We start from the raw sequence: 115,343 nt of genomic DNA on the forward strand, positions 1-115,343 counted from the left end.
ATAACAGCCTGAAACATGCCGTCGCTTATAGTAGTAACTGTGCAGCCGTGAGTATTGAGTGTAGTTTTAAATGTTGGTTTTGCTTTGCCGCCAATATTGGTTTTGCCGCTTAAAACGCTAATAAGCAGGTTTATTGATTTTTTATTGTTCCCTGGTTCAAAATAAGGAGGCAATGAATCGGTATGGCCGGCCTGTGCCTGGATATTAAAATCATCCAGAAACTTAATTACAGCGTTTTTATCATTGGCTACGGGATGTTTACAGCCGACAAATAAAACAGCCGAAAGCGCAAAGGCGGCAAAGATGCAACCGAGAACGGTTTTTAATTTCATGATCGGTTTTAATAGCAATTAGTTGTTCAGGGCCAGCGTGTTCTTTTTGATCACCGGCTTGCTTTTTAGCTTTTGATCGATCCACTGAATATTGTATTTGTCAATTTCGGTCAGCGAATCCTGTACACTTTCATTTTTGCCGGTTTTACCTTCGCCATACGAATCGTAAAAAATATCGTTCCACCTTTTATCTTTAAATTTATAGCTATAATCGGCGTAGATCTCATTTTTCATATACTGCAACACCTGCGGGGTAAGCTGGTATGATTGTTTTTGCTTCCATGGATACGAACCAGGGTCAACAAGATAAGTGTAGCATCCCTGTAAATAACTATCATCCATTTTTAGATACTTGGTAAACGCGAATGCCCTGCCGGTAACCATCTCGGTAAGCTTATCATCTTTTAAAGTGAAATAGTGGTACATCGGCATTTCCTGTAACGTTTCTTTGTTATTGTAAAGATCAAGCGCACTAACCGAACTTACTTTCAACTCAAATAATGAATCGGTAAGTGTGCGGAAACCATATTCGTTACACGGCCCCGAAAGTCCTTCATACTCGCCTTCACGGCTGTTATCGATAGATACGGATTGTGTGTAAAATTTATTGTGTTTTTTATCTATCAAAACTAGTTTCCGGGTATCATAAAACTCTGAACGCCCGCTTATAAAATAATCGCGCACCGAATAAAACGCGCTTTGCAGCCAGTTTTCTTCTGCGGCTGCGGTGGTGTTTACAGGGAGTGACCTTGCTTTCACTATATATTGTGTGCTCGATTCTTCAAAGTTCACATGGTTGCGCAAGGGGTTTTTAAACTCTTTTATTTGAGGCATCAGGTTTAGCTCAACCAGGTAGGATGGGGCCAAATAAATACTTCCATGCTCATCGCGCGAGTTAAACTCGGTAATGTCGCCCGCCGGGCTATTGGTTAAAGTAAACGAAGCCGGTTGTTTAAGCTTCGAAAACAGATCACCTATGTTGATATCTGCTTTTTCGGATATGGTATAATCGTTTTTTAACCAGAAATAATCATCGCCTTTGCGTAGGGCGGCAAGGTTTTCTGGGTCGTTAATCGGGAATACCTGGTCATACTCAACCGGGACCACCGTTTTTCCTGTTAAATCATAAAAGCCTTTTTTGTGTTCTTTTTCTACTTCAACAAGGTTAGGGAATGTGCCGCTTATGTTATGAATAACATCATACTCGGCCGGGACCACTTCTTTATAATCAGGCCCAACCAAGCCCATTTTATAGGTTTTTGTAGTGTCTTTTTCCCGTTCCAAAGCTTCATAAAGGTCCCATTTACCTTTTACTACATAAAAATACGTTTGATTTTTAATATGGCTAAACCATATTACGCTATCATATTTAGCGTACAGGTTTGAAGCATCGGCAAAGGACTTTAAGGTTATAGGGCTGTAGATATCTTTATCGGTATAGTTTTTTTGCAATGCACTGCTTTGGTAGGCCAAATAATCTTTCATGAAGTCAATGCCATCAATTTGATATATCTTATACTTACCGTCGTCGTCTTTTTGTATGGTGATGTTTAATGATGTGAGTTTACTATCCAGGTGGTCGCCACTAAAAGTTACCGGAATTACAGCCACAGCCAGTTTAGGGTTGGTGAAGGTAATGCCGCTTTTATCAATATCAAGTTCAAGGTTAAAAGCTGCTTCGGGGTTATCTTTATCGGCTTTGTTCAGTAGCGCGGTAACTAAGCGGTTTACCGGTTCGCTGTTTTGCTGGCCTGCAAAATAGGCAAGTAACGAATCGCGGTTGCCTTTTTTAATTTGCTTGTTAAAACTTTTCAGAAACAGTGTTATCTCGCTTTCCTTGGCCGATGAAACGCTTTTGCCACGGAAGAAAATAAAGTACGCACCAATAGCTAAGATCACGATAGCTACCGTCGCGATAATGATAGGTTTAGTTTTCATGCCACCAAGTTAAAGCATTTTTTTAAATAGCAAGTAAGGATCAGAGGCCCTTATTGGTTTTTGCGGAAGGCTGTTTGCTGGCCGTGAGTGATTGCCGGGACATCGTTTTTAACTTTTGATCAATCCACTCAATATTATATTTATCAATGGCGGTGAGCAAATTATCTACATTGTCGCGGCTTTGTGTGCCAGGGTTTAATGATTTAAAAAACTGATTTTCCTGAAATATATCATTCCATCTTTTATCGGTGAATTTATAGTGATAGCTTGCATATATCTCGTTTTTGGCATAAAGCAAGGCCTCTTTTGAAAGTTGATTAGCCTGTTGGCTTTCACGGTTAACACTATCAGTGTGTAAAGTATAAGTGTAACAGCCGCGCAGGTACCTATCGTCCATTTTTGAGTATTGGGTAAAAGAGAATATTCTGTTAGATTGTAGCTCGGTCATTTTATTGTTTTTGAGAGCGAAATAATGATAACCGGGCATAGCGCTAAGCTTATCATCGTTATAAAGGTCAATACTGGTAAGCACCGAGGCTTTTACTTCGATTAATGAATCGTTAATTGCCCGGGCGCTATATTCATTACAAAGATATGGTCGGCTCAGTTGCAAACCACTAGGTTGAGAGTAATCTACAAAAATGTCTTTACCATACACTTGGTTGCGCTTCGCATCAACCAATACCAGTTTTTTAGTGGTATAAAATTGAGTACGCCCAAAAATGAAGTGCTCTGTGATGGAGTAAAGTATGCTTTTGAACCAGTTGTTGCTGTTTTTATTTGTGGGTTCGGTAATGTTTTCTTTTTTTAAATTATCTGTTTGTTTGAAAGCAGGATATGGATTTTTGCGAAACGGTTTTTTATAAAACATAGAGGGGGTTAACAGATCAAGATCTGTTAAATGTGATGGAGGCAGATAGATGCTTTGGCTTTCTTTTTGTGAATTAAATTCAATGATATTGCCCGCTGCATCCTTTTCTGTAAGGGGTAGCGAGATCTTAAGCATGCCAAATACCTGTGTTATATTTAAATTGGTTTTGCCCGAAATAGTGTAATTGTTTTTGAGCCAATAAAGATCATGCCCTTTTCTTAAAACGGCTTTATATTTATTGCTATCTATGGGGAAAACCTGGTCGTATTCAACAGGTATTACCGGTTTCCCGGACAGATTATAAAAGCCGCGTTTATGATCTTTCTCCACCTCAATCAATCCCGGAAATGTGCCACCTATATCCCGGATGAGATCAAAGCTAACGGGTATGATCTCTTTAAGATCAGGCCCCACAAGCCCCATTTTGCAATTTTGCAGCACCTCGTTGCCTCTCTGGAGGACCGGGTACATATTCCATTCGCCCTTTACCACATAAAAATAGGTTTTACCCTGTACGTGACTAAACCATGGTATGCTATCATAGCGTGCTTTTAAGATCGCTGCATTAGCAAAAGCCTTTAGGGTGATAGGAAAATACTTTTTACTGGTATCTTCAGTAAGTGGCTTATGTGTTTTTGCAGTTGTTTTGTGTTTAGTCCCTGCAAGTACAAAACCGCAAAGTGCTATAACTATGGCGGGCAGGGCAAAATGTGTGATGGCTTTAGTTTTCATATGTAAGCAGGTTAACGCATTTTTTTTTACAGAAAACGGTTTGATCAAAGTGCAGGTTTTGAATTGTATTATCGGGCTATTTGCTTGCTAACATCATTTTCGGGTCAGCATTGTTTAGTTTTTTATCTATCCATTGAATGTTGTACTTATCTGTAGCCGTGAGCAAATTATCAATATTGTCACGACGTTTAATATCGAGTGGCATCACAGGCGAAGGCATGCTGTAAAATATTTTATTCCATGTCTCGTCCCTAAACTTATAGCCATAACTGGCATAAATTTCGTTCTTCATATAAAGTAACCCATCGTTAGAAAGGTGTGTTTCCCGTCTGCTTTTACCTCGCTGGCCTATCTGGTCAAAATATGAGTAGCAGCCATTAAGGTAGCTGTCATCCAGTTTTACGTATTGGGTAAAAGAAAACAGGCGGTTGGATTGTAACTCAGCCATTTTGTTGTTTTTAAGCACAAAATAGTGATACATCGGCATCTCGGAGATCTCGGTGAGATAGTCTTTGTTGTACAGTGAAATGGTGGTTGAGGCTGAGGCTTTTACTTCAACCAACGAATCATTTATAGCCCGAGCGCTATGATCATTACAGTAATATGGAAAGTTTGCCCCCGCTTCGCTATACGAATAATCAGACCGGAGCGATTGCCCATAGGCTTGGTTGCGTTTTTCATCTATTAGTACCAGGTCATTACTCTTATAAAACTCAAAGCGGCCTCCAACAAAATGCTCGGTAATGGAGTAAAGGATGCTTTTAATCCAATTGCCTTTGTTTGTTGGCGGGCTACTTGCCGTTTGCTTAATAACTGAAGTGCGGCCTGAATTAGGATTGTAGCGGGAAAAGCGCACTGGCATCTCTTTACGCAATGGGTTTTTGAAGGTGGTGAAACCATACGCAAGATCCAGATCTATAAGATGAGATGGAGGGATATAAATGTCGGCATCTTCAAAATCTGAATTAAATTCGGTGATATTGCCGGTTGGGTTGGCCTGATTTGTTAGCGTAGTAATTGGCGTAAGCATAGCAAATACCTGGGACATAGTTAAATCTGTTTTTGCAGAAATGGTGTAATCATTTTTCAACCAGTAAAAATCACGGCCCATTCTTAAAGCCGCTTTGTTATTTTTGTCCGTAACAGGAAAAATCTGATCGTATTGAACCGGTACAACAAGTTTCCCATTCAAATCATAAAAGCCGTGTTTTTGATCTTTTTCTACCTCAACCAGTCCCGGAAAAGTGCCGTTAATACTTCTGATCATATCGAAGCTGACAGGTATTGCTTCTTTTAAATCGGGCCCTACTAAACCCATTTTATATTTTTTTACCAGGTTGTTTTGGGTGTCAAACGCAGTTTTGATGTCCCACTTACCCTTTACAGTATAATAATAAGTTTTGCCTTTTACATGGCTAAACCATATAACACTATCATACCTGGCTTTTAGTGTAGTGGCGTTAGTAAAGGCCTTTTTTGTAATAGGTTGATATTTGCCATTAGCTACCTCAAGTGCTATATAGGCTTTGTCTTCGTAGGCTATGTAATCATCAGCCAGTAATGATGTTTCTATCTCTTTTATTTTATGGCTGCTTTTAGGCGTTTCTTCGAGGTGCAAAATGAACTTTGAAGTTGCGGGTTTTGTATAATTCGACCTGAGAGTTACCGGTATGGCTACAACAGTTCCGGAATCTGTCAGTTGTATATCAATATGGGCTGTATCTACCGAGACATGAAGTTTAAGTTGAGGGATAACATCTGTATAAGTTTCCCTGTACTCTCCTTTTAAAAGGCCAACCAGGTAGCCAACTTCATTTCTATTGTTTTTATTGGTAAGGTACGTTTGCAGTTTTGAGCTATCTGCCTTGGTCAAGGCTTTGTTTACATCGGTTAAAAACTTGTGTATTTCTGCTTTTTCGAGGTTCTCTTTGCTTTGGCGGCGAATGAGCACGAAACCGCACAGGGCTATAACAATAGCAGGCAGGATGATCCTTGTGATGGCTTTGGTTTTCATATAAGCAATATAACGCTTTTAAATTGATAAAATTATACGTAAAGTGCTATAAATCAGTTGGTGTAAATTATATAATCAATAATTATTTTATCGGTATTTGATATAGCTAAAATCTATACATGATAGAATATAAGTATTCGGGAGGCGGCTTTAAATTTTTATATTTGCATCAACATTAAAAGAAATATCAAAATATGTTAACGATAGGACAAAAATTCCCCCAATTTTCTAAAACAGCGGTAGTAAGCCTTGAAAAAGGTAAAGAGTTTGAAACCCTTACTTCTGAGTACCTTACCAACGAAGATAACGTTTGGACTGTAATGTTCTGGTGGCCAAAAGACTTTACTTTTGTTTGCCCTACCGAAATTGCTGAGTTCAACAAAAACTTTGGCGAGTTCCGCGACCGTGAAACCCGCCTGATCGGTGCTTCTACCGATTCTGAATTTGTTCACGCTGCATGGAGAAGAGATCACGACGATCTGCGCGATTTGAAATTCCCTATGCTTGCCGATACTTCAAAATCATTAGCTGAAGACCTGGGCATTTTAGAGCCTACCGAAAAAATCGCTTACCGCGCTACTTTCATCGTTGACCCACAAGGTATCATTCGTTGGGTATCTGTTAACGACCTGAGCGTTGGCCGTAACGTAAAAGAAGTATTACGTGTACTTGACGGTTTACAAACTGACGAGCTTTGCCCTTGCAACTGGGAAAAAGGTCAGGAAACTTTAACTGTATAATTATACAACAGATAAACGTCCCCGTACTGTATTTCGGTGCGGGGATTTTTTACACCCTTTTTTAAGCAGAGAATCAACGGTTAAAGGCTTGGAGCAGAAGTTGTTTTGGTGTAGAGACGCATCACATGCGTCTACCCCAAGACAAGCATCTTCGCTTAGCAATATTGATTTGCACGCCGGAGACGCATGTGATGCGTCTCTACAGAAAAAACAATCCAGAAAAACATGAACGAAAGCACCGAAGTAATCCAGGAGATACTTGAAAGTATCGGATTAGATAAAAATTACCGCACCGCCAGTCTTACATTGTTGGAAACCGGCGAATCACGCTACCTGCGTGATCTGAAGCTGAATTTTACCAGCACCCTTACCTCCGCCCATTTAACTAATAAAGAATGCGCCCTGTTAGGTTTGGCTACCGCTGCAAACAATAATAACGTACCGCTTACCAACTTCTTTACCAAATATGCTAAAGATAGCGAGGCTACCGATGCCGAAATTGGCGAAGCTGTTGGCTGTGCTTCTTTGTTGGCGTCAAACAACATTTTTTACCGTTTCAGGCATTTTACTCAAAAAGAGAAATACACCCAGATCCCGGCGCGTATCCGTATGCAGCTGATGATGAAACCTGTTACCGGTAAGGAGTTTTTTGAACTGGCCAGCCTTGCGGTATCTGCAATTAATGGTTGTGAAATGTGCGTGAACGCCCACGAAGATTCATTGATTAAATTAGGCACCACCGAAGAGCGTATTTTTGATGCCGTGCGTATCGCATCATTAGTAACTGCTACCGGTAAACTTGTATTTTAATAAGTTTAGCTTATTTTGACAATAAAAAAGGCATGAAACGATTGAATTTCATGCCTTTTTCATAAATAGTATTTTATTGCCGAATTAAATTTGCGTTTATTAATTTAATTCCAGTAAATTTATACCTTAAGATTAAACAAACTCCGGCTACAAACGATAAACTATTGTTTCTCCGGAGGGAGTTACTTAAATTTTAATTGTTAATTTTTTTTGGGGAAAGCCGTTCCGGTAATAGTGGAACGGCTTTTATCATTTTAGTGCGAATCGGCAACTGCCTTCAGTTTCTTGAACGGCTGCAGGTAAAGCAGCGGGATCGAAAACAGCATCACCAATCCAGAGATCCAGTAAGCATCATCATAAGTAAGCAACATGCTTTGGCGGGTAACGGTACCCTCAATAGCCTGGTAAGCCATATGAGTAGCATCAAGCAGTGATTTGCCCCTCGCCATAAAACCTTGAGTAAGCATGTGTAGCCTATCATTAAACGGTGTATTATACGGGTTGATATTGCTTAACAGGTTGCTGCGGTGCACGCCCTGGCGTATGTGGATTAGCGTGGTAAGCGTAGCGATACCAAACGAACCTCCCAATTGGCGCATCATGTTGTTCAAGCCCGAGCCCTGACCTAATTCCGGCCCCTTCAAATCGGCCATGGCCAAAGTGGTAAGCGGAACAAACAATAAAGCCATACCCACACCACGGATCAACAGCGGTACTAATACATCTTTCTCGCCGGTTGCCAAAGTTGAGTTGCTGAGCATGTGTGTAAACACATAGAAAAGGAACATGCCTGCTGTAGCCATAAATTGTGCCGGAATCCCTTTGTTAAGCATCTTACCAATAAAAGGCATCATCACAATGGTACACAAACCACCGGGGAATAACAGCTCGCCCGTTTGCTGGGCATTAAAGCCTAACAGGTTTTGACAAAATACCGGGAATACGAATACCGATCCGTACAAACCAAAACCAAGTATAAAGGAGGTGAACATACCCACCGCGAAACTTCGATGTCGTAGGATGCCGAAGTTAACGATCGGGTGTTCGGTACTCATCTCTCTCCATATAAATAATATGGTACCTAATACTGCCGAAATGGTTAATATCAGAATGTATGGTTTAGCAAACCAGTCTTCACTTTCACCTTTTTCCAATACGGTTTGTAAGCTACCTACGGCAATGGCCAGTAGGATAATACCCCACCAGTCCACCGGTTTACCTTTGGCATCCTTGGGGGTTTCCCGCACAAACGTGTAGGTACAAAATGCCGCCAGCGCTCCTACCGGGATGTTTACGTAAAAGATCCACGGCCATGAAAAGTTTTCAACTATCCAGCCACCAATGGTAGGACCTACAGTTGGGCCTACTACCGCGCCTAAACCAAACAGGGCGGTAGCTGTACCAATTTGTTCGCGTGGCCAGGTTTCCAGTAGGATAGCCTGCGCGGTAGAGATCAAACCACCGCCGGCTATACCTTGTATGATCCTGAACAGTACCAGCTCATCCATCGTATGGGCGTTACCGCACAAAAACGATACTATCGTAAATACGATGATGGAAGTAAGGAAATAGTTTTTACGCCCAAAACGGCCGCCCAGCCAGCCCGACATGGGCAATATGATCACGTTAGCCACCGCGTACCCGGTAACCACCCAGGCCACATCCTCGAGGGTTGCGCCAAGGTTACCTTGTATGTGCGGTAAGGCCACGTTAACGATAGTGGTATCAATCAGCTCCAGTAACGAGGCTGTGATCACCGTAATGGTGATGATCCACTTTTTAAAGCCAGTTTCAGCCATAATATTATTCTTTAATTACAGATACATTTACGCTCATACCTGGGCGTAATTTTGCAAGATCTTCTTTGCTGCCTGTGATTTTAATTTTAACAGGCACACGTTGTACCACTTTTACAAAGTTACCGGTAGCATTATCCGGAGGTAACAGTGAGAATTTAGCACCTGTAGCAGGCGAGAAATTGTAAACCGAACCTTCCAGTTTCATATCCGGGTAAGCATCAACTTCAACTTCAACCTTTAAACCGTTTTTGATATCGGTAAGCTGGGTTTCTTTGTAGTTGGCAGTAATGTAAATGCTGTTATCATTAACAATTGAAAACAAAGTTTGACCAGCCTGAACCAGCTGACCTAACTGTACATTCTTTTTAGATGCGATACCACTTGCAGGCGATTTAACAGTGGTGTAGCTTAACTGAAGTTTAGCATAATCAATGTCAACTTGTTTTTGTGATACACCTGTGTGTGTAACCTGTAACTGGCTGCGGGTAGTACCAATTTGCTCAACAGCGGCTTTGTACTGATCTTGTGATGCTTTGTAGTTAGCTTTAGCAACATCTAAGTCGGCTTTGGCCTGGTCAAATTGTTGTTGGGTTACTGAACCATCTTTTACCAGGTTGGCATAACGGTCGTAATCTTTTTGAGTTTTATCTAAACGGGCCAGGTTTGATGCAACTTGTGCTTTAGCACCCGCAGAACTTGCCTGGTTAGCAAAAATTTGTGATTGATTTACGCCGATACCCGCACTTGCACCAACTTGAGCTGCTTGTGCCTGCTCAACACGGATCTTGTAATCGTGGTCGTCAATTTTAACCAATGGAGCGCCAGCGTTTACGTGGGTGTTCTCTTCAAAGTAGATCGAGTCAACGTATCCGCCAACACGTGCAACTACAGGGCTGATATCGCCATCAATTTGGGCGTCATCAGTATCAATGTGTTTGCTGAAATAGATGTATTCTTTGATACCGAAAATGATGCCGCCAATAAGTACAACGCCTAATATGATGGGGATTACTTTGCTTTTCTTTTTCGGTTGTTCCGGTGTTTCTTGTTCCTTTGCCATTTTATTTAAAGGTTTTGGGTATTATTATTTGTTGATTTTTCCTGTTGATTTTAATAGAGTATAGTAAGCCAAACCAGCATCGGCCTTAGCCAATTCTAAGTTGATCTGAGCTTGATAAAGCAAGGTTTCGGCATCGGCACGGTCTGTAGCTGAGGCGATATTGCTTTTGTATTTCGATTCGAGGATCTTGTTGTTTTCACCTGCCTGATCGATAGCTGTTTGTAAAAGTTTAACTTTTTCTAACGCCTGGGTATAGCTTTGGTAGCTTTGGTTTACCTCATCTTTTACCCTATCGGTAGTGATGTTTTTATTGATCTCAACCTGTTGCTCTTCCAGTTTAGCTTCTTTAACCTTGTTTTTGTTGGTCCACATTGAGCTAAAGTTCCATGATGCAGTTAAGCCTACCGAGATCGGTGTAATAAAACTACCGCTTTTAGGGATAGGGTTAGCGCTCACGTCAACATAGTAAGCACCAACTGATGCACCTACGGTAGGCAGCTCGTTAGCTTTAATGCTTTTGGTATTGAGTGTGGCAACGCGGCTGCGCAAAGCGAATTGTTTAAACTCGGGGCGGGCAGCCATAGCGCTATCCAGGTAAGCGGTTAAAGGGGCAACTTGCCTGTCGGCTTCGGTGATCTGGTCGATAGCTAACTGTGTACCTTCTGGCAAGCCTAACAATACGTTAAGGTTGTAGTTAATGATACGGCGGTTAGTTTCCAGATCTACACCATTAACTTCGATGTTTGAACGCTGCAACTGGAAACGTAATACATCGTTTTTGGTTACCAAACCCTGATCGAAAAAGCGTTGAGCCTGTTTTATCTGGCCATCTACTGTGGTTAAGTTTTGCGCTACTACCTTTTTGCTTTGCAGTACCTTATAAAGGTTATAGTACGAGTTAATGATATCGTAAACTACTTCATCTTTATTGTTATCCACATCTAAACGGGCAACCTGGGTAAGCAAGTCGGTTGATTGACGTGCGTACTTCAGTTTGTTACCGCCAAATATGGTTTGGTTTAATGTCAGGATACCAAGGTATGCATCAGCATGCGATGGCAGGTTAAAGCTTTCTTCGCCAAGGGCCAGCCTGTTGGCAGGGATCTGTGCACGGTTATAACCGTAGCTTACTTTACCTGTTGGCAGGGCCTGATCTTTAGCCTGATCGTATTGTGAGATAGCCTGTTCAACTTTCGAGTTGGATAGCTTTAAGGTTTTGCTGTTTTCAAGACCCAATTTAATGGCCTCATCCAGCGTGATGGTCCTGTCTTGAGCTGCAGCGGCAAAAGGCAGGCTTAATACTATGAGGGCGATGCTGCCACGTAAAACGGGCCGCAACACCTGCTTAAATAGCTTAAGGTGGTTGGTTTTGTTATTTGGAGTTGTCATGTTCTTTAACTAAGTATGCTTTTAATAGTTTTTTCATATATTTTTTAACCCGTGGTTTGAGTTCTTCCTCCATGAACTTTTCATCACGAATATCATGTCCCAGTACTAATGATGATACCTGCGGCATGTTAACAATATAATTTTTGGTGCCAAAAAGAGTGGCAATTACCAGGGGGATATCAGCATCGCTGTGAAACAATCCGCTGGTTACGCCTTCTTCCATGATCCTTTTTACTTCATATACGTTTACCATCAGTATTTCGATGATCTTATCGGTAAGATCGCCGCGTTTACTCATAGATACTTCCCTGTTAATAAGCTTTTGGAAGCAGTTGTTAGCTATAATACGTTCAACATAATTGTCAATACATTTATCCAGCTTATCCCAGGCCGACATTGTATCATCGTTGCCGATGTTTTGCAGCAGGGTGCGGAATGAATTGATCTTACGTTCAAAAACTGCCAGGAAAAGCCCTTCCTTAGAGCCGAAGTAATAATTAAGCATGGCCATGTTTACACCGGCTTCGCCCGATATGGTACGGGTAGAGGCGCCGTCATAACCCAGATCCGCGAACACCTTTTCGGCTACATCGAGGATATGCTCTTTTTTATCTATTTTATCTTTTTCCATTGTTTTAACGGCACAAAATTAATCAAACGATTGATTAAGCGTATCGGATTGAAGCAGAAAAAGTTAATCAGTTGATTAAGATTACCACTGAATGACAAATTTGTTTGAGGTGCATTGAAATTTTGGTAAAAAATCAAACTGTCTGTTGAAACATTTAATAATAAATTCAACAAATGTTAACATATTGACCGGGCCGGTAATCCAATTGTTATATTGTTGATACAGGAAATGCGAAATATCTATCTTTCAATATATTTGTTGGCATGAAGCGTATCTACCTCATTGCATTACTTTTATCAATAGCTGTTTTTTCAAAAGCCCAAACCAATCCGCCAACAGATCTAGGCACCATTCAGCAAAATTTTAAAAAGCTTAATGTGCTGGGCAGCGTGCTATATGTAGCCGCCCACCCCGATGATGAGAACACCCGTTTGCTGGCCTACCTGGCGCAGGAAAAACATTACCGTACAGGTTACCTGTCGCTTACCCGCGGCGATGGCGGCCAAAATCTGATAGGCAATGAGCAAAGTGAGCTTTTGGGTTTGATCCGCACGCAGGAGCTGTTAGCAGCCCGCCGTGTTGATGGTGCTGAGCAGTTTTTTACCCGCGCTAATGATTTCGGTTTTTCGAAAGGGCCGGAAGAGACGTTAAAGATATGGGATAAAGAAAAGGTGCTGGGCGATGTGGTTTGGGTGATCCGCAAGTTTAGGCCCGATGTGATCATTTGCCGTTTCCCTACTACCGGTGAGGGTGGTCATGGGCATCATACTTCATCGGCCATATTAGCGCAGGAAGCTTTTGCCGCAGCTGCCAATCCATCACGCTATCCCGAGCAATTAAAATATGTAAAACCATGGCAAGCCAAACGCCTGTTATGGAATACTTTCAGTTTTGGCAGTATCAACACTACTGCGGCCGATCAGTTTAAAATAAACGTTGGTGTTTATAATAATGCACTTGGCAAAGGTTATGGTGAAATAGCTGCCGAAAGCCGCAGCAACCATAAATCGCAGGGTTTTGGTTCGGCTAAGCAGCGCGGTGAATCATATGAGTATTTCAAAACTATTTTGGGCGATGCCCCGCAAAACGATTTGATGGATGGCGTTAACACCACCTGGAAACGCGTTAAAGATGGCGATGCCGTTGAGGCTACCTTAGGCGTTATCGCTAAAAGCTTCAACGCCGAAAATCCTGAAAAATCTGTTCCCGCATTGATCCAGATGCTGAGTAAAGTGGAGAAGATATCGGATACCTACTGGCGCGAACAAAAGGTAAAAGACCTGAGCAATTTTATAGCCGCATGCAGCGGTTTATGGTTTGAGGCCTATGCGACAGAACCTACTTATGCTTTGGGTGATAAGATCAATATCCGTGCGCAGGCTATCAATAGGTTTAGTAACCGGGTAAAGATCAACAGTATTACCAGCGAGGATAATACGGTTGCATTGGATAGCAAAGTGCTACCAGAAAACGAACTGCAATCTTTTGATGCCGGCATCACAGCATCTCGCTTAACACAGCCTTACTGGCTGGCGCAGCCACACCCGATAGGCATTTACACCCTGCCGGATAATACACTTGCCGGCAACCCCGAAAATCCCGATCTGCCAAAAGTTACCTTCCAGTTTATCATCGAAGGCAAACCTGTAAATATCGACAGGAGGTTGATATACAAATTTGTTGATCCTGTTAGGGGAGAAGTTTATCAGCCGATAGAGATTACGCCTCCGGTAACCGCTAACATTGAAGGCAAAGACTATATTTTCAACGCGCAGCAGCCGCAAACCGTGTTGGTTAATCTAAAAAGCTTTACTAAAACAAGTGGAAGCATCAGCCTTAAGCCAATAAGCGGATGGAAAATCAGCCCGGATAAAATTGATTTCACAGATAAGGATAAAAACGATGAATGGTCGGTAGCGTTTACTATTACGCCAACCGATGCCAAGCCTAAAACAGCCGAATTGGAAGCAGTAGTCAACGCTAATGGTAAACCATTTTCGTTAGGTCTGCGCCGCATCAGGTATGATCATGTGCCGGCTATCACCTTATTCCCACCCGCGCAAACCAAACTGGTGTACCTCGACCTAAAAACAACCGGCAAAAAAATAGGCTATATAGCCGGTGCCGGCGACCAGATGCCCGAAGCCCTGCGCCAGGTTGGCTACGATGTACACATGCTAAGTGAAAACGATGTAATGAACGGCGACCTATCTGTTTATGATGCCATTGTAACCGGCGTACGTGCCTATAACGTAAGTGAACGCCTTGTTTACGAGCAACCAAAATTATTGGAGTATGTTAAAAATGGTGGCAACCTGGTAGTGCAGTACAATAATAATAACGGTATTGTTGTAAAACAAATTGGCCCGTATCCTTTCACGGTAGTAAACAGAAGGGTAACGGATGAAAACGCGACAGTAACCATTTTAGATCAGCAAAACCCGGTATTGAATTATCCTAATAAAATAACCAACGATGATTTTAGCGGCTGGATCCAGGAGCGGGGCTTGTATTTTGTAAGCAATATCGATCCGCAATACAAAACTATTTTCCAGATGAATGATAAAGGTGAAGAGCCTTTAAATGGATCGTTGATAGTTGGTGATTATGGTAAGGGGAGGTTTGTTTATACTTCATTGGCGTTTTTTAGGGAGCTGCCTGCGGGTGTGCCGGGGGCTTACAGGTTGTTTATTAACTTGTTGAGTAGGCCAAAGTAGTGGCTTTTAATAATTATCGTCATTGCGAGGTACGAAGCAATCCCCGATTAGTAGGGCCGCCCTGTACAGTTTGGGATTGCTTCGTACCTCGCAATGACGATGGTGGAAATGTGCGAGATTTACCACACAATCCTTTTACAAAACAAACTTTGGTAAAATTCAATTAATCACCTATTTTTGCTGCAATCATATACATAACATCATGGGACACCATAAAGAAGAAAAAGACAACTTAGATTACATATACTACCTGGTAGGCTTATTCACCGGCCTTTTTATAGGTTTTATTTTGAATGTGGGCTTCACCTGGATTTTTGTAGGTGGTATTTTAGGTTTATTGACCGCTGCTGGATTTATCGCCGTGTTAGTTCGTGGCCGTAATGAAGAGGCCTGATCCTGACCTTCCTTCGTTTATAAAGAATTGGAACCAGTTTTACGGCATTGTTGCTGCATGGCTGGTTTTTTTAGTTTTAATATTCTGGCTCATTACTAAGTTTTTTGAATGAGTTTAACCGACTGGATCGTACTCGCCCTTACCATTCTTTCTATTGTTGCCTACGGGATCTGGAAAAGCGGCAGCAATAAAAATATCGACCAGTTTTTGGTTGGCAGCCGTTCATTACCCTGGTACCATGTGGGCCTTTCGGTTATGGCTACGCAGGCCAGCGCAATTACTTTTCTTTCGGCTCCCGGTCAGGCATATTCAGATGGAATGCGCTTTGTGCAGTTTTACTTCGGGCTGCCGCTGGCCATGATAGTACTCTGCATCACCTTTGTGCCTATTTTTCATAAGCTTAAAGTTTATACCGCTTATGAGTTTTTAGAGCAGCGTTTTGATCTGAAAACCCGAGCGCTCACTTCGTTCCTGTTTTTGGTGCAGAGGGGTTTATCAACCGGGATCACCATTTATGCACCATCCATCATCCTGTCAACTATCTTGAATATTGATACCACTTATACCACATTGTTTATTGGCGGTATGGTGGTTATTTATACCGTTTATGGCGGCAGCAAAGCGGTATCCTATACACAACTCATGCAGATGAGTATCATTTTTCTGGGGATGTTTTTAGCGGGCGCGTTGGTAGTTTATCTGCTGCCGAACAATGTGAGTTTCATGAGTTCGCTAAAAATGGCCGGTAAAATGGGGCGCATGAATGTGATTGATTGGAAGTTTGATCCTAATAACCGCTATACCATTTGGAGTGGTTTAATTGGCGGTTTCTTTTTGCAGCTCTCATACTTTGGTACCGATCAAAGCCAGGTTGGGCGTTATTTAACCGGAAGCTCGGTAGGGCAAAGCCGGTTAGGATTGATCATGAACGGCCTCATCAAGATCCTGATGCAGTTTTTGATTTTGCTGATAGGGGTACTGGTGTTCGCGTTTTACCAGTTTAACCGGCCGCCTATGTTTTTTAACCAGTACGAGGTTAAGCAAATTAAAAACAGCAGCTACGCCACTCAATACAATTACCTCGATCAACAATATACCCAGGCGTTTGAAGAAAAAAAGATCAAAGCCAACGAACTGGTGAAAGCTATCGACAGTAAAAATCAGGATCGGGTTAATCATGCTCAGGATCAATTAAAAGTTGCCGATATCCAGGCCCGCATCATCAGGCAAAATGCAATTGAGCTGATGAAAAAGAATAATCCGAAGGCTGATGATAATGATACCAATTATGTGTTTCTGAGTTTTGTTACCCAATATTTGCCTAAAGGGTTGATCGGTTTGCTGATCGCTATTATATTTTTAGCATCGATGGGGTCGACGGCAAGTGCTTTAAATTCATTGGCTTCAACCAGTGTAGTTGATATTTATAAACGGATCCTTAACCCCGGCGCTTCTGATCAGAATTATTTGAATGCCTCGCGATTGGCAACAGTATTTTGGGGTGTTGTTTGTATTGGTATGGCGCTTTATGCCAGTAGGATAGGGAATCTGCTCGAAGCTGTTAACCAATTAGGGTCATACATTTACGGAACTATATTAGGCGTATTTATCGTGGCCTTCTATCTCAAAAAAATAAGTGGTACGGCTGTTTTTATAGCGGCTATTATTACTGAGGCTATTGTTTGCGCTTTAGGCTATTTTGATGTGATAGCTTATTTGTGGTTGAATGCTATTGGAGCACTTTTGGTAATCGTTATTGCCGCTTTGATTAATATTTATACAGGCAAGAACTTGTCAAAAAACGCCGACGCATTAGTCTGAGAAATCTCTACGCCATCATACAGCTCTGTAAAAGTTAAAGAATAGGGTTCCGTGATACCAAATTCAACAATTTGTTCAAGTTCGGATATTACCGCTTTTCGGTTGTTATATCCTTTTGGTACACTTATGCCAACGCAGTCGGCATTAAATCCTAATTCCTTCGGGATAGGGAATACCTCGATATAAAGATGGTTTAAGGCTGAATATTGGCCGAAAAAATGACCCCAGTTTATTTCCTTTTTACTTTTCGCGATCAGGTTAATTAAGGCCATGTTATTTTACTAAATCAATTAAAATAGGGTTTGATACCTTTAAGTTAATGGTCAAGACTAATAACTTTTCCTTAAATACATCGGCTTTAATACCGGTAATTTGTTGCCCTCTTATATCAAAACGCATTTTGATTTTGGTATTTAAAGGTAAATTTTGGCAAGCCCATGCAACACGACCGATAACATAATGTATTACATTATCAGCTTTGGCATCAGTGGTGATATCGCAATTAAATACCAGTACGGCTTCGTTGTTTTGCTCGCTATATCCCTCTGAGGTTATTGGAGGCCAATCTAATTGGTAGGCTTTAATTGTTTTGAACATTTGCCGGAATTAGTTTTTAACATCACTGATTAGTCTAATTTATGAAATTTTACTTGTCGGCGTGAATTGGATTTTAAAAATAACATATTTACTATCATCCAATAAAAAATCCCGATTCTTTTGGAACCGGGATTTTTACATTTTAATTTTTTGATGTAATTACTCCTTCGCATGATCCAGCGCTTCCTGGTTCAAGCGTATGTATTCTTCATCATTAGTGGCTTTGGCTAAAGCAATACCCGCTTCGGCAGCTGCTATCGATCCTGCTTTATCGCCTTTACGTAGCAACAAGCGCGATTCCCAAAGTTTATACCATGGACCCTTAGGTTCAACTTTTTCTGCTTCATACGTCCAGTTGAGGGCTGTTTCTATGTCTTTGTTGTTTTCGTAGTAGTATAGTATCGCGTTCAGGTAGTATGGTTTACGGTCGCCTTTCATTAACTCGTCTATATTGGCGGTTATTTTGGCGTCGTCTTGATTTTCCATGTGAATATAAGCCGCGGTTTTATCCCATACCAATACCAGGTCGGTTGCTTTTACGGTTGTATTAACAAAGGCCATGGTAAAACTTTCGCGCTTTTCACTAACATGAACAGGTTTTATGGTAAAACGAAGAAAATCCTGGTCTTGTTTATAGCTGTAAGCCCCCCATTGTTTTACGGTTTTATTGAGGATGATGGTCCACTCGTTTTTATTAGGGATGCTGAACAGCGAGTAAGTACCTGCAGGTACAGCGTTACCTTCAATAACTACGTTTTCGCTAAAGGTGATGGTGGTTGCTGAGTTTGCCCCTGTGCGCCATACTTCGCCGTATGGGATAATTCCGCCAAATATTTTACGGTCTTTAACATTGGGGCGGGAGTAGGTGATGCTTATTTTTCCTAATCCGAAATTTTGGATAATGGTTTGGGTTGGACTGGCTTCGGGTATCCGTGGTATTTGTGCGTACAATTTAGTGCTGAAACAACAACACGCTATAAGCATGCTGAACAGGAACACATAGTTTTTTTTCATGATCTATAGTTTGCGGAGTCTAAGATACCAAATGTTTTATTGCTGATATTATTGTGTATGACGTAAAAATATTTTCAAGGTTTAGAGAGCTGAGTATAAATAGATAAAAATAGAAGTGATAATGGAGCATGAAGTATAATGAGGTACCTGACGGAGCCTGAAACAGCTTGCGCTCGGATGCTATAAACATGGTACTCCTACGGAGTTTAAAAATATCCGCGCTAAGTTAACTCCGTAGGAGTATAATGTTTGTAGCAATACAAAAACGCTTTTTGGCTCCATAGGTGCCTCCTGCCACAAGCCGATCATCGTCACAAACCCAAAATTACCAGCGCTTTATTACCTTTGCACCCATGATCAATGTTATACTAAAAAAAGGCAAGGAAAAAGCCGTGCTGCAAAGGCACCCCTGGGTATTTTCGGGCGCGATAGAAAAAGTGAAAGGAAAACCCGCTAACGGTGATGTGGTGCAATTGCTTAATGCGCAAGGCGAATTTATGGCCTATGGTTTTTATAACGATCAATCGCGCGTTACCCTGCGCTTGCTGGAGTGGAATAAAGATGTACAAGTTGATGAAGCCTGGTTTAGAGAAAAAGTTGCAACAGCTATTAAAAGCCGTGCTAATATCCTGGCCAATGGTACCAATACCTGCAGGCTTATCTTCAGTGAATCGGATTATCTGCCTGGGTTAATCGTAGATAAATACGCCGGTCACTTAGCGGTGCAGGTGCTCACATCAGGTATTCAGAATGTGATGCCTGTTATTATTGATGAATTACAGAAACTCCTTAATCCCGAAAGTATCTCGGATAAAAGCGATAACGCCTCCCGTGCGCACGAAGGTTTGGCCGAAGCTGAAAATAAAGTACTGGCAGGAAGCCCTCCGCCCGAACTGGTAGAAGTGCTGGAAAACAATGTAGTTTACGGCATCAACATCACCGAAGGTCAAAAGTCAGGTTTTTATTGCGATCAACGTGATAACCGCCATGTATTAGCCTTGCATACTAAGGATAAAAAGGTACTCGATTGTTTTTGCTATACCGGCGGCTTTACCTTGAATAGCCTAAAAGAAGGTGCTGCATCAGTAACCAGTGTTGATAGTTCGGCATTGGCTATCGAAACCTTGGCCGAAAACATGAGGCTGAATAATTTGGATGCCGCTAAACACAGTGCAATCAAATCCGACGTGAATACGCAACTCCGCAAATTCAGGGATGAGGGCGAGAAGTTTGATGTCGTCGTACTCGATCCACCTAAATATGCGCCATCACGCTCGGCCTTAACCCGTGCATCGAGGGCTTATAAAGATCTCAACCGTTTGGGCATGCTGTTGCTTAACGAGGGCGGTCTATTAGCTACTTACTCATGTTCGGGAGCAATGGATATGGAAACCTTTAAACAGGTAATTGCCTGGGCAGCCTTAGATGCCGGTAAGCAGGTTCAATTCATATACCAATTCCACCAACCGGAAGATCACCCGGTACGGGCTTCGTTTCCGGAAGGGGAGTATTTGAAGGGATTGCTTTGCAGGGTTTATTAGCCCTCTAATCCCCTGAAGGGGGAACGATAGTTGAAGGCCTGTTTTGTGAAGCAAAACGGGCCTTTGTTTTTTTATAGCTCCCGGGGGTTTTATAGCTGCCGCGGGTTTAGCGTAGCGTAACCCGTGGTGTAAAACCATTGGAGTCTCTGACTCCAGTGCAATTAAAAAAGGGACTTAAATTAAAAACTTAAGCCATGCACAACCACGGGTTACGCTACGCTAAACCCACGGCAGATTATCAATTCACTTAAAAAAGTGGTTAATTATTGCCCGGTTAACGAAATTTTAGCCGGGTTAACCCCTTTTTTAACCCCCATTTTAATACCTCCCCGTTTATCATTGCTGCGCCAATTGAAAAACAGGTGCGGCTTATCTGGCTTAACCATCCCTTTAACCGGTGTACTTTTTTTCAGTCGGCGAAGAGTTATAAACCCATTAACCAAATTTTATGAAGGAAATTTTTACCAATTATGGTGGGTGCCATCGCATCCATTATCGGGTTAAATTTACGGGGATGCTGCAGCGCTGTATTGCTGTGCTCCTGTTTTTAGCCATGTGTACTTCGGCCTTTGCACAAAGCAAAATAACCGGCGTGGTGAACGATGAAACCGGGCAGCCCCTGCCTGGTGTAAGCGTTAAACTTAAAGGCACATCTAACGGAACTACCACCGGCCTGGATGGTAAGTTCAATATCAATGCCGATGCCAATCAAACTTTAGTGTTTAGCTTTTTAGGCTATGTACAGCAGGAGGTAGCTGTAGGTTCGCAAAAAACTATCGCGGTTAAATTAGTACCTAATGCAACCAACATTAATGAGGTAGTTGTGGTTGGTTACGGTACGCAGAAAAAGGCATCGGTAACCGGTTCGGTATCTTCGGTTACCAACAGCGAGATCGTAACTACTAAAAACGAGAACGCGTTGAACATGCTTTCGGGTAAAATTGCCGGTGTCCGCATCACTCAAAATACTTCTGAGCCTGGTTCGTTCAGCAACTCATTTGATATCCGTGGCTTTGGTAACCCATTAGTAATTATCGACGGTGTGCCGCGTGATAATATATCGAGGTTGGATCCGAATGATATCGAAAGCGTTTCGGTACTGAAAGACGCTTCGGCTGCGGTTTATGGTATCCGCGCTGCTAATGGTGTGGTATTGGTAACCACCAAAAAAGGTAAAAAAGGCGCTATGGACCTGAATTACTCAGGTTCGTATGGTTGGCAGGTGCCGGCTTACATGCCTAAACCCGTTGGCGCTATTGATTACATGACCTTAGTTAACGAGCAATTGTTGCACAACGTTAACGGTGGCCAGGTAAAATATACCGATGCCGATTTTGCTGCTTACAGAAACGGCACCCGCACCAGTACCGATTGGTACTCGCAGGTGTTTGCCAACAGCTCGCCGCAGCAACAGCATAACCTAAACGCCTCTGGCGGTAGTGAAACTACCAATTACTTCCTGAGTTTAGGTATGACTGATCAGGGCGGCTTTTTTAAAAGTGACGATCTGAACTACAAAAAATACAACGTACGCTCAAACGTAACCAGCAAGGTTACCAAAAACCTTACTGTTGATCTGAACCTGGCCGCAACGCTTGAGCAAACCAATCAGCTTTACAATGATGCCTGGTGGATCATCCGCTCGTTCTGGCGCCAGGTGCCTACGCAGTCGGTTTATGCCAACAATAACCCTGCTTATTTAAATAATGGCGAGGTTGATGGTTCAAACCCTGTTGCTTTATCAAATGCGGATATCAGCGGTTATAAAAAAATTGCCAACAAATGGTTCCAGTCGTCAATGTCTGCAACTTATACCGTGCCGTTTGTGCCTGGTTTAAGCTTAAAAGGCTTGTATAACTATGACTACTACATGTCGAGCAACAAATTGTACCAGCGTTCATACAACCAGTACACTTATGATGCAAACAAACAAAGCTACGCTGCTATAGCCAACCAAACTCCGGGGTCGTTAACCAGGCAGTTTTATGAAAAACCTAACAGCTTAATGCAGTTATCGGCCAACTATAACAAAACGTTAAAAGGTGGTCATAACATTGCGGGCTTGTTCCTGTACGAAGAGCGTTCGCAATCGGCTGATAACTTCAACGCTATGAAGGAGCTGTCGTTACCGGTTGATCAGCTTGGCGCAGGTAACTCATTAAACCAAAAAGCATCTATAGATAATGGCTTTCCATCTGAGTTTGTTTCTAAATCATATGTTGGCAGGTTAAATTATGATTACAATGGTAAATACCTTGCCGAATTTAGCTTCAGAAATGACGCCAACTCTAAAAACTCGCCATTAAAAAGATGGGGCTTTTTCCCGGGCGCGTCATTAGGCTGGAGGATCTCGCAAGAAAAATTCTGGAAAAATACCTCGGCTTTATCATTTGTTGATGATTTGAAGATCAGGTTATCCTATGCCAAACTGGGTGATGACTCAAACCTTGATAATTTCAATTATTTATCTGGTTATAACTATCCTGCTTCTGGCGATAACAACAGGCTTCCGGGAGGTTCGGTATTTGACGGCACTTTTGTAAATGGCGCACAAAGCCGCGGTATCGCTAATCCTTATATTTTCTGGCTGGTTGCAAAAACCTATAACGCAGGTATTGATCTGCAAGCCTGGAATGGTTTGTTAGGTGTAACGGTAGACGTTTTCAGGCGCGATCGCAGCGGTTTGCTCGATACCAGGCTTGAGGCTTTACCAGGTGTAGTAGGTGCCGGTTTGCCACAAGAAAACCTCAACAGCGATCAAACACAAGGTTTTGATATCGAGCTGAACCACCGCAACCATATTGGCAATGTTGGTTATGTAGTTAAAGGTACCTTTGGTTATACCCGCAGCAAATGGATCAGCAAAATTCATGCGGCTTATGGTAACTCGCAGCTTAACTGGCACAACAATAACGATAATCGTTATAATAACATTTTCTGGGGATATGGTGCCAATGGCCAGTACCAAAACTATCAACAAATCCTGAACAGTTCGCAATATGTATCGCGTAATGCCGTAGTTGGCGATTATATTTTACAGGATTGGAATGGCGATGGTGTAATTAACGACCAGGACGTACACCCGATATCTCAAAACGTAAGTAACAACAACTATAGCACCCCTGCTACAACCTTTGGTTTAACGCTGGGTATAAATTATAAAGGTTTTGATGTTAACGCGGTATTGCAGGGTGCGGCTGGTATCAACGTATCATACATCGAGCAATTGAACATCCCGCTTTGGGGTGGCGGCAGCGCGTTAGCTATGTTTATGGACAGGTACCACCCAACAGATCCTAAAGCCGATCCTTACAATCCTAACACGGCCTGGACACCGGGTACTTTTGCCCTTACCGGCACAACGGCGGATGTTAACTCGCTTTCAAACATCCACAGCGCGGCTTATGTGAGGTTAAAATCGGCCGAGATCGGTTACACCCTTCCTGCAAGCGCTACTAAAGTATTAGGTATTAAAGGTGCCAGGATCTTTGCCAATGGCTACAACATTCTTACTGTTACAGGTTTGAAATACCTCGATCCGGAGCACCCATCGGCCAACTACGGTTATTTATATCCGTTGGATAAAATATTCTCACTTGGCTTAAATGTTAAATTTTAATAAGGCATATCAATCATGAAGAAATACGCATATACCATATTCGCTTTTTTACTTTGCTGGACCACAGCATGTAAAAAGCTCGACACCCTGCCGCCAAGTATTATCAGCGATCAGGATGTGTTTTCAAGTGCGGCCGGTATTACCGCCTATATGGCCCGCATGTACAGCGAACTCCCTATCGAAGATTTCAGGTACTCGCCCGAACGTGGTTTAAACATGTTCTGGATCATTAGCCCTACAAGCGCTACCACAGGCGAGGCTTTAAGCCGTGACCAAAACGGTTCGATGCAGGAAAATACAGGCTTATCAACCTGGGGCGATTGCTACCGTACCATTAGGGATGCCAACTATTTTTCTGAAAATATTGGTAAGTATTCAAGCAATTACACTGCCGAGCAGGTAAACCAATGGTTGGGCGAAGCCCGCTTCATCCGTGCGGCCACTTATTTTGCATTGGTTAAACGTTATGGCGGTGTGCCGCTTGTTGATAAGGTATTGAACTATCCGGAACAAGGCATCGAAGAATTAAAAATTCCGCGTACATCCGAAGAAAAGATCTATGACTTGATCAGCGCCGATTTTGATTATGCCTATGCAAACCTTCCCGAAACAAACCAGGTTGGCCGCGCTAATAAATATGTAGCTGCGGGTTTTAAATCGAGGGCGATGCTTTATGCCGGTACGGTAGCCAAATACAACCAGGTAACATTGGTTGATGGCGGCGGAAACAGGCTTTGCGGTATCCCTGCAACCAAAGCGGTTACTTATTTAAAAGCTGCTTATGATGCTGCTGTGCTGCTTGAGGGCAAGTATGACTTGTACAAAAAGAATTGGGCAGCGGGCGATAAAGAAGCACAATATCAAAACTACGTTAACCTGTTTTATGATGCCACAAGTGGTGAAAACATATTTGTACGTCAATACCACTACCCCGAATCGGTACATGGTTATGATGCCTATAATGTACCACGCCAGTTAATGGGTGCTAACGGTTATTCATCCGAAGTAAATCCTACCCTAAACTATGTGGAGTTATTTGATGGGTTCCCTAAAAATACGGATGGTACCATTAAAACTACCACAGGCGGCAAGTACGATCTGTATGACAATACCATGGACCTGTTTGCCAATGCCGAACCAAGGCTTAGGGCGACTGTAGTTTTACCAGGTGACGTATTGAAAGGTGTAAGCATTGAAATTAGGAGAGGTATTTATACCGGACCAACCGCGGGTGGTATCAGTCCGCTTTTGCCGGCCGGTTCAACAGCGCATTACCCAACTACCAATATGGTGGAGTCGGCAAATGCTTCGCAAACACCTTATAAATTGCCTAACGGCACAACTATGAACCCTGCGGGGTTAAGTGGTTACTTTACGGGCGATGGTACCTGCTCGGTTTCAGGTTTCGCTATCCGTAAATATATCGTACCAGATAAGCCAACATCACTGGTATTGGAAAATCGTTCAGATCAAACCTGGATCGAACTGCGTTATGCCGAAGTATTGCTTAACCGTGCCGAAGCTGCTGCCGAGTTGAACTCGCTTGGCCAGGGTGATAAAAATTATTTACAGGATGCCTTTACCCAGATCAACGCTATCCGCGAACGTGCAGGTGCTACACTGCTAACAGGATCGGCCGATTTAACTATCGACGTAGTACGTAAAGAGCGCAAAAAAGAACTCGGTTTCGAGAATAAACAATATTGGGATATGCGCCGCTGGCGTGTTGCCGATAAAGAGCAAAGCAGCACCATTTACCGTACGCTGATGCCTTTCTTTTCGGCCAATGATAATAAATACTTTTTTGATGCCCGTTTAGATGAGCGTAACTCAAGATACACCTTTGATACACGCTGGTACTATGAGCAGATTCCGCAGAGCGAGATCCAGAAAAGCCAGAATTTAGTTCAAAACCCAGGCTATTAATTAATTGAGAGATGAAAAAACTATTTTATAGCATAGCATTAAGCGTATTGGTTGCCGCAGGCAGCTCATGCAAAAAAACTGATAATTATGCCGCGCCGGATGTTACCCTGAAGGGAACAGTTACTGATGCCGGTACCGGTAAAAGCCTGCAAACAGAACAAGGTTCAGGCACCCGCATTAAATTGCTGGAGATAAGCTGGAGCGATAACCCAACACCTTTTTATATATCTTCATACCAGGATGGTACTTATCAAAACACCAAACTGTTTGCGGGTAAAAATGTGATCTCGGCCGAGGGGGCTTTTGTGCCATTGGTACAGGTTGATGGCAGCGGTAAAACTGTTGTTGATAAAAGTCAGACGGTTGACGTTAAAGATGTAACCACCGTGAACTTTTCGGTTGATCCGTTTTTAAGGATCGATTGGGTTGGTGAGCCGGTTGTAAATGCCGATGGTACCATTACTACTACCTTTAAAGTTACCCGCGGTACTTCCGATCCTAATTTTCAGCAAAACGTAACCGATGTGGCCGTGTTTGTTAACTCAAATAAATATGTTGGTAATAACAACTTTGATAACCGTTATACGCCAACACTTAAGGATGCTGCGGCAAACGCAACTGTTGGTAACACCATTAGTTTAACTACCCTCGGCGGTGCGCTGCCAGGGCAACGGAGCTACTTTATCCGTGTAGGCGCAAGGATATCCTATGGTTTAAATTACTATAATTACACCGACGTTAAAGAGGTTAAAATACCGTAACCAAATGAATACCTGTGTGTAGGAGTGGGTTGCTCAGGTAGCCCCTCCTTACGCGGTATCAATACATATACTAATGATGAAAAATACTTTACTTTTTTGTTGTAGCCTTATCCTGGCATCGGGAGTTTACGCGCAGCAAACGCCGGTATCGCTTAAAGAGAAAACCGCTTTTCAAACCAGCAGCCCATGGCGGCCAGAGATCGACGTACGATCGGATATCGCCATTGTGTACGGCACTAATGATCATCCGGGCATGACCTTTGAGCAGCGTGTAAAAACCTGGCGCGATCGTGGTTATGACGTAAACTTCATGACCGGTATTGCCTGGGGCGATTACAAGGATTATTTTCTGGGCCAATGGGATGGTAAAAACCACCTCGGCGTAGGGCAGGTAACACAAAAAGGTGATACTATTTTTCATGGTAAGGACATGCCTTATGTAGTACCCGATGATTCCTTTATCGAGTACATGAAAACCGCCGTGGTAAAAAGGGTGATCGACGTAGGTATCACCAACATTTTTTTAGAAGAGCCTGAGTTTTGGGCACGTGCCGGATACAGTGCAGGCTTCAAAGAGCAATGGCAAAAGTTTTACGGCTTCCCATGGAAACCGCAGGATGCCTCGGCAGAGAATACCTATCTATCCAACAAATTAAAATACAACCTGTACTACGAAACCATTAAACAGGTATCAAACTATGCCAAAGAGTATGGCAAAAGCAAAAACATGAAAATTAAAGTTTTCATTGCTACACACTCGCTGGTAAACTACTCCTCATGGCAAATTGTTAGTCCGGAGGCAAGTTTAGCTTCGTTACCGGGTATTGATGGTTACATAGCCCAGGTATGGACAGGCACCTCGCGTGAGCCTACGTTTTTTAATGGCCAGAAGAAAGAACGGGTATTTGAGAACGCTTTCCTGGAATATGGTTCGGTAGTATCTATGACAGCCCCAACCGGCCGTAAAGTATTTTTCCTTACCGACCCTATTGAAGACCGTGTTCACGATTGGAGCGATTACAAACGCAACTACCAGGCTACCTTCACGGCCAAATTATTATACCCCATGGTTGCCGATTACGAGGTAATGCCGTGGCCCGAGCGCATTTATACCCACCCGTACCCGGTATTGGGTACCAACGAAAAAACACTGATCCCGCAGTTCTATTCAACCCAGATGCAGGTGATGGTAAACGCGCTGAACGATATGCCTGCTTCATCAAACGAGGTATCGGGCGTAAACGGCATCGGCGTGTTAATGAGCAACTCGCTGATGTTTCAGCGTTACCCAACCCATAATGGTTTTGAAGATCCGCAATTCTCAAACTTTTACGGCCAAACCCTGCCGCTGGTAAAACGCGGTGTTCCGGTACAAACTGTGCATATGGAAAACCTGGGTTATGAGGCATCGCTTAAAAATATTAAAGTATTGGTGATGAGCTACTCGAACATGAAACCGGTTTCGGCCGAAGTTCATGAGCATCTGGCAGATTGGGTTAAAAAAGGCGGCGTACTTGTATATGTTGGCCGCGATGATGATCCATACCAATCGGTAATGGAGTGGTGGGATACCAAGGGCAATAACTTTAAAGCACCATCGCAGCATTTGTTTAGCCTGTTGGGTATTAATCCTAAAGGCGATGGCAAACGATACGAGGTAGGGAAGGGCGCTGTATATGTGTTAAGGCAAAACCCTAAAGAGTATGTGATGAAGGCTAATAAAGATGATAAGTACATCAAAACCATACAACAGGCCTACGAAAAAGACGCCAACGGCGGCGAACTTCCTTTTAAAAACAGCATGTACCTTGAGCGCGGCCCTTATGATGTTGTTGCCGTAATGGATGAAAATGCCGATAGCAAACCATACACCGTAAAAGGCCCGGTTATTGATCTGTTTGATCCGCAATTACCTGTATTGACCGAGAAAACAGTTAACCCCGGCGAACAGGCATTATTATACGTGGTAGACCGCGTAGCCAATAAAACTCAACCTAAAGTATTAGCGACGGCTGCAAGGGTATACGACGAACAATATACGGGCAACAGCTATAGCTTTACTACTAAAAGCCCGATAAATACATTGAACAGCACCCGAATCCTGTTGCCAGCACAACCATCGGCCACGGTAGTTACCGATAGCAACGGACAAACCATAAGCGATGTAAAAACCAGTTGGGATGCATCGTCAAATACATTATACCTGGGTTTTGCCAACAGTCCCGATGGTATTAAGGTGAGCATCAAATGGTAAAGATTCTTTTTTGAGAGAAAGTTGGTTTATGCTTCCGTACGCGAAATTTCGCGTGCGGAAGTTTTTTTTGATTGCGAAGGGTGCGTTGGCCCCTGGTAATCGTCTTGGTATTGAATATGGTTGTTGAGAAAAGAAGTATAGCTCCCTCCCTCGGGAGGGGTGTGGTAGGATGAGATGTGGCAGGGAGGGGTTTGTGCGCCATTCCGCATAATATGGTTGACCGAGAAACCCCTCCCTACACCCTCCCAGGGGAGGGAATCGCACGAGGCCCCCGCTTTTTTGATTTCTTTTACAATTATGTTTTTATTGAATTGTAATATAACACTCCAAATAATAAATGAAAAAGTTACTCCTCCTGGCATTTGCCTTTTTACCGGCGGCGCTTTCGGCACAGGAAAAGCCGGCTACGCTTGTTGATTACATTAACCCGATGATGGGTACACAATCCAAACCGTCGTTATCAAACGGCAATACCTATCCCGCGGTGGCTTTGCCATGGGGCATGAACTTCTGGACTGCCCAAACCGGTAAAATGGGCGATGGGTGGCAGTACACTTACGATGCCGATAAGATCTTAGGTTTTAAACAAACCCACCAGCCATCACCATGGATGAACGATTATGGTATGTTTTCTATTTTTCCGGAAACAGGTACGCTGAAGCTTAACGAAAAAGATCGCGCCAGCTGGTTCTCGCACAAAGCCGAAGTATCTAAACCATACTATTATAGTGTTTACCTGGCCGATTACGATGTAACTACCGAAATTACACCTACCGAGCGTGCGGCAAGCTTCCAGTTCACTTTCCCTAAAAGCGATAGCTCGCATTTGGTGATCGATGCTTTTGATAAAGGATCGTACGTGAAGATTATTCCGGGCGAGCAGAAAATTGTTGGTTACAGCACCAAAAACAGCGGCGCTGTACCTGCCAATTTTAAAAATTACTTTGTTATTTATGTAGATAAACCATTCGCGCTGGCCTCGGCATGGCACGATTGGAAAAGGGATGTTGGTCAGCTGGAGTTTACCGGCGATCATGCAGGCGCGGTGATCACCCTGAAAACCGCTAAAGGCGAAAAGGTGCACGTTAAAGTAGCATCATCATTCATCAGCATTGAACAGGCCGAACTTAATCTGAAACGTGAGCTGGCCAATGATGATTTTGCAACAACTTGCCAAAAAGCCAAAGATACCTGGAACAAAACCCTGAACCACCTGAACATTGAAGGCGGCACGCTTGATCAAACCCGTACTTTTTACAGTAGCCTTTACCGCATGCTGTTTTTCCCCAACAAAATGTACGAGGTAGATGCTAACGGACAAAATGTGCATTACAGCCCTTTTAACGGTAAAGTAGCACCGGGTTACCTTTTTGCCGGTACCGGATTCTGGGATACTTTCCGTGCGCTATATCCTTTCCTGAATTTGGTTTATCCATCAATAGCTAAAGAAATGCAGGAAGGTTTGGTTAACGATTACAAAGAAGGCGGCTGGCTGCCGGAATGGTCAAGTCCTGGTTATGCTGATTGTATGATCGGTAACAACTCGGCATCTATAGTATCTGAGGCTTATCTGAAAGGCTTGCGTGGGTATGATATCGAAAGCCTGTACGAAGCCCTTAAGCATGGTGCAAATAACGAAGGCCCGAACGCAACCGGTCGTCGTGGTGTTGAGTATTACAACAAATTGGGTTACGTACCTTACGATGTAAAGATCAACGAAAACGCTGCCCGCACGTTGGAATACGCTTATGATGATTTTGCTATCTACCAATTAGGTAAAGCTTTGGGCAAACCTAAAAAAGAGATCGATATCTATAAAAAACGTAGCCAGAATTACCGTAACCTGTTCGATCCGCAAACTAAACTGATGCGCGGTAAAAATAAGGATGGTAAATTTGAAACGCCATTCAATCCATTTAAATGGGGTGATGCCTTTACTGAGGGTAACAGCTGGCACTATAGCTGGAGCGTTTTCCATGATATTCAGGGCTTGATCAACCTGATGGGTGGCAAACAGCAGTTTGTAACCAAACTCGATTCGGTATTTGAAATGCCTCCGGTATTTGACGATAGCTATTACGGTGGTGTGATCCATGAGATCCGCGAAATGCAGATAGCTGGTATGGGCCAGTATGCGCATGGTAACCAGCCTATCCAGCATATGATCTATTTATATAACCATGCCGGGCAGCCATGGAAAACTCAATATTGGGTTCGTGAAGCCATGAACCGTTTGTACAGGGCAACTCCTGATGGTTATTGTGGTGACGAGGATAACGGCCAAACTTCGGCTTGGTATATCTTCTCATCATTAGGCTTTTACCCGGTAACCCCGGCCAGTGACCAATATGTGTTAGGTGCCCCGCTATTCAAAAAAGTAACGGTTAACCTGGAGAATGGCAAAACTATCACCATCAACGCTCCTAAAAACAGTGATGAAAACCGTTATGTAAATACGCTTACGGTTGATGGCAAACCATACACCAACAACTGGTTAAGCCACAAAGGTTTATTGAATGGCACGGTGCTTGATTTTGATATGCAGGCAACGCCAAATAAAGACCGCGGTACTAAAGATGCCGATGTGCCTTATTCGATGAGTAACGAGAAGTAATCTCTGCCGTTCGCAAGTTCAAGCGTCCTCCGCTTGAACTACAACAAAAGTAAGCGTCCACGCTTACTTTTGTTGTTTTATGCGTGAGCGTGGACGCTCACTCGAAAATAGCGATCAAGCGTTGACGCTTGACCGTGCGGTATTTTTTTGTAGAGGCACATGTGATGCGTTTTTGATTTTTGAGTGGAGTATATCTACAGAAAAAATCTTTTTTATACATTTATCAATAAAATCTAAACCATGAGATACCTATTAATTTTCATATTGATCCTAACGATAGGTATCGTAAAAGGCCAACCTTTGGCCGATTTAAAGGCGAACCGGTCAAAAGCCGAACGCATCATACTGAATGATAATGATTTTAAGGCAATGATGCTATTCCACGAAACACACCTAACTAATAAGGAGAAATTTAAATTAGTAGTTGCTGTTCAGGCTGAGGCCGAGAAATACACCCCGCCGGTTTTATATACCATGTCGATGGTTCTGTATATGAGTAAAAGGTACAACGATGCCTGCTTTTGGTTTTATGTAGCCCAGTTGCGTACCCAATATGATATTAACCGGAGTGTGGATAAAACCGTATCAGCCGCCGATCTTGACGGGCCAATAGGGCGTTATATAAACCAATATGCCTATGAACATCTGGATTCGTTAGAAATGATCCTCCCCGAAGTAATAGATTATGTAAACGACAATGATGAAGAGTATGATCAACGTTGGATCAATGTTTTTAGGCCAGGTAATGGCATAAGGGAAGAAGATGTAGATAAATTAAGTGTTGATAAAAGCCAGTGGCCAGCTATAAAAAAAGGAACTGTAGATGTTTACTATACCGATTTTAAAGAATTTATAGCTAAGCTAAAACAACAACAGCACCCACAACAAGGGCAATAATTGATAATTTTTAGGTTGGAATTTAATTTTTACCGGTAGCCTCAACCCCGTACCGTACAGCTGCCTCAAGCACATCCATATTGATGTCTTTTAAGTTTTTAAACTTAATGCAGTAACCTGTTACCGATGCCTTACCAATTTCTTTCCCAAAGGTTTCCGGCAGGTATTTTCTATCGGCAATACCCATTACATAAACAGAGATGCCGCTTGTATTGGCACTCAAACCTATCTGATAAAACTCCTTACTTGTTCCATCGGCATACTTTATGGTATAAGCGCCATAGCCGATGTTGGGGTTGCTTACAATTTTGCCTTCGCTGTCTTTGCCATCCAGATACCATAGTTTGCCATTGGGTAATACCTTTAGAATGAGCGCCTGCAAAGTTAGCATGTCGGCGCGTTTGTGTTCGGGCTGGCTGGCGATATAGTTATCGATATCTTGCTGTATGTTCATACAAATATTGAATGATGGTTTAGCTATTCTCTACCTAAATTTCGCACATAATTTTGTGATTAACAGCTTGTTTTTTATTTCTTACCAAATGCCGCCCAAACATAGAAGGGGATACCGGCCATCAACAGTAAAAAGCCATAATAAACGGCTTCCTGCCCGGCGCCTGCAATAGCCCAAAGGGCGTAGGCAAAGGCCATGATAGCCAAAGTAACAGCACCAACCCAGCCACCCGCGTTAGGGGTATTTCGAACCCGGATAATTAGATAAGCCGCCGCAGATAACAAATAGGGGATGAGCACGCTAAGCAACGAAAGCAGTAACAGAAATTTAAATTGTGCTACCAAACCCTTGGTATAATTCATGCTCATGAACAGCGATACCATGATGCTGCTAATGATGATACCCATATAAGGAACGCCTTTTTTATTGGTGCGACTAAAGATGGGAGGGAAAAGCTTATCTTTCGAGATAGCGTAAGGCACTTGACCCTGCAACAACGTCCACCCATTCAAAGAGCCAAAGGCCGCGATAGCGATGCCCGCGCTTACCCAATAGCGGGCACTGTTGCCATAAATAATTACTGCCGCATCGGCATAAGGAGTAACGGATTTTTGCAATTGCGCGGCTGGGATAATACCGATAACACTTACACTCCCTAATATGTAAACAAATGTGGTAATGAGCAGGCCGAGGATAGTAGCCCTCGCCACCGTTTTTTCCGGATTAACTACACTGCCCGATGGCACGGTAGCACTTTCAATACCAATGAATGCAAACATGGTCATGGTAGCAGTTGCCTGTAAAGCACCGATAATACTACCACCGCTCGCGTTGAAGGGACTGAAGTTTGCTGCTTTGATGAAGAACAAACCGCCAATAGCTATCAGCAATAATGGCAGCACTTTTAAAATAGTGGTAATCAGTTGTAGCTTGCCACCGGTTACCACACCTAAAGTATTGATATAAGCTAACAGCCAGATAGAGCATAGCCCGGTACAAACCGCTATAGTACTGCTACTTGCCAAAATAGGAAAAAACGTGCTTAATGCGCTTACGAACGATATGGTGATGGCCGCGTTAGCGCAAGCTACAGCAAGGTAATATCCCCAGGCCACTAAAAAACCTATAAAATCGCCAAGGCCGTGGCGGGTATAGGCGTAAGGTCCTCCAGTAGCATGAGGCAGCAACTTGCTCAGGTTACTGAAAACCTTAGCCAGAAAAAACGAGCCTATTGCAGAGAATACCCAGCCCAACAAACCAATGCTCCCAAAGTTGGCCATAGCAGCTGGCATCAGGAATATGCCCGCGCCTATCATATTGCCTACTACCAGCGAGGTGCTGGTCCAGAGGCCTAATTTGTTTTGTTGATTTGAAGTATCGGGCATAGTGTTTTAAATAGTGAAGATATGGGTTTTCTGCTAAGAGTACGTTTGTGATTTTCAGGATTGTTTGACAAATAGGTTGAAGCCCTCTGGGGGGCGGAACAGTGGTGTGATAATTACTACAAACCTGTCCCTCCTCTGGGGGATTAAAAAATACATGAGCAATAGCATGACATTGCTCCAGAGGGGTAAAACAACTTTATGCTAATTAGTTTCATGGACCACCTTTCGCTGTTAGATTTAAGCTTAAACGGGGCATTTATCACCCTATATCCCCACTACCACTCCCCTCCCGCACCATCCCCCCACCAAAAAATAAAATCTTCCCTAAACATTTACTCCCAAAATCTCTTTTATAGCAGGACTTGCGTTTTAAGCAACCGTCTGCAATAAGCATAATCTGCCTATCTATAATGAAAAACAAAACAACCGCGATCGGTATTTTGCTGATCCTGTGCGCGCTTACTGTGATCAGTTTTAAAAATATCGGCATAAAAAAAACTCCGCCGGCTACCGATACTATCAACGGCGGCTTATTCCTGCCCGGTAAGTTTAAAGCGGTGGTAGTGGTTGACAGCTTGGAAGGCCGCGCGCGGCATATGGCGGTTAACAGCAATGGCGATGTTTATGTAAAACTCCGCTTCCCCGATTCGATTGGCGGCAACGTGGCGATGCGCGATACCAATGGCGATGGCCGGGCAGATATCATTAAAAAGTTTGCTGATTATGAGGATAAAGGCCCATATGGTACTGGCATGCGGGTGCATAAGGGTTACCTCTACTTTAGTTCGGAAGTAAATGTTTACCGCGTTAAATTGAACCCGCAAACACTTGTGCCCGATGCCCCGCTTGAGTTGATATTACATGATGCCACCGCTCCGCACGAGCATGATGCCAAGCCATTGGCTTTTGATAACGCCGGGCATATGTATGTGGCTTACGGTGCGCCATCTAACGCTTGCCAGCAGCAAAACAGGGTGCCGGGATCTAAAGGAATAAAAGGTTGCCCTTTGTTGCAAACTTATGGAGGCATCTGGCAGTTTGACGAGGCCAAGCTCAACCAAACACAGGCCGATGGCATCCGCTATGCTACCGGGATGCGCAGTATTGTAGCGATGGATTGGAACACAGCAGATAATTGCCTGTATGTAGTTGCCCATGGGCGCGATGACCTGCGCCTGCAATTCCCCAAGATTTTTACTGCCTGGCAAAGCGCCGTGCTGCCTGCCGAAGAATTTATTAAAGTAACCAAGGGCACTGATGTAGGATGGCCATACTACTACTACGACCCCATCAAAAAGAAAAAACTGCTCAACCCCGAATATGGGGGTGATGGCAAAAAAGAAGGCAATGGCGCAAAATACACACAACCGTTAATGGCTTTCGGTGCGCATTGGGCACCCAATGATCTGCTGTTTTACACCGGCGATCAGTTCCCTGCAAGGTATAAAAATGGGGCTTTCATCGCTTTTCATGGTTCAACCAACCGTTCACCTTATCCGCAAGCGGGTTTTTTTGTATGCTTTATGCCATTTAAAAATGGTAAGCCCGCAGGCCAATGGGAGATTTTTGCCGATGGATTTGCCGGTAAAAATACGGTAGTAAGTGTTAGCGAAGCGGTTTGCCGTCCAATGGGTTTGGCTATGGGGCCGGATGGTTCGCTTTATATCAGTGAAACCGAAAAAGGTAAAGTTTGGAAGGTGAGTTACGCTGGCGGTAAAACCGGGTTTGGTCCAACGCAGCTGGCTAAAATGGAACAGCGCAAAAAACTGCCTGGTTTCCGCCTGCCGGATGTAATGAAAAGCGATCTACAAACCGGGATGTTGAAAGGCGGCGTTAAAATTTATGCTACATATTGTGCCAACTGTCACCAAAAAAATGGACGGGGCGATGGTAATATGATCCCACCGCTCAGCGGATCGGAATGGGTAACGGGCGGAAAATTCATGGAGAAAGATCTGGCCATCCGTGTATTGCTGAAAGGGCTGGACGGGCCTATCAAAGTAAAGAACCGCCCCTATAACAGTGCCATGCCTAAACACGATTTTCTGAAAGATGCCGATATTGCCGCCGTATTAACCTATATCCGTAATAACTTTGGGAACAACAGCAGCCTGGTTACTGCTGCCGAAGTGAAGAAGATGCGGATTGAAGTAGCCAATGATAAATAGTTATAACCGCATATTGTTATCACAATTAAAAACCTACTTTAGAGTTTTTGTACTAAACAGTTAACTGACCTGAAATTTATAAATGAGAACTTCTTTTCCGCTTAAACAGCTGGCCCTTGTAGCCGGGCTTTGTTTACCTTTTTTTGCTAACGCGCAACAAGCAACCAAATACAAACCAAACTGGCAAAACCTCGATCTGCAAACCGACTCGGTTTTCGGTATCAGCACCGAAAAAGCTTATAAAGAATTATTACCCGGCAAAAAACATGTAACCGTACTGGTTGCCGTGATTGACGGTGGTGTGGATGTTGAACATGAAGACCTGAAAAAGGTGATCTGGAACAACCCGAAAGAAAAGCCCGGTGACAAAAAAGATGATGACAAAAACGGCTACATCGATGATATACATGGCTGGGATTTTATAGGTTCGGCAAAAGGCGATGTGCATTATGATAACCTGGAGCTTACCCGCATGGTGAGGATCTACAACACACGTTTTGCCAATGCCGATAGTACTAAACTAACCGGTAAAGACCTGGCAGATTTTAAAGCTTACGGCAAAATGAAAGCCGAGCTGAATAAAAAAACAACCGAGGCACAACAAACCTATGATATCATCAACAGGTTTAATGGCTTGATTGATAATGTACTCACCAAAATAGGCAATCAAAACCCAAGCATTGCCGATATTGAAAAATTCCAACCTAATGGTGGAGCTGAAACCTATGTAAAAGGCGTACTGATCAAAGCTCTTCCCGATTTTAAAGATGTGGCCGATTTTAAAGAAAAGGAAATAAAAGGCGGTCTGGAGCATTTTAAAGAAATGTTGGATTACCACCTGAACCTTAACTTCAACTCGCGCGATACCGTGGGCGATAACTATAATAATGCTAATGAGCGCAACTATGGCAACAATGATGTGGCCGGTCCGGATGCTGACCATGGTTCGCACGTGGCGGGTATTATTGGTGCGGTAAGGGATAATAATATTGGTATTATGGGTGTGGCTAATGATGTAGCTATTATGTCGGTACGTACGGTGCCTAATGGCGATGAGCGCGATAAAGATGTAGCCAATGCTATCCGTTACGCTGCTGCCAACGGTGCTAAAGTAGTTAACATGAGTTTCGGTAAAGGCTACTCGTACAATAAAAAAGCGGTTGATGAAGCCGTGAAATTCGCGATGAGCAAAGACGTTTTGCTCATCCATGCAGCAGGTAATGAAAACGAAAATACTGAGGTAGAACTGAACGTACCTAACCGCACTTACGAAGATAAAAGCGGTACAGCCAATGCATGGATAGAGGTTGGCGCGTCTGGTCCAACAGATGATGCTACTTTAAAAGCTTCGTTCTCTAACTATGGTAAAACCAGTGTTGATGTATTTGCGCCGGGTGTTGCTATTTATTCAACTACACCAAAATCAACCTATGCCGAGCATGATGGTACCAGTATGGCGGCCCCTGTGGTAACCGGTTTAGCTGCGCTGATCCGCTCATACTATCCAAAGCTTACGGCTTTACAGGTTAAAGAGATCATCCTGAAATCGGTAGTGAAAATATCGCACAATATTGAAATTAAGGATGGCGATAACAAAAAAGAGGTTCCGTTTACTGATATTTGTGCAACCGGCGGCGTAGTTAATGCTTATAACGCGCTTAAGCTGGCAGCCACTTATTAAGTAAAGCCTCTATATGAAAAACAACATCTGCCGGGTATTAGCCTGTACTTTTTTGCTGATCGTAAATTTTAATTTAAACGCATCGGCACAAACAGTAACAACCAAAATATCCGGCGGATGGATAAAAGGAATTAAAGAAGGGCCAACATTGGTGTTTAAAGGCGTACCCTACGCCAAAGGACCTGTTGGCCCTTTACGTTTTATGCCGCCCCAGCCCGCCGCGCCATGGAAGGACACCTTATCCTGTCAGAAATTCGGCAGCATGGCCGCACAGGGTGGCGACCAATTAAGGGGCAACGAAGATTGCCTCTCGCTCAACGTTTACACGCCAACTACTAACAAAAATGCCAAACTTCCTGTACTGGTTTGGGTACATGGTGGTTCGCTAACCGGCGGCTCGGGCATGGGGATGAACGGGCATGCTTTTGCCGATGATGATAGTGTGGTTACGGTTACCATCAATTACCGTCTGGGTATTTTTGGTTTTATGTATTTGGGTGATGTGAATAAAGCCTATAAAACTTCTGGCAACAACGGACTGCTCGATCTGAACATGGCCCTTAAATGGATCAAACAAAATATAGCGGCCATGGGTGGCGATGCCTCAAGGATTACCGTAATGGGCGAATCAGCAGGGGCTAAATTAACCAGCGCTTTATTAGCCTCGCCGCAGGCAAAAGGATATTATAGCCAGTTGGTACTGGAGAGCGGTGCTGTACAATGTATCCGCGATTCGGTTACCGCCAAAGGTATCCGTCAGCGTTTAATGAACGAACTCGGCGTAAGCAAACCCGCCGACCTGCTCAATCTCTCCGCAGAAAAACTGATAGCCGCCCAATCAAAAATTGCCAACGGCGCGCAAGGCACCAACTATTGGGGACCGGTTAGCGATGGTGTAGTTATTGATGGCGATGCCTACCAGGCCGTACGCAAGGTGAATAACAATAAAGTCCGTTTCATCATAGGCACCAATAAGTTTGAGAGCAAAATGTTTATGGGTTTTGATAAACGCCTTAACCAGCCCGATAGCACGGTGCTTTATGGTTGGTTTGGAGATAACTACCACTATGTGCTTAATGCTTATCAAACCGAAGCGAAAAAAATAGGTGCGGACAGCGCCGCCCTTAAAGTGCTAACTCAATACATGTATCAAATGCACAGCTATCGCCTGGCCAACACCTTGGCACAAGCCGGAAACCAGGTATGGATGTACCGTTTTGATTACAAGCGTGATGGTACCGGCGCAACCCACGCCGATGAATTGGCTTACCTGTGGTTCAATCCCCGCCAAAATAATTTTAACGATACCGAAAAACAACTGGCCACCCAGATGCACCAGAACTGGGTAAGCTTTATAAAGGGTAATGCCCCCGGTGAAGTAAGTGGCAAATCCTGGCCGCGTTTTATAGCCGGTGAAAATAACATCGCTGTTTTTGATGCGGTTTCAGGTATCTCCCACTTAAGCAATATTTACAATGATAAAGCCAGTCCGTCGGCGTGTTTTGTATTGAAATGAGCAATTTATAACCTACAGGGCATAGGTTAAAATCATCCTTTTTATTAATTTGATTGCGCGGTTTAAACAAGCGCGAACTCAACGGTTAATATCTTATAGCTAAAAGTTGTGGGCTTTTGAATTGTAACATTATTAATAGTTTTGCGTATATCTTTATGAAAATATAATGGGCTTTTTAAAAGCCATTATCATATTAATAACGTAATTACAAATAAGTTAGATATTTTCGCAAGTCATTCATTGAAATGATTTGAGTATTATAAAATTTTGCCCCAAGACCCCTGATAAATGGCCTATCCGAAACTCGCGGTAAACCGCTGCCGTATTAAACTTTGCCCAAAGTATATACTGTTTTTACTGCTGCTGTTACCATTTATTGCTGCTGCCCAAATTTCAGATACCCGTTTCAGGCATATCAGTAGCGAACAAGGCCTTTCGAACACTACCATCAATTGCATTTTTCAGGATAGCCGGGGCTTTATGTGGTTTGGTACACGCGATGGTTTAAACCGTTACGACGGCTCCAAAGTGGTGATCTACCGTAATAACCCTGCCGATAAAACCAGCATCAGCGATAATTTTATCAACTGTATTTATGAGGACGGCAACCATAAACTTTGGATAGGAACCAATTACAACCTCAATAAATTTGACCCGGTAACAGGTACATTTTTGCGTTGCGCTTTTACCAGTACGGCTATCAGTACCCTGCAAGGGCATGACGACCATAGCGTATGGGTTGGTACGCAAGGTAAGGGCATCAGTTTGTTGGATGTGAATACCTGCCGCGCCCAAAATTTCGCGCATGGTAATTATCCCGGTTTAGTGTGCGATACCATAAACACCCTTTATCAGGATGCCGGCAAAACACTTTGGGTCGGCACACCGCATGGTTTAAGTACATTTAATGCAGATACTAAAGACTTTAACCCGGTAACCGTTCCGCAGGTTATTGAAAGCCCGATAACATCTATAGCTGATGATGGTAAAAACAATCTTTGGATTGGCATAAGCGGGAGCGGGGTAGGCAGGTTAAATATAAAAACCAAACAATTTAAGCTTTTTGCCCATAATGATTTGGATGCTGGTAGCCTTTCAGGCAATTTGGTTTTGCAGGTAATGTGCGATAAAAAGGGCGGCGTTTGGGTAGGCACCTTTAACCAGGGCATGAACTGGTTTGATGCCAAAACCGAAACCTTTGTAAAATATTTCCCTCGCCCGGAAAATGCCGGAAGCCTCTCGAACACTACGGTTTCGGCTATTTATGAGGATGTGCAGCATAACCTTTGGATAGGCACCCACCGCGGGGGCATTAATCAATATGCCGCCGGAACAGATAAGTTTAAACTATACCGTCAGGGTATCAATCAAAGCAGTTTAAGTTATAACGATGTAAAAGCTTTTTTTGAAGATAAACAAGGTAACATTTGGATAGGCACCGATGGGGGAGGATTAAATAAATTCGACCGTAAAACAGGATTGTTCCGCCAGTATAAACATGATCCACACAACCCATCAAGTATTTCATCAGATGCAATACAGGATATTGCCGAAGATGCGCAAGGCAACTTATGGGTAGGCACCTGGGGCGGTGGCCTTAACCTAATGAATGTTGCCGCAGGCACTTTTACCCGCTTCAACGCCAAACCCGGAGTTGAGGGCGCGTTAAGTTCTGATTTTATGCAGCGCATGCTGCTGGATAGCAAAGGCAACTTTTGGATAACCACCTACTATGGAGGCTTAAACCTGCTCGACCCTAAAACACGCCGTTTTACAAGGGTATTAAAAGGAGGGGATGGTAAAACTGCGTTCGAAGGTAAAAATGTTGTATCGGCCGGGGAAGATAAGGATGGCAATATTTGGTTTGGTACGGATGATGGTGGCCTGAACTGTTATAACCTCACCTCCCGTCGCTTTACCCATTATTTCGATCATCTGAAAAAGAGCACCGATTCGCGGGTGATATTTGCTGATAGTAAAGGCAATGTTTGGGTAGGCATGGCTGGCTTATATGTTTTGGATAAAGCTAAAAACTCCTTTAAGCTTTACACACCGCGCGGCAATCTGAGTTCGGATTTTATTAAAGGTATTACCGAAGATGAGCAGCATAACCTTTGGATCTCAACTTCAAGCGGTATCAATCGCCTTAACCCCCAAACCGGCGAGAACAAGCAGTTTAGCACTTACGATGGTTTACAAAATACCGAGTTTGAGGCCAACGCCTATTTAAAAACCCGCGATGGCGAGATGTTTTTTGGCGGGATAAAAGGCTTCAATAGTTTTTACCCAAAAAACATTAAGCCCAACACGGTTATCCCCCCTGTTTACATTACAGATTTTCAATTGTTCAATAAGCCGGTAGTAACCGGCGCGGCCGATTCATTGTTGAAAAAGAAGATCGGTTTTACCGAAAAGATCACACTTAACTACAACCAATCTACCATCGGATTTAATTTCATAGCCCTTAACTACATCGTAAGCCGCAATAACCAGTATAAATATAAGCTGGAGGGCTTTGACAAGCAATGGGTAGATGCCAGCACCGACAGACATGCGGCTTATACCAATCTTGATCCGGGTACTTATACATTCAGGGTAAAAGCATCTAATAATGATGGTGTGTGGAATGAAAAAGGCGCGTCGATAACCATCGTGATTATCCCGCCGTTTTGGGTTACCTGGTGGTTTAGGTTGCTGGTTGTTGTTTTAATAATATTAGCGGCTTACAGTTTTTACAGCTATCGCATTAATGCCATTAAACGGCAAAAAGAAGAGTTGGAGCGTATTGTACAGCAACGTACCCGCGAGGTAGTTCAAAAATCTGAACAATTACAAGAGGCCAACGAAGAACTCCAGACACAAGCTGAAGAATTGCAAGCCCAGGCCGAAGAACTACATGTGCAGCAGGAAGAGTTGCAGGTTCAATCTGAATATCTACAATCCTTAAATTCTGAATTAACTATACAGAAAGACCAAGAGCAGCAAGCCCGCGAAGAGGCCGAAAAAGCCAACCAAGCCAAAAGTATATTCCTTGCTACCATGAGCCACGAGATCCGCACGCCGATGAACGGCGTAATAGGTATGGCTTCCTTATTGGGCGAAACCAAATTGGATTTTGAGCAGCGCGAATACACTGATACCATCATCAACTGCGGCGAAAGCTTACTGAGTGTGATCAATGATATCCTCGATTTCTCGAAGATCGAATCGGGCAAAATGGATCTGGAACACGAGGATTTTGATCTGCGCCACACCGTGGAGGAAGTGATGGATCTGTTTGCCCAACGGGCCGCCCAGCAAAAGATAGATCTGATCTATCACATTGATGAAAATGTGCCTATCCATATCGTGGGAGACAGCCTTCGGATAAAACAGGTGCTCATTAACCTCATCAGCAATGCTATTAAATTTACCACCAAAGGCGAGATCTTTGTAAAAATTTTCCTGAAAGAACAGATTGCCGAAAGTATCGAAATTGGCTTCGGTGTGAAAGATACCGGTATTGGCATCCCCCAGGAAAAGATCGAAAAGTTATTCAAGGCATTTTCGCAGGTTGATTCATCTACCACCCGTAAATACGGCGGCACCGGTTTAGGACTTGCCATTTGCCAGCGCCTGGTACAGTTGATGGGTGGAGAGATCTCGGCAGTGAGCCGTTACGGCGAAGGATCGGTATTCAGCTTCTCGATCAAAACCGTTGAAAGTAAAAATCCGGTACGTACGCCTTTACTTTACGATCTGGCTACTTTTAAAGGGATGCGGGTACTGATAGTTGATGATAACGACACCAACCTGTTCATTCTCCGCACCCAGCTGGAGCATTGGAAATTGAAACCGGTAACCGCCTCATCTGCTTTTGAAGCCCTGGAGATACTGGCAAAGGATGAAAGTTTTCAACTGCTCATCACCGATATGGAAATGCCCGGTATGGATGGCGTAGGTTTAGCCAACGAGGTGAAAGCCAGGTACAGCAAATTACCTATCGTGATGCTCAGCTCTATAGGCGATGAAACCCGGAGCAAATACCCTGGTCTGTTCTCATCAATATTGGTGAAACCTGTTAAGCAGCACCATTTGTGCATGAGCATTCATAAAGCTTTGAACCAGGAAGAAGCCGCTGTTCCGGAAACTATTTCTAAAAACGTGTTGCCTGCCGATTTTGCCAAAAATCACCCACACAGGATTTTGGTGGCCGAGGATAATACCATTAATCAAAAACTGATTGAACGCGCCCTCGCCAAATTAGGCTACAAGCCTGATATGGCCCTCAACGGCAGAATAGCACTGGAAATGCTTGCCCAAAAGCATTACGATATTATATTGATGGATATCCAGATGCCGGAAATGGACGGCCTGGAAACTACCGAACAGATCCGCATTCAAGGTGGCCGACAACCATACATTGTAGCCATGACCGCTAACGCCATGCAGGAAGATCGCGATGTATGTATCAAAGCCGGCATGGACGATTACCTGTCAAAACCAATGCGTTTGGAGGAGTTGGTTGAGGTATTGGAAAAGGTGCAGGTTTTGGGTTGATTGTTCATAAATGGTTTAAGAAATAGGCATGCAAAGGCGCTAAGCCGCAAAGTATTTTAATACAAGGTTTGAGAATTTAAGTTCGCAAGGGTGGCTAAGCCGCAAAGATTTTTTGTGGATGGATTGAGAATTTAAGAGCGCAAAGGGAGCAAAGTCGCAAAGGTATTTTTGCCTGTGGCCAACCGCATATGGTAGTTATTTCAATCACATTAAATATATTTTATCGATAGCATGACACATAGAATTGATTTTTTTTGTGGAGAAGAAGATGAACCTTTGTTTTTAACATTAGAGCCTGAAGGTATGTTATTCCAAGTGCGTGATGGAGTGGAAATCACTTTTGTAGCATCATCAGACGACCCTGAATTTAAATGGGCATTTAGATATGTTAAAGCCTATGATTCAATGCTTATATACCCAACGTCTTCGCAATACGTTCCTGTTGAGGTTTATGAAAACAGTGTATTAGTGTATGAAACTTAATGATGGTTTAATAAAATTCTCATCTCTCTACCTCAATGAGGTGGCTGGGATATTCGTCAGGCTTCAGGTCTTATCCCCCCAACTTTGATACCAGCCTAAATTTTCGCATGTTTACGTTTCAATTACAAATTTACTGAACACTGTTCAGTAAATTTGCTGCTGTTAAAAATTGCTATGGGAGTATCTGAAAGAAAAGAGCGCGAAAAGATAGAGATGAAGGAGCTGATCAAGGCTGCCGCGTTGAAGCTTTTTTTGGAGGATGGCGTAGCCAAAACTTCCATCCGTAATATTGCCGATGAAATTGAATATAGTCCGGGTACTATCTACCTATACTATAAGGATAAGGATGAGTTACTGTACGAGGTGCAAAGCAATGCGTTTGGTAAATTGCTGGAGGTTTTCAGGGAGAATGCCACCCACAATGATCCGGTTGAACGCTTACTGGAGATCAGCAGGACTTACATCACCTTCGGCCTTAATAATCCGGAATTGTACGATTTAATGTTTATCATCCGTGCACCTACAAATGTTGATGAAGAGATCCATAAAGCTAACGGTGGTAACTGCCTTGATTTTTTAACCGATTGCCTTGCCGCGTGTGCTGAGGACGGTCGCTTAGTTGTGCCGAACGTTCAGGTAGCTACTTTGCAGGTTTGGGCTACCGCGCATGGCCTGGTATCGCTCAACTTACGCTGCCGCTTAAAAGTGATGGATGCTTCAGAAGAAGAAATCCCCAATATATTGATGGCTACCATGGAAAGTTATATCCGCTCTGTAACAAAATAATTTTTTTTTGGACTAATAATAAACATCGTTCATTTTTTAAACATTTATTAAAATTTAAATAGATCTCATTCGTCTACAAGATTAATGAGTCATCTAAAGAAAAAAGAATAAAAATTTTTACCTCAACACTAAACATTGTTCATTATGTATACAACATTTATCAGGCTCTCACTTTTACTGGTGATAATTACCAGTATGGGCAGAGCGAGAGCTTATGCCCAAACGGGGCGGCTGGACGGTTATATTGCCGATGCCTTTGCTCAAAACCAGGGATTAAAAGAGCAACAATTTAACCTGGATAAAGCCCTTTACGATTTAAAAGAGGCGCAGGCCATGTATCTGCCAACAGTAAGTGTATTAGGCAGCTACACCAAATCATCCGGAGGGCGTACCATCGATGTGCCGGTAGGCGATCTCATCAACCCGGTTTATACAGCGCTTAACCAGCTCACCAACTCCAATAAATATCCCATGCTGCAAAACCAATCGTTTTTGCTTAACCCGGATAATTTTTATGATGCCAAAGTGCGCACCAGTCTGCCGCTCATCAACGCCGAGATCAGGTATAATAAGCTTATCAAACAGCAACTCATCAACAGCCAGCAAGCCGCGGTGAACGTTTATAAACGGGCATTGGTAAAAGATATTAAAACGGCTTACTACCGTTATTACCAGGCACAGCAGGGTGTGGCTACCTATAACAGCGCCATGTTGCTCATTAAAGAGAACATCCGTGAAAACGAGAGCCTGCTCCGCAATGGTGTGCGCAACGGAACTGCTTTACTCCGCGCCCAAACCGAGCAGCAAAAAACAAATGCTTCATTGATACAGGCGCAGCATGCTGTACAAAACGCAAGCTCCTATTTTAACTTTTTACTTAACCGCCCGCTTACCGATTCGATCATTGTTGATCAGGATGCTGTTACCGCCGTGCAGGCTATGGCCGATACTTTGGCAGGCACCGCTAAACGCGAAGAGCTGAACCAGTTGCGCACCTTACAACAGGTTTACACGCTTGACTATAAATTGCAAAAATCAGGTATTATACCTAAGGTGAATACGTTTATCGATCTCGGTTCGCAGGGCTATGATTTTAATGTGAATAATAAAACCCGCTACTACATGTGGGGCGTTAACCTGCAATGGGACATATTTACCGGCGGACAGCGTAAGGCGCGGGCGGCACAATCGCAGGCAAAAATCCAGGCCGCAACCGCCCAGCTTGATCAAACTGCGCAGCAGCTGAATCTCCAGTTAGATCAGGCTTATAACAACTATCAATCGGCCAAAGCCGCTTACCAAAGTTCAGTTTCGCAATTAACATTCGCGGGCAAATACTATAATGATCAACTCAAAGCATACAGGGCCGGGCAGCTCCTGTACCTGGAACTGGTTGATGCCCAAAACCAGCTCACCAATTCCCGACTGCAAATTGCCGACACCCAGGCAGGCCTCCAGGTAGCCCTTGCCGAACTGGAACGCGACCAGGCCACATATCCTATTAACAACCTCAACACCAAATAAAACTCACACAATGAAAACATTAAAATACACCGGCTTACTATTATGTCTGCCATTAATATATGGTTGCAGCTCGAAACCCAAAGCGGTTACATCCAATGCTAATACCGATACCATTCCCGTACAGGTAATGCCTCTGCAGCAGCAAAGCGGCAATACATCCATCACGGTATCGGGCCAGTTTACTACCGATGATGAGGTGATGCTATCTTTTAAGACAGGTGGCATCATCAACACCGTAAATGTTAAAGAGGGTGATGCCGTTAAAAAAGGCCAGCTATTGGCTACCCTTAACCCCACAGATATCAACGCTCAATTACAACAAGCCCAATTAGCCAATGAAAAGGCCGAGCGGGATTACCAGCGTACCCAAAACCTGTATAAAGACAGTGTGGCTACTTTAGAGCAGTTACAGAACAGCAAAACCGCCATGCAACAGGCCAAACAGCAGTTAAATATGGCGGCGTTTAACCAACAATACTCGCAGATCCGTGCGCCAAAAGATGGTTATATATTGAAAAAACTGGCCAATGCCGGTCAGCAGGTTACCGCTGGTACGGCTGTGCTGCAAACCAATGGCGCAGGTGCTGGCGAGTGGAAGTTGAGGGTAGGCATCAGCGATCATGAATGGGCTGCATTGCAACTGAATGATAAAGCCGAAATCGAAACCACCTCATTGCCCGGCCAAACATTGCAAGGTTTGGTAACCCGCCGATCTGAAGGTGTAGATGCCGCTACGGGTACTTTCAGTGCCGATATTACCCTTACGGGCGCTAAGCCAAAAGCCATTGCATCGGGCATGTTTGGTAAGGCAACCATCAGCATACAGCATGGTAAAACTACCAGCAGCCAAACCTGGCAAATTCCATACGAAGCCCTTTTAGATGGAGATGGTGCCAACGGCTATGTATTTGTAACTGACGATAACAAAACAGCCCGCAAGGTAAAAGTAACTGTTGCCGCTATCGATAAAAATACTGTGACCATTACCGATGGCCTGGCCGATGCTAAGTCGCTCATTATTTCGGGTTCGGCTTATTTAACTGATAGCAGCGCCATTATTGTTCAATCTCCTAAAACAGCATCCAAATGAAAATTTCAGAGTATGCTGTAAAAAACAGTCAGTTTACGCTGGTCATCTTTTTGATGATCATTGTGTTGGGGATCACCACTATATTGAATATGCCCCGGTCCGAGGATCCGGAGATGCATGCGCCTGCATATCTCATTATTGTAAATTATCCTGGTACCAGCCCGAGGGATATTGAGGATAGGGTGGTAACGCCTTTGGAAAAAGTGATTTCGGGTTTGGATGATATTAAACGCGTGCGTACCAGTGTAGCCAATGGCGTGGCAGTGATCAGGGTGGAGTATAAATACAGCTCCAACATCGATTCCAAATACCAGGAAATAGTGCGCGAGGTAAATAATAAGCGCGCCGAATTGCCCGCCGAGATCACCAATATAGATATCCAAAAGCAACAACCCTCGGATGTGAATGTGTTGCAGGCGGCGTTGGTATCAGAAAATGCCCCGCGTAGTAAGCTGCAATACTATGCCGAAAAATTGCAGGACGAGTTGGAAAAAGTTTCGGCCCTGAAACAGGTAACTATTTTTGGCTTACCCGGTCAGCAGGTGAGGATTGAGCTGAACCTCGAAAAAATGTCGCAAATGCATTTACCGGTTAGTTCTGTGGTGAACAGCTTGCATAGCGAGATGGCCAGCATTCCCGGCGGTAGCGTTGATGCATCCAAACTGACTTTCAATATTAAAACTAACGATTACCGTACGCTTGATGCCGTGAACAATACTATTGTTTATGCTGTGGGGGGCAAAAACATCGCCCTGAAAGATATAGCGCATGTTTATTATGGTTATGGCGAGGAAAAGCACATTGCCCGCCTCAACGGTCACCGATGCGTATTTGTGGTAGCCGCCCAAAAAGAAGGCGAAAACATTAACCGGACACAAACACAGTATGTTAAAGTACTTGCCGATTTTAAAAAGGTACTGCCAGCCAATATCGATCTGGTACAAAACTTTGACCAGGCCGATAACGTGAACCGCAGGCTAACCGGCTTGAGTCATGATTTTATTATCGCTATTTTATTGGTAGCCATTACGCTGTTGCCATTAGGTATCCGCCCGGCGGTTATTGTAATGATTTCTATCCCGCTTTCGCTGGCTATTGGTATTGTACTGTTGCAATTGTTCGGCTTCAATCTTAATCAGCTAAGTATTGTGGGATTGGTGGTGGCTTTAGGTTTACTGGTGGATGATAGCATTGTGGTGGTAGAAAATATAGAGCGATGGATGCTTGAAGGGCACAGCCGTATGGAAGCTACGCTGAAAGCCACAGGACAGATAGGTATGGCTGTAGTGGGCTGTACCGTGATCCTGATCATCGCTTTTATGCCACTTGTATTTTTACCTGAAGGTTCAGGCGATTTTATTCGGTGTTTACCCCTTGCTGTAATATTCTGCGTGCTGGCATCCATGGCGGTATCGTTAACTATTATCCCCTTTTTATCAAGCCGTTTATTGAAAAATCATACCGGTAACCCCGAAGGCAATTTCCTGATGCGCGGATTGAAAAGGATGATCCACGGTAGCTATGCCCGTTTGCTGGATAAGGCTTTGCAACGCCCATTCATCACCATTGGTGTTGCTTTGGTGATATTTGTGGCATCGCTGCAATTGTTTGGGGCGATAGGTTTCAGCTTGTTCCCATCGTCAGAGAAACCGCAATTCCTGATCAATATCACTACGCCAAATCAATCTAACCTGCCTTATACCGATTCGATAACCCGGGCCATTGAAAAAGAACTGAAAAAGGAACCGATCATTAAATACTACGCCAGCAATGTTGGCCATGGTAACCCGCGCATTTACTATAACGTAATTGCCGAAAATAACCGCAGCGATTTCGCGCAGCTATTTATCCAGTTGGATGAAGATACCCGCCCCGATGCCAAGCTGGCCCTGATCCAAAAGTTACAGAACCGTTGGGCGCATTATCCCGGCGCTAAGGTAGAAGTTAAAAACTTTGAGCAAGGCCCGCCGGTGGTGGCCCCGGTAGAGGTGCGCCTGTTTGGCGAAAACCTGGATACCTTGCGTGCGCTATCGCTCAAAGTAGAAAAAATGCTGCACCAAACTCCGGGAACCATGTATGTTAATAACCCTGTTAGTTTGTTGAAAAGCGATATCCGCGTAGCTGTAAATAAAGATAAAGCCCAGCAATTGGGTGTTACATCGCTGGCTGTTGATCAGATTGCGCGTCTTGCCGTAACCGGACTTGACATGGGCACTTACTATAACAACGATAACAAATATGGCTACGCAGTTTTGCTAACGCGAATGAAAGACGGTCGCCCTAACCTGGATGCTTTCCGCAACCTGTACGTAAACAATGCGCAGGGCAATGCGCTGCCGCTAAACCAGGTGGCCGATCTGAAACTGGAAGCATCACCGGCTATCATCAATCACCAGGAAAAGAAACGCGTGGTATCGGTACAGGCTAACGTGCAAAAAAACTTTTTGGTAAGCCGTGTGCTTGATGATGTGCAGCAAAAAATGGATAAGATGAAACTGCCGGTGGGTTATAGCTATGAGATGGGTGGCGAAGTGGAGTCGCGCAATAACTCATTCGGCGGGTTCTTGAGTATCATTTTGGTAACGGTGTTCATGTTCATTGCTGTTCTGGTGTTGCTGTTTAAAACGTTCAAAAGCATGCTCATTATCCTGTCGGTTATTCCGCTTGGTGTGGTTGGCGCAGCGGTGGCGCTTTGGGTAACGGGTAATTCACTATCGTTTGTAGCTATTATCGGTTTGATAGCGTTAGCCGGTATCGAAGTAAAGAATACTATACTGTTAGTTGATTTTACCAACCAACTAAGGCGACAAGGCAAAGGTCTTCAGGAAGCAATTCGTGAGGCTGGCGAGGTACGCTTTTTGCCGATAGTGCTTACTTCTTTAACAGCTATCGGTGGTTTGATCCCGATCGCTATATCAACCAACCCGTTGATCTCACCGCTGGCTATCGTATTGATAGGCGGTTTGATCAGTTCAACCTTGTTATCAAGGATAGTAACGCCGATAATTTATGAGTTGATACCTCCGGCTATTGAGGTAGAGGAGTAGGTGAAATTTTATTGGTAGTAATCTTTAAACAAGCGTCAAATCGAACAAATTGCGTATTCCTCGGCGCGGTTTGTTCGATTTGATGTTTTATGTGATCTTACTTAACCGTCTGCGTTCCCAGCTTGGCGTACTCCACATCATTAGGTTTCCAAAGCTCTATCTTATTTCCCTCCGGATCCATCAGGTGTACAAAGCTGCCGTAGCTAACTTTCTCTACCGAATCGGTTGGTGTAATACTTGCAGCTTTCAGCTTAGCCAAAAGCGCGCTCAACTGCACAACCCGGTAATTGATCATAAATTGCTTTTCGGATGGTTGGAAGTATTTGGTGGTTTCTTTAAACGGCCCCCAAAGTGTGAACCCTTTTTTGGTACTATCCATTCCCTGGTGCCATTCAAAATTAGCACCATAATCGCCCATCGGGATGCCCAGGTTTTTACTATACCAGGCTTTCAACGCGGCTGGATCTTTAGCCTTAAAAAAAATACCGCCCAGGCTTGTAACCCGCGGACCGGTATTTGTAGTGCCGGTTAAGCGGCTAAAACCATAGCCTAATCCAAAACTGATAAGTAGTAATATAATTAAGGAAAATCTTTTCATAACCGAATATCTATAGTTAAAGATACTCAATTCATTATTTAACTTTATATATGCAAATCATTCCCTTGTTTAAAGTAAGCGATATGCGCGCCGCCATCAGGTACTACACCGAAGTTTTGGATTTTGTGATGACCTGGCCTGATGACACAGCCGATTCGCCGGTTGTTGATCTGGGGCATGAGCAAACCGAATTACAGATCACCACATACGAAAACGAGCGTTTGTTTGGTTCGGTGGTGTATGTGTACACCACCAATGTCGACGCGCTTTTTACCAAATACAAAAGCCGGGGACTGGATACATCGGGTAAATCTAATTCGCCGGTACATCAGGGGCCGGTTGATCAAACCTGGGGAAGAAGGGAGTTTTATGTTACCGATGCCGATGGTAATACCTTGCGTTTTTGTCAGAATATAGACTAAAAAACCAGTATCATACTATTGCCTATAAATACATTCTGCATTTTTGTCAATTAATACCCTTAATTTTATCATTTTTTTGCGATAATGGCATTTGTCTTAAAATCTCGTAAAAAACCACCTGCTTTATTAAGTATTTAAATACAAATAGGATATTTTTATAAACATAAAACCTCATTTATGTCGATAAAGGTAGCTATCCGTCACTTTACAAGTTACAAATACGATAAACACATCTCGCTTTCGCCACAGGTTATCCGTTTACGCCCCGCCGCGCATTCGCGTACCATGATCAAAGGCTACTCGCTAAAAATTCTGCCTGAAAAACATTTTATCAACTGGCAGCAGGATCCTTTTGGTAATTACCTGGCCCGCATCGTTTTTCCCGAAAAGGTAAATGAATTTAGTGTTGATGTGGAAGTGATAGCAGATATGGTGGTGATCAACCCCTTCGATTTTTTTGTTGAGGAGTATGCCGTTCACTATCCTTTTGAGTATGATGATACTTTAACCAAAAACCTTGCGCCATACCTGGAGGTTACCGAACGCGGTCCGCTATTGATGGATTTGACGGAAAAGGCCAGCGAGTTGCTTAAAAAGAACGCGATAACACAGGATTTTTTGGTTACCCTTAACCGGTTGCTCTATAACGAGATCTCCTACAATATCCGCATGGAACCGGGCATCCAATCCTGCGAAGAAACATTAGAGCTTAAATCCGGTTCGTGCCGAGATACAGCCTGGTTGCTTGTGCAGCTATTGAGGCATTTTGGTTTGGCCGCCCGTTTTGCTTCGGGCTATCTGGTACAGTTAAAACCCGATATCAAATCGCTGGAAGGCCCGTCAGGGCCTGAACAGGATTTTACCGACCTGCATGCCTGGACGGAGGTTTATCTGCCTGGTGCCGGCTGGGTGGGCCTCGACCCGACATCCGGTTTATTTGCAGGCGAGGGGCATATCCCGCTGGCCTGTACTCCAGATCCACAAAGTGCCGCCCCAATTAGCGGTTTCTCCGAACCTGCCGAAACTGAGTTTCATTTTGAAAACACCATTACCCGTATTGAAGAAAAACCACGGGTAACCAAACCATTCTCGGACGAGCAATGGGATGATATCATGGCTCTGGGCGATCAAGTTGATGCCGAATTTGAAGCCAACAACGTGCGCCTAACCATGGGCGGCGAGCCTACTTTTGTATCCATAGATAATTACGAAGCACCCGAATGGAACTCGGCTGCCGATGGCGAACACAAACGCCGCCTATCTAATATCCTGTTCCACAAACTTAAAAATGAGTATGGCAGCGGTGCGCTGATGCAATACGGGCAAGGCAAATGGTACCCCGGCGAGCCGCTACCCCGCTGGAAACTGGCCTGCTACTGGCGTAAGGATAATGTGCCGTTGTGGAATAATGATACCCTGATGGCCGATCTGAGTAAAGATTACGGTCTCGGCCCTAAGGATGCTAAGAACTTTATGCGCAGCCTTGCGCAGGAACTGCATCTCGACGGTAAGAATATAACGCCTACTTACGAGGACCCTTTTTATTTTTTGTGGGAAGAAAGCAAAACACCCATCAATGTCGATCCGCTAAAGGTTGACCTGAAATCGCCGCTCGAAAGGCAAAAACTGGCCGAGTTGCTTAATACCGGCCTTAACGAACCTGTGGGTTATGTGGTGCCCATAAAATGGGATCTTGGCCAAAACAACTGGCAAAGCTGCAAATGGTCGTTTAGGCGTAATAACCTGTTTTTGGTGCCGGGCAATTCGCCGGTAGGTTTGCGTTTACCGTTAGATTCGATCCAGTATGTTGATCCGGCCCAACTGGAGGAATTACCAGAGAGGAGTTTGTTTGCTGATGTAGATGACCTGCCTGGCACCGACAACCTGATCCCGGAAACCGGCAGGAGGTTTAACAATAGCGATATCATATTTAAAACCGCTTTGGTGGTTGAGGTAAGGCAGGGCAAACTGTTTATCTTTTTCCCGCCAACAAGCTACTTTGAACATTACCTGTACCTGGTTAACGCGGTTGAACGCACTGCCGAAAAATTGAAAGTGCCGGTATTGATAGAGGGCTACGATCCACCTACGGATAATCGGATCACTAAAATGATGATCACGCCCGATCCGGGGGTTATTGAAGTGAACATACATCCTGCAAAAAGCTGGCGCGAACTGGCTACCAATTACGATATCCTGTATAAAAAAGCAGCCGAATCGCGCCTGGCTACCGAGAAATTCAATATCGATGGTAGGCATACCGGTACGGGCGGCGGCAACCACGTAACCCTTGGCGGCGAAACTCCGGCTGATAGTCCGCTATTGCGCAGACCGGATATATTAAGGAGTTTTATTACCTTTTGGCAGCACCACCCTTGCTTATCGTACCTGTTCTCTACCCAATTTATAGGCCCAACCAGCCAGGCCCCACGTGTTGATGAGGGTCGGATGGAAACACTTTATGAGCTGGAGATAGCCTTTCAGCAAATCCCCGATCTGAAAGAGAACGAAGTGCCGTTTTGGTTGGTGGATAGGATCTTCCGCCATTTTTTAACGGATATTACCGGCAATACCCACCGCTCGGAGTTTTGTATCGATAAGCTTTACTCGCCCGATTCATCGAGCGGCCGCTTGGGTATACTCGAGTTCAGGGGTTTTGATATGCCGCCGCACTACCGCATGAGCATGGTGCAGTTCCTGCTTATCCGCACGTTGTTGGCCTGGTTCTGGAAAACGCCATATAACCATAAACTGGTGCGTTGGGGTACCGAACTGCATGATCGTTTCCTGCTGCCGCATTATTGCTATAAAGACATGACCGAGGTTGTGAACAGCCTTCGCGATGCCGGTTATGGTTTTGATATTTCGTGGTTCGAGCCGTTTTTCAGTTTCCGCTTCCCTTTCCTGGGCGAGTTGCAGGTTGATGATATCAACATAGAAATTAAAATGGCGATCGAACCATGGCATGTACTGGGCGAAGAAATGTCGAGTACCGGAACCTCCCGCTTTGTTGATTCGTCGCTGGAGCGCATCCAGGTCAAGATTTCCGGTCTCACCGATTCCCGTTATACATTTTTATGCAACGGCCTCAAAATTCCGCTTAAAAGCACGGGCGTACAAGGCGAATATATTGCAGGTGTGCGCTACAGGGCATGGCAGCCGCCGTCGGCATTGCACCCGACCATCGGGGTAGATACCCCATTGGTATTTGACCTATACGACAACTGGACACAGAAATCAGTCGCTGCTTGCCAGTATCACGTATCACATCCCGGCGGGCGCAGTTATGATACCTTCCCGGTAAACAGTTACGAGGCCGAAGCAAGGGTAATTTCGCGCTTTTTTGATTTCGGGCATTCGGTTAACCTGGTTGAGCCGGCCGCGAGTCAGCAAACTGCCGGTGGCAGGTTCGTTACCAAAATGAATATCCTGCCGCAGTACACCATTACGCAACAAGTGGTAAACCCCGAGTATCCGTATACGATGGATTTGAGGCGATATAAAAATGCTACGAATTTATAGCATGATAATTTGTCTGAACTCGAATTTATAGAATTAAGGAATTGGCAGAAGGCAAAGCAAATTCAAAAAATTCACCAAATTCGTTTAATTCGAGTTCAGACAAATTTTATATCCAAAAAATAAGAGATTTGGAACATGATTGAAACGTACCTGCAGCAAACCGGTAACGCGGCCAGCCCTTTTTTTGATGAGCTTGCTGCTCCCAACGGCGAGGTGCGCGAGCATTGGAAAAAGCTTGCGCATGCTTATGATGAGCTGGGCTTCGAAAAAATGGAGCAGCGCAGCAGGGAAATTAGCCAGGAATTACGGGATAACGGTGTTACCTACAATGTTTACAGCGATCCGGACGGCATTAACCGCCCCTGGAAGTTGGATCCGGTGCCAATGGTTTTCAGTCAGCAGGAATGGGAAACCATCGAGCGTGGATTGACCCAGCGCGCCGAGCTACTGAATTTGATTTTAACAGATATTTACGGCGACCGCAGACTGATCAAAGAAGGTTTTATTCCTTTCGATCTAGTGTTTACGCACAAAGGTTTTTTGCGCCAGGCTGATAAAATAAAAATCCCCGGCAAGTTTCAGCTTATCCAATATTCAGCCGATCTGGTCCGCGGGCCATTAGGCAAAATCTGGGTACTACACGATCGTACCGATGCCCCGTCTGGTGCAGGTTATACTTTAGAGAACCGCGCCGCCATGACGAGGGTTTTCCCGGATCTGATCCGTGAGAACCAGGTGCGCAAGATCTCGTCCTATTATCAAACATTAAAAAACACCCTCACCAAACTCGCCCTTCAAAACAAGGAAAACCCTCGGGTGGTGTTATTATCGCCGGGTACGGCTAACGAAACCTATTTTGAGCATGCCTACCTCGCTTCTTCATTGGGTATCACTCTTGTATTTGGGCAAGACCTTACCGTAAGCGACGGCTATGTATGGCTTAAAACCCTGCGTGGTTTGGAAAAGGTTGATGTGATTGTAAGGCGTGTTGACGATATTTTTTGCGACCCGCTGGAGTTTTTCGGCAAATCGCAGCTGGGCGTTGTTGGGTTGATGGAAGCCGTAAGACAAAAAAAGGTAACGGTTATCAACCCGCTGGGTTGCCGCATATTGGAAAATCCCGGCTTGATGGCCTTTTTGCCGCGTTTATGTCGTCACCTGCTAAACGAAGAACTGATATTGCCATCTGTGGCTACCTGGTGGTGCGGGCACGAGAAAGAAAAGAAATACGTGTTTGATAACCTGCCTTTTTTAATTGTTCGTTCAACTTATCGCAGTTATGAGAACCGGCCATACATAGGCAGCGAGTTAAGCAAAAAACAGATAGAAGATCTTAAAAAAGAGATCAATACTCACCCGTATTTATATGTGGCACAGGAAGTGGTAAACCTAAGTACCACGCCATCGCTCATTGATAATAACCTGGAGGCCAGCAACGCCATTTTCAGGAGTTACATTGTGGCCGATACTGAAAAACAGGTTTATCATGTGATGCAGGGTGGCCTGTCGCGAAGCTTTCCGGCTAAGGATGGGTTGGTAACTTCCAATCAATCGGGCGGTATTAGCAAAGATACGTGGGTACTGGGGCCTTTGCCACAAAACCCGCCGCAGCAACCGGCAAATCAGCAACCGCTAAGGCAGGTTAAAAATATTTTGCCAAGCCGCACAGGCGAGAGCCTTTTCTGGCTTGGACGCTATTTAGATAGGGCAGTAAGTAATGTGCGGATGATGCGCATCGTACTAAAAATTTATAACGAGCGCGACGACGAGATCCACCCCGAAACCGATCAAACACTGGTGATTTTATTAAAAAGCCTGAGCGCCCTAACCGGAACTCTCCCCGGTTTTGCTGCCGAAGACCAGGTTAAACTAACCCAACCCGAAAAAGAATTATTGTCGCTTGCTGTAGAAACCAGCAGGCCGGGAACGCTTGCTCAATCGCTGCAATCGTTTTTAACCAACGGCTACGCCGTACGCGACAGGCTCAGTCTCGATACCTGGCGGATCCTGGACAGCATCTCTGAAGAGCTGGATTTGATGAAGGAGAATGGTGATAACCTGCACAAGATCTATCATAACCTCGATCAGTTTATTATTAAGCTCATGGCTTTCATCGGCCTCAATAATGATAACATGACGCGGGCTTCGAGTTGGCGTTTACTCAATACAGGTCGCTTTTTAGAGCAGGCCATGAATACCTGCACCATTTTACAGGCAGCTTTGGCAATCGATGTTAAACCTGATGTTGAAAAGCAGTTGATGGAGCTGGTGCTGATGAGCCACGAAAGTTTGGTTACTTACCGCTACCTGTACCGATCTACACTGCAAATGCAGGGTGTACTTAATTTGCTGTTGGTTAACGAGGATAACCCTAAGTCGGTGGCGTTTTTGATCTCAAAAATAGACGAACATTTAAAGCAACTGCCGGATGATAATAGTGAAGGGGGGTTAAGTCCGGCACGGAAAAAACTATTGGAGGCCTTAACCATGATCAGGCTTTGCGACGTGAATAAACTGGTAACACCAGATGATGATGACGAATTGAGCAAAAAGAAGCTGCACGATTTTCTGCACCATTTAATTACCACGCTGGGCCAGGCATCGGGCGCTATTTACGAAAGTTATTTTAGCCCTACCCAAAGCCAGTACAGTTTTGTAAAAAGCAATAACCCGCTACCCGAATTATAATGAAATACCAGGTTACCCACATTACCCGCTACGAGTACCAGCAACGGGCCTCGTTATGCCATAACCTGGTTTACCAGGTACCGGTTGATCATACTTTTCAGGAAGTAAAAAAAATAAACTACCAGATCCATCCTGAACCGCGATCGCTGGCCATGCGCGAGGATTTTTTTGGGAATAAGTTCATTTATTTTTCGATAGAGGAATTTCACCGCAAGCTAAGTGTAGAGATAAAGAGTAATGTAGAGATAGCCGAACCGGTATGGATCAAAACCAACCCCAAGGATACCATGCCCTGGGAAAATGTAGTGATCTGGCTGCGAAGCGCTGAGGCCGATAACGATATCCGCCAGTTTTACCTCGAATCGGCCCATATCCGGTTTGTAGATGAGATTCGCGATTATACTCTACAATCCTTTACTCCTGGCAGACCGATCATGGAGGCCATGCTCGATCTTAACTCGCGCATATTTAATGATTTTGATTTTACACCGGGGTTTACCGATATCAGCACGCGTGTAGAAGATGTTTTTCTGCACAAAAAAGGCGTTTGCCAGGATTTCGCGCATTTCTCGCTGGCTTGTTTACGGTCGATAGGTTTGGCGGCAAGGTATGTGAGCGGTTATATCGAAACTATCCCTCCGCCGGGTAAGCCCAAGCTTTTTGGTGCGGATGCTTCGCATGCCTGGATAGCCCTTTACATTCCGGAAACAGGCTGGACAGAGTTTGATGCCACCAATAACCTGCTGGTTAATGACAGGCATGTGCGCACGGCCTTCGGGAGGGATTTTGCTGATGTTACGCCGTTGAAGGGGATTGTGTATAGCGGTGCAGGGCAAAGGATGATCGTTAATGTGGATGTGCGGAGGCTGGAGTAGAAATCAAACGGATGAAGACTTACGAAGTTTTTAAAACTTCGTAAGTCTGGAATTCAATCGCTTCAGATTACCTTCGATGCAAAACAAACCTTATGTATAAAACTCAGCTTCTCAACCACCTTTGGCGGGATAACAAAAGGATACATGTCGGCATTGCCCATGCTGCGGTTCATGCTATTCATGGCAAAGGTTAGCGGGAGCCATAAATCCAGCAGCTTTTCAAAATTCTGTTCCTGGTAGGGGCTTACGTTGATGGCCGCTTTTAAACCACTGTCTTTATCGGCCACACGGGGCGAAACTTTCATACCGAAAGCATCTGCCGTTTCCAGCGTATCCATAATGTGCAGGTAATGTGCCCAGGTTTCGGCCCAATCTTCCCATGGGTGCGAACTGGCGTAGGTGCTAATGTAATTCTGGTTCCAATCGGCAGGGGGGCCTTCATTGTAGTTGCGTTGCAAAGCTTGGCTGTAATCTTCCCGTTCATCACCAAACAACTGGCGGTACTCATCAATAAACGTGCTATTGTCAATCAACCTGTCCCAGTAATAATGACCAACCTCATGCCTGAAATGGCCAAGTAGCGTACGATACGGCTCATTCATCTGCAGGCGCGATTGTTCACGCTTATCATCATCGGCCTCTTCCACATTCAGCGTGATTAAACCGTTTTCATGCCCGGTCAGCACCCTTTGCGATGGATCGGCGTCGCTTAAAAAATCAAAGCTGAGGCCTTTTTCAATGTCCTGTATTTTGCTCATCAAGGGCAGTTTGAGTTGCAGCAACGAGTAAATAAGGCGATGCTTGGCAGCCTCAATCAACCCCCATTGCCTTAAATGCTCGGGATCGGCAAGGTTGGGTACGATATGGTTCAATTCACAAGCCTTGCAAAATACAGCAGGATTATCTGCCGGGATGAGCCAGTTGCATACATCATACTGATGATTTTGGCAGTATTTAAATTTTGCCGGTTGACTTTTGCCCGAGCCGAAGAGTGGCTTTTTATAATCCTGCAGACTGTAATTACCATCATCTGTGGCAACTAATGTATGCAGGTTCATCACTTGTGGATCAAAACCCAATACATGTTTACAGCATTCGCATAAGCTGTTTTCAAAATATAATAGTTGCCCGCAATTGGTGCATTTAAATAGTTTCATAACCTGTTTTTAAGGCTATTTTATTTTGATAGCCTGTGAGTTAACAGATTATATAGCTGTGGGTTTTGGGAGATTGAAAAATGTACAGGGGTAATCGTGGCATACCATAAAAATGTCATTTCGACGAGCGGCGCGCATTTTCTCCCGCTGCTCTGTCGAAATGACAAGTTGTTTTAGTTTAACGGTAAATGCTTACCGCTGATTGACAGGTTCAGCGATCCAATCGGCATATTTTGTTGAACCGAGGTGCACCGCTTTTGAAGGAGTTAAAGTATCGGCCTCCAAAGCTGCGCCCGAATACAATGCGTTTTTATCGCTTTGGATATCCAGATCCTTACCGGTAGCCTGGGCGTATTGTTTGATCCAATCGGCCATGTCAAATTTTTCAGGGCCGCCTATTTCAAGGATAGTATTGGCAGGTTCGGCAACGGCTGTTTGTGCCATAAAAGCGGCTACATCTTTACTGGCAATAGGTTGGATATTGGCATCGGGTAAAGTTACTTTACCATCGGCAGTGCTCGTGTAAACTATGCCGCCTGCAAATTCAAAAAATTGGGTGGCGTGAACTATGGTATAAGGGATGCCCGATGCTTTGATCATATCTTCCTGAACTTGTTTGGCGCGGAAATAGCCGCTGGCCTGTAAATCTTTAGTGCCCACTACGGATAGCGCGATGTGGTGTTGTACGCCTGCCGCTTTTTCAGCAGGAAGAAGATTTTCATTAGCGGTTTTGAAAAAGTTCATTACCGCTGTATCTTCAAACGATGGCGAGTTTGATAGGTCAACTATTACCTGTGCGCCTTGTAAAGCTTCGGCCAGTCCTTCGCCGGTTAGCGTGTTTACACCGCTTTGTGGCGAAGCTGCTACAACTTCATGTCCGTTAGCTCTTAATATATTAACTGTTTGAGTACCAATAAGGCCCGTGCCTCCAATAACTACTATTTTCATGTTTGTAAAGTTTTAAATGATTTAACAATACAAAGATGGGTAGCTACGAACGCCAAAAACTTAAGCTGGTTTAAGAAAGGTAATCGGCTTGTAATTGCCGCAAAATTTCGGGCGAAACGCCGATGTAGGAAGCAAAAATATCATCCGGGATCCTTTGTATAAGCACCGGGTAAGTACGGCGGAAATAATTATAAAAATCCTGTTTGGGCGTAGTGGCGTATGTTTTTTGTTTGTAAAGCGCCGCCCCGTATGCCCGCTCATGAATTTTATTGAAATACAAAGCCATCAACGGGTATTGCAACAGCATTGCCTCGTAATTTTGGCGGCTGATGCAGGTAATTTTCGAATCTTCCATGGCAGCAATGGCATATACCGCGGGTTTGCCATCGCAAAAAGTTTTATAATCGGTTAACCACCAGTTTTCGAGCGCGAAATGGATTACTTCCTTTTTGCCTTTATCCTCATAAAACAAATACAGGATGCCGCTATTCACAAAGTAGATAGTATTGTTGATATCACCTTCGTTTAACAGTACCGTATCTTTTTCTACCGAAATAGTTTCGAAAAAATGGGCCATTTCTTCGCGGGGGATGGTAAAATCCGGGAGTAGTTGTTGGATATGGAGGAAAAGCTGATCGGTCATAGGTGTTTATTTTCGACTCTTTTTTTGCGGAGTTCGCTCAGGTATTCGGGAGTAAAGCCTAAAAAGGAGGCCAGTACTTTTTGAGGTACACGCTGTGTAAAATCGGGATATAGAGACTCGAAGCGTTCGTAAAACTCGTTTTTGGGCATCCTTGAGATCATCCTGATCCTGCTAAGCGAGGCAGAATAGGCACGCTCATATACCAGGCGAAAGTATTTTTCGATTAAAGGAATAGCATCCAGCAATAAAGTATAGTTTTTTGCTGATAGGACGAGTACTTCTGTGGGTTCGAGTGCCTGGATATTGCAACCCGCCCTCCGGCCCGAGCGGAAGGCATCCAAATCTGTCATCCACCAGTTTTCCAGGGCCAGCTGCATGGTTTGTTCCATGCCGTTCCCATCTATAAAAAATAAACGGAGGCAGCCTTTCAAAACAAAAAAGTACGATGAGCATAGCTGACCTTCCTCTAACAGCAATTCCTTTTTTTTGAATGACTTTGTTTCGAAGTAAGATAGGATCTGTGCTTCGTCGGTTTCCCGGCTGCCCGTCATTTTTTGGATATGTTGTATCAGGGGATGCATGTGCAGTAAAAATACCAATAAACGGCAGCCTTTAAGTAAGAAATTTCTACACGAATTTTTGCGAATTAACGAATTACACAAATTCGCTTCATGGACTTCTTCCAAAAAGCATTCGTGTAATTCGATTAAAGTTGTGGAATATCGAAACTCAAAAAATTGATTGACGAAATATAGTGATTTAATAAAAGAGATTTTGTTTTAAATTTTTGATAGTCAGGTATTTGTTTTATTGGCGTGCGAATTGTATCTATTTAAAGATCACATCAAAACTTAAAATCATGAAGCTTACTTATTACGGACATTCCTGCTTTTCGGTATTTGCCGGTGGCAAGCATTTATTATTTGATCCTTTTATCACCCCGAATGAACTGGCCAAAGCCATCGATATAAATGAGATAGCGGCCGATTATATTTTTGTTTCGCACGGGCATTTTGATCATGTTTTTGATGTGGTTCAAATTGCCAAACGCACCGGCGCTATGGTGCTGGGCAATTGGGAAATATACGATTGGTTTAACAAGCAAGGCCTTACCAATACCCATCCTATTAACCCCGGTGGCAAATTCAGTTTTGATTTTGGAACAGTTAAATGTGTAACAGCGGTGCATTCGAGTAGTATGCCCGATGGCAGTTATGGCGGTGTAGCCAGCGGCTATGTTTTTAAAACCCCCGATGGCAATTTTTACTACAGCGGCGATACCGGTTTATCCCTGGATATGCAGCTTATTGCCAAATGGGCCAAGCTTGATTTTGCCGTATTGCCTATTGGGGATGGCCTAACTATGGGCGTTGAAGATGCCATAGAAGCGGCACGCTACACCGGTGCCAAAAAAGTAGTGGGCGTTCATTATGATACCTTCGGCTTTATAAAAATAGATCATGACCAGGCGATCCTTGATTTTGCGAATGCCGGTTTATCATTGTATTTGCCAGGCATAGGCAACGTGATCGATCTATAAAATAGCAGTAACATAAACGGCAGCGCTAAAAATAACTTAAAACCGTAATTGATAACTACGGTTAAAACAATTGTATTGGGTTTTATGTGTTGTAAAACAGTAAGATGCATTTGATTACCCGCCCGAAAATATTATTTTTGATTGGGGGAGTGGTTATTAGTGATTGCCTATGAATATCAATAATATGTTTTCGTGCACGCGTTTATCGCGGGTCGTGTTATGGTGCTTATTACTTTTCAGTATAAATAAAATATACGCGCAGGATACTACCATTATAAAGCGCGCAAGCTTTAGCCAGGTTCATGAAATGGCCCTGTGCGATTCTACCTGGTGGGTTCACGTTGGCGATATCCCAAAAGCACAATTGCCTGTAACCAGTACCGCAAATTGGGATACTATTCGCCGTACGGTTTTCGGTAACCAGAAACCGCCACGTGGTTGGAAAGGCATAGCCTGGTTTGCCCAATGGGTAAAGGTTGATACCGGTTTGGTAGGTGTAAAGCTCGATTTTAGGATCAACCATGATGGTGCTTCCGAAATATTTGTAGATGGAAAGCCAGTTGGCGGTTATGGCAAAGTTGGCCGTTCGGCCGCCGAAATGGAGGGTGTACGCGCTCCGCGCGAATTGATAGCGCTGTGGTTTAATGATACCCGCACGCATCTTATAACCATGCGTTACTCCAATTATGGGAGCGCGTATCCGGATTTTTGGGGTTTTGAACCCTGGATAGGCGATTACGAAGCCGTTGCCAAACGTACGCACCTCACCCGACAGCTTTTTAGTTTTGTGCCTATGTGCGCTGCGGCCGAGATCATATTGGGCCTGCTGCATTTTTTGTTTTTCTTTTTTTATCCCAAACAAAAACTCAATTTATATTACGCGTTTTTTGTTTTGATGCTGGGGATCAACACCATTAGCGTTCATTTATTTTACCAGGCAAGTATCCCTTTAGTTCAGTTTTGTGCCGAAACTTCAACCTTTTTGTGTAAGGTGTTATTGTTGTGGTCGGGTGTGGCGTTGTTGTATGTGCTTGATTATGGAAAGATACCGCGCCCACGTTTGCTGGCGTTAACCGGGGCTTGCCTGTTTTATTTTACCTGCTATGTGCTTAAGTTCGCATACATCATTGAATGGCCGGTTCAGGACTATTTTTCGTTGGTGTTTTTCATTTTTATGGTGGATGGCTATTGGTCGGCTTTTCATCTTATAAAAAAACGGCAAAGGAGTATTTGGTTGGTTATTGCCGGTATCACAGCTGTAACCCTGGTCTACTTTTTTGCATGGGACGATACGTTTTCGATCTGGCCATGGGGGACAAATTCTATACGGGTTTTTGCAATGAGCATTGGGCAGTTGATATTGCCGGTTTGCCTGTCGCTTTACCTGGCACTTGATTTCGCGCGCACAAATCAGAGCCTCGGTGCCCGGTTGGTTGAGGTTGAAGAGCTATCGGCCCGCGCGCTTGCCCAGGAAACCGAGAAAACCGAACTGGTTGCTGCCGAAGCCAAACGCCTGGAAGAAGTTGTAGAACAACGAACCGGGGAACTGCGTGAAACCGCCGAAAAATTACGGGAAATGGACGCGGTAAAATCCCGCTTTTTTACCAATATCACCCACGAGTTTAAAACGCCGCTTACCCTGATCATTAACCCCGCAAAGGAATTATTGGAAGGTGGTTTAGATAACATTGCCGAAAGAAATACCCGGCTGATATTAAACAACGCTGAGAGGCTATCGCAGCTCATAAGCCAGCTGCTTGATCTAAGTAAACTGGAAAACGGGGTAATGGAAATTACGCCCCAGCCGCTTGATCTGGTCGCGCTAATCAGGATGCATATCGGCTCGTACGAATCATTGGCGGTGCAGAAAGGGATAGCACTCTACTTTAAATCGGACTGGGATACGCTTTGGGTGCTTGCCGATAGGGACAAGCTGGATATGGTGGTACTCAACCTAATATCCAACGCTATTAAATTTACCGCTGAAGGAAAGATCGAACTGTTTTTGGAAGATGAAAGCAATGCGGAGCATTTCGAATTTAGCCTAACCGTACGGGATACAGGCAGAGGCATCCCTGCTACAAAACTGCCTTATATATTTGATCGCTTTTACCAGGCTGACCCATCTGATACGCGCACTGCCGAAGGTACCGGCATTGGCCTGGCAGTAGCCAAAGAATTGGTTGAGTTATTAGGGGGCCAGATCTCGGCCGAAAGTATTGAGGGTTTATTTACGGAGATAAATGTACACCTGCCTTACGAGCCAACAGGGGTATTTGAAGCGGTACAGGTATTGGAAAGCCATGTGCCGGTCGGACTTCAACCCGTGATTGAAAATACCGAAGATGGGAAACCGCTGATCCTGCTGATTGAAGATCATGAAGAACTTAGGGATTTTATCAGTAGGTCGCTGGCCGATGAGTACAGGGTAATAACCGCCGCCGATGGCCACGAAGGGATAGACCTTGGGTTTGAACATGTGCCCAACCTTGTGATCACAGACTTGATGATGCCTGGTGCGGACGGATATGAGGTAGCAGCCAGCTTAAAAAGCGATTCCAGAACAAGTCATATTCCTATCATCATCCTCACAGCTAAGGCAGATATAGATAGCAAAGTGCTGGGTATAGAAACAGGTGCCGATGCTTACCTGGCTAAACCTTTTGATAAGCGCGAGCTGTTTGCGCTGATAAGTAATCTGCTCAGCATGCGCGAAAAGTTGCGCGAGCACTATAGCCGCAAGGATGTATGGTTTAATGAAACCATCAGCATGCCATCTATCGAGCAGGATTTTATAACCCGGGTACGGGCCGCGATAGAAGAACACCTGAACGAAGAAGGTTATAACGCCGATGAGCTTGCAAGGGATATAGGCCTTAGTCGCACACAACTACACCGTAAACTAAAAGCGCTGATAGGCCAGGCTCCGGGCGAGTTGATCAGGATAGTGCGCCTGCAATACGCCCATGATTTGCTTAGCCGCAGGGTTGCAACCGTGGCAGAGGTTGCTTATATGGTTGGCTTTAGTAGCCCGGCAAGTTTTTCTACCAGTTTTTCAAGGCATTTTGGATTTTCGCCGAAGGCTGTGGAGGTGGTGTAGGGTTTTATAACGTTGTGCCGCTACACGCAGGATAGCCATATTTGATGTAACAAATGGAAAAGTATTTGCAACGGTAGCGAAAGATATTTTCTTGTGGATTATGTTTGTTTGTACTTAGTAGCCCTGCTATAAAAGGGTTAAACACAGCGTTTGAATTAACCCAAACAATTTAACCGGCATAAGCACTTACAAAAATGGTTAACATGAAAATTATTGCGCCAGTATGGCACGTGATGCTATTGATTTGTACACTTGCCGGTTTTACGGCACAAGCACAGCAAAAAACAGCCGACAGTAGTAAAAAGGTAGGTGATGTAATGACGCAGATGCTTGATTATTCGCGACCAGGCAAGTATCACGCTATACTTGGTAAGCTTGCCGGTACATGGCACTTTCAAGATGCAAAACTATCTTTTGTTAAGGGAACTTTGATCAGAAAGCCGATATACAATGGTCGGTTTTATATGATTGAGATAACCGGCGGCAAACTGAAAGTGCCGGTAGCCGATGGTCAGATGAAGGAAGAGGCTTATCAGGGCATGCAGATTGAGGGATATGATAACCCGGCTGCAAAATATGTTACGGTTTCTATCAATAATCATATTGGCAGTGATATTCAGGAAGAAACCGGCGATTATGATGCAGCAAAAAAACAATTTACATATGTTTCAGAAACCGAATTGATTGCTGGTACGAAGGAGAAAAACAAGCGTATCCTGAAAATCATAGACGAAAACCATTACATAGAAGAATATTACCAGCAGCAGGATGGAAAGGATGTAAAAGTAAGGGAGCTTGATTACACTAAAACCGGCGATTGATAGAACCCTATTGCTTGATGTATTGAAATTAGTAAATTTAATCCGATTAAAAGTATTGAGGATTAGTATCCAATTTAGATAAATAATCATCACATCCAGCTAAGGTTAATGATATTTAGTTTTTCGGCCACGCGCGATTTTGATTTTCTTACACAGTTTGCGCGGCACATCCAGATGCCGATAGATAACAATTTAATGATGATGCCCGAGACTTTAGGGGAGGGCTACATCCGCCGGTTACTGTTTGGTCCGGATTTTAAGATCACGCTACATCGTTATAAGCTTAAGGAAGATCTTATTATAAAACGAAATTCATTTGAAGGCGGAAACGACCTGCTCACTATCTTTTTCTATAATAACGAACAATCGCTCGAGATAGATTTTAATGATAAGCCCCGGGTGATGTTTTCACAGCGGGATGATTCGGCTATCCAGGTTACCTCAAACGATTTGAGTTCAACCATTCGCTTTCCTGCCCATCATCAAATTCACTATGCCGTAATAGGCGTTATGGTCCCGCGGTTAAAAGAATTGCTGGCTTTACATCAGCCCAATTCCATACTCGAAACAATTACCACAAGCGGTAATTCCTTCCTGTTTTTCGAAAGCATGACCGCCGAGACCAAGTTGTTGCTTAAAAACATCGCAACCGTGAACATGGCCGATGGCTTGAGTCACTTTTATATGCAGATTAAAGTGCAGGAGTTGCTCTATCTCCTTTTTCATAAGCTCTCATCGCGCGAAAGCGCAACCCATCAAAGTATTAACAGCGCTGATGCCGAACGATTACTGTATATCCGCAACGAGATCGTTAGCGATTTGAGCGTGCCACCCGTGCTGCCTGAACTGGCGCGGATAGCGGCCATGAGCGAAACGAAGCTGAAGCAACTCTTCAAACAAACATTCGGCAATACCATTTACAATTATTATCAGCAGGCACGCATGGATGAAGCCGCCTTTTTATTAAAGCAGGGCACCCACTCGGTAGCCGAAGTAGGCTACGAACTGGGCTTTACTAACCTGAGCCATTTTAGCAGGCTGTTTGAAAAATATTACGGGCTTAGTCCCAAGCGCTTTTCTTATTCATCTTAAAAAATACCCGATAAGATGGTTATTTTGTTTTCTTGTCGCATCCGACTGTTTTTATGTCTTTTCGAGCTATTATCAGCCTGATATAACAACCAACTTTGCTGTACAAAAACAAAACAGCAAAATGAAAAAGTTATTAACGCCGTTCAACAACGGCCCCATACAATTAAAAAATCACGTAGTAATGGCCCCCATGACCCGCAGCCGGGCGTTAGGCAATATCCCTAACGATTTAATGGCTACTTACTACAAACAACGCTCAGGTGCCGGACTGATCATTACCGAAGGCACATCGCCAACTCCCGAAGGTTTGGGTTATCCACGCATCCCCGGTATTTTTTCGGAAGAGCAAATAGAAGGTTGGAAAGCTGTGACCGAAGCTGTGCACGCAAGCGGTTCAAAGATCTTTTTACAATTGATGCATACCGGCAGGATAGCGCATACAGCTAATTTGCCTGAAGGCTATCAGCCGGTAGGCCTATCCAATATTAAAGCAGCGGGCGACATCTTTACCGATGCATATGGAGCACAAGAACACTCCGATCCAATAGCTTTGGATTTGCAAGGCATCGAAAATGTGATTAACGGTTTTGTAAAAGCAGCCCGGAATGCAATACGTGCTGGTTTCGACGGTGTGGAACTTCATGGTGCCAACGGTTATCTGCTGGAGCAATCATTAAACCCGGAGGTAAACAATCGTACTGATGAATACGGCGGAAGCATCGAAAATCGAAGCCGGTTAACCTTGCAGGTGGCGGAAAAAATTGCCGCTGCAATTGGCGCTGAAAAGGTTGGTTTGAGGATCTCCCCGTTTTCTACCCTAAGTGATATGCCCGCCTACAACGAAGAAGAGGTGCACCAAACCTATGTACACCTAAGCAACGAGTTAAATAAGCTGGATATCGCTTATCTGCATATCTCCGATAATCCGGCCATCCCGACAAAAACGCACGAGGCTATCCGCGAAGCTTTCTCCAATATCCTGATTTACTGTAACGGTCTCGACCCTGAAACGGCTGAAGCAAAGCTACAGGATGGCTCGGCTGACCTGGTGGCCTTCGGCAGAAGTTTCCTTGCCAATCCGGATTTTATCAGGAGGGTAGAAAAAAACGAAGCCCTAAACGAGGTTGACTACATGACCTTATATACTCCCGGCGAAGCAGGCTATACTGATTATCCGGTACTTAACTAATCATCTACACATTTAAAACATATCAAAATGAAAATCACAACAACAGGCTCATTAGGTAATGTAGCCAAACCATTAGTACAAAAACTGATAGCGGCAGGTCACGAAGTAACCGTGATCACCACCAAAGCCGACCGTACAAGCGAGATAGAAGCATTAGGTGCCAGGGCGGCGGTAGGTTCAATTAATGATCCAGTCTTCTTAACCGAAGCTTTTAAAAATGCCGATGCCGTTTACACCATGATGCCGCCATCAATGGGTGCTACTAACTTGATCCAAAATATAGCCGATGCAGGCCGTTCATATGCTCAGGCCATTAAAACAGCAGGTGTAACCCGTGTAGTTTTGCTAAGCAGTATAGGCGCGGATGCCGCCGAAGGAACAGGTCCGGTACAAGGTGTGCATCATGTAGAGCAAACCTTCGGTGAATTGGATGGAGTTAACGTCACTGTTTTGAGATCAGGATTTTTCTTTGTGAACTTTTTCAGAGATATACCGCTTATTAAACACAGAAGCATTTTTGGTAATAACTATGGTGGTGATATTCAGCTGGCGTTCACGCATCCTGAAGATATTGCTTCGGCTGCCGCGAACGAACTACAGGTAAAAGGCAATGGCTTTGAAGTTAAATATATAGTAAGTGATATCGCTACTGGAGACGAAATTGCCACCCTGTTTGGTCCTGCAATAGGCAAGCCGGAATTAGTGTGGACAGCTATTCCTGATGAGCAGTTGAAGCAGGGTATGTTATCTGCCGGGTTACCACCAGAGTTGGCTGGGTTGATCACTGAGTTGGGGCAAGGAGTGAGAGCGGGACTTATTACGAAAGATTTTTTTAAGAGCGGCGGAGAAGTGAATGGGAAGATCAAGCTTCAGGATTTCGTTGAAGAGTTTAGGGAGAGGTATCAGCAAGCATAATAATTGATTTTTCATACTTAGTTACTTGAGCAAAAAGCCACTTATAATATTTACAAGTGGCTTTTTTATTGAATGAGGCCTTTGTCATTACAAATACTGTCCTTTTGGGTTAGGTTATAAATCTCCTTGATTTGGTTAAGACGGAAATACAAAGCGGCCCGACCTTTGAGTTGTTACTTATAGATCATTAATTATTTATGGAAAATCAAACAGATAAATCAACCGATAACCAATCTATCGCGTTAATTACAGGCGCTAACCAGGGAGTAGGCTTGCAGATAGCTAAAGAGTTGGCAGCTAATGGGTATATTGTATATGTAGGTTCGCGTAATTTAGATAACGGAAAAAAAGCCGCTACCGAAATTGGTGATAATGCGCATGCTCTTCAGCTGGACGTTACAAAACCCGAAACCATCAGCGATTCCATAGCGCAGATAGAAAAGCATCATGGTCGCCTAGACTTGTTGGTTAATAATGCTGGAATATCGCATGCCGGTAACCCCAATCGCCCTATGGAAGAAATGCTGGCCGATGGCCGGGCTGTTAACGCATCGCTTGATGAGGTGCGGGCCGTATGGGAAACCAATGTGTTTGGAGTTATCAGCGTAACGCAACTGGCACTGCCTTTACTCCGAAAATCTAAAGCTGCCCGAATTGTTAACGTATCAAGCGGACTTGGCTCACTGACCTGGATCGCAGATCCGGCTTGTTGGGCAAGGGAAAACTTCGGCGTTGTTTACGCGGCGTCAAAAACGGCTATGAACGCGGTAACAATGGCTTTCGCTATTGAACTGGAAAAGGAAAATATTAAAGTTAACGCGGTTAGTCCCGGCTTTACTGCAACCGCCCTGAATAATTTCCAGGGGACAGACAGTATTGAGGTTGGCTCGCGTGAGCCTGTTCGGGTAGCCTTAGAAACCGATGGGCCAACAGCTACTTTTACGGGTCCGGATGGTGTGCTGCCATGGTAGTGGATTTTTAATAGTGCAGTTGAAAATTTTTATTTTATGACCGGTGACTGAAACAGTCGCCGGTTATGATTGATATCTTTAATTGAGGAAACCGAAATGCAAAAAGTAACAAAATTAGAAACCATCGCCGATGTACATAGGGCTCACAATATTCCAGGCCCTAATCATCCGCTAATTACAATGCTCGATGCATCAAACGGGTACCTTAAAATGTGCAGCCTTCCTGAAAGCTATGTGTTGAATTTTTACAAAATTACTTTTGTTACTAAGCTGGGTGGTAAAATAAAGTACGGACAGGGTTATTATGATTTTGATGAGGGAAGCATGTTGTTTGCGTCTCCTAATCAAATTATGGGTAGTACTGCGAATTATCAGGATAATCAAGGTTATTCCCTCCTTATCCATCCCGATTTTCTGTTAGGTTATCCGCTTGCGAAGAAGATCAAACAGTTCGGCTTTTTTTCGTACGCTACCAATGAAGCCCTTCATCTCTCAGAAGACGAAAAAGCAACTATAGCCTCCGTTTACGACATTATCCGCAATGAGTTGAACAGTAGGATAGACGATTTTAGTCATGAAGTGATCATCGCCCAGATAGAACTTTTGCTAACCTATGCCAAACGGTTTTATAAGCGCCAGTTTTTAACAAGGCAAGTGGTATCTAATGATTTGCTGCAACAGCTGGAAGATTTGCTTAACGATTATTTTGATGGTCAAGGTGCGATCTCGGCAGGGATCCCAACTGTACAATACCTTGCAGATAAGTTAAATTATACGCCAAATTATTTGAGTGATATGCTGCGTTCGCTTACCGGGCTTAACGCGCAGCAGCACATTCACCATAAGCTGATCGAAAAATCGAAAGAGTTGCTTACCACCACAAGCCAAACAGTGGGGGAGGTGGCATATCGATTAGGATTTGAACATCCTCAATCATTTACCAGGTTGTTTAAGATCAAAACTAAAATGTCGCCTGTTCAGTTTAGGGCGTCGTTTAATTGAGAAGTGGGGGGAGGAGAAATTTTGATAGAAACAAAAAAGGCTTTACAATTTTCGTAAAGCCTTTTATATTTAGTGGAGAATATCGGAGTCGAACCGATGACCTCTTGCATGCCATGCAAGCGCTCTAGCCAGCTGAGCTAATCCCCCGTTGGGTGGGCTGCAAATATAGTATAAGTTGCACATTTCTAAAATATAATTTGATTTTTTTAGCAAGGGGCTATTAACCAATGATTTTAAAGCCTAACCACTGATCTCCAACCGCTAATCACTAAACCCCATGTAACGAAACCCATACACAAAAACCTCCCCGCATTTTATTTTGTTGGTTATATTTGAGTCCGACATCTGTATAATTAACAGTTAATCATCATGCCAATAACCAACAAATCTATTTTAATGGGCGTATTATGCGCCGGTGCCTTCATTGGGCAGGTAAAAGCGCAATCACTGCCGCCTGTTGAAACACAGAAGGCTAACAGCGAATATAAACCTGCTGTTGCAGGTCAAACCCGTATAGGCGGTACGCAAACCAAAACCAAACTGAATGTTACCATTATCAATAAACAGCTTAAATCGCCATGGGCTTTGCGTTGTTTGCCTGATGGTAGGTTTTTGATCACCGAAAAGGGCGGTGCCATGAAAATATTAAAAGCTGATGGCAGCTTTGATAAAGATATAGCCGGCTTGCCAGCCATTGCTGTTGGTGGCCAGGGTGGTTTGCTGGATGTTAATTTCGATTCGTCGTTCACTAAAAACCGCACTTTGTTTTGGACTTATTCTGAGCAGGTAGATGGCGGTTTTCAACTCGCGATAGCTAAAGGAAAGCTATCTGCCGATGATAGCAAGCTTGAAAATGTACAGGTAATTTATCATGCCAAACCGGCTTACAATGGCCATTTGCAGTTCGGCTCGCGTGTGGTGTTTGATAAGCAAGGCAACCTGTTTGTAAGTACAGGTGAGCATGGTGCCGAAGATATCCGCATGAAAGCGCAGGATCTGGGTGCCGCGGTAGGTAAGGTTGTACACATCACCCGCGATGGTAAACCAGTTCCCAATGGCCCGTTCGCTGGTAAAGCCGGCGTACTGCCCGAAATTTATGCTTATGGCTTGCGCAACCCTGAAGGGATGACCATGAACCCATCAACAGGCGAGTTGTGGGAAGCAGAATTTGGTCCGCGGGGTGGTGATGAGATCAATATCATCCGTCCGGGTAAAAATTATGGCTGGCCGGTGGTTACTTATGGTATCGAATACAGCGGGAAGCAGGTAGGGGATGGCATCCAGCAAAAAGAAGGCGTTACCCAGCCAATATACTATTGGGATCCAAGCATCTCGCCATGCGGCATTACTTTTTACACCGGCGACCTTATCCCCGAGTGGAAAAACAATTTGTTTGTTGGCGCGCTCGGCGGTTCGCACATTGCCCGCCTGGTGATCAAAAACAACAAAGTAGTAGCCGAAGAGCGTTTACTTAAAGATAAAAATGAGCGCTGGCGTTCATTGGTTACCGGGAAGGATGGCGCTTTGTATGGCGTTACTGATAATGGCAATTTGTATAGGATAGGAAAGTAATATTTCCTTAGTGCATTTAAACGAAATGATAAAGGATGTTTGTGTCCATAAGTTTTCGTTTAACGAAATGTCATTTCGAACGAGCAGATGGGGAAGAGCGAGGCGCGAGGAGAAATCTTATACGCCATGCAAGCCGATAAGCATGGCGCAGAAGATTTCTTTTTCGCCCCAATGCTCAGCCCGACCCAAGCTCTATCGAAATGACATTTTTTATTTAGGATTGTCTTTTATCTACGACTCCCCCGCATACCCCATCCCACCCAAAAGGTCATTTTACATCCCCGCTTGTTTAATTAAAACTTTAATACCTACCTTTGCCTCGCTTTTGGTTCACGGATATTTTTTATCGTTCGTGATTAAAAGGGAACCCGGTGTAAATCCGGGACTGTCCCGCAGCTGTAAGCTCCATAACACCAAAGCCCATTCTTATTGTCACTGTTAGCCGTTTGGCCGATGGGAAGACAGGGCCGGGGGGAGTAAGTCAGAATACCTGCCATAGCACATATTGATTCATAGCTTTCGGGGATTGAAGCTGGAGTGAGGATACCTTTCGTGTATTTCATTTTTTGTAATTCGTCGTTCTGTTTGCTGTGAGGTTTTTTAACCCACAACACTCATGGATTTAACTGCGCGCCAAACGCCTGCAAAGCGTAATGGCTGTATTAAAGGCATCGTATGGCTTGTTTCCTTCGGGATGGCAACCGTTTTTTGTTGCGCGCAGGTTTCGGCACAAACCCTGGTTGTAAAAAAAGATACCACTCAAAAAGATTCGGCCAAAATTCATCAGCTTAAACAGGTAGAGATAAAAGGCGCTAAAGCCGATGTTCGTAATATTTCCCCCACACCGGTACAGGTTTTAAAAGGCGAGCAACTGCAAAGGCTCAATAGCCTGTCGGTTGCCGATGCGCTACGGTTTTTTAGTGGGGTGCAGTTGAAAGATTATGGAGGTGTTGGTGGCTTGAAAACCGTTAACATCCGAAGCCTTGGCAGCAGCCATGTAGCCATATTTTACGATGGTGTAGAACTGCAAAACGCCCAGAACGGGCAGGTTGATCTCGGCCGTTTCTCGCTCGATAATATGGACGAGGTAGATCTGTACAACGGCCAGAAAAGCGAAACTTTTCAGGCGGCCAAAGGTTTTTCGGCGGCCAGCTCTATTTATCTGCAAGGCGCTAAGCCAAAGTTTGAACCCAGCGAGCATACGCATATCCGCTTCGGCTATAAAATAGGTTCGTTCGGATTAAATAATCCTTCTGTGCTGTGGCAGCAAAAGATCAATAAAAACACCTCTACCTATTTCAGTACCGAATGGACAAAAGCCAACGGCCGTTACAAGTTCAGGTACACCAACGGTGTTTACGATACCACGGCGGTTCGCAATAATACTGATGTAGAATCGTACCGGGTTGAAGGCGGTATCAACAGCTATTCGGAAAGTGGGGAGTGGAATGTTAAAGTATATAGCTACACCTCAAACCGCGGGTTGCCGGGCGCTATCGTATCCAACAAATTTAACTACACCCAGCGCCAGTGGGACCGCAATCAGTTTATCCAGGCCAATTACGAGAGCAACACCCGCAAGCGTTACACTATAGGCATCATCGCCAAATATGCCGACGATTACCTCCGCTATCTCGATCCCGAATTTGTTACTACCACAGGCTTTTTAGATAACCGTTTCAATCAGCACGAACTTTACTTTTCGGTAGCTAACCGTTACCGCATTTTGCCGGTTTGGGATCTCGATCTGTCTACCGATTACCTGCGCAACACCCTCGATGCCAATTTGTATCGGTTCCCATATCCAACCCGCAATCAGGAGTTGGTTTCATTAGCCTCTCAACTTAAATTAAAACGCTTTAATCTTCAGGCTTCAGTTTTGGGCACTTTTGTTGATGATCGCGTAAAGTTGTATGAAGGTGGCGGTAATAAAACAGAATATACCCCGGCTGTAACGGCATCATTGCAGGTTACGCCCGATCTGATGTTGCGCGCTTTTTATAAAAACATTTTCAGGCTACCTACCCTTAATGAGCTGTATTATACTTTCATCGGCAACACCCTGCTTAAACCCGAATATGCAAAGCAGTACGATATTGGTGCTACTTATAACCGTCACTTTGTTGATGGTTTTATCTCTTCATTCTCTATCCAGGGTGACGTTTATTATAATAAAGTAAAAGATAAGATCATCGCGGCCCCCGGCCTAAACCTGTTCAGGTGGACAATGTACAACTTGGGCGACGTTAATATTAAAGGTGCCGAAGTGAACATGCAGCTTGCCAAACAGGTTTCGCGCTATCTTAACCTGAACGCAACTATCAACTATACCTGGCAACAGGCTTTTTATACCGATAACGGGATCACCTATCATTATAACATCCCTTATGTGCCAACAAACAGTGTATCGTTCACGGCATCGGCAGATTATAAAAGTTTCGGCTTTAATTATAGCTACCTATACACTGGTTCGCGCTACAGCCAGCTGAGTGACGATCAAAACCACATTTATAACTACCTGCAGCCCTGGTACACGCATGATGTGGCTGTAAACTATATCACCAAAATATACAAGCATAAAACCCAGTTCAGCATCGAGGTAAATAACCTATTGAACCAGGATAGGGAGATCATTGCCAATTTCCCGATGCCGCGGCGCTTTTACCGCTTTAAACTAAGCTATAGCATTTAAGTATGAAAAAATTTAAAATAGCCCTACATCTAACCGTTGCACTGTTTGTGGTATTGCTTGCGGTATCGTGCCGTAAGGCCCCGCAGGTAATACCCGAGCAGGTTGAACAGATTTTTGAGGGCGATGCCTCAAGCACCATCAAGGGCATGTATATGCTGAACGAGGGTAACATGAACATGAACAAAGCCTCGTTGGATTTTGTGAACTTCCGCACCGGCATTTACGAACGCAATATTTACAACAAAGCCAACCCGGCAGTAACCAAAGGCCTGGGGGATGTAGGTAATGATATCGGTATTTATGGCTCAAAAATGTATGTGGTGGTCAATATCTCTAATAAGGTAGAGGTGCTTGATGTTAAAACTGCCAAAAAAATGGGGCAAATAGATATTGTTAATTGCCGCTACGTAACTTTTCATAACAACAAGGCTTATGTAAGTGCCTACCTGGGCAAAGTTGGCGATCCTAAAGCGCCCAATGGTATTGTTGCCGAAATTGATACCACCAGCTTACAGATCACTCGCAAGGTAACTGTTGGCCGTCAGCCGGAGGAAATGGCTATCGTAGGCGAGAAGTTGTATATCGCCAATTCGGGAGGATATAGCCCTACAGATTACGAGCGTACTGTTTCAGTAATAGATCTGGCTTCGTTTGCCGAAACCAAACGCATTGATGTAGCAATTAATCTGGATAGGGTAAAAGCCGATAAATATGGCGACCTGTACGTTACCTCCCGCGGAGACTACTATACCATCCCCTCCAAATTATTTGTGATAGATACCCGTACCGATGCGGTGAAAAAGGTATTTGACATAGCCGCCAGTAACCTGTGGATTGACGATGATATCGCCTACATCTACAGTACCGAATGGAGTTATCCGCAGCAAAAAAATACCATCAGTTATTCGATGCTCAACGTGAAAGACGAAACTGTGCTGAGCACAAAATTTATTACCGATGGCACCGATCAGAAAATTGTAGTGCCTTACGGTATTGCCGTTAACCCCATCACCAAAGATGTTTTTGTTACCGATGCCGGTAATTACGTGGCATCGGGTACGCTGTATTGCTTTGATAAAAACGGCCGCAAAAAATGGCAGGTGGTTGGGGGCGATATCCCTGCGCACATGGCCTTTGTTTACTAATTCAAATTCATTTTATATACAACCAACTTTTATGAAAAAACAACAACTTAAACTATTAATACTTCTGGGCGCGGCATTTGCCTTTACCTGGACGTCCTGCAAAAAAGATAAAGCCACCGAAGTTAATCCTCAGGAAGCACCTATTCGTCCGGTTAAAGCATCGAGCAATGCTTACGTTACCGATCTGTTTGATTTTAACCCTGCACCGGGGCAGTTTACCAATACAGGTTTAGGTGATACTGCGGCGGCTAAAGCAACCCTTAAAACAGATCAGGGCCTGGTAAGCCTTGGCGGATGGGGCGGTTATATAGTAGTGGGCTTTGACCATACTGTTCTTAACACGGATGGCAAAACAGATTTTGTGGTTTACGGCAACGCCTTCGAAAAATTTGCAGAGCCAGGCGTGATCTGGGTAATGCAGGATAAAAACGGCAATGGCAAGCCTGATGATACCTGGTACGAGATTGAAGGCAGTGCATCGCACAAGGATGGCTATGTGCGCAACTATTCGGTAACCTACACCCGCCCCGCCCGCGATATCCACACCGGCCTGCCCTGTGATACCTGTAGTGTGCCATGGAAGGATAACAAAGGAAACACCGGTGTTATCCAAACCAATATGTTCCACACGCAGGCATATTATCCTATCGGCCTTAAAACAGATACCTACACTTTAACCGGAAGCTTGCTGCCATCAAGCAATATCAATATGGATGATCCTACTTTCATTACCAGCGCATCATTTGATTATGGTTACGCCGATAATTCTGCCGGTGGCGACAAGATCGATATCAGCAGCGCTATTGATGATAAAGGCAATAAAGTAAACCTAAAAGGTATCGATTTTATAAAAGTGCAAACCGGCATCCTGGCCAATATGGGCTGGCTGGGCGAGCAATCAACCGAGTTTACGGGCGCTGCCGATCTGAGCCTGCTTAAATAATTCCCTCACTAATAATTTAAACTGATAAATAATGAAAAAAACAAGTACTCTTAAATCAGGGATCGCGGTATTGGCCCTTTCCTTACTGGCTTTGGCATCCTGCAAAAAAAATGATACCGAAGGGTTGGTAACAACACTGGCCATAACTTCAAAAGGTGGTAATGATACTACCACTGTTGGCAATGCTATTACTTTCGCGCCAACGGTAACCACTAAAACTGGTGTTACTTACAGCTGGACAGTAAACGGCGTACAAAAAGGTACAGGTGCAACGTTTACCTACAAGCCTGAAAGCGGCGGCGATTATCAAATTGCATTTAAGGTTATAGCGGCCCTTAGTTCGGATGTTGTTAACTACAAGGTTCACGTTTACGCTAAATACGAGAATGGTTTTTTTGTAGCGAACGAGGGTTGGTTTGGTCATGGTACAGGTACCTTAAGCTTCTATCGTTTTAATACTCACACCAAAGAAGATAGCATTTTTGAAAAAGAGAATCCCGGCAAAAATCTGGAGCCTAAAACCTCAAGTTTAGAATATGGAACTATCTACAACAATAAACTGGTATTGGTATCAAAATCGGGCGGACCGGTTGTTATTGCCGATGCTTCTTCATTAAAACAGCTTGGCCGGATCCCGGCCGCGGGGGGTAGCAACTGGATGGCCTTTGTTGGCGTGAGCGATACCAAAGGTTTGTTAAGCTCTGCCGATGGTATTTACCCGTTCGATTTAACAACTTATGCAACAGGTACTAAGTTAGCAGGCGTTAGCGGCACCGTTGGCGATTTGATTAAAGCTGGTAACTATGTGTTCGCGTTATCAGAAACTGATGGCGTTGTTGTGATCAATGCGGCTACCAACGCGGTTGTTAAAAAAATTGCCGGTATGGATGTGGCGTTTGCCAAAACTCCGGATGGCTCTGTTTGGGCCGCGGGTGGTACCTCACTAATTAAAATTAACCCTTCAACGCTGGCCGTTACTACTGTTACCTTGCCATTTACCGCTTATGGTACCTGGTTTGCATGGCACCCGGGTTCAATAACCGCATCTACCAAAACCAATACGGTTTATATTGCCAACAACGGCATGTTTAGCGGTGCTACCACCATTTATAAATATGATGGCACTGCTGCTTCGGTACAAACACCATTAATTAATATCCCTACAGGTAAAGAGCTTTACGGTGCAGGCCTTAAATATATCCCGCAAACAGATCAGTTGGCGGTAACCACTGTCGAATCGGGCTATGGTGCTCATTATGCCGTGAACAACCTGTATTTCTACAACACTTCGGGCGCTTTGGCAAGCAATCTTGCTTATGCTGGTTATTACTTCCCGGCTACACCTTTTACTTACTAATCATCTAAAAAAAGAATAAACATCTACCATGAAAAAACTAATTACCACCCGGTTTGGGGCATTAGCGCTTGCCGCTTTAGTATTGGCGGTAAGCTCTTGTAAAAAGGACCAGGCAATTGATACACAACCGGCCAATACTAAAAATGTTAAAGCGCAATCATTAGGGAAATATGATAATGGCTTTTTCCTGATCAACGAAGGCTGGTATGGCCACGGTACGGGGAGTGTAAGCTTTTACAGCTTCGCGACCGGCACCAAACAGGATAGCATTTTTACTAAAGAAAATCCGGGCAAAAATTTAAATCCGGCCAGCTCAACGCTTGAGTATGGAACTATATTTAATAACAAGTTGTTCCTGGTATCGAAAGTTGGCGGCCCGGTTGTGGTTACTGATCCGTACTCGCTGGTTGAACTTGGTAGGATAGCAGCCGTGGGTAGCAATAACTGGCAGGCTTTTGTGGGTATTGATGCCACCAAAGGTTTGTTGAGTTCGGCAAACGGCGTGTATCCCTTCAATTTAACAACCTATACTACCGGTACAAAATTAACCAGTGTAACGGGTAGTGTTGGTGATATGATCAAGTCTGGTAATTACATTTTCGTTTTATCGCAAAGCAAAGGCGTCGTAGTGTTAAACGTATCTGATTACTCGGTAGCTAAAACTATATCGGGGATGGTAGTGGCGTTTACCAAAACTCCGGATGGCTCGGTATGGGCCGCGGGTGGTACATCGCTTATCAAAATTAACCCATCTACTTTGGCGGTAACTACTATTACCTTACCATTTACCGCTAACGGTACCTGGTTTGCATGGCATCCCGGTTCTATCACAGCATCAACCCAAAACAATACCGTTTACATTGCCAACAACGGCACCTTTAGCGGCGGTACTACTATTTACAGGTATATTGACGGCATTGCCGCTTCGCTTACAAGTCCGTTTATTACTATCCCGGCAGGTAAAGAGCTTTATGGTTCGGGTGTGGGTTATGTGCCGCAAACAAACCAATTGGCTGTTACCACAGTGCAATCGGGCTTTGGTACAAACTACGGTGTTAATGATCTTTATTTTTATGATTTGAACGGAACCCAGGTAGGCGATTTGCCATATTCAGGCTATTACTTCCCGGCTATCCCGGTTTTTCATTAAAAATATTTTACAATCGATATTCGAAACTCCTGGCCGTAACTGGTTAGGAGTTTTTTGTTAGATGATAGATTTTGTTTGAAAGGAATGAAATAAACGGCTTTGTTTTTTGTAATTAAATGGTTTTGTTGAAGCAGTGTGGCGTAAACCTAAAGTTTTTAAAAAAGTAAAGCCCCTGATGGGCAGGGGCCTTTACTAACCAATTATAAACCTAAATTATGAGAAGACTATTTTATGTGGTGTTATCTTTAACACGGTGTAAAAGTAACACTAACTTTTGATATTCGGAAATTTTTCTTTGTAATTTTTTTGTAAGTTTTATTAATTACTTGTTGTTCCGATATCTTATTGTCAAAAATAAGAATAAATCATTATTAATCTGCTAATTTTTTGAAAAATTAATTTCAATTTGAATGGCAGCTTTATTTGACAATGAAATATTTATGTTTTTGTTTTTAAATTTTACAAAAAGATAACTTTAAATGGATTTTTTTATGAAAACAACGTGTTTTAATCCATATTTTAATAATTTTTAAGATTAAAATCTGATTAAAAGTGATTTTTAGGTTTGTTTTCTTAAATAAGAACTAAAATTGGTGTTATTTTTTTGTTAAATCTTACTTTTTTGATTTGTTAAAGAACGATGTGTTGCTAAATCAATTTATCTCCTAAACGCAGTTGCCGAACAAAAATTACTTTAACAAAGCAATTTTTTAAATAAGCTTTAACAATTTTACCGCGAAAATACATCTTCTTTAAAAATATGTCAACTACAGCTACCCAAAAACAACATCCGCACCTTACAACCTTAACACTTTGGATCATGATCATCGCAACCTGTTTGGTGGTGGCCAACATATACTATAGCCAGCCATTACTGGCCGATATGGCTCATACTTTTAAAGTGAACGATAAAAAAGCACAACAAATTTCGCTTTTCACGCAAGTTGGTTACGCAACAGGCTTGCTATTTATCGTGCCCCTGGCTGATATGCTTAAACGTAAACGGCTTATTTTGATTGATCTGGTATTGGTGATCATCGCTTTAATAGGGAGTGCCATGGCTCAGTCGGCAGTTTTAATGATGATAGCAGGCTTTTTGGTTGGTGTATCATCAGTTATTCCACAACTACTTATCCCCATGACCGCGCATTTGGCCAAACCGCATGAGCGCGGTAAAAAAATTGGTTTTGTAATGAGCGGATTATTGGTAGGGATATTACTTTCACGAGTGGTAAGTGGTTTTGTTGGCGCGCACTTTGGCTGGAGGGCTATGTATTATATAGCTGCCGGACTAATGGTGCTCATTTGGCTGATGATATTTTTGTTTTTGCCCGAGGTTGAACCCGATTATAAAGGTAACTATGGTAAGTTGATGAAATCATTGGTGTATTTGGTTAAAACACAGCCTAAATTACGCATGGCCGCTTTTAGGGGGGCTTTATGTTTTGCCTGTTTCAGCGCCTTCTGGACAACACTTGTGTTTTTACTTAAGCAGCCCCAATTTAATCTGGGCAGCTCGGCTGCAGGTATGTTTGGTTTGGTAGGGGTTTTTGGGGCTTTGGCAGCAGGGTTAATGGGCTGGCTGAGTGATAAAATGGAAGCCCATACATTATCGGGTTACACACTGTCGCTTATCCTTATCTCTTTTATAATATTTTATTTTTCCGGCAACAGCGTAGCCGGTCTTGTTATAGGGGTAATTGTTTTAGATCTGGGTGTGCAGGCTACGCACATTTCCAACCAGTCTATCATATTTGCGCTTATTCCCGAGGCCCGTAACCGCATCAATACAGTGTACATGGTGTCTTATTTTATAGGCGGCGCGCTGGGTAGCTTCTTAGCCAGCCAGGTTTGGATAACTTACCAGTGGAGCGGGGTATGCGTTATCGGTATCATCCTATCTGTAATTGTACTCGCGGTGCATGTGTTAAGCTACAAAAAAGCGTCCGCTGGTGTATCTGATGTTCGGTAATTGATCAGGGCCGAACACCTGTTTTTATGGTGGCTTTCAATTTTCTTCAAAAAAAGTAAAAAATTATTCGTTTTAAAAGTTGTTCAAAAACAGGTATTTACATTTTAATGTAAAAAATATCTGAGCTTTTAATGACATTTTTTACTCCAATTTAAAAGTTTGGCATTGTATTGGATTGTATCCTATCAAACGCAGTTGTTATGGAAGCTAAAAACAAAGTGGCAAGGGTTGAAGACGATAAGGAATGGGATAACCCGGTTGAGCCGACCAAAACATCAGATGCCCGCGATGAGGAGCAAATATTGAGGCAGTACAACGAAGCAAAGCGCCGCCACGATAACCTCAGCGAAAATAAAGAGGGCGAAGAAAAAGAAGATTAATAAAAGAAATTAAAATATTAAACGCACTAATACCTGAAAGCAATGAAAACTCAAAAACAACCATCAACAACTAAACTGATTGCAAGTTTTGATAACGCCCTTAAAGCAATTATCATGAGCGATTTAAAAGCTGTAAAAGCTAAACAATACCTTAACTCGGCAGCATAATCAACACTATATAAAAACACTACTACCTACATCTACCTATGAAAGCATATCAACCAACCCCAGCAATCACCAAACTAATGGCCCGTTTTGATAGTGAATTATTAGAGCTATTAAGGGAAGATCTTAAAAACTACCGTGAACGTAATCAGTTCAAAAACAACAAGCAGGTAGCAGCACAGCAAACGCTTAATGCAGCCTGATCAACATATATACAGTACAGCATCACACCTATGAAAACGATAAAGCCCTGCCAAAAACAGGGCTTTGTTTGTTTGTCTGAATCAGAATTTACAGAATTTTAGAATTAGCAGAATACCATTATCTCGACTATTTATTCTGTTAATCTGTAAATTCTGATTCAGACAATCTCTTAATCCCAACGATCTTTCCCATGTTAAACATTTAAACATATTAAATAACAATATGTTAACACTCTGGTTGCTTTAAAGAAACGCCTAAACCGGTTATTTGATAACGTGCCGGGTTAAGATGAAATAAGCCGGTGATAAACGCTGTTCTATGCATTTTTTTACCCCCGCTGTTATCCTCCCTTTTATCGGCCAGGTTGATCTTAGCGGATCGCTTTTGGCCGTTTTCCTGCTCTGCATACTCGCCGTTATAGGCTTTGAATTTGTTAACGGTTTTCATGATACCGCCAACGCTGTGGCTACTGTTATTTATACCAAAGCGCTGAAGCCAGTTTATGCCATACCATGGTCGGGCACCTGGAATTTTTTGGGTGTTTGTTTGGGCGGTGTTACCGTAGCTATGGGTATTTTAAAGTTGGTACCGCTTGATAGCTTGATGACCTTGCCGGTGAGCGTAGGGGCATGCCTGGTACTATCTGTATTGCTATCTTCAATTATCTGGAACCTGGGCACATGGTATTTAGGCATCCCATGTTCAAGCTCGCACACCATGATCGGTTCGATGATTGGCGGCGGACTGGCATTTACCTGGTTTTATAATGGCCCGGGTGTAAACTGGGAAAAAGCTGGCGAGATAGGCTCTTCATTGATCTTATCACCGCTTATTGGCTTTGGCGCGGCGGCGTTGCTGATGTTATTTTTGAAACATGTTACTAAATCGCACGCGTTGTTCCATATCCCCAGCGGGGAGAACGACAGGCCGCCGATCCATATCCGCCTGCTATTAGTAACCACTTGTACGCTGGTGAGCTTTTTTCACGGCAGTAACGATGGGCAAAAAGGTGTGGGCTTATTTATGCTGATATTGATAGCGTTTATACCTGCCCGTTTCGCGGTTAATCATGCTATCTCTAACGATAAGGTAATGACCGCCCTTAACCAAACCGAGCAGGTAGTTAAGGTTAAACTAACTGATAATACTAATAAAGAGCCTGCTATTACAACACTTTCGACAGCTATTGATCAAACTAAACAATCACTTGCTGAAAAAAATGAAAAGGAAGTAGCTAAAACTTACCGCTACCGTAAACAGGTTGAGAGTTTGATCAAAGATATCCGCGCTGTTATTAAGGATAACAAGGTGCCGCTTAATGAGCAGGAAAAGCAAACGCTTACCAACGCAGCCAACGAGTTGGAGCACGTAACCGATTTTGCCCCGGTGTGGGTTATAGCCATTATTTCATTATCTCTTGGCTTGGGCACCATGATAGGCTGGAAAAGGATTGTAGTTACCATTGGCGAAAAGATAGGTAACGAACATTTAAACTACGCACAGGGCGTAACCTCCGAAATTGTGGCAGCATCTACCATAGGGCTTAGTACCGGACTGGGGTTGCCCGTAAGTACAACGCACGTGTTATCAAGCGGCATTGCCGGTGCTATGGTGGCATCGGGCGGGAAGGGTAATTTAAATAACAAAACCCTTAAAAATATTGCGCTGGCTTGGGTACTTACTTTGCCGGTAGCTATAATTTTAGCATTTTTATTATTCATGCTTTTTCATTTGTTTATCTGATCCCGAACATGAAACAGATCCTGGTTGCAACCGATTTTTCAAAATGCGCCGCCAATGCTATGGCCTATGCTATGGAACTGGCCAATATATTAGGCCGTGAAGTTTGTGCTATCCACGCCATTCACCCTACCGAGGGCATTAATAACAGCACTTACAATGCTATATTTATTGAAGACTATTATAACAATAAACGTGAGGCGTTAAAAGATTGGGCAAGCGTTTACAGCACCGACGATAAGTATAAAAACGTTAAGGTAACCACCCTTTGCGATGTCGGCTTTTTAAAAACAGTGATAACCAAGTATGTTGAAACGAATCCGGTTGAATTACTGGTGATGGGCATTATGGGTGCTACAGGCATCAGCGGCATAGTGGGCAGTAACGCCAGCATGGTGGTAACCAAAATAAAGATCCCGACATTGATCATTCCGCTGGAAAGCAAGTTTGAAAACGTACCGATGATAACCCTGGCCACCGATTTTGAAACCCGGCTTTCAGCTACCGATGTGAACGCTTTGAATGAGATGATCAAAGCATTCGGCTCGGCAAAAATGCAGGTGCTTTATGTTGCCGAAAAAACCGACCAGCAACAAGTGCAGGTTTGGGAAACCCGTTTACGCGATGTTATTAAACATACTGAGCTGGAGTTTAACTATATAGAGGATAGCAGCGCCCTTAACGGCATCATGAAGTTTATTGAATCGCACGAAACTGATATGTTGTGTTTGGTGAAACATCACCATAACATTGTTTATCGCTTATTTACCCGGAGCACAGTTAACCAGGTGATGAATAAATCGGTAAAGGCGATACTGGTTTTGCATGAGTAGGTAATGTAGAATCCAGACTTACGAAGTTTTTAAAACTTCGTAAGTCTTACTTGCTTATTATTTTCATTTGTGATAATTATCCGAGGCGATTATGCTTTGGCTGCGTACTTCACAATAAGCCCCGCAGTCTTAGCCGATGCGCCCGGTTGTCCCATCCGCACATCAAGCTCATCATAATTGGCCAGCATGGTTTGACGATAGACGGCATCATTGATCAAAAGACAAAGCTCATTGCCAATTTTTTCGGCAGTGCATTCTTCCTGTATCAACTCCTTTACCACAAGCTTATCCATAATAAGGTTTACCAGCGAGATGAATTTAAGCTTCACCAGCATCCGGGCTATGGCAATGGTCACTTTGCCACCTTTATAAACAACTACCTGCGGCACGTTAAACAAAGCGGTTTCGAGCGTGGCAGTTCCCGAGGCTACAATGGCCGCCCGAGCATGCGATAAAATATCATAAGTAGAATTAAACACTATAGGGATGGCATTGCCATCTAAATGTTGATCGTAGTAATCAGCCTGAAAAGAAGGCGCGCCTGCCACCACAAATTGGTATTCAGAAAATTGCGACGCGGCTTTAACCATATCAGGGAGTAAACGACTAATTTCCTGTTTGCGGCTACCGGGCAGCAAAGCGATGATGTTTTTGCCGGCAAGGTTATTTTTTTGAAGAAAATCCGGATCGGCCTGAAATGCCGAAACAGCATCAAGCAGGGGATTGCCAACATAGTCAACATCCATACCCCATGTTTTATAAAAATCAACCTCGAAAGGCAGGATACAAAACAGATGATCAACAATCCGTTTGATCTTCAATACCCGCTTTTGGTTCCAGGCCCAGACTTTGGGCGAAATATAGTAGCAAACTAAAATGCCCTGCGCCTTGGCATATTCAGCTATTTTGAGGTTGAAGCCTGGAAAATCTATCAATACCAAGACATCCGGCTGGTATGCCGAAATATCCTGCTTGCACGATTTTAGGTTTTTAAGGATAGTTTGCAAATTGGCTATAACCTCTACAAAACCCATAAAGGCCATGTCGGCATAATGCTTTACCAGGGTGCCGCCTTCGGCCTGCATCAAGTCGCCGCCAAAAAAGCGGAAATCGGCCTGTGGGTCGAGACTTTTAAGGGCTTTCATTAAGTTGGCCCCGTGCAAATCGCCCGAAGCTTCGCCGGCTACCAGGTAATATTTCATTATAGTGCTTGTAGTTTAAAAATGAAAATAGCCAGTAAGAACAAAAGCGAGATCATGGCAATGCCATTACCCGTTTTATCAGCTCCTTTAACATAAAAGTAGCGGAGGATAAACAGGTTAATTGCAAAGGCCGTAAAATAGGGTATGCCCGGCTTGTTCATAAAGGCAACCTGGTTTTTAAGCAGGAACCAAAAAACAAACAGGCTTATGCCCGGCAATATGGCACCGATGAGCAAGCCTGCGGAGATATCGTTTTTGTTCAGCATAAATTATACGTTAAACTTCCAGTTGTTTAAGTAAGGGATGGCATGATGGGCCGTCATATCAAACTGAACCGGAACAACTGATGCATAACCATTATCTAAAGCCCAAACATCGGTATCCTCACCACCATCATTTAACTGGAATACGCCGGTAAGCCAGTAATAAGGGCGTTTATGCGGATCAACTCGCTCATCAAACTCCTCGGCCCATTTTGCCGAAGCCTGGCGACAGATCTTTATGCCTTTGATATCTTTCCCTGCCGGAAAGTTTACGTTTAATAAAGTAGCATGCGGTAAACCATTGGCCAAAACCTGCAAGGCAACTTCTTTTACATATTTAATACAAGGCTCAAAGTCAGCTTGTAAAGTATAATCATCTAACGAAAAACCAATTGAAGGAATACTCTCAATAGCCCCTTCAACTGCTGCCGACATAGTGCCCGAGTATAATACGTTGATAGAGTTATTTAAACCATGGTTAATACCAGATACGCACAGATCGGGTTTTTGGCCTTTAAAGATCTTGTTAACGGCCAGCTTCACACAATCAACCGGGGTGCCAGAGCAACGGTACATTTCGATGCCCTCGTAAATATCCACCTTATCTAACCGTAAAGGTTTGCCAATGGTAATAGCGTGCCCCATACCCGATTGCGGGCTATCCGGAGCAACCACAACAACGCGACCTATCCCGGTCATGGCATCCATCAGGGCTTTGATACCCGGTGCGGTAATGCCATCGTCATTAACAACAAGTATGGTAGGATTGGCTTTTTTCATTGTGCGAAATTAGTTATATTTAATGTATGCTGATTGCTGATAAGAAAAGATTCACCGTGGATGATTATTTGATGCTTGAGGAAGGTACGCCGTTTCAGTTGATCAATTATGATTTAATTAGGTCGCCTTCACCTATTCCTATTCACCAAGTTATTTCTGTTAAAATCACTCAGGCTATTGCCAATTTTTTGGATCAAAAAGAGGATAATGGCTTTTTGGTAAGTGCTCCTATGGATGTAATGTTTAATGATGTTAATGTTTTACAGCCTGATATCTTATATATCTCAGAAAATCGGGTTGCCGAACTGGTAAAAAATAGATTAGAGGGTGCCCCCGATTTAATCATTGAAATATTATCACCATCTAATGCCTATTATGATTTGAGGCAGAAAAAAGACATCTACGAAAAGTTTGGTGTTAAGGAGTACATTATAATAGACCCTGTACAGGAAAATGCCGATCTCTATTTATTACAGAATGGTGTTTATCATCTTCATCAGAAAGCCCAGAAAAATGAAATTTTAAATTCTGTCATCTTGCAAGGCTTAAGTATCGAACTGACAAAGCTTTTTAAGTAAAAAGCCCCGTCTCCGGAGCTTTTCAAATTCTTATAAACTGTTTATCCACTTCACCAGCTCATCGCGGGTTTTGCCCGTTTTTTGCTGAAGCTTTCCTAATGTTTCATCGTCTTTACCTTCCTGCCAGGTTAGATCATCGTCGGTAAGGTCGCCGTAGGCTTGTTTGATTTTTCCTTTCAGTTCGTTCCAGCCGCCTTTTATTTCTAATTTATCCATGATGTTTTTTATTTAGATGTATATGAGTAACGGTTGGGATTGGGGATGGTTTGCGAAAAGCCTCTAAATCTCCCCTGAAGGGAGACTTTTGGAGCCCTTGTTATTTTGAAGAAAATTCGTTATATTATAGTATGAATATAATAACAGAATTTTATACGCAGGGCCTGGAGCAGTGGCCCAAAACAGGGCAACACATCCTGGCTCATCAAACAAGTGAGCAAATAGTGGTTTACCAGGCCTACAAAAAAAGTATTGCCAATTTCGCGGTAGCTAATCAGTTTTTAGGCGGCCCGGAGTATAGTTACAACCGCATGTCGTGGATAAAGCCTAATTTTTTGTGGATGATGTACCGCTGTGGCTGGGCTGCAAAGGAGAACCAGGAAAGTGTATTGGCTTTGTGGATTGATAAGGCTGATTTTGAATCGATACTGAACGAGGCGGTGATTTCATCGTTTAATCCTCAGTATCACGAACGTCATGATCAATGGCGTGCCGATTTGGAACAGAAGGCGGTCCGCATGCAATGGGATCCGGATCATGACGCGTACGGTAACAAACAAGAATGCCGCGCCATACAGTTAGGCTTAAAAGATGATGTGCTTAAAAACTTTGGAAAAAAGCAGATCAGGAAAATAGAGGATGTTACCGAGTTTGTTAAAGAGCAAAAGCAACTGCTTGATGCCGGTAAATTAAACGAACTGCAGGTTCCGGTTGAACGGGTTTACCGAATCGGTAATGAAGGCCTCAATAAACGTATCGGCCTGGATTTTTAATATCTTTTTTTTCTTTGTTTTGGTCGAAGTTACGCTATCGCTAAACCTCGACCAGTCTTGTTTGATGGAAATTTAGTTACTATTCCTTAAACGCTTTCAACACCTTCCGTTCACGCCCTTCCCCCGGCCAAAGGGTTATCTTATAATGATCTGTCCCTTCATCATCTTCGGGGTTTACATTTTTAATGGCATATGAGTATATGCGCACGCGGTATCTACCCGGTGTAACAATAGCTTTCAGTATGATTTTTGTATCCGGAAAATTCAGGATCTCCATAATACCCGAACTCAGCTTTACGCTTCCCTCAACCACATGGTCATATCTGCCAAATTCTTTTTCAGTATCGGCAGTATGCAAAACATTCAACTCAGCTTTTACGTGGCCGAAGCTGGCTATTTTTATGCCGATAATATCTTCGGTGGTGCCTAAGCGGGCTATTTGAGCATCGTTATTCCAAAAGGTAGTATCGCCCGTAGTGCCTGTGAAGACAGAATCGCAAAGATAAAACTGGTGTTGAGTAGTGAAAAAATCGAGGTTGTGTTTGGTTTGAGCGAAGGAGAAGCAGGAGATCAAGAGTAAAGAGGCAAGAAGCAATGTTATCTTCTTGATCTTATCCTTATTGCTCCCTGTGTCACTCATTTTCTATGGAGATATTTAAAAAACGTCATTGCGAGGTACGAAGCAATCCCAAACAATACAGGGTTAACCTGCAAATCGGAGATTGTTTCGTACCTCGCAACGACGCGTTGGTTATACTTATTGTTAAAATTAACTAAAGTATTTTAATTACAAAGCTCCTGCCTTGATCTCATCAACAACTCCGGGATCAAGCAGCGTACTGGTATCGCCCAGGTTGGAGGTATCGCCCTCAGCTATCTTACGCAAAATACGGCGCATAATTTTACCCGAACGTGTTTTTGGCAAGCCAGTTACAAACTGGATCTTATCCGGTTTAGCAATTGGACCAATAATGCGCGATACGGTCATGATGATATCTTTACGTGTAATATCCTCATCGCCATGTTTATCCGGACTAACCACATAGGCGTAAACACCCTGGCCTTTGATATCGTGCGGATAACCCACCACTGCCGATTCAACTACGCTGCTGTGCATATTGATGGCGTTCTCTACCTCGGCAGTGCCAATGCGGTGGCCTGATACGTTCAATACATCATCTACCCTGCCGGTGATGCGGTAGTAACCGTCCTCATCGCGTAAGCAACCATCGCCGGTAAAATACATGTTTTCGTAAGTGGCGAAGTAGGTGGTGCGACAGCGCTCATGATCGCCATAAGTGGTGCGCAGCATACCTGGCCATGGGAATTTGATACAAAGGTTACCGCTCACGCCGTTGCCTTCAATCACTTTGCCGTTTTCATCAACCAACACAGGCTGAACACCTGGCAATGGCAGTGTAGCGTACCCTGGTTTAGTTGGAGTGATACCCGCGATAGGCGAGATCATGATACCGCCATTTTCGGTTTGCCACCAGGTATCAACAATAGGGCAGCGGTTTTTACCAATGTTATCATCAAACCAGTGCCATGCTTCTTCGTTAATAGGTTCGCCTACCGAGCCTAATTTTTTAAGTGAACTGAGGTCTTTGTTTTTTACCTGGTCCAGCCCGAAGCTCATTAACGAGCGGATGGCAGTTGGCGCAGTATATAATATGTTTACTTTAAATTTATCAACAATCTCCCAGAAACGGCCGCAATCCGGGTAAGTAGGGATGCCTTCAAACATCAAAGTAGTAGCACCCTGAGATAGCGGACCGTACACAATGTACGAGTGACCCGTGATCCAGCCGATATCGGCAGTACAAAAATAAACCTCGCCCTGGTTGTACTGGAACACATTGGCAAAAGTATAGCCCGCGTAAACCATATAACCGCCGCAGGTATGTACCACGCCTTTCGGTTTACCGGTTGAGCCTGAAGTGTACAGGATAAACAGCATATCTTCTGCATCCATTACCTCAGCAGGGCAATCGGGGTTTCCTTGTGTTTCTACTTTTTTAATTTCATCTTCCCACCAAACATCACGGCCTTTTATCATCGAAACCGGGGTACGGCTGCGGGTAAGCACAATCACTTTTTTAACCGAACGGCATTGTACCAAAGCATCGTCAATAACGGTTTTAAGCGGCACTTCTTTGTTGCCGCGTTTACCGCCATCGCAGGTGATCACGATGTTACACTCGGCATCGTTGATCCTATCGGCAATGGATTGTGCCGAAAAACCGCCAAACACTACCGAGTGGATAGCACCGATCCTCGCGCAGGCTAAAACAGCTATTGCCAGCTCGGGGATCATCGGCATATAAATACATATGCGGTCGCCTTTTTTTGCGCCGTTGTTTTTGAGTACGTTGGCAAACTGGCATACCTTATCGTGTAGTTGGCGATAGGTTAGTATGCGGTGGTCTTCTTCGGGATCGTTGGGTTCCCAAATGATGGCCGGTTTATCGCCAAGGGTTTCGAGGTGACGGTCGAGGCAGTTTTCGGTAATGTTAAGCTGCGCACCCTGGAACCATTTTATTTTTGGTTCTTTAAAATTCCAGTCGAGTACGGTATCCCACTTCTTTTTCCATAAAAAATTATCGGCAATGCCGGCCCAGAATTGTTCTGGCTGCTCAACGCTTTGCTGGTAAACTTTTTTGTACTCTTCAAACGATGTAATTTTCATTGGTTGGTTGGTGTTTGGTTGGTAGATGAAGCAGCTGCCGGCTTAAATTGTTTATTAAGTGTTGGCCGGTAGCGGTTTCATGCTGGTTTAAATGGCGGCCGTAATTTAATAAATTATGTGTGATGTGTAAACTAAAATCGCAACTTTTTAAATTTTTTTAAAAAGTAATTTATGTTGATAGTAAAGCACTCTTGTAGTTATTTGTTGAACTCATTTAACAATTTAAAATCGCTGCGATATCAGCGTTAAACTAACTATTAACAGATAAACAATACTTTCGGATTTATTTCAATTGATGTTTTAAAGTAAAATTTATAGTATGAGGATGTAAATATTTGCCCGCATGTTATCTTAGTTGATTGGATTAACTACCGCAACAAATTTAAATCAAAACCGGGGCTTACAAATGAAGCAGGAATTACAATTATACCAACGGCTACAAAAAAAATATCCAAGGGTAACCGAAGAAGAGTGGCGGTTATTGGATGTAATGGCCAGCGTAAAACATATTAAAAAGGGCGATGCTTTTTTAAAGTATGGAAAGGTGGCAAGGTTTTCGGCATTTGTAATATCCGGTTCGTTCAAGTACACTATTTTGGATGAGGATAGCCAGGAGAAGATCATCAAATTTGCTTTTGCTGATGATTTTTTGGCCAATTGCGAAAGTTATAATAAAAAAGCGCCCTCGGCCGTAAGCATTGTGGCGCTGGAAGATGCGGTGATCCTCCGCATCAATATTAAAAAAATGCAGCCGCTTTATAACCTGCACATGAACCTGCTGCATGTAAACCTGCAGCTGTACCAGGAAATTTCGGAACAGCAATCAGAGCATCAATACCTACTATCATTAAAAAGCCCTTTGCAGCGTTACCGTTACCTGATGGAACGCCGACCGGCCATCATTCAAAAAATATCGCTTACCAATATTGCCCGTTACCTGTACATCAGTCGGGAGGCGCTTAGCCGTGCAAGGTTATCCTTGTTAAAATAACGGGGCCGCGTTTTGTGATTGTAGTCACAACCGGAGATTGATCATGGCGATAGCTTTGTTTTATTAAACAATGAAACAAAGCATCATTTTACTTCACGGATTATTTGGCGGCCTAAGCAACTGGAACGGCGTTATCGATCATTTTGAAAACCGGTTTGATATCCATGTACCGCAGCTCCCGCTATATGAAAAATATACAGGCGACACTTTAGAATACCTGATAGAGTTTCTCGACGGATTGGTTAATTCAGCCAATTTGCAAAATGTGATCCTTATTGGTAATTCGCTTGGCGGGCACCTGGCTATCCGTTACACGCATTTATATCCGCATAAGGTTTCAAAACTGGTGCTAACCGGCAGTTCGGGCCTTTATGAGAACACGCAGTTTGGCAGCTTCCTGAAACGCGGCAACCGTAAGTATATCCATGAGCGGGTGGCCTATACATTTTACGCCCCGGCTATTGCTACCGATGAACTGGTTGACGAAGTGATGCGGGTTACTACCGATAATAACAAGTGCCTATGCTCTATCAAAGCGGCAAAATCGGCACAGCGGGATAATGTTGCGGCCCGGCTTCCTGAAATATCAACACCTGTTTTTTTAATATGGGGGAACGATGATCATATCACTCCCCCGGATGTTGCTGTTGAATTTAAAACTCTGCTGCCAAACGCACAACTCATTATGCTAAGTGAATGTGGCCATGCGCCGATGATGGAAAAGCCGGATGAGTTTAATTCGGTATTGGAGCCATTTATTACGGAGTAAATTAAAACTCCGTGCTATGTATTGGCTATGCGTGGCGGCACCGCTTTAAGATCTTCCAGTTTTGACCCTCGTCCGAGCATCTGGTTCGCTGCCTTAAAATCTCCGCTATGAAATAATATTTTTCTTATGTCCCGATCAATATACACACCCCAGTTGTTATTTATAACAATGAGCATTTCATTAAATATAGCCGAATCTGAAAATTTAACGTATTCATCGTTCCCTACGTTATTTGTAACAATGTAATGATCAGGATATTGAATTTCGGGAAGAAACAACCGGCAAAACACATGCGGGATAAACAGATAGAGCATTAAAGCATCCTGCTTAACATCGGTAAGTTCTGTAATTTCATCTGCTATTTTGCCGGGATCATTATAGTTTTTGAAATAGATATCTACAGCGGCCTCGATTGTGCTTTTATAAAGAGGTTGGGTGTCAACTTTTTTTTCAAACAGTTTGCGTATAAAATTCATGCTCGTTTTGATCAGTTTATCGGCAAATTAAAAAATAACCTGCAAAAAGCTCCCACCAATTTGCCATGAATAGCAGGTATCAGCACTGGCCCGCTAACCTGCTATTTTGTAATTGTCTAAATTAAAACCAACGAACAATGGCCCGAAGAAGTCCGTTGGTATCCCGGTTATCCTGACTGGTCCAGGCAATAATACCATCCGGGCGAACTAACACCGAACTTAAACCCAATTGATTTTTAGCGCATCCTGCCAGGTATCTGATGTGATCACCACTTTCCGCCACAAGAGCTTTGAGCGAGTCGTCGCTGCCAAAATCTATCAGTAATCCTTTACCATCACCCATCAGTTCGCCGATCGTTTTACCATCTTCCAGTTCAAAGTTCGGTACGCTATAACCTAACCACGGTTGATTACTGCCAAGATCATAATGTGTATGGATGCCCCAAACGCGCCCGGCAAAATAGGTTGCACCATCATGGGTATTCATCACATCGCTAATGATGGAATAGAGCGCCCGGCTCCAGGCATCCGGCTTCATGATAGCCACCTGCGCCCGCGACCAATCCAATACTTTCATCCCCACCGGAAAACGTTCGGCATAATAAGTATCCAGCAAGCCTTCGGGAGCGCTACGATGAATAGTGGCGGCCAGTTTCCAGCCAAGGTTCATGGCATCGCCCAGGCCGAGGTTTAATCCCTGGCCTCCAAGCGGTGCGTGGATATGCGCGGCATCACCGGCTAAAAAAACTCGACCGTTACGGTAATCGGTAGCTTGTCGGGCGCGGTCTGTCCAGGTGGTAGCGATATGCAGGGCGGTGAGTGTAACATCAGTACCCGATACCCGGCGTAGCACTTCCTGAACATGTTGTAGTGTAATGGGCTGCTCTGAGGCATGAAACGCGCCGCCATCAAAATCCTGTATCACCACAAAGCCCGGCTGCGATTGCAGGTACATACCCCTTTCAGTAACATTACGACCTGGTTTAAGCTTTTCAGGATCGGCAATATCTACCCTGGTGGAATAGCCGGTAAATTCCGGTTCGGTACCGGCAAATTCAAAATTGCCTAATTTACGAACAACGCTCCTTGCACCATCGCAACCTACCAACCATTTACTTTGAAACACACTATCACCAGACTGAACCGTTACGCCGGCATCAGCTTGTTGAAAATCAGTAATGGCATATCCGCGTTTAATATCTACCCCGAGAGATTCAGCACGGCGCGCTAATACCGTTTCCATTTCTTCCATGGTGGTCATGAGACTAACATCCGGCGAACTTTCTAAGCGGTGCTCCCATTTGGTCATATCTACATTACCTTCGGTGAACGGGATCCCGGCAAAATGCCCTATCTGGCGTTGCGCACCCTGCTTAGCATGCTGGTGCGGGTTTTTAAGTGTTTTATGAATTTCAAGCTCGTCAAGCAATCCTCGGCGGTAAAGCGCTTCGATAGATGGAGCCGAGAGGCCGCGTACGCCAAAAGGGAGCTGCTTTAGTTGAGTATTGGAACTTTCGGCTTTTTCGAGGATCAGAACCGAGCATTTGGCAAGGGCCAATTCGCAGGCCAGGAACAGCCCAACCGGACCGGCACCTGCTATAATTACATCGTATCTATTTTGATTTTGTGTAGTTGTCATGTTGTAATGATTTGATACACAAAATTGAGGAATGGTGCTTTGTTAGGATTGTACAAACGCGACAAAATCGTCGGGTAAAATTCGCTTCCCCTTCTTCGCCTCACGCGCAAAGGCCGCCGGTGTAGTGCCGCTGAAACGCCTAAACTCCCTGCTTAGATGTGATTGATCTGTATAACCCAACTCGTGTGCTAATCCCGCCAGGTTAACTTCAGGACTATGCCATAGCCGGTTACGAACCTGTTCAAACCGCATCAGTGCCGATACATCTTTTACGGTATGGCCCGATGACTGTTTGAAGTTCCTTTCCAACGTGCGCACCGTTGCATGTGCGGCTTCGGCTACTTCGCTCACCGGTATGGTACCGTTTGCTTTGTGCATGGCAACGCCTGCTTTAAACAACATGGCATTGCTGGTAACTCCGTCGCGTGCGTTTAAAAAATATTGTGTTAGGCTGGCTATGGCTTCATCTATCTTTCCGGCCTCAATACATTTATTTAATGTAGATTGAAGTCCGGCAATGGGATGCTGAAACGTGTGCACCTGGTTTTTGCCCGATGGCAGGCCAAGCAAATCAAAAACCGTCCATGGATAACATCTTACAGCAATTATTTGCAGTTGGTTTTGCGAGTGAAAAATAACGGGCTTACTGAGTAAACCCATCATAAAAGGAGAGGGTAGAGGCAGAAGCTCTTCGCTATCACCGATGCTGTAAAGTTCTCCGAAGTAAAAAATAATCTCGGCATAACCATCAGGTTGCACCTCAAAAGCAGGGTGTTGCTCATCGGCATCCCTTCGGTTATACCAAAAGCATTTTATGGTATCCTGGAGTTGGGTGGGTGGTGCAAATTCCTGGTGGTGCATATGTAAAGATATATACAGAATAACTTTTGTTGCAAGCGATTAAAAGAATGCTATTTCCTGATATCAATTGAAGTACCCGCCATAACGTAACTAAATAAGGTATCCATATCGTTGTTTTTAAGAGCGATGCAGCCATTGGTCCAGTCTTTCGAGTTAACCCGTTGGGGTGATGTGCCATGTACCATAACGCCAATTCCTGGTTTAACTTTTCTTTTTAATGCATCCGCACGATCTGCCGAATCCGGATATGAGATCCAGAAACTTTTGTAAAACTTATCTGTGCGATTTGCTTTATTATCCAGGTAATAAACACCTTCTGGCGTGCGCAAATCACCGTCGCAGATCTTATCACCCACCGGGTTCCCACCCAGGTTTATTTTGAATGTTGTAATGTTTTTCCCTTTTCGCTTAAGATACATGGTCCGCCTATGTTTAAAAACGATCACGCTATCTGCACTTGCAGATATGGCAGCTAAACTTTCAAAAATCTCAGTAATGGTTTTTGGATGTCTTTCTGTGATATTTATTGATCTATCCCAGCGTGCTATGGCATGATCATCTTTATTTAGTGAATCGGTACCTGTTTTGGTAAAGCGTTGCAACCTCAGTATTTCTTTTTCGCGATATATTATTCCCTCGTTATTTAACAGCGTGAGGATGTATTGCCTGAAATGAAGCATGTTGCCTGCACCGTCTTTTAGTATAATGGTGGTATCGATATTGGCGGGAATAATTTTCATTACAGAATCAATATCTTCATACGGCAACTTTTTATGCGCGGAGTGGCATGAGCAATAAAATAGGGCGGTGAGAAAAGTTAAAGAAAGGTAATGCGTTTTCATCAGGTTATAGGTTTAATACGAATTTATAATTAACCTGATGAATATGTACGGGTGAAAGAAATATATTTTTGGCGGGGGAGGTTCCTGAGAGAAATGTATTTAATTGAAAGCTTCGGAGGCTTTGTTGGTGGAGTAACCACTATCATGATGTACATAAATGGCATGTTTGGAAAATATTTAATTGATGACAGATTGGTAGAAATATAATGGAGCATTTTTTTTAGGTAATTTCGACTATTGCATAATTGGTTCTGCTTTTTTTTCGAGCATTAGATTATTGTGTAGGGCTTAAATTGCAACAGGGCGTTTAAAAGAAAATCATGATCAACGGAATTGAAATAAAAAATATCTATGATTGGAATTCACTGTTAGTGAAAGCTACAAACGGAGACAGTAAAGCGCAAAACGAAGTTGCATTTTATTACGAAAACGGTTTAATAGTTGACAATGCAATAATTGTTAAAATTGATAAACAACTTGCATTTAACTGGACCAAAAGGTCATACGAGAGTGGTGACATACAAGGAATTGAAGCATACGCCAATTATCTGTGCGATGGAGAATATAAATATTGCGAAAAGGATGTGGATTTGGCAATGCAGCTTTACGAAAAGGCTATGAATGCAGGTTCAGATAGCGCGGCATACAATTTAGGCCTTGAATACAGAAATAAACAAAATTTTGAAAAGGCGTTTGAACTTTATTCAAAGGCAAACCAATCAGGACGCTTTTACCAGGAACTCACAATTGGCCTATGTTGTTATTACGGCATAGGCATAGAAAAAGACAAAGTTAAGGCGCTGGAAATTTTTAACGTAATAAATAAAGACGGTAACACAGAATATGAGATCAATGAAGCAAATTTTATGATCGGCAAGATATATTTAGAAGGTGAAATTGTTGAGCGCTCACTGGAAAAAGCAAGGTACTATTTAGAACTTGCAGATAATGACGGAGATCATCGGTCAGCACAAGAACTTTTAATAGTGATTGGCCGCCAGAAAATGATAAACTAAATCTTCTGTTATCGTTGTGGAAAAAAAGCAGGCTGAAAAACAAAGAAAGCCACTCATGAGAGTGGCTTTCTGCTAATGTAGCGGGGAGCAGGATCGAACTGCCGACCTTAGGGTTATGAATCGCTCCAGAAATGGTTTTTGGAAATGCAAAAACCGCTTATATGGCTCTCAAACGCGGTTTTTGAAATCATGTTAAACCACATAATCCCATATCAATACAGGGTCTGTATGAACATTGTATGACCAAAACCAATAGCTTTACCAACGGTAAAGTAGGGTTTGATTAAGTGTTCAATTATGGCAACCGTAAGGGTTTACATCAGGAAAAGACCAACAAAAAATGGCAAATTCCCCATTTCAATCTGTATTACTGTAAACAGAAAACAGGTGTATATTATGACCGGGCAAAAACTCGATAGTTTGGATCAATGGAATGAAAAAGCGCAACGGGTAAATAAGTCCCATCCTAATTCAACCAGGTTAAATAATTTCATATTAAATGAGATAGCCAAAGCCAATGATAAAGCTTTGGAAATGGAAACAAAAGGCCATGTTACTGCCAAGGATGTCAAAGTTAGTTTAAAGCCGGTTGAGGTAGAAAAATTATACTTTCAGGATGTGGCCAGGATTTACCTGGAAGATCAAAAAGCGTTAGGCAACTACGATACGCTCAAAGCGGATACTACACGGCTTAAGCGATTCTATGAGTTTGTTAATAATCAAGAGATAAGCTTTGAAGAAATTACTGTTGACCTGCTACAACGGTACACTATCTATTTAAAGGTCGCTAAAAAGTTTTCCTACGATAAAGAAAAACCACCAAAACCTTTAAGTGATCGTACAATCACTAATCATATCATTGTGATTAGGACAATCTATAATAGAGCTATCAGCTCAAAGGTAGTCAGTAAGGATTATTATCCATTTGGAGGGAAAGGAAATATATCCATTAAATTAACCGGTGCTGCAAAGATCGGATTGGAGGAATATGAAATTAAACAACTGGAAGAACTTGACCTCACAACACATCCAGTCATTTATAACGATTCCCGCAATATCTGGTTAACAGAGTTCTATTTCGCCGGAATGCGGGTTACCGATTGCTTACTCTTAAAATGGACAGATATTCAGAATGGCAGGTTACATTATAAAATGTCCAAGAATGGCGAGTGGGGCTCTGTAAAAGTGCCCGAAAAAGCACTGCGTATTATCAGGCAGTATCCTTTAAATATCAAAGAAAACCCCCACAAACTGATTTTTCCATATCTGCAAGATCTGCCATCACTCGATGACCGTTTTGAAGTTCGCCGCAGAATTTCATTCGTCAGCAAACGCCTTAATAAAACGATGGATCTTTTAATGGGCATGATCGGGAGCGCAAAAAAAGCGTCACAACATAAAGCCAGGCATAGCTTTGCGCAAAGAGCCGAAGAGAAGGAAATTCATCCAAAGGTATTGCAGAAGATGTACCGTCACGAAAGTATATTAACAACAATGAATTACCAGTCAAATTTTTCTTACAAAAAGGCGGATAGTGCAATTGACGCCATACTGGATTTTTAACAAGCAAAGGAAGGGTTAAACCTTCCTTTGCTCTGCTTTCGGTAATTCAAATGATTCATAAACAAAATCATTCAGGTATTCGTTGATCGAATTGATATCATATAATATCAGTTTCTTTTTCGGTTGGGTAAACCGTATCTGGCCCTCATCCCTTAGCTTTTGCAGCGTCGTTTTACTTTTGATCTTCAGTTTTGCCATCGCCTCAGAGGCTGAAATCCAGGTGTCCGGGATCTCAGCGACCGGCTTTTTAAAATGAGCGATGACCTCTTCCAGTAATTTGTAAAAGGCATCGCTTTGCATACAGATAACCTCTATATTATTCATCACTTTTCTCTCCGCATTTTAAGATTATCCGACTGCGCTCATTGCGCTTATAGGATGGTTGATATATGATGTATCCGAAATCATGCAGATCCCGGATACATCGGTGATAGGTCGTATTGGCCAAGATTTTGGCCATCGGCATGACCTCATGCGCGTAAGCACACAAAGGTACCGGAAAGCCTTTCATTTGCCAACACTCCACCAGGGCAGCGAACAAACCAATATGGGTAATGGAAATCCGCGGGTCGTTTTTCACCGCGCCGAAAAATACCGATAATGGCTTGCAGGCTTCCATACTAAACGTGCACCCCCTGCCTGCGGCGTTGTCCCTGCTCTGGTTTTTGTTCAGCCTCATTTTTTTTAGCACCAGCTGCCTGATTTTGAACCGGGGTATTGGCCTGCGCCTGTTCTGCTGCCCTGGCAATGGCCGCTTTTTGGACTTCCTGTGGCGTCATTTCCGCTTTCTCGGTTTGGCTCATGGCTTGTTTTTCGGCCTTTCGGACAATCAGGCTTTGACCTTTATCGTCATAAAAATCCAGGCGCATCATACGCGGATTCGCCACTACCTGTGCCTGCGTTTCCTGTCCGTCACGTACTAAGGTAATTTCGACAAGGTTTCCTTTCTCCAGCGGGCGCATGATGCGGGAACGTTCATATTTTTCCTGTATATCTTTGATCGGATATTTCTGTAATTCCTTTTCATGGTCCCAGAAAATCACCTTGGGGTTAAAATTGCCATACTTGTCTGCCTCCTTAAAGTTTAGCCCGCGCCAGGCAAAATAAGTTTCGCCGGTCGGTTTCATTTGTGTCACTCCGTTTTCTTCCCTTGGCTCCATTTTTGGCTGCTCGCGGAAAACCGCTCTGCCGTCCATCATATTATAGCGTTCTTGCAGTGTATAATTAAATTTTTGGCCAACAAAGAAGGATTGGGTAAGATCTTCCATGCCCTCTTTTTTCAGCGTGGAATCAAAGCGGTTAAAAAAAGTAAGGTCCTTCGCCGTATCATCGCCCTTTGAAAAATGGAGCACCGATTCTAATACATCTTTACCAAACTGGCGGGTGTGGTTCAAAGTGAACTCTGTTAAATTCTGATCCATCTTGGTATGCAGATCTTTTGCAATGTCCTCACCAAAGCCCAGATTTTTGAGCTGTTCGGACGTAAACTGATAGCTTTCCTGATTCATCGTTTTAATTTTTAAATGGTTAAATAATCCTGATTATGATAAAGCCGAAATCATTAAATAGTGACGACCGGCTGTCTGCCGTCCTGCATCGTTAAGGCGTGTTTTTTAGTTCCAGGTTATCGCGCAGCAAAAGCTCATGCCCGTTCTTCAGCTTTCCTTTTACCCGTTTAACTTTTTTGGAAAAAAGCCCTTTGGCCGTATTGATACCGGCTGTTGCCAGTTGTGCCGACATAGATGGATCCATGGTCATCATATCCATGGTTTGCACACCGTTAACCATGCCGTCTTTCAGTGCATCACCCGTCACCGCTTCAGGTACACAGATCCCCTCCATACCGTCGGTGCGGTCATAAACGGTCAGGTCGACCGGGATGATGTTCAGTCCGACATGGATCAGTTTGATATTGATCTTTACCCGCTGGTTATACAGGTCGCCGCTGCCATAGATCAGTTGCCCTTTCTGGAACAGCTGCCCGTTCACGCGGATGCTGTCCAGCAAACGCATCCGTATGACCGTACCCTGCACGATCTTTTGATTGCCATCAATAACCGCAGGTATGGCCTGGAACTTTGTTGCTACTTTGGGTGAAGCACTATTATTGTTTTTTTCCAACACGCGTTCAGGATGCTGGATATCCAGCAACTTTTCCAGCAAGCCATTCATTTGCTTCAGTTCGGGATCTTCCGCAGGTGGCGGAATCGTGAGCGGTCGTTCGCTATAACCTTTTATTTGCCCATACGCTGAATGATTAAGAGCGTTGTTATCACCTGCTGATATTGCTGGCTTGTTGATGGCGGCTTGTAATTCCGTCAGTCTTTTTTGAAGCATAATTTCCCTGGCTGCCGCGCCGTTGCTTTCCTGCTGCCCGTCGTTCCCAAAAATGCCGGGCTGGTGAGGGGAAAAAACAGAACCCGCAGTAACAAACGCAGAATCCGCCAGCCGGTTGGCGTAAGGATCAAGCTGCTCCGCCTGTTTGCGTTTGGCCGAGTCGGCGGCGGCGCGGTCGTAAAACCCCATTTTGTCCAGGCTACGCTCATCTTTAAGTTTGGCATCCGGCAGATGGGTGTTAAAACCCAGCGACCGTGTTGCCCCAACATCCGCATAGCCCTGTCCGCCACCGAAGGTTTTAAACAATAAGGTGCAGAATGCAAATACAATTAAAGGCAAAACCAGCAAGGCCTTGCGTTTGCGTTTTTGTTGAAGGGTGAGTGTTTCCATAATCTTTTTATTGATGATTGATAATGACTTCGTTTCGAGGTTAGCGGTTGATGACTTTGAGGTCCGTGTTTTCCAGGGTCGCCCAGCGCTGGATCAAAAATCCATGCGGGTTATTATCGCTCCGTCCGATATTCCGTAATTCGCCGGTGGTGACCAGGCTACGGGTGACGGTACTGCTTGTGCGGATAATACTTTGCGTGGCAAAACATTTAAAGGTGTAGGGATAATTGCGCAGGTCAACGTTAACGCTGTCCACATGCAATTGCTGGCTGATATTGCCGGAGATGATATTGGCATAGTAGCCGCTTTCACTCAGGTTATCGTATTCCCGTTTGGCCGTTTCATCTGCCAGGTACAGCGCTTTACTCAGGTTGGCTTTATTGGCCTTGTCATCGGGAGACAGCGTAAAGAAAAGTTCATGGAAGGTTTTGATATGGTCGCGGGCTTCAACGGCGACGTTATCTTTCCGGTCGGCGGCTACCGCATCCAGCACCTTACCGTTGAACAGGATGTACACCCGGCTTTGGATGGTGGCGATCAGCCTGTGACTTTGGTACACCGTAAAGCCAATAGCCAGAAAGGCACAGGCGATAATGGCGATGGTGAAAGCACGGACATGCTGAAAAGCCGTTTCGATATTTCTGAATTTTTTAAACATGGTCATTGGGATTTACCGGAGGAGCCTTTCAGCTTTTCCGTGTTGTAAGTATTGGACTGGGTCTGTTTGCTGTTGCTGCTCTGGGTGTTGACCTGCGAGTTGGAGGTAAACATATTTTGCATCACCGACCCACTGAGATAGGATACCGCCATCGAAGCCAGTGCGGAGGTTTTGTTGAACAGCGCATGACCGCCGACGTTCATGATATAGTTGGCAATGCTGGGTACGGTGAAGTAGCCGAGAATGCCGATGACGAGAAATATCAGATAAGCCGTATTGGTATTGCCGAACTCGTTTCCCTGTAACTGCCCGCTTTGCGCCAGCGTGATCATATTCACCTAGATCTTCGCGATAAAGGCACCGAAGATGTTGGCGACGGGAAGCCACATGAACACATTGACATAGCGCGCCAGCCATTGCTTCAGCGTATGCTGGAACCCATCGAAAATGGATAAGCCAAAGCAGAGAGGCCCAAGGATGGCGAGCACGATCAGCTTAAAGGTGCGGATCGTATCCAGGCAAAGCGCTGCTGCCTGAAACAGGACATTGAGCACTTCTGCGATCCATTTACGGGCCATGTTCTTGATGCTCCAGCCCGAAAAGGCACCGAAAATGGGATTGGCGGTTGAGCCGTCGGGATTGGCATTATCGGGATGGCTATACTGGTACCATTTATCCGGGTCAGCATTTTGCTGTCCGGCAGGCAGGTCGGCGTCTTCATCCGGCCGGGAGGTCAGGTAGGCGATGGCAGCATTGGAACGGGAAACCATATTCTCGGTTGCCGTCACCACGGGTTGCAACACGCCATTCATCAGCGCAAGAACGGCAGGAAATGCCGCGATACAAATGCCCATGCCGAAGGGGCGCAGCAAAGGATAAACATCTACCGGTTCTGCGGCGGCAATGTGCTTCCAGATACGGGCCGCGATATACCATAAGGCGGCAAAGCCAGCAATGGCGCGGGCGACACCGATCATTCCCTGGCACAGGGGCAGCATTTGCTGGTAAAGTTGCGCGAGTACGCCCTGCAGGCTATGCAGGTCATCGGCAACGCCTTCGGCATGCGCAAATTGTGGCAACAGACCTGCAGAAAGCGTCAGGAAGGTAAATATGAATAATCTTTTTTTCATGTTCATGGATTGATGCCGTAAAGGCTGTTAACGGTTTGTTTATCCCTGGCCGCTTTATCCCGCAGGAAAATCATTTGCCCGGCTTGGTCGTTGAACTTGCGCAGGTAACTCAGCTGGTTGCGGCTGTCCAGATAGATCCGGTCAATGGCCGCCAGCCTTTCGGCATCGCTCATCCGCAGCTGACTGTCGCTCATGACCATACTGAGTTTGTCCAAGTTCTTCAGGCTGGCATCGGCAAGCTGGTCGTAAACCGCAGTCACATACCGCAGTTCTTCAGGCGAAAACCTGCCGGAACCGCTAAAGCGCTTCGCGGCATTTTTATATTCACTGAAGAGGCTCGCCTGGTCACTGATGATGTCCGCCACCCTTGGATATTTGCGGACTGCCGGACTAACCAGTAACAGACCGTCCAGAAAGGCCTGGTGCAGGGAAAAATTCCCCTGAGATACATTTTTCACGGCCCCGTAGCCCTGGCGCAGTACATCATAACCTGAGTACATCTGCGAGAGTATGCTTTTCAGACCCGCCAGTTTCTGGTAATCCAGGATCAGTTGCTCGATGCAATCCGTTACCGATTGCGCCCGCGTGGTCAGCGGTGAAATGCCGGCGAGAAGCAGCGCCAGCACCAAAATTTTTAATCGCTTTTTCATGGTTTGGGAATGCCGTAAAGTTTCCGGATCTGTTCATTTTCCGCTTTGGCACGTTGCCGGTTTTGGGAAAGCGCCCGTGTTTTGGCCGTAAAGGAAGCCGCGAATGCCGCTTTATCCTTCATGACTGCATAGAGCTTATCCAATCGGTCCAGGCGTTGCTGGTCGGTCAGCTGCAATTTTCCGGGTGTTAGCAGGTCCTTCAGTTCTGCCATATCCTGCTCCGCGAGTTTGCTCAGGTTGGCGGATACTTTTTCCAGATAGGCCAGTTCATTGCTTTTCAGCAGCCCCTGTTTTTTCTGCCAGATGATCTCCGTGTTCAGGCGCTGCCTCAGTTCCTGATACAGTTTGGTGATCGCTTCGCCTTTTGGGTTTTGCTGCACTGCCGGACTGACCTGCTCCAGCGAACTGAAATAATCGCTATGGAGGCCGAAGGTGCCGCCTTTGAGTTCATGCGCGAGGTCAAGGCCATGATGCATGATGTTGTAGCCGCCCTTCAGCGCGTCGAGGTAAGTATAAATGCCGCCTACCTGTGCCGCCATCAGTTTTTTCTTTTTGCCCTGCTGACCAAAAAGGTCGCCAAAGGAAAAGGATTGCGCCCTGCTTTTACCTGCGATCAGGCAGGCCGGTAACAGGATGGTCAGGATCAATGATTTCATTTTCATATCGTTTTGTTTTTTTGGTGATCAATCGTGGAGACCATAAAGGCGGTGGACTGCTGAACGGTCGCGGTCATCACTGGTGCGGGACAGGCTGAGCAGAACGTTCTGCCGGTTGAACTGGCGCAAGTGGTCCAGGTTGAGCTGGATGGCTTTCGCCGCCTGATCAATCCGCAGCCAGCGGTCCGCATCATCCATTTGCGTACTGCGCGAGGTCACCGCTGTGGTCACGGCCTCCAGGTTCCGCAGGCTTTCCTGCAAAATGCCTTCGTAGATCGTCCCCATGTAGCGCAGTTCGGCAGCAGAAAAATGCGCGTCCCGGTTAAATAAAGCGCTGGCCTGCCGGTATTCCGCCAGCAATTGCTTTTGCCGGTTCACTACGTCTTTGACCATTTGGTAATCGGCCAGCAGTTTTTTGACCTTCGCCAGTTCCTGATAATAATTGGCGTACAGGTTTCGCTCCTTATCCAGCCAGCCGGAGATATCATTCAGGCTGTTCAGGTGAAGGGTTTTTTCGATCTGTTGTTGTGCATTTTGCAGGGCGATGGTCTTATTCTGCAGGCGCTGCACCCCCAGGTCGATGGCCACGATCACCTTCTTGATCAGGCCGGTAAAGGCGCTGACTACCGGTACCTGGGCTTTGGCGTTTACAGGCCGAAAGAAAATGGCCATGCACATCAGAGCGGATAACATGATTTTTTTCATATCGCCTCCTATATTTGATGGTAGGTTTCCAGCGTGACCGGTCCCTCGTCCGGAAAATGTTCGACCAGCACCAGTTTGCGGGTGGGGTCAAAAATGATGTACAGGGTCCGCCCGAGGGCGATCAGGTGCCCGTTGGAATGCCAGCCATAGGTAGCCAGCCACTTTTCGCTCACGCGGAACTGCCCGTTCTCAAAACTTCCGCGCGTGATCTCATACAACTGCCCGCAGGGGCGGATACGGAGGATGGCCGTCGCCGGGTCATCCAGCAGGATATTACCGCTGCAACGGGTATAGGAACAGTCCATCATGGACAGGCTCCCGGCGTGCTGGCAACCATAGGCCAGCAGTGTTTTAAATGCCGTCAGCAGACGGCTGATCAGTGATCGCTTTTCCATATTATTGTTCTTTTGATTGTTGTTCATTCACCAGCGCGGCGATCCCTGCCTCGATGCTGCCATGTTCGCGGGCGTATTCCTGCACTTTTACCCTTTCCTTACCTTCAGTTGTAAAGGCATAATATTCCTCGGGGCAGAGTTCGTTTTTGTACACCTTCATGATCTGCCCGCCGATGTCGACGAAGATCTCCCGGTTGTCTTTGTTGACCGAAAGCAGGATCGTTTTACCCTTATCAGATAAGCCGAGGGTATCCTGCAGTTTGTCGAACTTGCCCTGGAACTTGCGCATATCCATCAGGATCTTGATGTCGGCGTTATTGATGATGGCGTCTTTAATTATCGGCGATGACACCAAATCTTCCAGCTCCTGCGTAATGACGATGGGAATGCCGTTGAATTTCCGGATGGTCTTAAAAGCATAGCGCAGGAACTCGGCCATGCCGGATTTGGCAATGGCCTTCCAGGCTTCGTCAATCGTCAATACCTTGCGGACACCGGCCAGTTTGCGCATCTTGGAGATGAACAGTTCCATAATGATCAGCGTCACCACCGGAAAAAGGATCGGGTGATCCTTGATCTGGTCCAGCTCAAATACGATGAAAGGCTGTTGCAGGAGATCAAGATTTTCCCGCGCATTCAGCAGGTAATCAAATTCACCGCCTTTATAATAGGGACGCAATACGTACAGGAAATTATCCATATCAAAGGCACTGTCTTTGACACGGTGGCTTTGCAGCACCGCGCGGTAGTCGCGCTCAAGGTACTCGTAGAAAGAATCGAAGCCGGGGAATACCGGGGAGTTTTGTGCCAGATATTCATAATAACCCTGTAGTGCGTTAGAGAGGGCCACATACTCCGCGCGGTTAAAAGTCTCGTTCTCGCCTTTCCAGAGGGATACCAGCAGGGCTTTTAAACTTTCCTTTTTTTCGGTGTCCAGCACTTCGCCCTTGCCCAGGTAAAATGGATTGAAGCGGATCGGGTCAGTTTCGGTATAAGTGAAATAATAGCCCTTTACCGTATCACAGAGTCCGAGATAGCTGCCGCCGATATCGACGGTGACGCAATGCGCGCCCTGGTCATACAGCGAGCGAAGGATATGGTTCACCGTCATTGATTTGCCGCCTCCGGATGTACCGCAGACCAGCGTGCCCATATTGGAGGTGATGCCCTCATGTCGCGGCGCATCAAACAGGTCGGCATAGACGGGACGGCCGGAAAGACGGTCGCAAAAACGGATACCGTCACCGGGCCGGGCGCTTTTGTAATTGCTTTCCAGGTTCAGGAAACAGGCTGCCTGTTCGGCGAAAGTATCGAAGGTATCATTAACAGGAAAGTCAGCGGCATTGCCGGGAATGCCCGACCACCAGATCTGTGCGGCACCATCCGTTTCCGGTTTGGCGGCGGCATCCATGGCAGCTAAGGCAGATAAGACCTGGTTGCCTCTGGCGACCAGGGTTTCCCGTTCATCCGACCAGACCATGACATTGAAATGCGCCTTGACCGGTAAGCGCTGCTGGCTGATGGCCTCGTTCAAAAAATCATTGGTGGCATCCATTGCAATGGCATTTTCCCGGGAATAGGCTGACAGGGATTGCAGGCGCAGCCTTTTCTTTTCCAGTTGTTTGAGGGTCGCCTGCGCATCCCCAACAAAAATATACTGGTTGTAGATATGGCTGGTATTCAGCAAGAGACCGAGCCTACCCGTAAAGCTGACGGGAAATTTGGTCTGATCGGTGGAATAGGCCTCATAGGTCAGGCGCGAGCCGCAATGGGCAGGCAGGTTTTCGGTATCGCCCAGCGTATAGATCGCCAATTCCCGGTTGCCGATGCGCAGGGTTTCCCCCATGGTAATATCCTGATAGAGGGACTGTCCTTCCTGTTCAGCGAGAAAGCAATAGCGCTCGATCAGCCCGGTAGTTTTAAGCTGGCTTTGCAGATCGGCTGCCGTTAGTGGTGTCACCCGGATGAGGCGGGTATCTTCCAGAAGGCGTTTGAACTGGGCCGCGGTGTCGCGAAATTCACGGATGCCCTGCGCGCCCAGCATATCTTTTGGCACCAGGCAGGGCCTGATCAGGTTGGAAAACAGGGAGCTTGATGGTTTCCGTCCCTGTGGTTTGCGCGTCAAGTACACGAGGCAGTCATGTGCCAGGTATTCGCGCCCGGTAAAATAGCGGTCGCTGGCTTCACCGAGGAAGGTCGGACGGGCATCGCCCTTGTCCGGTTGAATGGTTTTTTTGAGGAACCAGTCCTGCTTATGCAAAACGCTGTCTTTGGGCAGTACCCGGATGGCTTTGACCCAGGCCTGGTGCAGGTTTTCATAATCGTCGTCCGACAGCGTAAACACTTCCGGCAGGCTGATGCGGAACGCTAGGGTAAATTCTCCCTGCTTGGACAGGATGGCATCCTGCTCAATGCCGAGTATGGGCAGTATATCTTTCAGTTGTTTTTCCATTTCACATTTCTTCTTCACTTGGTATTTCCTTGCTCGGGCGCAGGATTAAAATCTGGGCCTTTTACCCGGTTTCATTCTCCGGGTGATCTGCTCGTGTTCGCGCTGTAATTGTTCGCGGTTTTGACGGATCAGGCGCGGCACCTGGGTTTCACTGAGCGGAATAACCTCGGCTTTCAGGTTCTTTTGAATAGGATGACGGCGCAACAGATCACGTTCGACCATCCCATAGATACGTGCCGTCCCAACAGGGTCCAGCCCCAGTTCGTTGGGTATTTTAATTTTGATGATGCCGTCCGGGAATTCCGTCAGTTTTGGGTCCAGTTGCACTACCTGTTTCATAATGGGCTCATAGAAGGCCTCATAGTGCCAGCCATCATCGGTCAGGTCCATGGACTTCAGGCTGATCACCGGGAAAAAGTATTCCGCATGGCGCAGCTCCTGCAGGCGGAGGTCGATGATGAATTTTTCCCCGGCCATATCGATCTGCGGCAAGATCCCGTTTTGCCTTGCTTTTAAAGCTTCCTGGTCAACAATGATCTCGAAATCGGACTTGCCGGCCATTTCGGAGAGAGGCATGCCATATTTTTCCGACATCCCCTCGGGATCCAGCGTGGATAATGGCGGTATGATCAGCGGTTCGCCTTTTTCCGGATTTGCAGCGGCATTTTTTGTCGCGGCGTCCCATGCCAGCATGTAGTGGTCGCCCATATCCTGCATCTGGTTAATAAAGGATATTTCGTTATCCGGGTTATCGGTCTGCCGCAGGGTCTGCCTTTCGAGGTCGACATAAAAACTGGTATTTTCCATTCGGAAAATGGCGGGTTCTCTAAGCTTTGCCATGTGGGTTCTCCTTATAGTTTAATTGCTGAAAAAAGCGGCGGCCATAAGATTTGAGCACACGCGGTAATCGCTTCCGGGCCATGGCCTTCATCAGACCGTGTTCACCATATTTCCGGCTGAGCGCAAAGATCCTGATGCTGCCAAAGGCTGCGGCGGAACCGCAGACGGCCAGGCAAATAATTGCTCCTGCGCCAAGGATGTAGAGCGCCGCGAAAACGATCATCAGGCCGAGTACCAGCCCGGCGAAATACCAGATGTACTGCGCCCGCAGGCCGCGGAACTCGATGCTTTTGTTGATGCCTTTATTAATGGAATAAATGCTGTTCATGTTTAAGTCCGATTGTTGAGGTATTCGGCGATCATGCCGGTGACGGCGTTGCTCAAGGCGGGCAGGTCTTCGTGTTCTTCGCCAAAACCGAAGACCTCGAAAATGGGCTCGCAGGCACCGGTAAGGTTAATGAGCTCATAGGTGAGTATGCCGCTGCGGTTCATCTGCTGATGGGTTTCCGGAAACTCGGCTTCAAGCAGTTCGCGCATCCAGCTGAAGCGGGATGGCCGGAGGTCACGGGTCAGTTCTTCGAGGCAAAGCGCTTCGATCACATAGTTCGGGCGGTTCTCTTTTTGCAGGTCATCGATCAGTCCGCTAATGGAATCCACTTTGCTGCCGAGATAATGGCTGAGGCGGTGATCTTCCTGCAAGGCGATGAGCAGGTCGGTATGATGCTGCACCATATAGCTGTGCAGTTTGCCGATGAGTAGAGTTTTCATAAGCTATGATCTTAAAGGCCGAAGAATGATTTGATGATGATGGCCACGACCACGAGGAAGATGCAGGAGCCGAACCAGGCGGCGGCAACTTTGGACGTGTCCTGATCGCCGGCATTCCATTTGGAATACACTTTGACGGCACCGATCAGGCCGAGGATGGCACCGATGGCATACATGAGGTTGGTTCCGCTTTCAAAATAACTCCTAACCTGGGTGTTGGCCTGCTGGATGCCGGCGTTGCCGTCCTGGGCTTTGGCCAGCAGGTAAGCGGCGGTTAATGCTGCGCTGAGGGCAGCGGTTTTCAGGGTTTTGCCCCACGATTTTCTTTTGCACGTTTTCATCTTCACTATCGTTTTTTCGGGTTGATATTTGTTTTTCATTGGCCCTCAGGAGGGCTTCGCCGTTATTGTTAAAATTTGGGCAAGGGTTTCCCTTACCCGCTCCCGGATATTACCGGGAGGGGCGGGAAAGCTGCTGTGTCCGTAACCCATTCCTTTCGGATGATGGCTCTACAGCACGGGGCCGGGGCAGCTTATTCTGTTGTAGTTAATTCCCCCTGATTGCCCCGCAGGTCGCGGGGCCGGGGAATGGCACGGTGGCTTCAGGGCAAACTGGTCTTTCATCATGAAGCGCTGGAAAGTATCATGAAAAAGATCGCCCGCATTTACGACGTGCAGGTTGTCTGGACGGATGAGCAGGCCAAATCGGTCACCTTTAACGGCTCGGTGAATCGGACGAAGAAATTAGCTACGGTACTGAATTTCTTCCGCAAGACGGGGGAAGTGGACTTTAAAGTAGAAGGAAAGACCATTACTATTTCCAGTAAGAGAAAATAAACAACTACCTGATATTAATTAACCATAACGACTAAACTCAAACTGACAGATTATGAAAAGGATTTTACGCATATGAGGCCTTAGGTGAAGGCGAACGGAAAAGCAAACGCATCCCGAATTGGAGCTCGGGACACGTTCATATCCGGGAACCCGATCCTGAACGGCCAGGCCGCAAGGGATATTAATTCGTGTGACAACAAATTAAGGATTAACCCGAACATTCAAAAGTATGAATAATAATGCAATACGCATAGCCGTAGGGCCATACCATGCCTTGCGAAAAACGATAAGAATCATGAAGATCACCTCCCTCATAATGCTGATCTCAGTGATGGCGGTGAGTGCCAGCACCTACGCACAAAAGATCAACCTCAGCGAGAAGCGCGCCAACCTTGGTGACGTGCTGGAAAAGCTGCGCCAGCAAAGCGGATACGATTTCATTTACAGTGATAACCTGGTCAAAGACAAAGCCGTTACCGTAAGCCTCACAGACGCCAGCCTCGACGAGGCGCTGAAAGCGGTGCTTGCCAACCAGGCCATTACCTACGACATTGAAGAGAATACTGTTGTATTCAAGGAAAAAAGCAGATCCTTACTGGAAACGCTCAAAGGCTACCTCGCTCTGATCGACGTCAGCGGAAAAGTCGTTGATGAAAAAGGTCTGCCGCTGCCCGGTGTGACGGTAACTGTGAAGCCGGAAAAAGGAACATCCAACACCGGCAATACCATTACCATTACCAATCAAAAAGGTGAATTCTCGCTCAAAAAAGTGAATGAGAATGCTGTCCTTGTTCTGACATTCATCGGCTACCAGAAAAAGGAAATAGCGGTTAACAGTGACCTGAGCAATGTCCGAATGGAGCCTAGTGATTCGAAACTGGATGAGGTGCAGGTGCAGGCTTATGGAAAGACATCCTTGCGTTTGAGCACCGGTGATATTACAACCATAAAAGCTGCGGATGTCGAAAAGCAATCGATCAACAATCCTTTATTAGCGTTACAAGGAAGGGTATCAGGATTGACCGTTACACAATCGACTGGTTTACCTGGAGGAAAAGTTAACGTGCAAATTAGGGGACGAAACAGTCTTAACGGAAGTGATCCATTGTTCATAGTAGATGGATTGCCTTACGATAACACCATTTCTGGATTAATGGGGCCTTATCCTAATAAAGGTGATGGTACAATTAATACCGAACTATCTGCTTTTAACTTTATTAATCCTAATGATATTGAATCTATCAGTGTCCTCAAAGACGCTGACGCGACAGCGATTTACGGTTCAAGGGGAGCAAACGGTGTGATATTAATCACTACGAAGAAGGGTATTGCGGGGCCGGCAAAATTAGATGTGAACGTTCAAAGTGGTATCGGGAAAATTAATCAACGGCTTCGTCTTATGAATACAAAGCAATATTTATCAATGAGAAAGGAAGCGATACTTAACGATGGGGGGACGATAAATAATCCGCCAGAGATTTATGACCCTGTTGGTAACTCAGATGTTTACCTTTACGACAGTACACGTTATACGAATTGGCAGGACAAATTTCTAGGAGGAACTGCACATTATAATAATATTAATGCATCGATTTCCGGAGGAGGAACTAACATAGGATATATTATTGGAGGAACCTACCATAAAGAAACAACAGTTTTTCCAGGGCAATCGGACGACCAAAAGGCAAATGTTCATTTCTCCATTAATGGCAGTTCTTTAAACCAAAAGTTGAAGGCGAGCTTGACAGGATCCTACATGTCGAATTGGACAAATTTTGCGAGACAGGATTTTACACGATTTATTTTTTTGCCACCGAATGCTCCCGATCCCTATTTGCCAGATGGCAGTTTAAACTGGGGATTATATACAATACAAGCATGGAATTTTACATCAAGTACCTTTAATAATCCTTATGCTGTATTATTTCAACCTTACAAGGCTCAAACAAATAATTTAACTGCTAGTGGCGATATTGGCTATCAAATAACTTCCTCTCTAAATATTAAGGCGACATTAGGATACAACAATTTAAGTAGTCATTCCATAGTTGAAGATTCCCCATTTAAATCAATTCGCCCCGACCTCCA

General features: G+C 44.4%; 97 protein-coding genes, 1 tRNA gene and 1 riboswitch (2 of these 99 running past the window's edge). Of the genes, 53 read left to right on the top strand and 45 right to left on the bottom strand.

What is annotated here, in order from left to right; translation table 11 throughout:
* The 4 genes from AAFN85_RS02350 to AAFN85_RS02365 all read right to left on the bottom strand — a co-directional run.
* Nucleotides 1-332, bottom strand: the beginning of a protein-coding gene (locus AAFN85_RS02350; protein ID WP_347525347.1) for a YARHG domain-containing protein. 1,564 nt of this gene lie to the left of the window's left edge; the window shows 332 of its 1,896 coding nt (coding positions 1-332); it begins with the start codon at nt 330-332; the stop codon falls past the left edge of the window.
* 18 nt (nt 333-350) lie between these two features.
* On the bottom strand, nt 351-2,270 hold the full coding sequence (locus AAFN85_RS02355) for a WG repeat-containing protein (RefSeq protein ID WP_347525348.1): 1,920 nt from the start codon (nt 2,268-2,270) through the stop codon (nt 351-353).
* Between the two features lie 40 nt (nt 2,271-2,310).
* On the bottom strand, nt 2,311-3,873 hold the full coding sequence (locus tag AAFN85_RS02360) for a YARHG domain-containing protein (protein WP_347525349.1): 1,563 nt from the start codon (nt 3,871-3,873) through the stop codon (nt 2,311-2,313).
* A gap of 76 nt (nt 3,874-3,949) precedes the next feature.
* Nucleotides 3,950-5,887, bottom strand: a complete 1,938-nt coding sequence (locus AAFN85_RS02365; RefSeq protein ID WP_347525350.1) for a WG repeat-containing protein — start codon at nt 5,885-5,887, stop codon at nt 3,950-3,952.
* Between the two features lie 194 nt (nt 5,888-6,081).
* On the opposite strand from AAFN85_RS02365, the gene AAFN85_RS02370 reads away from it, so the two are divergent.
* Together AAFN85_RS02370 and AAFN85_RS02375 are read left to right on the top strand one after the other, a co-directional pair.
* Nucleotides 6,082-6,627: a peroxiredoxin gene (locus AAFN85_RS02370; protein ID WP_347525351.1), complete on the top strand. Its 546-nt coding sequence runs from the start codon at nt 6,082-6,084 to the stop codon at nt 6,625-6,627.
* A 225-nt stretch (nt 6,628-6,852) separates the two neighbouring features.
* A complete protein-coding gene (locus tag AAFN85_RS02375; protein WP_347525352.1) occupies nt 6,853-7,437 on the top strand; it encodes a carboxymuconolactone decarboxylase family protein in 585 nt (194 codons plus the stop codon).
* A gap of 254 nt (nt 7,438-7,691) precedes the next feature.
* Here AAFN85_RS02375 and AAFN85_RS02380 read toward each other — a convergent pair whose 3' ends face one another.
* Genes AAFN85_RS02380 through AAFN85_RS02395 form a run of 4 tightly spaced genes read right to left on the bottom strand, consistent with a single transcriptional unit; the run spans nt 7,692 to nt 12,316 of the window.
* Nucleotides 7,692-9,236, bottom strand: coding sequence for a DHA2 family efflux MFS transporter permease subunit (locus AAFN85_RS02380; RefSeq protein WP_347525353.1), 1,545 nt, complete (start codon nt 9,234-9,236; stop codon nt 7,692-7,694).
* Between the two features lie 4 nt (nt 9,237-9,240).
* On the bottom strand, nt 9,241-10,296 hold the full coding sequence (locus tag AAFN85_RS02385) for an HlyD family secretion protein (RefSeq protein WP_347525354.1): 1,056 nt from the start codon (nt 10,294-10,296) through the stop codon (nt 9,241-9,243).
* A 24-nt stretch (nt 10,297-10,320) separates the two neighbouring features.
* Nucleotides 10,321-11,685, bottom strand: coding sequence for a TolC family protein (locus tag AAFN85_RS02390; protein ID WP_347525355.1), 1,365 nt, complete (start codon nt 11,683-11,685; stop codon nt 10,321-10,323).
* The gene (locus AAFN85_RS02395; RefSeq protein WP_347525356.1) at nt 11,669-12,316 is read right to left on the bottom strand and encodes a TetR/AcrR family transcriptional regulator; all 648 of its coding nucleotides are present in this window, start codon (nt 12,314-12,316) and stop codon (nt 11,669-11,671) included. Before AAFN85_RS02395 ends, AAFN85_RS02390 begins: the two co-directional genes overlap by 17 nt.
* A gap of 263 nt (nt 12,317-12,579) precedes the next feature.
* Here AAFN85_RS02395 and AAFN85_RS02400 point away from each other — a divergent pair, with 263 nt between their 5' ends.
* The 3 genes from AAFN85_RS02400 (at nt 12,580) to AAFN85_RS02410 (ending at nt 17,248) form a co-directional block, all read left to right on the top strand.
* Nucleotides 12,580-15,033 (top strand): PIG-L family deacetylase, encoded by a 2,454-nt coding sequence (locus tag AAFN85_RS02400; RefSeq protein ID WP_347525357.1) that lies wholly within the window; start codon nt 12,580-12,582, stop codon nt 15,031-15,033.
* Nucleotides 15,034-15,235: 202 nt separating this feature from the next.
* Entirely contained in the window at nt 15,236-15,427 is a 192-nt protein-coding gene (locus tag AAFN85_RS02405) for a hypothetical protein (protein WP_347525358.1), read from the top strand.
* 108 nt (nt 15,428-15,535) lie between these two features.
* Nucleotides 15,536-17,248 (top strand): sodium:solute symporter, encoded by a 1,713-nt coding sequence (locus AAFN85_RS02410; RefSeq protein ID WP_347525359.1) that lies wholly within the window; start codon nt 15,536-15,538, stop codon nt 17,246-17,248.
* Here the strand turns inward: AAFN85_RS02410 and AAFN85_RS02415 are convergent.
* The 3 genes from AAFN85_RS02415 to AAFN85_RS02425 all read right to left on the bottom strand — a co-directional run bounded on the left by AAFN85_RS02415 (nt 17,203) and on the right by AAFN85_RS02425 (nt 18,859).
* A complete protein-coding gene (locus tag AAFN85_RS02415; protein ID WP_347525360.1) occupies nt 17,203-17,520 on the bottom strand; it encodes a hypothetical protein in 318 nt (105 codons plus the stop codon). The genes AAFN85_RS02410 and AAFN85_RS02415 overlap by 46 nt on opposite strands.
* A 1-nt stretch (nt 17,521) precedes the next feature.
* Nucleotides 17,522-17,845 (bottom strand): hypothetical protein, encoded by a 324-nt coding sequence (locus tag AAFN85_RS02420; RefSeq protein ID WP_347525361.1) that lies wholly within the window; start codon nt 17,843-17,845, stop codon nt 17,522-17,524.
* A 159-nt stretch (nt 17,846-18,004) separates the two neighbouring features.
* On the bottom strand, nt 18,005-18,859 hold the full coding sequence (locus tag AAFN85_RS02425; RefSeq protein WP_347525362.1) for a DUF2911 domain-containing protein: 855 nt from the start codon (nt 18,857-18,859) through the stop codon (nt 18,005-18,007).
* 353 nt (nt 18,860-19,212) lie between these two features.
* On the opposite strand from AAFN85_RS02425, the gene AAFN85_RS02430 reads away from it, so the two are divergent.
* From AAFN85_RS02430 to AAFN85_RS02460, 7 genes are all read left to right on the top strand, one after another.
* Nucleotides 19,213-20,400, top strand: coding sequence for a class I SAM-dependent rRNA methyltransferase (locus AAFN85_RS02430; RefSeq protein ID WP_347525363.1), 1,188 nt, complete (start codon nt 19,213-19,215; stop codon nt 20,398-20,400).
* A gap of 448 nt (nt 20,401-20,848) precedes the next feature.
* The gene (locus tag AAFN85_RS02435) at nt 20,849-24,019 is read left to right on the top strand and encodes a TonB-dependent receptor (protein ID WP_347525364.1); all 3,171 of its coding nucleotides are present in this window, start codon (nt 20,849-20,851) and stop codon (nt 24,017-24,019) included.
* A gap of 15 nt (nt 24,020-24,034) precedes the next feature.
* Nucleotides 24,035-25,945, top strand: a complete 1,911-nt coding sequence (locus AAFN85_RS02440) for a RagB/SusD family nutrient uptake outer membrane protein (RefSeq protein ID WP_347525365.1) — start codon at nt 24,035-24,037, stop codon at nt 25,943-25,945.
* 11 nt (nt 25,946-25,956) lie between these two features.
* Nucleotides 25,957-26,706: a DUF3823 domain-containing protein gene (locus AAFN85_RS02445; RefSeq protein WP_347525366.1), complete on the top strand. Its 750-nt coding sequence runs from the start codon at nt 25,957-25,959 to the stop codon at nt 26,704-26,706.
* Between the two features lie 73 nt (nt 26,707-26,779).
* Entirely contained in the window at nt 26,780-28,960 is a 2,181-nt protein-coding gene (locus AAFN85_RS02450) for a hypothetical protein (protein ID WP_347525367.1), read from the top strand.
* Nucleotides 28,961-29,297: 337 nt separating this feature from the next.
* Complete coding sequence (locus AAFN85_RS02455) at nt 29,298-31,574, top strand: GH92 family glycosyl hydrolase (RefSeq protein WP_347525368.1); 2,277 nt, start codon at nt 29,298-29,300, stop codon at nt 31,572-31,574.
* Nucleotides 31,575-31,814: 240 nt separating this feature from the next.
* Nucleotides 31,815-32,471 (top strand): hypothetical protein, encoded by a 657-nt coding sequence (locus AAFN85_RS02460; protein WP_347525369.1) that lies wholly within the window; start codon nt 31,815-31,817, stop codon nt 32,469-32,471.
* Between the two features lie 22 nt (nt 32,472-32,493).
* On the opposite strand, the gene AAFN85_RS02465 is transcribed toward AAFN85_RS02460, so the two are convergent.
* Entirely contained in the window at nt 32,494-32,925 is a 432-nt protein-coding gene (locus AAFN85_RS02465) for a DUF1801 domain-containing protein (RefSeq protein ID WP_347525370.1), read from the bottom strand.
* Between the two features lie 74 nt (nt 32,926-32,999).
* Nucleotides 33,000-34,310: an amino acid permease gene (locus AAFN85_RS02470; RefSeq protein WP_347525371.1), complete on the bottom strand. Its 1,311-nt coding sequence runs from the start codon at nt 34,308-34,310 to the stop codon at nt 33,000-33,002.
* Between the two features lie 410 nt (nt 34,311-34,720).
* Here AAFN85_RS02470 and AAFN85_RS02475 point away from each other — a divergent pair, with 410 nt between their 5' ends.
* The 9 genes from AAFN85_RS02475 to AAFN85_RS02515 all read left to right on the top strand — a co-directional run bounded on the left by AAFN85_RS02475 (nt 34,721) and on the right by AAFN85_RS02515 (nt 51,144).
* A complete protein-coding gene (locus tag AAFN85_RS02475; RefSeq protein ID WP_347525372.1) occupies nt 34,721-36,478 on the top strand; it encodes a c-type cytochrome in 1,758 nt (585 codons plus the stop codon).
* 82 nt (nt 36,479-36,560) lie between these two features.
* Nucleotides 36,561-38,159, top strand: a complete 1,599-nt coding sequence (locus tag AAFN85_RS02480; protein ID WP_347525373.1) for a S8 family peptidase — start codon at nt 36,561-36,563, stop codon at nt 38,157-38,159.
* 13 nt (nt 38,160-38,172) lie between these two features.
* Entirely contained in the window at nt 38,173-39,675 is a 1,503-nt protein-coding gene (locus tag AAFN85_RS02485) for a carboxylesterase family protein (protein ID WP_347525374.1), read from the top strand.
* Nucleotides 39,676-39,963: 288 nt separating this feature from the next.
* The gene (locus AAFN85_RS02490; protein WP_347525375.1) at nt 39,964-44,214 is read left to right on the top strand and encodes a two-component regulator propeller domain-containing protein; all 4,251 of its coding nucleotides are present in this window, start codon (nt 39,964-39,966) and stop codon (nt 44,212-44,214) included.
* A 231-nt stretch (nt 44,215-44,445) separates the two neighbouring features.
* Nucleotides 44,446-44,697, top strand: coding sequence for a hypothetical protein (locus AAFN85_RS02495; RefSeq protein WP_347525376.1), 252 nt, complete (start codon nt 44,446-44,448; stop codon nt 44,695-44,697).
* A gap of 174 nt (nt 44,698-44,871) precedes the next feature.
* Nucleotides 44,872-45,483 carry a TetR/AcrR family transcriptional regulator gene (locus AAFN85_RS02500; protein ID WP_347525377.1) on the top strand — a complete coding sequence of 204 codons (612 nt, stop codon included), beginning with the start codon at nt 44,872-44,874 and terminating at the stop codon, nt 45,481-45,483.
* A 144-nt stretch (nt 45,484-45,627) separates the two neighbouring features.
* Nucleotides 45,628-47,007, top strand: coding sequence for a TolC family protein (locus AAFN85_RS02505; protein WP_347525378.1), 1,380 nt, complete (start codon nt 45,628-45,630; stop codon nt 47,005-47,007).
* 10 nt (nt 47,008-47,017) lie between these two features.
* Nucleotides 47,018-48,097 (top strand): efflux RND transporter periplasmic adaptor subunit, encoded by a 1,080-nt coding sequence (locus AAFN85_RS02510; RefSeq protein ID WP_347525379.1) that lies wholly within the window; start codon nt 47,018-47,020, stop codon nt 48,095-48,097.
* A complete protein-coding gene (locus tag AAFN85_RS02515) occupies nt 48,094-51,144 on the top strand; it encodes an efflux RND transporter permease subunit (protein WP_347525380.1) in 3,051 nt (1,016 codons plus the stop codon). The genes AAFN85_RS02510 and AAFN85_RS02515 overlap by 4 nt, the downstream gene beginning before the upstream one ends.
* Nucleotides 51,145-51,241: 97 nt before the next feature.
* On the opposite strand, the gene AAFN85_RS02520 is transcribed toward AAFN85_RS02515, so the two are convergent.
* Nucleotides 51,242-51,742, bottom strand: a complete 501-nt coding sequence (locus tag AAFN85_RS02520; RefSeq protein ID WP_347525381.1) for a VOC family protein — start codon at nt 51,740-51,742, stop codon at nt 51,242-51,244.
* Between the two features lie 50 nt (nt 51,743-51,792).
* Here AAFN85_RS02520 and AAFN85_RS02525 point away from each other — a divergent pair, with 50 nt between their 5' ends.
* The 4 genes from AAFN85_RS02525 to AAFN85_RS02540 all read left to right on the top strand — a co-directional run bounded on the left by AAFN85_RS02525 (nt 51,793) and on the right by AAFN85_RS02540 (nt 59,249).
* Entirely contained in the window at nt 51,793-52,164 is a 372-nt protein-coding gene (locus tag AAFN85_RS02525) for a glyoxalase superfamily protein (RefSeq protein WP_347525382.1), read from the top strand.
* A 177-nt stretch (nt 52,165-52,341) separates the two neighbouring features.
* A complete protein-coding gene (locus AAFN85_RS02530; protein ID WP_347525383.1) occupies nt 52,342-55,686 on the top strand; it encodes a transglutaminase family protein in 3,345 nt (1,114 codons plus the stop codon).
* A gap of 135 nt (nt 55,687-55,821) precedes the next feature.
* Nucleotides 55,822-58,374 (top strand): circularly permuted type 2 ATP-grasp protein, encoded by a 2,553-nt coding sequence (locus AAFN85_RS02535; protein WP_347525384.1) that lies wholly within the window; start codon nt 55,822-55,824, stop codon nt 58,372-58,374.
* Nucleotides 58,374-59,249 (top strand): transglutaminase family protein, encoded by an 876-nt coding sequence (locus tag AAFN85_RS02540; protein ID WP_347525385.1) that lies wholly within the window; start codon nt 58,374-58,376, stop codon nt 59,247-59,249. The genes AAFN85_RS02535 and AAFN85_RS02540 overlap by 1 nt, the downstream gene beginning before the upstream one ends.
* Nucleotides 59,250-59,311: 62 nt before the next feature.
* On the opposite strand, the gene AAFN85_RS02545 is transcribed toward AAFN85_RS02540, so the two are convergent.
* The 4 genes from AAFN85_RS02545 to AAFN85_RS02560 form a co-directional block, all read right to left on the bottom strand.
* Nucleotides 59,312-60,406 (bottom strand): putative zinc-binding peptidase, encoded by a 1,095-nt coding sequence (locus tag AAFN85_RS02545; RefSeq protein ID WP_347525386.1) that lies wholly within the window; start codon nt 60,404-60,406, stop codon nt 59,312-59,314.
* Nucleotides 60,407-60,598: 192 nt separating this feature from the next.
* Nucleotides 60,599-61,354, bottom strand: a complete 756-nt coding sequence (locus tag AAFN85_RS02550) for an SDR family oxidoreductase (protein WP_347525387.1) — start codon at nt 61,352-61,354, stop codon at nt 60,599-60,601.
* A 70-nt stretch (nt 61,355-61,424) separates the two neighbouring features.
* Nucleotides 61,425-61,997: a Crp/Fnr family transcriptional regulator gene (locus tag AAFN85_RS02555; RefSeq protein WP_347525388.1), complete on the bottom strand. Its 573-nt coding sequence runs from the start codon at nt 61,995-61,997 to the stop codon at nt 61,425-61,427.
* Nucleotides 61,994-62,578 carry a Crp/Fnr family transcriptional regulator gene (locus AAFN85_RS02560; protein WP_347525389.1) on the bottom strand — a complete coding sequence of 195 codons (585 nt, stop codon included), beginning with the start codon at nt 62,576-62,578 and terminating at the stop codon, nt 61,994-61,996. The genes AAFN85_RS02555 and AAFN85_RS02560 overlap by 4 nt, the downstream gene beginning before the upstream one ends.
* 278 nt (nt 62,579-62,856) lie before the next feature.
* Here AAFN85_RS02560 and AAFN85_RS02565 point away from each other — a divergent pair, with 278 nt between their 5' ends.
* The 8 genes from AAFN85_RS02565 (at nt 62,857) to AAFN85_RS02600 (ending at nt 72,627) form a co-directional block, all read left to right on the top strand.
* Nucleotides 62,857-63,537 (top strand): metal-dependent hydrolase, encoded by a 681-nt coding sequence (locus AAFN85_RS02565; protein ID WP_347525390.1) that lies wholly within the window; start codon nt 62,857-62,859, stop codon nt 63,535-63,537.
* A gap of 169 nt (nt 63,538-63,706) precedes the next feature.
* On the top strand, nt 63,707-66,637 hold the full coding sequence (locus AAFN85_RS02570) for an ATP-binding protein (protein WP_347525391.1): 2,931 nt from the start codon (nt 63,707-63,709) through the stop codon (nt 66,635-66,637).
* 203 nt (nt 66,638-66,840) lie between these two features.
* Nucleotides 66,841-67,458: a DUF1579 family protein gene (locus AAFN85_RS02575; RefSeq protein ID WP_347525392.1), complete on the top strand. Its 618-nt coding sequence runs from the start codon at nt 66,841-66,843 to the stop codon at nt 67,456-67,458.
* Between the two features lie 108 nt (nt 67,459-67,566).
* Entirely contained in the window at nt 67,567-68,550 is a 984-nt protein-coding gene (locus AAFN85_RS02580) for an AraC family transcriptional regulator (protein ID WP_347525393.1), read from the top strand.
* Between the two features lie 121 nt (nt 68,551-68,671).
* Nucleotides 68,672-69,739, top strand: a complete 1,068-nt coding sequence (locus tag AAFN85_RS02585; protein ID WP_347525394.1) for an alkene reductase — start codon at nt 68,672-68,674, stop codon at nt 69,737-69,739.
* Between the two features lie 27 nt (nt 69,740-69,766).
* A complete protein-coding gene (locus AAFN85_RS02590; protein WP_347525395.1) occupies nt 69,767-70,654 on the top strand; it encodes an NAD(P)H-binding protein in 888 nt (295 codons plus the stop codon).
* A gap of 197 nt (nt 70,655-70,851) precedes the next feature.
* Nucleotides 70,852-71,625, top strand: a complete 774-nt coding sequence (locus tag AAFN85_RS02595; protein ID WP_347525396.1) for an SDR family NAD(P)-dependent oxidoreductase — start codon at nt 70,852-70,854, stop codon at nt 71,623-71,625.
* Between the two features lie 96 nt (nt 71,626-71,721).
* Nucleotides 71,722-72,627 carry a helix-turn-helix transcriptional regulator gene (locus AAFN85_RS02600; protein ID WP_347525397.1) on the top strand — a complete coding sequence of 302 codons (906 nt, stop codon included), beginning with the start codon at nt 71,722-71,724 and terminating at the stop codon, nt 72,625-72,627.
* Between the two features lie 73 nt (nt 72,628-72,700).
* On the opposite strand, the gene AAFN85_RS02605 is transcribed toward AAFN85_RS02600, so the two are convergent.
* Nucleotides 72,701-72,774 (bottom strand) — tRNA-Ala (locus AAFN85_RS02605).
* Nucleotides 72,775-72,996: 222 nt separating this feature from the next.
* Between AAFN85_RS02605 and AAFN85_RS02610 the strand changes: the two genes are divergently transcribed.
* The 12 genes from AAFN85_RS02610 to AAFN85_RS02665 all read left to right on the top strand — a co-directional run bounded on the left by AAFN85_RS02610 (nt 72,997) and on the right by AAFN85_RS02665 (nt 86,780).
* Nucleotides 72,997-74,199, top strand: coding sequence for a PQQ-dependent sugar dehydrogenase (locus AAFN85_RS02610; protein ID WP_347525398.1), 1,203 nt, complete (start codon nt 72,997-72,999; stop codon nt 74,197-74,199).
* Between the two features lie 309 nt (nt 74,200-74,508).
* Nucleotides 74,509-74,712: riboswitch (cobalamin riboswitch) on the top strand.
* 103 nt (nt 74,713-74,815) lie between these two features.
* Nucleotides 74,816-76,891, top strand: a complete 2,076-nt coding sequence (locus tag AAFN85_RS02615; RefSeq protein WP_347525399.1) for a TonB-dependent receptor — start codon at nt 74,816-74,818, stop codon at nt 76,889-76,891.
* 2 nt (nt 76,892-76,893) lie between these two features.
* Nucleotides 76,894-78,036, top strand: coding sequence for a DUF5074 domain-containing protein (locus tag AAFN85_RS02620; RefSeq protein WP_347525400.1), 1,143 nt, complete (start codon nt 76,894-76,896; stop codon nt 78,034-78,036).
* Nucleotides 78,037-78,067: 31 nt separating this feature from the next.
* On the top strand, nt 78,068-78,979 hold the full coding sequence (locus AAFN85_RS02625) for a cell surface protein (RefSeq protein ID WP_347525401.1): 912 nt from the start codon (nt 78,068-78,070) through the stop codon (nt 78,977-78,979).
* Nucleotides 78,980-79,010: 31 nt separating this feature from the next.
* Nucleotides 79,011-80,336: a DUF5074 domain-containing protein gene (locus AAFN85_RS02630; RefSeq protein ID WP_347525402.1), complete on the top strand. Its 1,326-nt coding sequence runs from the start codon at nt 79,011-79,013 to the stop codon at nt 80,334-80,336.
* Between the two features lie 28 nt (nt 80,337-80,364).
* A complete protein-coding gene (locus AAFN85_RS02635; RefSeq protein ID WP_347525403.1) occupies nt 80,365-81,486 on the top strand; it encodes a DUF5074 domain-containing protein in 1,122 nt (373 codons plus the stop codon).
* Between the two features lie 760 nt (nt 81,487-82,246).
* The gene (locus tag AAFN85_RS02640) at nt 82,247-83,458 is read left to right on the top strand and encodes an MFS transporter (protein ID WP_347525404.1); all 1,212 of its coding nucleotides are present in this window, start codon (nt 82,247-82,249) and stop codon (nt 83,456-83,458) included.
* A gap of 200 nt (nt 83,459-83,658) precedes the next feature.
* A complete protein-coding gene (locus AAFN85_RS02645) occupies nt 83,659-83,838 on the top strand; it encodes a hypothetical protein (RefSeq protein ID WP_347525405.1) in 180 nt (59 codons plus the stop codon).
* Between the two features lie 42 nt (nt 83,839-83,880).
* Nucleotides 83,881-84,006: a hypothetical protein gene (locus AAFN85_RS02650; RefSeq protein WP_281024302.1), complete on the top strand. Its 126-nt coding sequence runs from the start codon at nt 83,881-83,883 to the stop codon at nt 84,004-84,006.
* Nucleotides 84,007-84,044: 38 nt separating this feature from the next.
* Nucleotides 84,045-84,206: a hypothetical protein gene (locus tag AAFN85_RS02655; protein WP_347525406.1), complete on the top strand. Its 162-nt coding sequence runs from the start codon at nt 84,045-84,047 to the stop codon at nt 84,204-84,206.
* 319 nt (nt 84,207-84,525) lie between these two features.
* The gene (locus AAFN85_RS02660; protein ID WP_347525407.1) at nt 84,526-85,950 is read left to right on the top strand and encodes an inorganic phosphate transporter; all 1,425 of its coding nucleotides are present in this window, start codon (nt 84,526-84,528) and stop codon (nt 85,948-85,950) included.
* 8 nt (nt 85,951-85,958) lie between these two features.
* The gene (locus AAFN85_RS02665; RefSeq protein ID WP_347525408.1) at nt 85,959-86,780 is read left to right on the top strand and encodes a universal stress protein; all 822 of its coding nucleotides are present in this window, start codon (nt 85,959-85,961) and stop codon (nt 86,778-86,780) included.
* A gap of 89 nt (nt 86,781-86,869) precedes the next feature.
* Here the strand turns inward: AAFN85_RS02665 and lpxB are convergent, their stop codons facing one another.
* The 3 genes from lpxB to surE are packed head-to-tail and all read right to left on the bottom strand — an operon-like array spanning nt 86,870 to nt 89,025.
* The gene (lpxB, locus tag AAFN85_RS02670; protein ID WP_347525409.1) at nt 86,870-87,982 is read right to left on the bottom strand and encodes a lipid-A-disaccharide synthase; all 1,113 of its coding nucleotides are present in this window, start codon (nt 87,980-87,982) and stop codon (nt 86,870-86,872) included.
* A complete protein-coding gene (locus tag AAFN85_RS02675) occupies nt 87,982-88,248 on the bottom strand; it encodes a hypothetical protein (protein WP_347525410.1) in 267 nt (88 codons plus the stop codon). Before AAFN85_RS02675 ends, lpxB begins: the two co-directional genes overlap by 1 nt.
* Nucleotides 88,249-88,251: 3 nt before the next feature.
* Nucleotides 88,252-89,025, bottom strand: coding sequence for a 5'/3'-nucleotidase SurE (gene surE / locus AAFN85_RS02680; RefSeq protein ID WP_347525411.1), 774 nt, complete (start codon nt 89,023-89,025; stop codon nt 88,252-88,254).
* 26 nt (nt 89,026-89,051) lie between these two features.
* On the opposite strand from surE, the gene AAFN85_RS02685 reads away from it, so the two are divergent.
* On the top strand, nt 89,052-89,603 hold the full coding sequence (locus tag AAFN85_RS02685) for a Uma2 family endonuclease (RefSeq protein ID WP_347525412.1): 552 nt from the start codon (nt 89,052-89,054) through the stop codon (nt 89,601-89,603).
* Between the two features lie 30 nt (nt 89,604-89,633).
* Here the strand turns inward: AAFN85_RS02685 and AAFN85_RS02690 are convergent, their stop codons facing one another.
* A complete protein-coding gene (locus tag AAFN85_RS02690; RefSeq protein ID WP_091208858.1) occupies nt 89,634-89,819 on the bottom strand; it encodes a CsbD family protein in 186 nt (61 codons plus the stop codon).
* A 131-nt stretch (nt 89,820-89,950) separates the two neighbouring features.
* Here AAFN85_RS02690 and AAFN85_RS02695 point away from each other — a divergent pair, with 131 nt between their 5' ends.
* On the top strand, nt 89,951-90,592 hold the full coding sequence (locus tag AAFN85_RS02695; RefSeq protein WP_347525413.1) for a DUF4291 domain-containing protein: 642 nt from the start codon (nt 89,951-89,953) through the stop codon (nt 90,590-90,592).
* A 79-nt stretch (nt 90,593-90,671) separates the two neighbouring features.
* On the opposite strand, the gene AAFN85_RS02700 is transcribed toward AAFN85_RS02695, so the two are convergent.
* Together AAFN85_RS02700 and acs are read right to left on the bottom strand one after the other, a co-directional pair.
* Nucleotides 90,672-91,232, bottom strand: coding sequence for a hypothetical protein (locus AAFN85_RS02700; RefSeq protein ID WP_347525414.1), 561 nt, complete (start codon nt 91,230-91,232; stop codon nt 90,672-90,674).
* Between the two features lie 147 nt (nt 91,233-91,379).
* Nucleotides 91,380-93,281, bottom strand: a complete 1,902-nt coding sequence (gene acs, locus AAFN85_RS02705) for an acetate--CoA ligase (protein WP_347525415.1) — start codon at nt 93,279-93,281, stop codon at nt 91,380-91,382.
* Between the two features lie 406 nt (nt 93,282-93,687).
* Here acs and AAFN85_RS02710 point away from each other — a divergent pair, with 406 nt between their 5' ends.
* Together AAFN85_RS02710 and AAFN85_RS02715 are read left to right on the top strand one after the other, a co-directional pair.
* Nucleotides 93,688-94,272 (top strand): Crp/Fnr family transcriptional regulator, encoded by a 585-nt coding sequence (locus AAFN85_RS02710; RefSeq protein WP_347525416.1) that lies wholly within the window; start codon nt 93,688-93,690, stop codon nt 94,270-94,272.
* Between the two features lie 70 nt (nt 94,273-94,342).
* Nucleotides 94,343-95,041 (top strand): alpha/beta hydrolase, encoded by a 699-nt coding sequence (locus AAFN85_RS02715; protein WP_347525417.1) that lies wholly within the window; start codon nt 94,343-94,345, stop codon nt 95,039-95,041.
* A 14-nt stretch (nt 95,042-95,055) separates the two neighbouring features.
* Here the strand turns inward: AAFN85_RS02715 and AAFN85_RS02720 are convergent, their stop codons facing one another.
* The 4 genes from AAFN85_RS02720 to AAFN85_RS02735 all read right to left on the bottom strand — a co-directional run bounded on the left by AAFN85_RS02720 (nt 95,056) and on the right by AAFN85_RS02735 (nt 98,859).
* The gene (locus AAFN85_RS02720) at nt 95,056-95,517 is read right to left on the bottom strand and encodes a hypothetical protein (protein ID WP_347525418.1); all 462 of its coding nucleotides are present in this window, start codon (nt 95,515-95,517) and stop codon (nt 95,056-95,058) included.
* A 121-nt stretch (nt 95,518-95,638) separates the two neighbouring features.
* Nucleotides 95,639-97,156 carry an FAD-dependent monooxygenase gene (locus AAFN85_RS02725; protein WP_347525419.1) on the bottom strand — a complete coding sequence of 506 codons (1,518 nt, stop codon included), beginning with the start codon at nt 97,154-97,156 and terminating at the stop codon, nt 95,639-95,641.
* 42 nt (nt 97,157-97,198) lie between these two features.
* Nucleotides 97,199-98,017: a helix-turn-helix domain-containing protein gene (locus tag AAFN85_RS02730; protein WP_347525420.1), complete on the bottom strand. Its 819-nt coding sequence runs from the start codon at nt 98,015-98,017 to the stop codon at nt 97,199-97,201.
* 50 nt (nt 98,018-98,067) lie between these two features.
* Nucleotides 98,068-98,859: a L,D-transpeptidase family protein gene (locus AAFN85_RS02735; protein ID WP_347525421.1), complete on the bottom strand. Its 792-nt coding sequence runs from the start codon at nt 98,857-98,859 to the stop codon at nt 98,068-98,070.
* Nucleotides 98,860-99,179: 320 nt separating this feature from the next.
* Between AAFN85_RS02735 and AAFN85_RS02740 the strand changes: the two genes are divergently transcribed.
* Together AAFN85_RS02740 and AAFN85_RS02745 are read left to right on the top strand one after the other, a co-directional pair.
* On the top strand, nt 99,180-99,875 hold the full coding sequence (locus tag AAFN85_RS02740; RefSeq protein WP_347525422.1) for a tetratricopeptide repeat protein: 696 nt from the start codon (nt 99,180-99,182) through the stop codon (nt 99,873-99,875).
* A 297-nt stretch (nt 99,876-100,172) separates the two neighbouring features.
* Nucleotides 100,173-101,438: a site-specific integrase gene (locus tag AAFN85_RS02745; protein WP_347525423.1), complete on the top strand. Its 1,266-nt coding sequence runs from the start codon at nt 100,173-100,175 to the stop codon at nt 101,436-101,438.
* Between the two features lie 15 nt (nt 101,439-101,453).
* Here AAFN85_RS02745 and AAFN85_RS02750 read toward each other — a convergent pair whose 3' ends face one another.
* The 16 genes from AAFN85_RS02750 to AAFN85_RS02825 all read right to left on the bottom strand — a co-directional run bounded on the left by AAFN85_RS02750 (nt 101,454) and on the right by AAFN85_RS02825 (nt 112,760).
* Nucleotides 101,454-101,762, bottom strand: a complete 309-nt coding sequence (locus tag AAFN85_RS02750) for a DNA-binding protein (protein WP_347525424.1) — start codon at nt 101,760-101,762, stop codon at nt 101,454-101,456.
* Nucleotides 101,755-102,057, bottom strand: a complete 303-nt coding sequence (locus AAFN85_RS02755; RefSeq protein WP_347525425.1) for a hypothetical protein — start codon at nt 102,055-102,057, stop codon at nt 101,755-101,757. The genes AAFN85_RS02750 and AAFN85_RS02755 overlap by 8 nt, the downstream gene beginning before the upstream one ends.
* A 1-nt stretch (nt 102,058) precedes the next feature.
* Nucleotides 102,059-102,946: a hypothetical protein gene (locus AAFN85_RS02760; protein WP_347525426.1), complete on the bottom strand. Its 888-nt coding sequence runs from the start codon at nt 102,944-102,946 to the stop codon at nt 102,059-102,061.
* Nucleotides 102,947-103,037: 91 nt separating this feature from the next.
* The gene (traM, locus tag AAFN85_RS02765; RefSeq protein WP_347525427.1) at nt 103,038-104,165 is read right to left on the bottom strand and encodes a conjugative transposon protein TraM; all 1,128 of its coding nucleotides are present in this window, start codon (nt 104,163-104,165) and stop codon (nt 103,038-103,040) included.
* A 40-nt stretch (nt 104,166-104,205) separates the two neighbouring features.
* Nucleotides 104,206-104,823: a conjugative transposon protein TraK gene (gene traK / locus AAFN85_RS02770; protein WP_347525428.1), complete on the bottom strand. Its 618-nt coding sequence runs from the start codon at nt 104,821-104,823 to the stop codon at nt 104,206-104,208.
* 2 nt (nt 104,824-104,825) lie between these two features.
* Nucleotides 104,826-105,155: a hypothetical protein gene (locus AAFN85_RS02775; RefSeq protein WP_347525429.1), complete on the bottom strand. Its 330-nt coding sequence runs from the start codon at nt 105,153-105,155 to the stop codon at nt 104,826-104,828.
* 6 nt (nt 105,156-105,161) lie between these two features.
* Complete coding sequence (locus AAFN85_RS02780) at nt 105,162-105,953, bottom strand: conjugative transposon protein TraJ (RefSeq protein ID WP_347525430.1); 792 nt, start codon at nt 105,951-105,953, stop codon at nt 105,162-105,164.
* A gap of 2 nt (nt 105,954-105,955) precedes the next feature.
* Nucleotides 105,956-106,603, bottom strand: coding sequence for a TerB family tellurite resistance protein (locus tag AAFN85_RS02785; protein ID WP_347525431.1), 648 nt, complete (start codon nt 106,601-106,603; stop codon nt 105,956-105,958).
* A complete protein-coding gene (locus AAFN85_RS02790) occupies nt 106,600-107,265 on the bottom strand; it encodes a hypothetical protein (protein ID WP_347525432.1) in 666 nt (221 codons plus the stop codon). Before AAFN85_RS02790 ends, AAFN85_RS02785 begins: the two co-directional genes overlap by 4 nt.
* 21 nt (nt 107,266-107,286) lie before the next feature.
* On the bottom strand, nt 107,287-107,964 hold the full coding sequence (locus tag AAFN85_RS02795) for a conjugal transfer protein TraI (protein ID WP_347525433.1): 678 nt from the start codon (nt 107,962-107,964) through the stop codon (nt 107,287-107,289).
* Between the two features lie 8 nt (nt 107,965-107,972).
* A complete protein-coding gene (locus AAFN85_RS02800) occupies nt 107,973-108,359 on the bottom strand; it encodes a hypothetical protein (RefSeq protein ID WP_347525434.1) in 387 nt (128 codons plus the stop codon).
* 1 nt (nt 108,360) lies between these two features.
* Nucleotides 108,361-110,811 carry a TraG family conjugative transposon ATPase gene (locus AAFN85_RS02805; RefSeq protein WP_347525435.1) on the bottom strand — a complete coding sequence of 817 codons (2,451 nt, stop codon included), beginning with the start codon at nt 110,809-110,811 and terminating at the stop codon, nt 108,361-108,363.
* Nucleotides 110,812-110,856: 45 nt separating this feature from the next.
* The gene (locus AAFN85_RS02810) at nt 110,857-111,651 is read right to left on the bottom strand and encodes a hypothetical protein (protein ID WP_347525436.1); all 795 of its coding nucleotides are present in this window, start codon (nt 111,649-111,651) and stop codon (nt 110,857-110,859) included.
* Entirely contained in the window at nt 111,638-111,979 is a 342-nt protein-coding gene (locus AAFN85_RS02815) for a DUF4133 domain-containing protein (protein ID WP_347525437.1), read from the bottom strand. Before AAFN85_RS02815 ends, AAFN85_RS02810 begins: the two co-directional genes overlap by 14 nt.
* Nucleotides 111,980-111,981: 2 nt before the next feature.
* Entirely contained in the window at nt 111,982-112,419 is a 438-nt protein-coding gene (locus AAFN85_RS02820) for a hypothetical protein (RefSeq protein ID WP_347525438.1), read from the bottom strand.
* An 11-nt stretch (nt 112,420-112,430) separates the two neighbouring features.
* Nucleotides 112,431-112,760, bottom strand: coding sequence for a DUF4134 domain-containing protein (locus AAFN85_RS02825; protein ID WP_347525752.1), 330 nt, complete (start codon nt 112,758-112,760; stop codon nt 112,431-112,433).
* Nucleotides 112,761-113,006: 246 nt separating this feature from the next.
* On the opposite strand from AAFN85_RS02825, the gene AAFN85_RS02830 reads away from it, so the two are divergent.
* The gene (locus AAFN85_RS02830; protein ID WP_347525439.1) at nt 113,007-113,255 is read left to right on the top strand and encodes a DUF4974 domain-containing protein; all 249 of its coding nucleotides are present in this window, start codon (nt 113,007-113,009) and stop codon (nt 113,253-113,255) included.
* 295 nt (nt 113,256-113,550) lie between these two features.
* Nucleotides 113,551-115,343 carry the 5' portion of a SusC/RagA family TonB-linked outer membrane protein gene (locus AAFN85_RS02835; protein ID WP_347525440.1) on the top strand. The gene runs 1,531 nt beyond the window's last position, so only the first 1,793 of its 3,324 coding nucleotides appear in the window; its start codon is at nt 113,551-113,553; the stop codon falls past the right edge of the window.

It is taken from the genome of Mucilaginibacter sp. CAU 1740 (genome assembly GCF_039839285.1).
Taxonomy (GTDB): domain Bacteria; phylum Bacteroidota; class Bacteroidia; order Sphingobacteriales; family Sphingobacteriaceae; genus Mucilaginibacter.

Coding starts and splice junctions, on each gene's coding strand:
- AAFN85_RS02355 (WP_347525348.1), bottom strand. CDS start 2,270: ATGAAAACTAAACCTATCATTATCGCGACGGTAGCTATCGTGATCTTA.
- AAFN85_RS02360 (WP_347525349.1), bottom strand. CDS start 3,873: ATGAAAACTAAAGCCATCACACATTTTGCCCTGCCCGCCATAGTTATA.
- AAFN85_RS02365 (WP_347525350.1), bottom strand. CDS start 5,887: ATGAAAACCAAAGCCATCACAAGGATCATCCTGCCTGCTATTGTTATA.
- AAFN85_RS02370 (WP_347525351.1), top strand. CDS start 6,082: ATGTTAACGATAGGACAAAAATTCCCCCAATTTTCTAAAACAGCGGTA.
- AAFN85_RS02375 (WP_347525352.1), top strand. CDS start 6,853: ATGAACGAAAGCACCGAAGTAATCCAGGAGATACTTGAAAGTATCGGA.
- AAFN85_RS02380 (WP_347525353.1), bottom strand. CDS start 9,236: ATGGCTGAAACTGGCTTTAAAAAGTGGATCATCACCATTACGGTGATC.
- AAFN85_RS02385 (WP_347525354.1), bottom strand. CDS start 10,296: ATGGCAAAGGAACAAGAAACACCGGAACAACCGAAAAAGAAAAGCAAA.
- AAFN85_RS02390 (WP_347525355.1), bottom strand. CDS start 11,685: ATGACAACTCCAAATAACAAAACCAACCACCTTAAGCTATTTAAGCAG.
- AAFN85_RS02395 (WP_347525356.1), bottom strand. CDS start 12,316: ATGGAAAAAGATAAAATAGATAAAAAAGAGCATATCCTCGATGTAGCC.
- AAFN85_RS02400 (WP_347525357.1), top strand. CDS start 12,580: ATGAAGCGTATCTACCTCATTGCATTACTTTTATCAATAGCTGTTTTT.
- AAFN85_RS02405 (WP_347525358.1), top strand. CDS start 15,236: ATGGGACACCATAAAGAAGAAAAAGACAACTTAGATTACATATACTAC.
- AAFN85_RS02410 (WP_347525359.1), top strand. CDS start 15,536: ATGAGTTTAACCGACTGGATCGTACTCGCCCTTACCATTCTTTCTATT.
- AAFN85_RS02415 (WP_347525360.1), bottom strand. CDS start 17,520: ATGGCCTTAATTAACCTGATCGCGAAAAGTAAAAAGGAAATAAACTGG.
- AAFN85_RS02420 (WP_347525361.1), bottom strand. CDS start 17,845: ATGTTCAAAACAATTAAAGCCTACCAATTAGATTGGCCTCCAATAACC.
- AAFN85_RS02425 (WP_347525362.1), bottom strand. CDS start 18,859: ATGAAAAAAAACTATGTGTTCCTGTTCAGCATGCTTATAGCGTGTTGT.
- AAFN85_RS02430 (WP_347525363.1), top strand. CDS start 19,213: ATGATCAATGTTATACTAAAAAAAGGCAAGGAAAAAGCCGTGCTGCAA.
- AAFN85_RS02435 (WP_347525364.1), top strand. CDS start 20,849: ATGAAGGAAATTTTTACCAATTATGGTGGGTGCCATCGCATCCATTAT.
- AAFN85_RS02440 (WP_347525365.1), top strand. CDS start 24,035: ATGAAGAAATACGCATATACCATATTCGCTTTTTTACTTTGCTGGACC.
- AAFN85_RS02445 (WP_347525366.1), top strand. CDS start 25,957: ATGAAAAAACTATTTTATAGCATAGCATTAAGCGTATTGGTTGCCGCA.
- AAFN85_RS02450 (WP_347525367.1), top strand. CDS start 26,780: ATGATGAAAAATACTTTACTTTTTTGTTGTAGCCTTATCCTGGCATCG.
- AAFN85_RS02455 (WP_347525368.1), top strand. CDS start 29,298: ATGAAAAAGTTACTCCTCCTGGCATTTGCCTTTTTACCGGCGGCGCTT.
- AAFN85_RS02460 (WP_347525369.1), top strand. CDS start 31,815: ATGAGATACCTATTAATTTTCATATTGATCCTAACGATAGGTATCGTA.
- AAFN85_RS02465 (WP_347525370.1), bottom strand. CDS start 32,925: ATGAACATACAGCAAGATATCGATAACTATATCGCCAGCCAGCCCGAA.
- AAFN85_RS02470 (WP_347525371.1), bottom strand. CDS start 34,310: ATGCCCGATACTTCAAATCAACAAAACAAATTAGGCCTCTGGACCAGC.
- AAFN85_RS02475 (WP_347525372.1), top strand. CDS start 34,721: ATGAAAAACAAAACAACCGCGATCGGTATTTTGCTGATCCTGTGCGCG.
- AAFN85_RS02480 (WP_347525373.1), top strand. CDS start 36,561: ATGAGAACTTCTTTTCCGCTTAAACAGCTGGCCCTTGTAGCCGGGCTT.
- AAFN85_RS02485 (WP_347525374.1), top strand. CDS start 38,173: ATGAAAAACAACATCTGCCGGGTATTAGCCTGTACTTTTTTGCTGATC.
- AAFN85_RS02490 (WP_347525375.1), top strand. CDS start 39,964: ATGGCCTATCCGAAACTCGCGGTAAACCGCTGCCGTATTAAACTTTGC.
- AAFN85_RS02495 (WP_347525376.1), top strand. CDS start 44,446: ATGACACATAGAATTGATTTTTTTTGTGGAGAAGAAGATGAACCTTTG.
- AAFN85_RS02500 (WP_347525377.1), top strand. CDS start 44,872: ATGGGAGTATCTGAAAGAAAAGAGCGCGAAAAGATAGAGATGAAGGAG.
- AAFN85_RS02505 (WP_347525378.1), top strand. CDS start 45,628: ATGTATACAACATTTATCAGGCTCTCACTTTTACTGGTGATAATTACC.
- AAFN85_RS02510 (WP_347525379.1), top strand. CDS start 47,018: ATGAAAACATTAAAATACACCGGCTTACTATTATGTCTGCCATTAATA.
- AAFN85_RS02515 (WP_347525380.1), top strand. CDS start 48,094: ATGAAAATTTCAGAGTATGCTGTAAAAAACAGTCAGTTTACGCTGGTC.
- AAFN85_RS02520 (WP_347525381.1), bottom strand. CDS start 51,742: ATGAAAAGATTTTCCTTAATTATATTACTACTTATCAGTTTTGGATTA.
- AAFN85_RS02525 (WP_347525382.1), top strand. CDS start 51,793: ATGCAAATCATTCCCTTGTTTAAAGTAAGCGATATGCGCGCCGCCATC.
- AAFN85_RS02530 (WP_347525383.1), top strand. CDS start 52,342: ATGTCGATAAAGGTAGCTATCCGTCACTTTACAAGTTACAAATACGAT.
- AAFN85_RS02535 (WP_347525384.1), top strand. CDS start 55,822: ATGATTGAAACGTACCTGCAGCAAACCGGTAACGCGGCCAGCCCTTTT.
- AAFN85_RS02540 (WP_347525385.1), top strand. CDS start 58,374: ATGAAATACCAGGTTACCCACATTACCCGCTACGAGTACCAGCAACGG.
- AAFN85_RS02545 (WP_347525386.1), bottom strand. CDS start 60,406: ATGAAACTATTTAAATGCACCAATTGCGGGCAACTATTATATTTTGAA.
- AAFN85_RS02550 (WP_347525387.1), bottom strand. CDS start 61,354: ATGAAAATAGTAGTTATTGGAGGCACGGGCCTTATTGGTACTCAAACA.
- AAFN85_RS02555 (WP_347525388.1), bottom strand. CDS start 61,997: ATGACCGATCAGCTTTTCCTCCATATCCAACAACTACTCCCGGATTTT.
- AAFN85_RS02560 (WP_347525389.1), bottom strand. CDS start 62,578: ATGCATCCCCTGATACAACATATCCAAAAAATGACGGGCAGCCGGGAA.
- AAFN85_RS02565 (WP_347525390.1), top strand. CDS start 62,857: ATGAAGCTTACTTATTACGGACATTCCTGCTTTTCGGTATTTGCCGGT.
- AAFN85_RS02570 (WP_347525391.1), top strand. CDS start 63,707: ATGAATATCAATAATATGTTTTCGTGCACGCGTTTATCGCGGGTCGTG.
- AAFN85_RS02575 (WP_347525392.1), top strand. CDS start 66,841: ATGAAAATTATTGCGCCAGTATGGCACGTGATGCTATTGATTTGTACA.
- AAFN85_RS02580 (WP_347525393.1), top strand. CDS start 67,567: ATGATATTTAGTTTTTCGGCCACGCGCGATTTTGATTTTCTTACACAG.
- AAFN85_RS02585 (WP_347525394.1), top strand. CDS start 68,672: ATGAAAAAGTTATTAACGCCGTTCAACAACGGCCCCATACAATTAAAA.
- AAFN85_RS02590 (WP_347525395.1), top strand. CDS start 69,767: ATGAAAATCACAACAACAGGCTCATTAGGTAATGTAGCCAAACCATTA.
- AAFN85_RS02595 (WP_347525396.1), top strand. CDS start 70,852: ATGGAAAATCAAACAGATAAATCAACCGATAACCAATCTATCGCGTTA.
- AAFN85_RS02600 (WP_347525397.1), top strand. CDS start 71,722: ATGCAAAAAGTAACAAAATTAGAAACCATCGCCGATGTACATAGGGCT.
- AAFN85_RS02610 (WP_347525398.1), top strand. CDS start 72,997: ATGCCAATAACCAACAAATCTATTTTAATGGGCGTATTATGCGCCGGT.
- AAFN85_RS02615 (WP_347525399.1), top strand. CDS start 74,816: ATGGATTTAACTGCGCGCCAAACGCCTGCAAAGCGTAATGGCTGTATT.
- AAFN85_RS02620 (WP_347525400.1), top strand. CDS start 76,894: ATGAAAAAATTTAAAATAGCCCTACATCTAACCGTTGCACTGTTTGTG.
- AAFN85_RS02625 (WP_347525401.1), top strand. CDS start 78,068: ATGAAAAAACAACAACTTAAACTATTAATACTTCTGGGCGCGGCATTT.
- AAFN85_RS02630 (WP_347525402.1), top strand. CDS start 79,011: ATGAAAAAAACAAGTACTCTTAAATCAGGGATCGCGGTATTGGCCCTT.
- AAFN85_RS02635 (WP_347525403.1), top strand. CDS start 80,365: ATGAAAAAACTAATTACCACCCGGTTTGGGGCATTAGCGCTTGCCGCT.
- AAFN85_RS02640 (WP_347525404.1), top strand. CDS start 82,247: ATGTCAACTACAGCTACCCAAAAACAACATCCGCACCTTACAACCTTA.
- AAFN85_RS02645 (WP_347525405.1), top strand. CDS start 83,659: ATGGAAGCTAAAAACAAAGTGGCAAGGGTTGAAGACGATAAGGAATGG.
- AAFN85_RS02650 (WP_281024302.1), top strand. CDS start 83,881: ATGAAAACTCAAAAACAACCATCAACAACTAAACTGATTGCAAGTTTT.
- AAFN85_RS02655 (WP_347525406.1), top strand. CDS start 84,045: ATGAAAGCATATCAACCAACCCCAGCAATCACCAAACTAATGGCCCGT.
- AAFN85_RS02660 (WP_347525407.1), top strand. CDS start 84,526: ATGCATTTTTTTACCCCCGCTGTTATCCTCCCTTTTATCGGCCAGGTT.
- AAFN85_RS02665 (WP_347525408.1), top strand. CDS start 85,959: ATGAAACAGATCCTGGTTGCAACCGATTTTTCAAAATGCGCCGCCAAT.
- lpxB (WP_347525409.1), bottom strand. CDS start 87,982: ATGAAATATTACCTGGTAGCCGGCGAAGCTTCGGGCGATTTGCACGGG.
- AAFN85_RS02675 (WP_347525410.1), bottom strand. CDS start 88,248: ATGCTGAACAAAAACGATATCTCCGCAGGCTTGCTCATCGGTGCCATA.
- surE (WP_347525411.1), bottom strand. CDS start 89,025: ATGAAAAAAGCCAATCCTACCATACTTGTTGTTAATGACGATGGCATT.
- AAFN85_RS02685 (WP_347525412.1), top strand. CDS start 89,052: ATGCTGATTGCTGATAAGAAAAGATTCACCGTGGATGATTATTTGATG.
- AAFN85_RS02690 (WP_091208858.1), bottom strand. CDS start 89,819: ATGGATAAATTAGAAATAAAAGGCGGCTGGAACGAACTGAAAGGAAAA.
- AAFN85_RS02695 (WP_347525413.1), top strand. CDS start 89,951: ATGAATATAATAACAGAATTTTATACGCAGGGCCTGGAGCAGTGGCCC.
- AAFN85_RS02700 (WP_347525414.1), bottom strand. CDS start 91,232: ATGAGTGACACAGGGAGCAATAAGGATAAGATCAAGAAGATAACATTG.
- acs (WP_347525415.1), bottom strand. CDS start 93,281: ATGAAAATTACATCGTTTGAAGAGTACAAAAAAGTTTACCAGCAAAGC.
- AAFN85_RS02710 (WP_347525416.1), top strand. CDS start 93,688: ATGAAGCAGGAATTACAATTATACCAACGGCTACAAAAAAAATATCCA.
- AAFN85_RS02715 (WP_347525417.1), top strand. CDS start 94,343: ATGAAACAAAGCATCATTTTACTTCACGGATTATTTGGCGGCCTAAGC.
- AAFN85_RS02720 (WP_347525418.1), bottom strand. CDS start 95,517: ATGAATTTTATACGCAAACTGTTTGAAAAAAAAGTTGACACCCAACCT.
- AAFN85_RS02725 (WP_347525419.1), bottom strand. CDS start 97,156: ATGACAACTACACAAAATCAAAATAGATACGATGTAATTATAGCAGGT.
- AAFN85_RS02730 (WP_347525420.1), bottom strand. CDS start 98,017: ATGCACCACCAGGAATTTGCACCACCCACCCAACTCCAGGATACCATA.
- AAFN85_RS02735 (WP_347525421.1), bottom strand. CDS start 98,859: ATGAAAACGCATTACCTTTCTTTAACTTTTCTCACCGCCCTATTTTAT.
- AAFN85_RS02740 (WP_347525422.1), top strand. CDS start 99,180: ATGATCAACGGAATTGAAATAAAAAATATCTATGATTGGAATTCACTG.
- AAFN85_RS02745 (WP_347525423.1), top strand. CDS start 100,173: ATGGCAACCGTAAGGGTTTACATCAGGAAAAGACCAACAAAAAATGGC.
- AAFN85_RS02750 (WP_347525424.1), bottom strand. CDS start 101,762: ATGAATAATATAGAGGTTATCTGTATGCAAAGCGATGCCTTTTACAAA.
- AAFN85_RS02755 (WP_347525425.1), bottom strand. CDS start 102,057: ATGGAAGCCTGCAAGCCATTATCGGTATTTTTCGGCGCGGTGAAAAAC.
- AAFN85_RS02760 (WP_347525426.1), bottom strand. CDS start 102,946: ATGAATCAGGAAAGCTATCAGTTTACGTCCGAACAGCTCAAAAATCTG.
- traM (WP_347525427.1), bottom strand. CDS start 104,165: ATGGAAACACTCACCCTTCAACAAAAACGCAAACGCAAGGCCTTGCTG.
- traK (WP_347525428.1), bottom strand. CDS start 104,823: ATGTTTAAAAAATTCAGAAATATCGAAACGGCTTTTCAGCATGTCCGT.
- AAFN85_RS02775 (WP_347525429.1), bottom strand. CDS start 105,155: ATGATCACGCTGGCGCAAAGCGGGCAGTTACAGGGAAACGAGTTCGGC.
- AAFN85_RS02780 (WP_347525430.1), bottom strand. CDS start 105,953: ATGAAAAAAAGATTATTCATATTTACCTTCCTGACGCTTTCTGCAGGT.
- AAFN85_RS02785 (WP_347525431.1), bottom strand. CDS start 106,603: ATGAAAAAGCGATTAAAAATTTTGGTGCTGGCGCTGCTTCTCGCCGGC.
- AAFN85_RS02790 (WP_347525432.1), bottom strand. CDS start 107,265: ATGAAAATGAAATCATTGATCCTGACCATCCTGTTACCGGCCTGCCTG.
- AAFN85_RS02795 (WP_347525433.1), bottom strand. CDS start 107,964: ATGAAAAAAATCATGTTATCCGCTCTGATGTGCATGGCCATTTTCTTT.
- AAFN85_RS02800 (WP_347525434.1), bottom strand. CDS start 108,359: ATGGAAAAGCGATCACTGATCAGCCGTCTGCTGACGGCATTTAAAACA.
- AAFN85_RS02805 (WP_347525435.1), bottom strand. CDS start 110,811: ATGGAAAAACAACTGAAAGATATACTGCCCATACTCGGCATTGAGCAG.
- AAFN85_RS02810 (WP_347525436.1), bottom strand. CDS start 111,651: ATGGCAAAGCTTAGAGAACCCGCCATTTTCCGAATGGAAAATACCAGT.
- AAFN85_RS02815 (WP_347525437.1), bottom strand. CDS start 111,979: ATGAACAGCATTTATTCCATTAATAAAGGCATCAACAAAAGCATCGAG.
- AAFN85_RS02820 (WP_347525438.1), bottom strand. CDS start 112,419: ATGAAAACTCTACTCATCGGCAAACTGCACAGCTATATGGTGCAGCAT.
- AAFN85_RS02825 (WP_347525752.1), bottom strand. CDS start 112,760: ATGAAAACGTGCAAAAGAAAATCGTGGGGCAAAACCCTGAAAACCGCT.
- AAFN85_RS02830 (WP_347525439.1), top strand. CDS start 113,007: ATGGCACGGTGGCTTCAGGGCAAACTGGTCTTTCATCATGAAGCGCTG.